Genomic DNA, 114276 nt, shown 5'->3' with positions numbered 1-114276 from the left:
CGCGAACAGTCCCTGAGCTTTCTCGAATTCAACTATATGATCCTCCAGGCCTATGATTTTCTGGAACTGTCGCGGAAGGCGGCCTGCCGCCTGCAGATGGGCGGTTCCGACCAGTGGGGCAATATCGTGAATGGCGTGGAGCTTGCGCGCCGGGTCGATGGCACCCAGGTCTTCGGGCTGACCACTCCCCTGCTCACGAATGCCGACGGCACCAAGATGGGCAAGACCGTGGGCGGCGCGGTGTGGCTCAACTCCGACCAGCTCAGCCATTTCGATTATTGGCAGTTCTGGCGCAACACGGATGACCGTGACGTCGGCTCGCGCCTGCGCCTGTTCACCGACCTGCCGCTCGACGAGATCGCCCGGCTCGAGGCGCTGGAAGGAAGCGAGATCAACGCGGCCAAGATCGTTCTCGCCAACGAGGCGACCAGGCTTTGCCGGGGCGAGGAAGCGGCGCGAAATTGCGAAGCCACGGCGGCGGAAACCTTTTCGGGCGGAATCGGCGCGGATTTGCCGAAGCTGGACATTCCGGCGGAAGGCATCGGGTTGGCGGCCGCCTGCACTGCCATCGGCTTCACGCAATCGAATGGCGAGGCCAAGCGCAAGATCGCGGAAGGGGCGGTGCGCCTGGACGATGCGGCGATCAAGGACCCCGCATATCTTGTCCGCCTGGAATCCGGCCAGACCGCGCGCCTGAGCCTGGGCAAGAAGAAACACGCCATCCTGCGCCTTGCCTGATTTTTGCCGCTTGCCGGCAAAATCTTGCAGGCTTTACGGTTTGTCAGCCATTTGATGGGATAAGCGGTTTTCCAATTAACTATCGGGAGGCTGAACATCATGGCTGGTGGAGCACAATTGTCTGTGACGGACCTGCGTCGCGCGGCCCGGCATCCCGTGGATTATCCGGTCATCGGAGAGCATCGCGAGCGGGGCGATATGGGGTTGCATATCGTGAATGTCTCCGCTCACGGCTTCATGATCAACAGCTCCCCGGATTTGCAGCGTGGCGACCGGGTGACCATCCGCTTGCCGGCAATCGGCCGGATCGAAGCCCATGTTATCTGGACGATGGACGAACGGGCCGGCTTCCAGTTCGAGCGGATCATCCGCTTCGAGGATTTCGTGAAGATGATCGATCAGATGCAGCCCAATCCCAAGCTGCGCCGCCGCCGCTGAAATAGCGCATCGAACGCAGCCATAGATCAATCGCTCTCTTGGCAAGAGCCTTTCATCCTGCCATGCGCAATATGTGCTAGAGCCAAATTCGCCGCTCCAGATCCGCGATTATCGCTTCTTCTGGCTTGCCCGTTTCCTTTCAGTCTTCGCCACCCTCTCGATGGTGGTGCTGATCGGCTATCAGACATACGACATAGCCCGCTCGGACTATGGCATGGACAAGCCGGAGGCCGCGTTCCAGCTCGGCTTGCTTGGCCTGGTACAGTTCATTCCGCTGTTCCTGCTCACTCCAGTGGCCGGTTTGGCCGCGGATCGTTTCGACCGGCGGAAAGTGGCCGCGCTGGCCAATCTGGTCGATAGCGGGCTTGGCGCCATCCTCGCCCTGCTGACGTGGTATGATGCGCTCAATCTGCCGATCCTGTTCAGCCTGGCCGCGACTCACGGCGCGGCGCGGATTTTCACGAACCCGGCGATGAGCGCGATCGCGCCCAATATCGTGCCGCCGCGCCTGTTGCCGCAGGCGATCGCCTTGAGTTCCATCGCCTGGCAAAGCGCCAGCGTGGCCGGTCCCGCTATCGGCGGGCTGCTTTTCGCGCTTTCTCCGTCGGTTCCCTATTTCCTTTCGGCGGTGCTGATGATTGCCGCCGCAATCCTCATCATAGCGGTGCGGCCATTGCCGCCTGCCACGTCCGACAGCAAGGAACCGCCCCTTCGCCTGATCGCGGAAGGCCTTCAGTTCACATGGAAGGAGCGCTTCCTGCTCGGCTGCATCACGCTGGACCTGTTCGCCGTGCTGCTTGGCGGAGCGACGGCGATGCTGCCGGTTTTCGCCCGCGACATCCTTGCGGTGGGTTCGGAAGGGCTTGGCTTCATGCGCGGCGCGCCCGCCGTGGGCGCGGCCCTCGTCGCGTTGTGGCTTTCGTTCAAGCCGATAGAGAACAATGTCGGAGTGAAGATGCTCTGGGCTGTGGTCCTGTTCGGCGCGGCGACCATAGGCTTCGGCCTGTCTCGCAATCTGGCGCTGTCGCTGGGTCTGCTCGCCGTGCTTGGAGCCGCCGACATGGTCTCCGTGTTCATTCGCAACTCGCTCATCCAGCTCAACACGCCCGACGCGATGAGGGGGCGGGTCTCGTCGATTTCCGGCCTTGCGATCTCGGCATCGAACGAACTGGGCGAAATGCGATCAGGAATGGCCGCGGCGCTGATGGGCGCCACGGGAGCGGTTGTGTTTGGCGGTGCTGGTGCGATAGTCATCACTGCAATCTGGGCATGGATCTTTCCCGAGTTGCGCCATGCCAAGACCTTTTCCGCGCAATATCGCAGTGACGAGAGAGGAAATTCGCCATGAAAGCCGACAACGTTCTCGCGACAATCGGAAACACGCCTCATATCCGCCTTGCCCGGCTCTTTCCGGATCATGAGGTCTGGGTGAAATCGGAGCGCGCCAATCCCGGCGGTTCGATCAAGGACCGGATCGCGCTGGCCATGGTCGAGGCCGCCGAGGCCGACGGCAGCCTCAAGCCGGGTGGCACGATCATCGAGCCTACGTCGGGCAATACGGGCATCGGCCTGGCGATGGTTGCGGCCGTGAAGGGCTACAAGCTCGTCCTGGTCATGCCGGAATCGATGTCGCTGGAACGGCGGCGCCTGATGCTGGCCTATGGCGCGAGTTTCGATCTCACTCCCCGGGAAAAGGGCATGAAGGGCGCGCTGGAACGGGCGCAACAGCTTGTGGACGAAACGCCCGGTGCGTGGATGCCGCAGCAGTTCGAGAACCCCGCCAACGTGGCGGTGCATGCGAACACGACCGCGCAGGAGATATTGCGCGATTTTGCCGATTCCCCGGTGGATGTGCTGATTTCCGGCGTAGGGACCGGCGGGCATCTGACCGGATGCGCCGAAGTATTGAAGAAGGCCTGGCCCGAACTGAAAGCCTTTGCGGTCGAGCCGGTTCTTTCGCCGGTGATTTCGGGCGGGCAGCCCGGCCCTCACCCGATTCAGGGAATCGGCGCCGGATTCATTCCGGGGAACCTGCACACGCAAGCAATAGATGGGGCGATCCAGGTCGGCGCGGATGAGGCCAAGACCATGGCCCGCCGCGCCGCTCTGGAGGAAGGGCTGCTGGTGGGCATCAGCTCAGGCGCGACCCTTGCCGCGATCGCCCAGAAATTGCCCGAACTGGACAAGGGCGCCTGCGTGCTCGGCTTCAACTACGATACGGGAGAGCGCTATCTCTCGGTGCCGGATTTCCTGCCCGAATGATCGAGTTGAAACCCCATCCCTATGGCGATGGGGAAACGCCGCTCTCCGGTTGGCTGGCCATGCCGGAGGCAAGCCCACGCGCTTCGGTTCTGGTATTCCCGACCATTGCCAATCTGACGCCGCGAGTGGCGGAAAAGGCGGCGCTGCTGGCCCGGATGGGATATATCGCCTTCGTCGCCGATTATTACGGGGATGCGGTGAGCGGCGGCGATGTGCAGGGTTTGGCCGCTTCGCTGCGGAAGGATAGCGCTGTCTATCGCCGGCGGCTCGGCGCGGCGCTGGATGCATTGGCAGCTTTGCCCCAATCCCGCCAGCTTCCCCGTGCCGCGATCGGCTTCTGCATGGGCGGGCAGGCCGCGCTCGAAATGGCGCGTGCGGGCCATGATCTCGCCGCCGTGGTGAGCTTTCACGGATTGCTCGAAACCTCGGCCCCCGCCCGGCCCGGCGACCGGATCATTCCGAGGATTCTGGTCTGCCATGGGGACAAGGACCCCCTGGTTCCGCGCTCCCATGTCCGGGCGTTCATGCAGGAAATGGACGACGCCGACGCCCGCTGGCATCTGCATGTCTATAGCACGGCGCTGCATGGCTTCACCGATCCAGCCAATGACGGCCGCCCGCTCGATGCCGTGGCCTATGACGCAAGTGCGGACCGGCAGAGCTGGGCCGCGATGACCAGCCTGTTCGACGAGATATTTAATTAGAACGCGTTTCACGTATTTGCATTCCGCAAAGTTTTCATCCAGAATGAATACAAAGAAGAACATATTTTCTGGAGAGAGCGCATGTCCGCAGCCGCCACGGCTGACAGCGTAAAGACGCATCGCCGCATCTGCCCTTTTTGCGAGCAGAATTGCGCCACCATAGTTACGGTCGATCATTCCAGCCGCCAGGTGCTTGAAGTTCGAGGCGACAAGGACGATCCGCTGAGCAAGGGCTATATCTGCCCCAAGGCCTATGCCGTGAAGGATCTTCATCATGATCCTGATGTGCTCACCGGCCCGGTCATCAAGCGCAACGGAAAGTTCGAGCCGGCAAGCTGGGACGAAGCGCTGGATTTCGCGGCCGCGCGTATCCAGGCTATTCAAGACGAATATGGGCGCAATGCGCTGAGCTTCTTCTTCGGGACTACGATTGCCCATGTTCCGGGGCTGGCGCTTTATACCGGCCCCTTGCTCAATGTCCTTCAGACCCAGCAGATCTACTCGACTTCCAGCATCGACTGCCATCCGCATTTCCTGGCGGCGGCGAGCATGTTCGGCGGGCTGGCCTCGCTTCCGGTGCCGGACATCGACCGCAGCGATTATCTCGTGCTGATCGGCGCCAATCCGCTGCAATCCAACGGCAGCTTCATGACCGCGCCCAATGTGCCGGGGCGGTTGCGGGCCATCCGCGCGCGCGGAGGCAAGGTTGTCGTGATCGACCCGCGCCGCACGGAAACGGCCAGGGCTTCAGACTGGCATCTTTCCATCGAGCCTGGCGGAGATGCCGCGCTTTTGTTCGCGGTGGCCCGGACCTTGTTCGAGGAAGACTTGGTGGACCTCGGGCACCTGGAAGGGCGTATCCGGAATCTGGGCGAACTGCGGCGTCTTGCCCAGCCCTTCGCTCCGGAAAGGGTAGGTCCGGCGATCGGCATAGATGCGGAGGATATTCGCACGCTCGCCCGGGAACTGGCCTCGGCCGAGCGTGCCTGCATTTACGGGCGCATCGGCTCCTGCATGCAGCAATTCGGTTCGGTGACGAACTGGCTTATCACCGCCGTCAACGCGATGACTGGCAATCTGGACCGGGAAGGCGGGGCCATGTTCCCCGGCGGCGTATTCCAGCCTGTCATCATGTCCGACACTTACCGCGACGGGCAAATTCCCTACGATCGCTATCGTTCCCGGGTAAGCGGCTTTCCCGAACTCGCCGGCCAGTTTCCGTCGGCGTTGATGATCGAGGAAATGACGGTTCCGGGCGAAGGCCAGATCAAGGCGCTGGTGACGATGGGCGCAAACCCCGCCCTGTCGAGCGCCAATGGCGGCGGTCGCCTGACCGAAGCGCTGGAAGATCTCGAATTCATGATGGCATTCGACATCTATATCAACGAGACGACCCGCCACGCGGATGTGATCCTGCCTTCGCCGCCGCACCTGTCCCATTCGGATTTCATGATCTTCTTCACCTTCCTGACGGTGAGGGACTACATCAAATATGCCCCGGCCATCTTCGAGAAGCAGCCCGAGCAACGGCATGACAGCGAGATCTTCTGCGGGCTGATCGCCCGCCTCACCGGCATGACTGTGCAGGAAGCCGACGATTCCGCATTCCGGATGCTGTTCGATCAGCTTCGCGACCAGGGGAACGAAGTCTTGGAGGGCATGACCTTCGAACAGGTCATCCAGCATGTCGGCACGGAGCCGGGCGAGGAGCGTATGTTCGACATGCTGCTGCGTTCAGGCCCTTATGGAGATCATTTCGGCGAACGCCCGGACGGGCTGACGCTCCAGAAACTCAAGGCGCATGGAGAGGGCATCGATTTCGGGCCGATGAAGCCGCGTATCAAGAAAGTGCTTCATTTCCCCGACAAGCGTGTCGATCTCGCTCCTTCGGCGATAATCGGGGATGTTCCGCGCGTGGCCGAGTGGGTGGACGGCGAGCGGGCGAAGGGCCTTCATCTGGTCGGACGTCGCCAGATCCGGACCTGCAATACCTGGATGCACAACTTCCCGTCCCTCGCGAAGGGACCGGAGCTTTGCGTTCTGCTCATTCACCCGGAAGATGCCAAGGAACGAAGCATTACGGATGGCGATCGGGTGACCGTGCGGTCGCGCACCGGGGAAGTGAACGTTCCTGTCAAGCTATCGGACGAGATGCGGCGCGGCGTGGTCAGCCTTCCGCATGGCTGGGGACATGCGGATGACGAGGTTCCGGGAATGCCGCAGGCCAAGGCGCGACCGGGGGTGAATTACAACCACCTTGCCGATGAAACCCTGCTCGATCTGCCTTCCGGCATCATCAACCTGAATCATATCCCGGTGGAGGTCGTCGCCGACCCGGTGCCGTAAGTCTGCACGACGGTCAGTGTTTCGGCTGCGCCATGCGGTCCACGACGGCAATGCCGAGGGCGGACAGGATGAAGACGCTGTGGATGATCGTCTGCCACATCACCCCTTCCCCCGTCACATTGGCGGTCGGCGAGCCGATCCTGCTCGCCTCGATGAAAGTGCGGAGCAGGTGGATCGAGGATATTCCGATGATGGCCATGGCCAGCTTGACCTTGAGGACCCCGGCATTGACATGGCTGAGCCATTCGGGCTGATCCGGATGACCCTGCAGCCCGAGCCGGGAAACGAAGGTTTCATATCCGCCGACGATCACCATCACGAGCAGGTTGGAAATCATCACCACGTCGATCAGGCCCAGCACCACCAGCATGATTTGCTGCTCGCCGAAGTTGTGGGCGTGCGTCACCAAGTGAACCAGTTCCTTGATGAACAGGAAGACGTAGACGCACTGGGCCACGATCAGGCCGAGATAGAGCGGGAGCTGCAGCCAGCGTGAGCTGAAGATCAGAAGGGGAAGCGGGCGAAGCGGGGAGTGTGATTCTTGGTCCATGGCGGCGATTTATACGCATGGCCGGATATCCGCCAGTCCTGACCCTAGCGATGGACGAAGGCCTCGGGCGGCAGTTCCATCATGCTGGCGGAACCCGTTTCGATCCGGCGCCGCAATGCCCCGCAATCAGGGGTGAAGCGCTCCGCGAAATAGCGGGCCGTGGTCAGCTTGGCCTGATAGAATCCGGCATCGTCGGTGCCTGCGGCAAGATTGCGCGCGGCAATCTTGGCCATGCGCAGCCACATCAGCCCCAGCGCCACGATCCCCGCGATATGCATGTAATGATGGGCGCCGGCGCCCAGATTGTTCGGATTGGTCATGGCGTTCTGCATGAACCACATGGTGGCGGCCTTCAGTTCGCCATTGGCCTTGCCGAGCCGGGCTGCAATGTCCGCACAGGCGGCGTCCTGTTCCGCAGGGGCGCATTCCTCGTCCACCATCCGGAAGAAGGCCTGGATCGCCCGCCCTCCGTTCAATGCGAGCTTGCGGCCGCAAAGGTCCATCGCCTGCACGCCATTCGCGCCTTCATAGATCATGGCGATCCGCGCATCCCGCACGAACTGTTCCATGCCCCATTCGCGGATATAGCCATGACCGCCGAAGATCTGCTGCATGTTGGTGGCGACTTCATAGCCCTTGTCGGTGCCGTAGCCCTTGATTACCGGAGTGAGCAGGCCGACCAGTTCATCCGCCTGCTGGCGCTCCTGTTCGCTGGAGGCCTTGTGGGAAAGGTCGACCTGCAAGGCGCCCCAAAGGACGAGCGCCCGCATTCCCTCGGTAAATGCCTTGGCATCCATCAGCATCCGCCGCACATCCGGGTGAACGATGATCGGGTCGGCGGGCTGATCCGGCTCGGCAGGCCCGGTAAGCGCGCGTCCCTGGCGCCGTTCCAGGGCATAGGCGGCTGCATTCTGATAGGCCGCATCCGCTTGCCCCAGCCCCTGTATGCCGACCCCGAGCCGGGCAGCGTTCATCATGATGAACATCGCGGCGAGGCCCTTGTTCTCCTCGCCGACCAGCCAGCCCGTGGCTCCGTCGTAATTCATCGCGCAGGTGGCATTGCCGTGAATGCCCATCTTTTCCTCGATCGAGCCGCAGGAGACGGCATTGCGCTCGCCCAGCGAGCCATCCGCGTTCACCAGCACCTTCGGAACGAGAAACAGGGAAATCCCCTTCGAGCCTTCCGGCGCGTCCGGCGTTCTCGCCAGAACCAGATGGATGATGTTCCCGGTCAGATCGTGCTCGCCGGCGGAAATGAAGATCTTGGAGCCGGTGATCGCATAGGACTCATCGCCCCGCGGTTCCGCCTTGGTGCGGATAAGGCCGAGATCGGTGCCGCATTGAGGCTCGGTCAGGTTCATCGTGCCCAGCCATTCGCCCGCGATCATCCTGGGCAGGTAGGTCTGCTTCTGGCTTTCGCTTCCCTTCGCCATGATGGCCGCCACGGCCCCGGTGGCCAGGCCGGGATACATCGCAAAGGCTTGATTGGCCCCATTCATGAACTCTTCGACCGCGAAATTGAGGACATGCGGCAGGCCTTGCCCGCCGAATGCCGGGTCTTGCGCCAGAGTAGCCCAGCCCGCCTCGCGAAGCTGGGCATAAGCCTCGCGAAAGCCTGTGGGCGTGGTCACGCTGCCGTCGGAATGGCGTGTGCAGCCTTGCGCATCGCCGATCTGGTTGAGCGGCGCCAGCACCTCTGTGCAGAATTTTCCAGCTTCCTCCAGCAGCGTGGAGATGAGATCGTCTGCTGCACCTTCAAACCCCGGAAGGGCGGAGTATTGCTGCAGCCCGATCAGTTCGTTGATGACGAAAACGGTATCGCGCACGGGCGCATTGTATTCGGCCATGGGTGGGTCTCCTCCCCCTCGATCATCAATCAAAGGCTGCGCAAATATTCGAAGATCATATCGTTATTCAGCCGCCCGATTCCAATCCTGTCTTACGGGATATTCAGCCGCCGCCCGTTACCAGCGTATCGCCCTTGAGGCGGCGATAGAAGCAGGTCGCTGCCCCGGTATGACAGGCAGGCCCGGCCGGGATCGCCTTAATGACCAAGGCGTCCTGATCGCAATCCACGAGAATCTCCTGCACCCGCAGGACATGGCCGGATGTCTCCCCCTTCATCCAGAGGCGCCCCCGGGAGCGGGAATGAAAATGCGCCAGACCCGTTTCCCGCGTTTTCTCCAATGCCTCGGCATCCATGAAGGCGACCATCAGCACTTCGCCCGAACCGGCATGCGTCACGACAACGGTGAGCAGCCCGTTCTGATCGAATCTGGGCAGGAATTGCGTGCCGCGTTCGCGAGCGGCGGTAACTTTGTCGTCGGTAGAAATGGCGCCTGTCCTCCGGGAGTATATGAGCTTGGGCTGCAATGCGGTTGTTGCACGATAACCACATCTCCCCGCCAAAATCCATCGAAGGGATGAATGACGCTTCCGTGAACCAGGCTTTAATGGGAAAAGCCAAGTGCTCAACAAGGGCATTCCGCCAATCCGGCGGCGCTTCGATGAACAGCGCCAAGGGGCAGGGGTTTTCGGCAGCAGCCCGATCAAGGGCGCGCCGATGAAATATGAGGGACAAGGCACCGCCGGCACAGGGGCCGGCCTAGCCTTGAAGAATTCGTCACGCTGGCGCCCGGATCTCTGGTCCGGGCGCCTTGCATTTATGCAGGATCGATATCCAGCGACGGATTCAAGGCATCATCGAGAACCCGGGCGAAACATGCGACAACGACCTTGCTCGCTCCCGCGTTCTTGAGCGCGGAGACGCAGGCATTGCTGGTCGCGCCGCTGGTGAGAACGTCATCCACCAGGATGATTTGCCGGTCGCGGATTCGATCGGCCTTCCCCGGCCGGATGCGGATCGCGCCCGAAAGCGCGCGCGCTCTTGCCTTTTTTCCGAGGCCGCGCAGCGGCGCCGTGTATTTCCTGCGCACCAGCGCATCGATTTCGAGCGGTTCGCCCCGTATCCTCGCGATCTCCCTGGCAAGCAGGGCGGATTGATTGAACCCCCTGCTCCACAGCCTGCGCGGATGCAGCGGCACGGGAACGATCACCCATTCGCCCTCCGCATCGGAAAGCCGGGCGGCCATCATTCGCCCCAATGCCCTGGCAAGGCCGATCCGGCGGCCGTGCTTGAAGGTGAGCACGAGACGCCGGGACGCATCGTTGTAAAGCGTCGCCGCCGCTATGCCGTCATGCCTCGGCCGGGCGGCAAGGCAGGGCACGCAGAGGGAGCCGGGCTGTGCCACACCGTCGCGGAACGGGCGCTTGCAGGCCGTGCAGGCAGGCTCGCCCGGAATGTCCAGCTTCAGCCAGCAAGGGCCGCAAACGCCGGTCTGATCCGCCATCCCTTCGCCGCAAAGCGGGCAGCGCGGCGGATAGATCAGATCGATGATGGGCGTCAGAGCCGCGCCGATGGTTCCGAGCATATATCCCCAATCTAACCAGCCCACGCCTGCCCGGGCAATGCTTGCGCTTGGCCCCACGGCACGGCAGGGAGCCACCATGTCCGCACCCGCTCCACCCATCATATTCTCCCGCAAGCGCAGCGATACCGCGCGGCGCAGGGCGCTTGCCCTCCACAGGCAATCGGCCTCGGCGCGCTATATCATCGACGACATGGTCGAGGATGTGCTGAATCGCCTCGATTTCATCCGTTTCGAACCGAAATCTGCGCTGATCGTCGGGGACTGGACGGGAAGCCTGGCGGAAGCCTTGCAGACACTCGGCTGCGCCGTGACCCAGGCTGATCCCGCCGGGCTGAAGCAGGCGATTCCGCTGGATCAGGAGCGGCCCTATCCATTCGGCCCGTTCGATTTCATCGCCAGCCTGGGGACGCTTGACACGGTCAACGACCTGCCCGGCGCCTTGATCCATATCCGTAACGCACTGACTCCCAGCGGAATGGCCATCGCCAGCTTCGTCGCATCGGGCAGCCTCCCCAGGCTCAGAACCGCCATGCTCGTTGCGGATGGAGATCGCCCCGCGCCGCGGCTTCACCCGATGGTCGATGTCCGGGCGGGCGGGCAGTTGCTCCAACGGGCGGGCTTCGCGAAGCAGGTGGCCGACGGGCGTGGTCTGGACGTCCGCTTCGGCTCCCTTGCCTCCCTGATTGCCGACCTGCGGGCGCAAGCGCTGGGCAATGTCCTGGCCGATCCGGCCCCGCCGCTGACCCGCGACATGCTGGCCCGCGCCGAACAGGCGTTTCTCGAAGCGGCCGACCCCGACGGGCGAGTGACGGAACGCTTCGAGATCCTGACCTTGAGCGGTTGGCGCGCCTAGGTCCTGCCCCTAGCCCTGCTTTGCCCGCAAGGCCGCCTGCGCCGCCGCCAGTCTGGCAATCGGCACGCGATAGGGCGACGCGCTGACATAATCGAGCTGCTGTTCCTCGCAGAAGGCGATGCTGGCCGGATCGCCGCCATGCTCGCCGCAGATGCCCAGCTTCAACGCGGGCCGGGTGGCGCGCCCGCGCTCCGCGCCCAGCGCGACAAGCTGCCCGACGCCCTCTATGTCCAGGCTTACGAACGGATCGCGCGGGAAAATCCCTTTTTCCACATACTGAACCAGGAACCGGCCCGCATCGTCCCGGCTGACGCCCAGCGTGGTCTGCGTCAGATCGTTGGTGCCGAAGGAGAAGAACGCCGCTTCTTGCGCGATCTCACCTGCCATGAGGGCGGCGCGGGGAAGCTCTATCATCGTCCCCACCAGATATTCGAGCGTGCGGCCTTTCTCCCGGAAAATCTCCCCGGCAACCCGGTCCACCAATTGCTTGAGGATCGCCAGCTCGCGCTGGGTGGCGACCAGCGGGATCATCACCTCGGGAATCGGCGAATTGCCGGATGCAGCGGCCACGTCGCAGGCAGCTTCGAAGATCGCGCGGACCTGCATCTCGTAGATTTCGGGATAGGTGATGCCGAGGCGGCAGCCGCGATGGCCCAGCATGGGGTTGAACTCGTGCAGCTCCCCGGCGCGGCGCTTGAGGTGATCCACGCCCAGGCCGGTCACATCGGCCAGCTCCTCGAACTCGGCATCGCCATGCGGCAGGAATTCATGGAGCGGCGGGTCGAGCAAGCGGATCGTCACCGGCAGCCCGGTCATGACTTCGAAGATTGCATGAAAATCCGCGCGCTGTTCCGGCAGCAGCTTGGCCAGGGCGGCGCGCCGGCCCTGCTCGTCCTCCGCGAGGATCATCTGGCGAACGGAAGTGATCCGGCTTTCGTCGAAGAACATATGCTCGGTGCGGCATAGCCCGATGCCTTCCGCGCCGAATTGCCGTGCCTTGCGGCAATCCTCGGGCGTTTCCGCATTGGTCCGGACCTTCATCCTGCGGTAGCGGTCGGCCCATTCCATCAAATGGGCGAAATCGCCGGCCAGTTCCGGCTCCACCACCGGCACCTCGCCGGCCATCACCTCGCCCTTGGAACCGTCCAGGGTGATGAGATCGCCTTCCTTCAGCTGGCGCTGCCCCACTTGCAATGTGCGGGTCTTGAGGTCGATCGAGACTTGCGAAGCGCCGGAAACGCAGGGGCGGCCCATGCCGCGCGCCACCACGGCCGCATGGCTGGTCATGCCGCCGCGCGCGGTGAGAACGCCCTTGGCGGCGTGCATCCCGTGAATATCCTCCGGGCTGGTCTCGACCCGCACCAGAATGACGTTCTCGCCCCGCGCCGCGCGCTGTTCGGCAATATCCGCCTCCAGCACGATCGCGCCCGAGGCCGCGCCGGGAGAAGCGGGCAAACCCTTGGTCAGCACATCGCGCGGAGCATCCGGATCGAGCGCGGGATGGAGCAGCTGGTCGAGAGCCATCGGATCGACGCGAAGGATGGCCGTTTCCTCGTCGATCAACCCTTCGGCGACCATGTCCACGGCCATCTTGAGCGCGGCCTTGGCCGTCCGCTTGCCGCTGCGGGTCTGCAGCATCCACAGCTTGCCGCGTTCAACCGTGAATTCGATGTCCTGCATGTCGCGGTAATGCCGCTCCAGCAGCTCGAACACCTCGGCCAGCTCGGCATAGGCTTCCGGCATGGCCTCTTCCATGCTCGGCTGCTTGGCCCCGGCAGCTTCCTTCGCCGCCCTAGTGAGATATTGCGGAGTGCGAATCCCGGCAACGACGTCCTCGCCCTGCGCATTGACCAGCCATTCGCCGAAATAGGCCTTGTCGCCATTGGCCGGGTCGCGGGTGAAGGCGACGCCGGTGGCGCTGGTGTCGCCCATGTTGCCGAACACCATGGCCTGCACATTGACCGCCGTGCCCCAGTCGCCCGGAATGTCGTTCAAGCGGCGATAGACCTTGGCCCGGTCGGAATCCCAGCTGTCGAACACCGCGCCGATGGCCCCCCACAGCTGCTCATGCACGTCCTGCGGGAAAGGCTTGCCCAGTTCCTGCTGGGCAATCGACTTGTATTCGGCGACCAGCGCCTTCCAATGTTCCGCGCCCATTTCGACATCGGCGTGAAAGCCGTTGTCTTCCTTGGCGATTTCCAGCGCTTCCTCGAACAACCCGTGATCGAGGCCCAGCACCACGTCCGAATACATCTGGATGAAGCGGCGGTAGGAATCCCAGGCAAAGCGTTCATCGCCGGAGACGGCTGCCAGGCCCTGCACCGTCTCGTCGTTCAGGCCGAGATTGAGCACGGTGTCCATCATGCCCGGCATGGAAACCCGCGCGCCGGAGCGGACCGAAACCAGCAGCGGATCGGCTGGATTGCCGAAACGCTTGCCGACCACGCCTTCGATATGGGCCAGCGCGGCGGCGACGGTGGAGCGCAGCCCATCGTCAAAGCCGCCATCGGCGAGATAGCTGGTGCAAACCTCTGTGGTGATGGTGAAGCCGGGCGGCACGGGCAGGCCGATGGAAGCCATTTCGGCCAGATTGGCCCCCTTGCCGCCGACCACGGTCTTGTCGCGGGCACGGGAATCCTGCTGGGATGCTCCGCCGCCGAACGTATAGACCGTATTGCTCATCTCTCAGTCCTTCTAGTTGACGCAAAAGGCGGCAAAAGTGAACCTGTGCCAACCCTGCGTGCATGACGCAACCGTTTGAATATATGTGCTTATTGGTCCGTCAGGTGGTGTGGAATCCTGTGACCTTCTAACCTTCGATCCTAGAGAAGTCAGCAACATTGTGCACTGCAGCACGGAAACGATCAAGCAGCGCGAGGCGGGCTTCACGTTTTGCCGGATCGGGATCATTGACCGTGACCTCATCGAAGAAAGCGTCGATCGGCGCGCGCAGGGAAGCCAGCGCGGCCATGGCCCCGGCGAAATCTTCCGCTGCGATAGCGGCGCTTGCCGTAGGCTCGGCCGACTCAAGCGCGTCGATCAGCGATTTTTCCGCGGCTTCGGGCGTGTAGGACAGCGTTTTCTTCGCTGCGAGCCGCGCCGCGACGACTTCTTTCATGTCCGGGTCGTCCACCAGCGCCAACGGGTCTTCCTCGCCGGTATGCGGCTCGAGCACGCCCTTGCCCTCCCAGCCTTCCTTCTTGAGGATATTGGCGGCGCGCTTGTAGCCCGCCAGCAGGTTCTTGCCGTCTTCCGTGCCGACGAAAGCCTGGAGCGCATGGACCCGCGTCAGCAGGCGGACCAGATCGTCCTCCCCGCCCCCATCCTTGTTCTTGGCAGCGAACACCGCGTCGATCAGGTCGTGGCGGACGCCGGCTTCCTTCTGCTGCACCTTGAGCCGGTCGGCGAAGAAGTCCGCAAGCTCATCCGCTCGGGCTGAGCCTGTCGAAGCCCCGGTTTCCGTAGCTTTGAGCTGCCCTTCGGCAAGCTCGGGGCGAACGGCGGAAAGGTTCAGACGCAGGCCATTTTCGGTAATCAATCGGATGATGCCCAATGCCGCGCGACGCAAGGCAAAGGGATCTTTCGATCCGGTCGGCTTTTCATCGATGGAAAAGAAGCTGCGCAGCGTATCCAGCTTGTCGGCGAGGCTAACCGCCACCGTCACCGGCGCGGCGGGCACTTCATCCCCCTGCCCGACCGGCTTGTAGTGATCGCGGATCGCATCGGCCACCGCATCGGGCAAGCCCTCGGCGCGGGCGTAATAGCCGCCCATCAGCCCCTGCAGCTCCGGAAACTCGCCTACCATCTCGGTGACGAGATCGGCCTTGCACAATTCGGCCGCTTGCCGCGCCAAGGCGGGTTCGCAGCCCGGCACGATACCTTCGATAGCCAGCCACTCGGCCAGCTTCGCCACGCGCTCCACCTTGTCGGCCACGGTGCCGAGCTTTTCGTGGAAAGTGATCCGTTCCAGCTTCTTCGCCTGCTCGGGCAGCGGGGTCTTGCGGTCCTGCTCCCAGAAGAAGCGCGCGTCTGATAGCCGAGCGGCCAGCACCTTGCGATTGCCCGCGACAATCGCCGCGCCACCATCCGCCGCCACGATATTGGCGGTGCAGATGAAGGCATCCGCGAGCTTCCCGCCACTATCACGGCAGATGAAATATTTCTGGTTGGTTCGCGCAGTTAGCTGGATGACTTCAGGCGGAACCTCAAGAAATTCGGGATCAAAGCGGCCCAGCAGCGGCACTGGCCATTCGGTCAGCCCGGCGTTTTCCACCACCAGCCCTTCATCCTCGACCAGTTGCAGCCCGGCAGCCCGTGCGGCCTCCGCCGCGCCGGAGCGGATCAGCCCTTCCCGCTCCTCATGATCGACGATCACATGGCAGGCGCGCAGCTTCTCCCGGTAGTCGTCCGCCCCGCCAACGGTGATTTCACCCGGATGATGGAAGCGATGGCCCAGCGTGACGTAGCCGGAAGCGACTCCGCCCGCTTCGCATTCGACCAGCTCTTCCCCGAAGATCGCGACGATGCCGGACAGCGGGCGAACCCAGCGCAGGCTTTCCGTGCTGATCGAGGCCGCGCCCCAGCGCATCGACTTGGGCCAGGGGAAGGCGCGGACGATGGCCGGAATGGCTTCGGCCAGCAGATCCTTCACCGCGCGGCCCGGCTTTTCGACGATCGCGTAATAAACGCCGTCGCGTTCCTCGAGCTGGTCCTGGGTCAGCCCGGTCTTGCGCAGGAAACCTTCCAGCGCCTGCGGCGGGGCGGAGCTGCGCGGCCCCTTCGTCTCCTCCCGCACCGCTTGCGTTTGCTGCGGCAGGCCGCGCGCGATCAGCGCAAGGCGGCGCGGGGTGGACCACACGGTGATTTCGCCGGGCGAGACGCCGGCGGCGGTCAATTGCTCGCGGAACAGCCGCTCCAGATCGGCGCGCGCGCCGGCCTGCATCCGGGCGGGGATTTCCTCGCTGCGCAGTTCAAGGAGAAAATCAGTCATGATTTTCTCCGCAGTCCCAGCGCAGGCTGGGACCTTGTGCCTCACAGCATGAGATTCCCGCCTTCGCGGGAATGACGAGAGTTGGTTGATTCATACCGTCCACCCCGGGAATTTTTCGGCCCACTGGGCTTCGTTCTTCGCGATCCACGCCTGGCACGATCCCTTGGCGAGATCGCGCACGCGGCCGATGTAGCTCGCCCGTTCCTGCACGCTGATGACGCCGCGCGCCTGCAGCAGGTTGAACAGATGGCTGGCCTCGATCGCCTGGTCGTAGGCGGCCAGCGGGATGCCCGCATCGATGCAGCGGTTGCATTCCGCCTCGGCGTGCTGGAAGCCCTTGAACAGCTGGTCGGTGTCGGCGATCTCGAAATTATATTTGGAATGTTCCCGCTCGTTCTCCAGGAACACGTCGCCATAGGTTACGCCATGGTTGTTGAAGGCAAGGTCGTAGACCCGGTCCTTGCCCTGGATATACATGGCGAGCCGTTCCAGCCCGTAGGTCAGTTCGCCCGCCACCGGCTTGCAGTCGAACCCGCCGACCTGCTGGAAGTAAGTGAACTGGGTCACTTCCATCCCGTCGCACCAGACTTCCCAACCAAGGCCCCAGGCGCCCAGCGTGGGCGATTCCCAGTCATCCTCGACGAAGCGGATGTCATGCGCCAGCGGATCGACTCCGATGGCGGCCAGGCTTTCCAGATAGAGTTCCTGCAGGTTGGGCGGGTTGGGCTTCAGGATCACCTGATACTGGTAATAATGCTGCAGCCGGTTGGGATTTTCGCCGTAGCGGCCGTCGGTCGGGCGGCGCGAGGGCTGGACATAGGCCGCATTCCACGGCTCCGGCCCCAGCGCGCGCAGCGTGGTCGCTGGATGGAAGGTGCCTGCGCCCATCCGCATGTCGTAGGGTTGCAGGATCAGGCAGCCCTTCCCGCTCCAGTAATTATGGAGCGCGAGGATCATGTCCTGGAAGCTTTGCGTAGAGCCCTGGTTCATGGCCGGGGCCATGGCCAAATCCCGCAATCGGGTCAATGCCGCACTGCACCGCCATGCGCATCGGCGGCTATTCCCTTCCCGCCCCGCAGCCCCCATAGATGCCTCGATTCATCCTCACGCAAGCATTACCCGGCAAGAAGGGCGCGCATGAACTGGCTGAAAAAGATATTCCGCCGCGTGGCAGCCGTCGGCGCGGCGGTGAGCCTCGGCAGCGCGATGCCGGGCCTCGCCACTCCCGAAGCGCTCGCCCCCGCCGCGTCGGAAGAACGGGCAGGCCCCGCCCTGTGGAAAGTCGCGGACGACGACACCACGATCTACATCTTCGGCACGGTCCATGCGCTTCCCGAAAAGCTGGAATGGATGGACGAAACGATCGCCGACGCGCTCGGCAGCTCCGACGAGCTGGTGACGGAGATCGACCTTGCGGATACCGCCGATGCCGGGGCGGCGATCGCCAGCCTCGCCATGCTGCCGGAAGGGCGGAATTTGCGCGACATGCTCGGTCCCGAGGATCGCAAGGCCTATGAGGCGGCGTTGGCGCAGCTCGGCATACCGCTTTCCTCGTTCGACCGCTTCGAGCCGTGGTTCGCTTCGCTGACGCTGTCCACTCTGCCGCTGATCCAGCAGGGCTATTCGCCGGAATCGGGGGTCGAGAACACGCTTGCGGGCAAGTTCGCGCAAGGACGCCAGCGTGCCGCGCTGGAAACCATGCAATATCAATTGGGCCTGTTCGACAGCCTGCCGATGGAAACCCAGTTCTCCTACCTGCGGCAGGTCGTTGAGGGCGTGCCGGAAATGAAGGACAAGCTGGACGAGATGATCGCGCGCTGGCTGGAAGGGGATGCCGACGCGCTGGCGAATCTGATAAACGAGGAAGAGGTCGATCCCGTTCTGATGGACAGGCTGCTGACGCAGCGCAACCTGAACTGGGCGGAGTGGATCGGCCAGCGGCTCGAAAAGCCCGGCACCGTATTCATGGCGGTGGGCGCGGGGCACCTGGCGGGCGATGAAAGCGTGCAATCCGTGCTCGCCCGGCGCGGCATCACCGTAACCCGGGTCCAATGATCCGCCGCCTGGCGATTGCTTTCGCCGCTCTGTTCTGCCTCGCGCTCGCCGCCTGCGGACAGGGCGATCCTGCCGATCTCCCGCCCGCCAACCCGGCGCTGTGGGAAGTGCGCGGGGCCAATGGCGAAACCGGCTGGCTGTTCGGCACTGTCCACCGATTGCCGGAACAGCGCGAATGGCGCACACAGCGCCTGCGCCAGCTTGTTTCGCAGGCCGATCTGCTGGTGCTCGAGACGAGGGACGTGGGCGATCAGGCAAGGTTGCGCGCGGTGTTCGAGCGGCTTGCGAAAACCCCCGGCCAACTCCCTCTCGCCCGGCGCATCGCACCGGAAAAGCGAGGGGCGCTCGAAACCCTGATGAAGAAAGCCGGCTTTTCGGACAGCGATTTCGCGGACATCGAGACCTGGGCGGCTGCCCTGACGCTGGCTCAGGCTGTCCGCGAACAGGGGGCCGGCGAAGGCGTGGATGCGGGCCTGATCGCGCTGCGCAAGTCCATCCCGGCCGTAGAGCTGGAAGGCACCGCCGCGCAGCTTGGAATATTCGATGGCCTGCCGGAACAGGACCAGCGCGATCTTTTAGCGGCGGTGGTCGAGGAAGCGGGCGAGGCTTCCGCCAGATCCCGCGAACTGGCGGATTTCTGGGCCAAAGGAGACATGGAATCGATTGCCGGGGAAACCCGACGCGGAATGCTGGCCGACCCGGAACTGCGCGAAGCCTTGCTGCTCGGCCGCAATCGTGCATGGGCGGACAAGGTGGAGGCCCTGCTCCGCTCCGGCAGGCGCCCCTTCGTCGCGGCAGGTGCTGCCCATATGGCGGGCGAGGAAGGCCTGCCCGCGCTGCTCGCCGCGCGGGGCTGGCAGGTAAGCCGCATCCAATAGCGAGCTTTCCCGCGCGATTCGCTTGCATTGCAAGGCGGTTCTGTATAGGGGCGCGCCTTCCGTCATGGTCATCCCTGGAGGCGTGGCGGAAAGACCATCAAGCAATTCGAAAGGTATAGGACCATGAGCGACGCTCTCACCCTGCTGGCCGAAGCGCGCGAACGGGCTGGCAAGGGAGCCTCCCGTGTATTGCGCCGCGAAGGCCGTGTTCCCGCCGTCATCTATGGCGGCAAGGAAGAACCGCAGGCAATCCATGTGGAAGAAAGGGAGCTGGTGCGCCAGCTCAACACCGGACACTTCTCGAACTCGATCGTGATGATCGAACTCGGCGGAAAGATTGTCCGCACCCTGCCCAAGGATGTTGCCTTCCACCCGGTCAACGATCGCCCGCTCCATGTCGATTTCCTGCGCCTGGCCAAGGACGCCAAGGTCGAGGTGCAGGTTCCCGTCGTGTTCACGAACGAAGAAGCCTCGCCCGGCCTGAAGCGCGGCGGCGTGCTCAACATCGTTCGCCACGAGCTGGATCTGATCTGCGATGCCGACAGAATCCCGGCGGAAATCGAAATCGACGTCACCGGCAAGGAAGTCGGCGATTCGATCCATATCAGCCATGTTGCCCTGCCGGCCGGCGCGGAAAGCACGATTACCGATCGCGATTTCACCATCGCAACGATCGTCGCTCCGTCCGCGCTCAAGCGTGCCGACGCCGAAGCCGGCGCTGAAGGCGAAGAAGCGGAAGGCGGTTCGGAAGGCTGACCTTCCGGCCCTTTTCGGGATACAAGGCGCCGGCCCGCTTGCATCGCGTGGCCGGCGCTTTTGCTTTTGCGTCAGCCGTGGGAGGGATTAGGGCAAGGCCATGCAACTTTGGGTAGGACTTGGTAATCCCGGGCCGCAATATGCGATGAACCGCCACAATGTCGGTTTCATGGCGCTAGACGTGATTGCGGATATTCATGATTTCGGCCCCGTGCAGAAGAAATTCGCCGGTTGGGTGCAGGACGGCCGGATCGGCGGGCAGCGTGTTATATTGCTCAAGCCCGCGACATTCATGAACGAGAGCGGCCGCTCCGTTGCGGAAGCCATGCGCTTCTACAAGCTGGAGATGGATGCGCTGACCGTCTTTCATGACGAGCTGGATCTCGCTCCGTTCAAGGTGAAGGTGAAGATCGGCGGCGGTACCGCGGGCCACAATGGCCTGCGTTCCATCGACAAGCATCTGGGGCCGGATTTTCGCAGGGTGCGGATCGGCATCGGTCATCCCGGCCACAAGGATCGGGTTTCCCCCTATGTGCTCGGCAACTATGCCAAGGCCGAACTCGACGATCTGGCCGACATGCTGGTCGCCATCGGCTCGGAGGCCGCCTGGCTGGCTCAGGGCGACGATGCCCGCTTCATGAGCGATGTCGCCCTACGCCTGCAGGACTGACGCGGAAACCCCGAGGCTTTCCTGAACGAGGCTCCCTGAAGGCGCGCCATGCCCAACGTGGCCGAGCGCCATTGCGCCGCCATCGCACCCGTTTTCTGTCGGTTCTCTTTACAAATTCGCTCCCCGTGGAAATTCGTTAACCATCGAATCCAAGGGAAACAGCACATTGGCATGGTGCTTGCGTTAAATGGCGTAAACTATCCAGCAACAGAGGAATTACGCCCATGCTTCGCAAAGCTTTCATCGCAACCGCGGTTCTGACCAGCCTCACGATTGCCGCTCCGGCATCTGCCGGCGGATGGGGCGGCAGCACTTCCGGCGGCTGGTGCGGCAAGAAGTGCGGCGGTTCCTCCACGACCAGCTCGGGCGGCTCCACCACTTCGGGCGGTTCGACCACTTCGGGCGGCACGCAGGTGCCTGAGCCCGGAATGCTCGGCATTGCCGGCGCGGGCCTGATCGGCCTTGGCCTGATGCGCCGCCGCCGCGCCAGCAAGGACTGAACTCTCCGCACGGCAGCCGGCACCGTCCGGCTGAATCCGTGAGAGGCGCCCTTCCCGGTCGGGAGGGGCGCTTTCTCATGCGCGCGCAATCCGGCCACCCCATTGCGGTTTGCGTGTTCAGGCCTTAAGGCCCGCGGCCTGTCATTCATGCGGAGTTTTCGATGGGTTTCCGTTGCGGGATCGTGGGCCTGCCCAATGTGGGCAAATCGACGTTGTTCAATGCTCTCACGGAGACGCAGGCGGCGCAGGCCGCGAATTATCCCTTCTGCACGATCGAGCCGAATGTAGGGCAGGTCGCCGTGCCGGACCCGCGCCTGGAAAAGCTGGCAAGCATTGCCGGTTCGGGCAAGATCATCCCCACCCAGCTCGCCTTCGTCGACATTGCCGGGCTGGTCAAAGGCGCCTCCAAGGGCGAAGGGCTGGGCAACCAGTTCCTCGGCAATATCCGGGAAGTGGATGCCATCGTCCACGTCCTGCGCTGTTTCGAGGATGACGACATCCAGCATGTCGCCAACAAGGTCGATCCCATCGCGGATGCCGAAGTGGTCGAGACGGAGCTGATGCTGGCCGACCTCGAAAGCCTTGAGAAGCGCGTTCCGGCGGCGGCGAAGCGCGCGACCGGGGGCGACAAGGAAGCCAGGCTCGCGGCCAGCGTGCTGGGCCAGGCGCTGGACCTGCTCCGCGAAGGCAAGCCCGCCCGCCTGACAGAGCCGAAGGACGACGAGGAAGCGCGCATCTTCGCGCAGGCCCAATTGCTCACCGCGAAGCCGGTCCTCTATGTCTGCAACGTGGCCGAGGAAGATGCCGCCACCGGCAATGAACTCTCGGCCAAGGTGTTCGAGAAGGCCAGCGCGGAAGGGGCGCAGGCGGTGGTCGTGTCCGCCGCGATCGAGGCCGAGCTGGTCGGGATGGACCCGGAAGAGCGCGCCGAATACCTCAACGAGCTGGGCCTGGCGGAAACCGGCCTCGCCCGCGTGATCCGCGCCGGTTACGAGCTGCTTGGATTGCAGACCTTTTTCACCATCGGCCCCAAGGAAGCCCGCGCCTGGACATTCCATACCGGCGCCAAGGCTCCGCAGGCCGCCGGGGAGATCCATACCGATTTCGAAAAGGGCTTCATCCGCGCCGAAACCATCGCCTATGACGATTATGTAACTCTTGGCGGAGAAGCTGCCGCTCGCGAGGCGGGCAAGCTGCGCCAGGAAGGCAAGGAATACCAAGTGCAGGACGGCGATGTCCTGCATTTCAAATTCAACGTCTGATCGAGGGCTTCGGCGGATGCGCTATTTCGAGGACATGGTGGTCGGGGAGATCAGGCGCTTCGGCAATTATCACGTCACGCGCGAGGAAGTCCTCGATTTCGCCTCGCGCTACGATCCCCAGCCCTTCCACCTTTCGGATGAAGCCGCGGCCAGGACCCATTTCGGCAAGCTCGCGGCAAGCGGGTGGCATACCTGCGCCATGACGATGTCGATGATGGTCGGCGATTTCGAGGATGACCAGCAGGCCGGGCTGGGTTCGCCGGGGGTCGATGAACTGCGCTTCCTCAAGCCGGTATTCCCGGGAGATACGCTGCGCTGCGAATCCGAGCTGCTGAACAAGCAGCTCAGCCGCTCGCGCCCGAACCGGGGAAGCCTGTGGACCCAGATCAGGACCTTCAACCAGAATGACGAGATGGTGCTGCGCTTCATCGGAATCTCGATGATCCAGGCGCGGGGCGAATAGGCGAGGCTTATTCGAACGCCTCGATGATCGGGCAAGGCCCTGCCCCGCCCCTGGAACATTCCCGCGCCAGCCTGTCGAGAGATTGCCGCGCCTGCTGAAGCTCCGCGATCTGCCTGTCGAGCGAGGCGATGCGCTGCCGCGCCAGTTCCCGGGCGCGTTCCCGCTCGCTGGTGGCATCGAGTTCCAGCAGTTCGGAAATTTCCCTGAGCGCGAAACCGGCCTTCTGGGCCGATCTGATGAAGCGCAGCCGCCTGATGTCGTCCTGCCCATAGTGCCGGGTGCCGGGCGAGCGCCCTTGCCGGGAAGGATGCGGATCGAACAGCAGTCCCTTTCGTTGGTAGAACCGGATCGTTTCCACGCCCACGCCGGCGGTGCGGGCCAGTTCGGAAATTGTCACCGCCACAGCTTGACTCCGTACTATGGTACGGAAGCTATCTAGCCGGTCATTATGGATAACCAAGCACGAAAACCCACGGCCGAACTTTATCGCATGGCGATGGACAAGCATGTCTGCCCCTACGGCCTGAAATCCAGATATCTGCTCCAACGGCAGGGCTATCGCGTCGAAGACCATCATCTGACCACGCGGGAACAGACCGACGCCTTCAAGCAGGAGTACGGCGTCGCCACCACGCCGCAGACCTTTATCGATGGCAAGCGGATTGGCGGATACGACGCGCTGAGGGAATATTTCGGCGGCAAGGCGAAAGATCTGGACGCCACCAGCTATAAGCCTGTCATTGCGGTATTCGCCATGGCCGCGGGTCTGGCGCTGGCAATAAGCTGGTTCGCTTTCGCCAATCCCTTCACGATACGCGCGGCGGAATGGTTCCTCGCCTTCTCCATGGCGATGCTGGCCATGCTCAAGCTGCAGGACGTCGAGCAGTTCTCGACCATGTTCCTGGGCTACGATCTGCTGGCCCGGAGGTGGGTGCCCTATGCCAGCATCTATCCCTTCGCGGAGGGGCTGGCGGGCATCCTGATGGCAGGCCATGTCGCGACCTGGCTATCCGCGCCGATTTCCCTGTTTATCGGCACGGTGGGCGCGGTCAGCGTATTCTATGCGGTATATATCCAGAAGCGGGAGCTGAAATGCGCCTGCGTGGGGGGATCGGCCAAGGTTCCGCTCGGTTTCGTCTCCCTGACCGAGAACCTGGCCATGATCGGCATGGGCCTGTGGATGGGTGGAAACTACCTGTCTCAGCTGCCGCACTGAAAAGTGCCGAAGGATTCGTAGATCGACCGATCATAGGGGTCCAGCAAGGTCATCCTTCCGGACCATTGGGTCGCTTCGGAGCCCAGTGGCTTGCCGTCGCTGTCGTCCTTGGCGAATTTCAGGACATATTTCTTGCCGTCATATTTCGCCCAGGTGCCGAATGGCATCTGGTCGCCGCCCTTGTCGGCGGCCAATCGCTCCATCTTCGCATTCAGCTTGACGAAGGCCGCGCCGGGCAGGCCCACCGCAACCGGATTGCGCTGCCCGGTGGGGATGAAGTTGCAACTGACGCCCATCAGATCGCGATCCTCGAAGTCCGGGTCGGTGATCTCTTCAGGCGTCACCGGCTCGCGCGGCGGGTCGATCTTCTGCGCCGCCTCGACCATCGCGATGTCGCGCAAATCCTGCGCTTCCTTTTCCTGGGCATTGGGGCGTTCGCCGCCGCATGCCCCGGTCAAAAGCAGGAGAGAAAGAGCCACTCGCTTCATCAGTGCCGCCCAAACAGCTTTTCCACGTCCGCCATCGACAGCTTGATCCAGGTCGGGCGGCCATGGTTGCACTGCCCCGAACGCGGGGTTCGCTCCATCTCCCGCAGCAGTGCGTTCATCTCCACAACGGACAGCACCCTGCCCGCACGCACGGAACCGTGACAAGCCATCGTCGCAAGCACATGCTCGATCTTCTCGCCCAGCAAGAGCGGTGCGCCATTCTGTGCCAGATCGTCGGCAATATCCCGCAGCAGCGCCTGCGGATCGGCCGTTTTCAGGACGGAAGGCATGGCCCGGACCAGCATGGCGTCGGGGCCGAACCGCTCTATCATCAGGCCCAGCCCGGCAAAGCTCGCCGCGTTTTCCTCTAGCCGGTCGCACGATGGCTCATCCAGCTCGACCACTTCCGGGGAAAGCAGGGCCTGGCTGGCGGCGAGGGTTTCGCCGGTTCCGGCCGCGCGCAGGCGTTCCAGCACCAGGCGTTCATGGGCGGCGTGCTGGTCGACGATCACGAGGCCGTCGGATGCTTCGGCCACGATATAGGTCTGGGCGACCTGCCCGCGCGCGATGCCGAGCGGAAACTCCGCCTCCGGTGAAGCCGGTTCCTCCGCCACTTCCGCCCGCCCCTGCGGATCGGCCATGACCGCCTGCTCGTAGCCTTTCCAGGCCCTTCCCGCTTCGCTCACCCGATTGGCCGGTGGCGACCAGTCCCGCCCGGAAAAGAGCGAGGCCAGCGCCGGAGCGGGCTTCTCGGCAAGGGATTGTGGCTCGACCTGCCAGCGGCTCATCGCATCCGCGGCGGGCGCCTGCGTGCTGCGCCGGTCCCCGGTAGACAGGGCGTGGCGCAGGCCCGAGACGATGAAGCCGCGAACCGCCACGGCATCGCGGAAGCGAACCTCGGTCTTGGCCGGATGGACATTGATGTCGACGTCTTCCGCCGGAAGATCGAGAAACAGGGCGAGCACGGCATGGCGATCCCGCGCCAGCATGTCGGCATAGGCCCCGCGCACCGCCCCCGCGAGCAGGCGGTCCTTCACCGGCCGGCCATTGACGAAGAGATACTGATGATCGGCGACACCGCGATTGTAGGTCGGCAGGCCCGCGATCCCGCGCAATTGCATCGCTTCGCGTTCCAGCGAAATCGAAACGCCGTTGTCGGCGAGTTCGCGCGCGACGATCTGCGCGACGCGGGACTCCAGCCGGTCTTCGCCCTGGAGCCGGAATATCTGGCGTCCGTCATGTTCGAGGCTGAACCCGATATCGGGCCGCGCCATGGCAAGCCTGCGCATAATGTCCAGGCATGCCGCATATTCCGCGCGGGGCGAGCGCAGAAACTTGCGCCGGGCTGGGATGTTCGCGAACAGGCGTTCCACCCGCACCCTAGTGCCCGGCGGCAGCGCGGCTGGTCCCTCTTCCGTCAGGCTGCCATGGTCGACGACACGTTTCCAGCCTTGCTCCGCGCCGCGAACCCGGCTTTCGAGGCTGAGCCTTGCAACGCTGGCGATGGAGGGAAGCGCCTCGCCGCGAAAGCCCAGCGTGGCGACGCGTTCGATGGCACCTTCCTGCCCGACCAGGCTTTCGGGCAGCTTCGAGGTGGCGTGACGTTCCAGCGCGAGGGCCATTTCCTGCGGGTCCATGCCGCAGCCGTCATCCGTCACTTCGATCCGCCCCAGGCCGCCCTCGGCCAGCGACACCGCTATGCGAGTCGCATCGGCGTCGATTGCGTTCTCGACGATTTCCTTGAGCGCCGAGGCAGGCCGCTCGACCACTTCGCCCGCCGCGATTCGGTTTATGAGGTGTTCGGGCAGGCGCCGGATCGTAGGCATGGCCGGATCGTAACGGCGAAAGACGGACAATTCGAGATGAGTAGTGCAAAAGCTGTGGTTTACTGGCACAATTTTTTGGCCTTTACGCGAGCCTTGGGTTAAGGAGCCGCCCTTGTCCTCTCCCCATTTCCGCGCCGTGCCCTGCGGCGGCGGTCATCACACGGAATGCTAGATGAGTTGGTTCCTGTCCAATTTCTTCAAGTTCGGGTCGCAGAATATGGCGATCGACCTGGGCACCGCAAATACGCTGGTCTATGTTCAGGATCGCGGCATTGTGCTGAACGAACCTTCGGTCGTCGCGATCGAGACTATCAACGGCATCAAGAAGGTGAAGGCCGTTGGCGACGATGCCAAGATGATGATGGGCAAGACTCCGGACAGCATCGAAGCCATTCGCCCGCTGCGCGACGGGGTGATCGCCGACATCGAAATCGCGGAAGAGATGATAAAGCACTTCATCCGCAAGGTGCATGGCAAGCGCAGCCTGTTCCGCTATCCGGAAATCGTGATCTGCGTGCCCTCCGGCTCCACTTCGGTGGAGCGCCGCGCGATCCGCGACGCCGCTTCCAACGCCGGCGCCAGCCAGGTGTTTCTCATTCTTGAGCCGATGGCCGCTGCGATCGGCGCCGACATGCCGGTGACGGAGCCGGTAGGCTCCATGGTGGTCGATATCGGCGGCGGCACGACCGAAGTCGCCGTGCTTTCGCTGCGCGGCCTCGCCTATACCACGAGCGTGCGCACCGGCGGGGACAAGATGGACGAAGCCATCGTCAGCTATGTGCGCCGGCACCATAATCTGCTGATCGGGGATTCCACGGCGGAACGGATCAAGAAGGATTACGGCACCGCGATCCGGCCCGCCGACGACATCGGCGAACTGATCACCATCAAGGGGCGCGACCTTGTCAATGGCGTGCCCAAGGAAATCACGATCAACCAGGCCCATGTGGCGGAAGCCTTGTCCGAGCCGATCGGCGCCATCGTCGAAGGCGTTCGCATCGCCCTCGAAAACACTGCGCCGGAACTGGCCGCCGACATCGTCGACCAGGGTATCGTGCTGACCGGCGGCGGCGCCCTGATCCAGGGGCTGGACGAGCATCTGCGCGAGGAAACCGGCCTGCCGGTGAGCGTGGCGGAAGATCCGCTTTCCTGCGTTGCGCTGGGCACTGGCCGGGCGATGGAAGATCCGATTTTCCGCGGCGTGTTGATGACCGCCTGAACGGCAACTTCCGGCGCGATGGCCGCGCCGGCCAGGAAGGGAGCAGGCGCGGATGGCGCCGCCGGCAAACCGACGCCCTGGCTTTTCGCGCAGGGCGCAATACAGCCTCTTTACCGGCTATGTGGTGGCCGCGCTTGGCGCTGTGCTCGGCGCGGGCTTGCTCATCCTTTCGCTCATCAAGCCCGATGCATTTGCGGGGTTGCGGGGCGCGGCAAGCGATGTGGCCGCGCCGGTGGGCGAAACCGGCGCCGTGGGCCGCACCGAAAGCCAGGGGATATTCGAATATCTGGCCGGTTATATCCGCGCTGGCAGCAAGAATGCGCAGTTGCGCGAAGAGATGGAACTCGCGCGCATCCGCCTGGCGGAAGCCCAGGCGATAGAGCAGGAAAACAAGCGGCTGAAGGCCTTGCTTGCGCTTGATGATGGCGGAACCCCGCCGGTGGCCCGGGCAAGGCTGATAGGTTCGACATCGTCCAGCACTCGCCGCATAGCCTATATCTCCGTCGGCGCGAACGACGGGATCAGGGTCGGCATGCCGGTCCGCTCGCCGCGTGGCCTGATCGGCCGGGTGCTCGAAACGGGTGCCGAAAGCGCCCGGGTGCTGCTCCTTACGGATGGCGAAAGCATTGTGCCAGTGCGCCGCGCGAAGGACAATGTCGTCGCCTTTGCCGAGGGGCGCTCGGACGGGACACTGAGGCTGCGCCTGGTCAATCTCGGAATAAATCCGCTCCAGCGTGGCGACGTGTTCGTCACCTCCGGCGCGGGCGGCCTGTTCCAGCCCGGCGTGGCGGTTGCGGTTGTCAGCGAAATTACCAAGGACGGCGCCATCGGCCGCCTGTTGAGCGATCCGGCCGCTACCGATTTCGTGGTGGTCGACCCGATCTGGCAGCCTGAGGCTGTCGCCGTTGCCAACGCGCCGCCCAAAGACCCGGCCCCATGATCGACGAATATAATCCTCGCGCGCGCCGCGATCCTTTCGGTTCCAAGATCAATCGGGACCACTCGCCGGTCATCGCCAGCTCGCTGCCATGGGTCACTATCATGCTCGGCTCCTTGTGCCCGATGCTGCCGATAATCCCGCCCGCGCCGCTGTTCCCCCCTGCCGGGTTCATGATGCTGCTGGGCTGGCGCCTGGTTCGCCCGGGCCTGCTGCCGCCCTGGGCCGGGTGCCTGCTGGGCGCCTTCGACGATCTGTTCAGCGGCCAGCCGTTCGGTTGCGCGATCCTGCTGTGGTCGCTTTCGCTGCTGGCTATCGAAGCGCTTGAAACACGCTTTCCGTGGCGCGGATTCATGCAGGACTGGCTGGTCGCCGCCCTGCTGATCGCAGCCTATCTGGTATCCGGCGCTATTCTGGCGGGCAACGGGAGCGCGGCGGAGCGCATCGTCGCCCTGCCGCCGCAACTCTTGCTGTCCGTGCTGCTTTTCCCCATCTTCGGGCGCATGGTATCCACCCTCGATCGCTTCCGCTTGAGACGTTTCAGGACAGTGCGCTGATGCGTGGCGGGTTCAAGCCGCAAATGACTGAAACCATGCTCCGGCACAGCTTCGACCGGCGCGCGGTGGTGATCGGTGCGATACAGGGCGGCGTAGGCGTGCTTTTGGCCGCGCGGATGACGTATCTCGCCGTGGCCGAGAACGAGAAATACAAGATGGAGGCGGAGAGCAACCGGGTGAACCTCACCCTGATTCCGCCGCGCCGGGGCTGGATACTCGATCGCAACGGCGCTCCTCTTGCATCCAACCGCGCGGATTTCCGCGTGGACGTCATCCCAGACCGGATGGTCGACCCGGAAAGAACGATCGACGAGCTGGGCAAGCTGCTCAACCTCACCCCGATCCAGATTCAGGATCTGAAGGACAAGATCGAGGATGCGCGCGGCTTTCAGCCCGTGGAAGTGGCGACAAGGCTGGATTGGGACAAGTTCGCCGCCATCAGCGTCCGCCTGCCCGACCTGCATGGCGTGGTGCCCCAGCGCGGCTATTCGCGCTATTATCCCACCGGCCCCGCGGTGGGCCATCTGATCGGATATGTCGGAACGGCTTCGGCCGAGGAATATGAGAAGGATCGCAATCCGCTGCTGATCACTCCCGGATACAAGATCGGCAAGGACGGTGTGGAAAAGCAGTTCGAGCAGCGGTTGCGCGGCGTTCCCGGGGCGCGGCGGGTGGAAGTCACGGCCTCCGGCCGTATCGTCAGAGACCTTGAGACGCGCGAGGATGTTCAGGGCAAGGCGGTAAAGCTCACTATCGACGGTCCCTTGCAGGATTACGCCGCGCGCAGGCTCGGCCTGGAATCAGGCTCGGTCGTGGTGATGGACTGCAAGACTGGCGACCTTCTCTGCATGGCATCCATGCCCAGCTTCGACCCGAACAGCTTTTCCGACGGCATTGGCCGCATCGAATGGAAGATGCTGTCGGATGACGATCATGTTCCGCTGCGCAACAAGGTTCTCAAGGGCCTCTATCCGCCCGGCTCGACCGTGAAGCCGATGGTGGCCATGTCATTCCTCGAAGCCGGGCTCGACCCTGAGGAAACCGCATTCTGCGGTGGCGGCTTGCGCGTCGGCAATCGCGTGTTCCATTGCTGGAACCGTCGCGGACATGGCCAGGTCAACATGTCCAAGGCTATCTATCAGAGCTGCGACGTCTATTTCTATCACTTCGCGCAGCGCCTTGGCATGGATGTCATCGCGCCGATGGCGAAGCGGTTGGGCATGGGGCAGGAATTTCCGCTGCCGGTGTTGAGCCAGTTTTACGGCACGGTCCCCGATCCGGCCTGGAAGCTGAAGAAATATGGCCGCGAATGGCAGACCTTCGATACGGTCAACGCGACGATCGGCCAGGGATATATGTTGTCCAATCCGCTCCAGCTTGCCGTGATGGCGGCCAGGTTGGCGACCGGCAACAAGCTTATGCCACGGCTGTCGTTCGATCCCGCCCCGCCCCGGATCGAATCGATGAATTTCCATGGCGATCATACGCTGATCATTCGTCAGGCGATGAGCGATGTGGTGAACGGGCCGGGAACGGCAAGGCGGGCGAAGCCCCCGTTGGACGATGTGCTGATGGCCGGGAAGACCGGAACCGCGCAGGTCGTTTCCCTGAGCGTCGCCAGCGGCAAGAGCGGGCCGTGGAAGTATCGCGATCACGGGCTTTTCATTTTCTTCGCGCCCTTCGACAATCCGCGATACGCCGGGGCGGTCGTGATCGAGCATGGCGGCGGCTCGGGCGCGGCCTATCCGATCGCGAGGGATGTCGTGACTTTCTTGTTCGATCCGGTGAAAGGCATGGAAGCGCTTTCCGCTCTGGAAAAAGGATGGGGCGGCACGCCGACGGAACGGATCGCCAAGAAATACGCGGTCTATGCCTCGACATATGGCGCCACCGTGCCGAAACCTCCCGCCGAAGCCGCGCCAATAGATGAAAGCACGCGATCGCAATCGGTCGATCGTCCGGTGCCCATAGTCACTGAAGCGGCGACTCCCGCGCCGGAACCGGTCGCTGCGCCATTATCTCCGGCGGGCGCGGCTCCAGCCGATTCCATTCCTTCGAGCGGCCCTGGTGCGCAGCCGCCGCAGGGGGGAACGGGTCAATGACTCCATCCTTCGTTCCTCCGGCCCTCACCCATATTCCGTGGCGGGTCATCGTTCCGATAACGCTGCTCGTCCTGTTCGGCTCTTCCGTGCTTTACTCCGCGGCGAGCGGGAACTTCCAGCCCTTCGCCAGCTCGCATCTGATCCGCTTCGCTATTTTCCTCGCGATGGCCCTGGTCATGTCGAGATTTCCCCAGGATCTCGTCAAGTGGTCCGCTTTCCCGGTATACGCCGGAGTGCTCGTGCTCCTGATGCTGGTGGAAGCCCTGGGCGCGATAGGGGGCGGCAGCCAGCGCTGGCTGGATCTCGGGTTTATCGTTCTGCAACCGTCGGAACTGATGAAGCCCGCAATCGTCCTTGTGCTTGCGCGCTTTTACGGCAGCTTGCCCGCGGGGCTTGTTTCGAGCTGGAGAGGGCTGCTGCCAGCCTGCCTGCTTATAGCGATTCCCGCCGGGCTGGTGCTAATCCAGCCCGATCTGGGGACGGGCCTCGCAATCAGTTTCGGCGGTCTGGTCATCATGTTCCTGGCGGGCCTGCCATTGCGCTGGTTCCTGCTCGGGGGGGGCGCGGCCACAGTGATTGCCCCGATCGCTTATTTCTTCGTCCTGCATGATTACCAGCGGCGGCGGGTTACGACCTTCCTCGATCCGGAAAGCGATCCGCTGGGCGCCGGCTATCACATCACCCAATCCAAGATCGCGATTGGCTCGGGGGGCTGGTTCGGCAAGGGTTTCGGCCACGGCTCACAGAGTCATCTGAACTATCTGCCGGAGCCGCATACAGACTTCGTGTTCGCCACGATGGCTGAGGAATGGGGCTTGCTCGGCGGCTTCTTCGTTCTCATCGTATTCGGCATCGTGCTGAGTTGGGGGATGCAGGTCGCGCTTCGATCGCGCGATCGTTTCGCGCGGTTGCTGGCCGCCGGGATGACGGCCACGATCTTCTTTTACGTGGCCATCAACCTGATGATGGTGATGGGCCTCGCCCCGGTCGTCGGCATTCCGTTGCCCTTCATGAGCCACGGTGGGTCCTCCATGATGACCAACATGATCTGCGTCGGCACATTGATGATGATCGATCGATGGAACCGGAAAGCGCCCAGCACCCTGAATTGATCGAAAAATTGCCCAACACCCCCTTCCCTCACGCGCCGCAATCGCTATAGGGAGCGCTCCCGACGATTCGGGATCGCGGCAAGCCGCAGTGTGGACGCATAGCTCAGTTGGTAGAGCAGCTGACTCTTAATCAGCGGGTCCTAGGTTCGAGCCCTAGTGCGTCCACCATTTTTCAATGACTTAGCCAAGCGACCGCATCGCTTCCATGCAGCGGCGATCAGGCGCGCAGCAGATGCAAGATGAGCGGCGTCGCAATGCTCAGCAGAGATGCCACTGTCAGCGCAACGATCAGCATCGGCCTTAGCCGCAGATACGCCGGCAAAGCGACTGACAGCCCCAGGATCAGTGCCGCCAGGCCCCAGAAGATCGTAATGAGCGGAGCGCCATTGCCCAATATCAGCCTTGCCAGGAAGGTCGCCGCCAGCACCAGCGGAATACCCCAGACGACCCCGTGCCAGGCATTGCGGAGGCGGAAATTGTCCAGCCCGCGCCGCTGCCGTTTGCCGAGCCAGATCGAGGTTCCTGTCGCGACGACGGTTGTGAGCGCCAGCCCGAGCAGGAAATATGCGATCTTCACCGGAAGCCCTGCATAATTTCCGAAATGGAGCTTGTAGACCGACGCGGCAAATTGCTGGCCAGTTTCGCCATCGGACAGGCCAGCCTTGCCCTGGAACCGGCCTGCGGCATCAAAAAAGTAACTCTCGCCGAAAATCAGGCGGCGCGGATGGTGAGCGATGACCTGAACATGCTGACCTGCGGTCAAGGGGTCGTGAATGATGACGTAATAAGGCTCCACGCCCGGAAAATCGCTGACCATATGGCGCAGCGCCGCGGCAGTATCGGGGATGCCGGCCGGCGTGGAATCCGGCTCCGCCTCCGCGCCGAAGATCGGCGCATAGGCTGCCTCGATATCCCCATTGTAGAAAGCCGTGGCAAGCCCGAAGCCAGCTATATTCGCCAGCCCGATCATCGCTCCGGTAAGCGCGATGGCAAGCGCGAACGGCAAGGTCCACACTCCCAGCCGGTTATGCCAATCGGCAAGCCCCGCCCCGCCTATGCCGCGGGCTCTCAACCGGAACGCATCCCGAAAGATCCGCGGGTGCGCGATCACGCCGGAGATGGAAAGCGCGACGATCATCACGCCAAGGATGCCGACGAGAGTCATCCCGACGATGGCGGGCAGGTTCAGCTCGTAATGGAGACTCAGCAGGAATTCCGACCAGCTGTTTTCCTCCGGGCCTGCGATAGCCCCGTTCCGGTCGATATGGAAAGCCTGGCTGTCAGTGGTAACGGTGAGGCGAGGCAGCGCCTTCACCGGCAAATGCACGAACAGGTGGGTTGTTCGCGGCTTGCCTTTCTCGGCATCGAGCACGTTTGTGGCGGCTTTCTGAACTACATCCGGGGCCACCGCCGCCATTTCCGGAGCGGATGGCTGTTCGACCCGCTGCCATTCTTCATAGAATACAATCAATGTGCCGGTCAGGCAGACCAGATAGAGGAATGCGCCTGCGAGCAGGCCGATCGCCGCATGGGCCGAAAGCGCCTTGCGCACGGTGGGCTTTCCGATGGCGAGGTTCATGCCACGCTTCCCAGCCAGAGGATGCCCGCGCCAATCGTTGCAGGAACGATCAGCAATATCGCCTGAAACCGCCTGCGAGATGTCATCAGCAATGCAAATGCCAATATCGCCCAGCACACAGGGAGCAGGAAGATGGCCAGCACATTTGCATTGGCTTCGTGCCAGCCCGACCAGCCTGCCACTGCCCTTCCCGCAAGCGCGATCAGCAGGGCTGCGGCCATGGCCAGCGGAACGGCAAGGAGAAAGGTGAATATACGGCGGCCGATGAACAGGGACCCGGCGCCATCCGGCAATATATTGGCCCGCCTTTCAGAAGGCCTGTCCTTGCCGGGTTTCGATGTGACGATTGCCGGCGCAAGCATGGCGAAGGCGGCGCCCATTGCCGAAAGGCTGACAATCGAAAGACCCCAAGCGCCGTTTGCCCAAGCCCCCAGGACAAGACCGGCCGCCACCAAGGCCCAGGCTGCGAACAGCAATGGCGCGGAACGCAGCGGACGCCCCCAGGCAACCCGGAGCAGCGTGACTCCCGCCACGGCTGCCAGCGAGCCAGACAAGACAATGGCGGAGAAAACATTCATCGGAAGCGATAGGTCATGACGCCAAAGACATTGCGATTCTCTCGCATTATCACCGATAGCTCTGTGATCATCCTGGCTTGCCCTGTCAATGGAGTGATGATCGGCCTGGGTGTTTCCGTATCTGCTGGGTTGAAAGCGGATCGACCGGCATTCGCCGAGCCGGATAAAATTCGGTTCGGTGACTAGGAATCATCGCCCAGTCGGCTAAAGCTTGGGTCGTTCATCCGGCCGGATGCCGGACGGAAATTGGGAGACAGGTGTTTATGGGAAGGTTAGCAGGCAAGGTCGCAGTTGTTACCGGCGGCGTCAGCGGCATAGGCCTCGGTACGGTGGAACTCTTCGTCGAAGAAGGCGCCAAAGTGGCCGTCGGCGATATTCAGGACGATCTGGGCAAGGCGCTTGAGGCGCGCTTCCCCGACAAGGTCGTTTATGTCCATACCGACGTGACGGACGATTCCGCGATCGAGCGTCTGGTGCAGACCGCGGTTGACCGTTTCGGTAAGCTGGACATCATATTCAACAATGCGGGCGCCCCCGGCAATCGCGACTCCCTGGTGGATATTGATCTCGGCGGGATGAACGATACTTCGGCTCTCCTCGTCAATTCCGTGGTTTCGGGCCACAAGCACGCCGCACGGCAATTCATCAAGCAGGGCACGGGCGGCACCATTATCTCCACCGCCAGCACGGCCGCGATCCAGGGGGGCTGGTCCTCCGCCGCCTATACCATCACCAAGCATGCCGTTCTCGGCGTGGTGCGCCAGGCCGTCATCGAACTGGGCGCGCATGGCATCCGTTCCAACGCCATTTGCCCGGGCATCACGATGACGCCGATCATGGCTCGCGCGTTTGGCGTGTCGGAAGATCAGGCCACCGAGTTCGAGTCCTTCCTCGACAAGCGCCTCGGCACGTTGATCCCGTCCGGCCGCGTGGCCTATCCGAAGGATATCGCCGAAGCGGTGCTGTTCCTGGCCAGCGATGCCTCGGCCTATGTCAATGGCGTGGTGCTGCCGGTCGACGGCGGCTGCAGCGCGGTGATGATGGCGCCGTTTGCGGAACGCATGATCCAGGCAGGCACGGATTTCAACGAACTCAAGAACGGCGGGAAATAACCACCGCTATCCCGCGGATCGGGGGGCGCCACGCCGAAACCCGGCATTCATGGCGCCCGCCTTCCGCGGCAACCAGGAGAACAAGGCAAGATGCCTGAAGTTACGAAGCAGTTTACCGACTTTCCGGTCGAGAACGCATATCGCCACAAGCTGGCGCCGAACGGCAGGGAATCCCTGGCGCATATCTTCCTGATGCCGGAACAGCAGATGGCCGGATTTATCTATCCCAGCATGCTGGGCACTGGCGAAGCGCGGGCCATGGCTTGCTTCTTCGGGCCAAATTTTCCCGAACAGGTGGTCGAAGCGCATGACGGCACGATCAGCGAGGACATGAACTTCGACAACTGGCGGCTTGGCCCGCTGCACATGGAAGTGGCCGAACCCTTCAAGAAGGTGAATCTCGACTGGAACGGCGAACGCATCAAGGTGAAGGCCAGCTTCGAGGGCACGCACCCGCCTTATCCCTTCAGCACCCACCCCAAGGGCAACCCGCCTTATTTCGGCGACAACCGCACCGAGCAGCATGGGCGGGTCGTGGCCGATATCGAGATCGACGGCCAGAAATATCCCCACACGGGCTTTCTGGTGCGCGACCACAGCTGGGGTCCGCGCATCTGGGGGATCAATCAGCACTACAAATGGATTCACGCCACCACCGGCGATTCTTCCATGCATTTTTTCGAGATGCAGGCCTTCGGCAAGACCGAGCTGCGCGGTTTCCTCTTCAAGGACGGCGCGATGCGCCACATCGCCGATGTCGATTACGATTTCACCTTCGGTGATGACATGCTGCAGAAGACCTTCCAGGTGACGGTCACCGACACCGAAGGGCGCAAGTCATTCATCGATTACAAGATGTTCGGCATCCTGCAGTCGTCGCACGATCCGAAGACCATCATCAACACCGGCTGCGCGACGCTGGAATTCGACGGAGTGGCCGGGGTCGGCGTGTGCGAATTCAACTGGAACAAGAACTACTTCGATTTTGTGAAGGACTACGTCACCCAATATGGCTGAGTGGCGGCTCCCGGCGATGCGGTGACGCGTGGTCGGCAAGCTAGATGCAAAGGAAAGGGGCGGCACATGCGACCGCCCCTTTTCGGTTTCATCCGGGATCGGGTCCCCAGGATCAGACCTATGGTCAGGCGGGCGCGTAACCCAGCACCGCCTTCGCTTCCATGAATTCATGGAAGGCATGTTCACCCCACTCGCGCCCGTTGCCGGATTGCTTGTAGCCGCCGAACGGAGCCGCGAGATCGAGCGGCGCATAGTTCAGCGCGACCTGCCCGGCCCGTATCCTCGAAGCCACATCACGAGCGTGGCCGATGTCCCCTGACTGGACATATCCGGCGAGGCCATAGGGCGTGTCATTGGCGATCTCGATCGCCTGATCTTCATTGTCGTATCCGATGATGACGAGCACCGGCCCGAAGATCTCCTCGCGGGCGATCGTCATCTGATTGTTCACGCCGCCGAACACCGTGGGCCGGACATAATAGCCCTGATTCAGGCCTTCCGGCTTTCCGGGGCCGCCCGCGACCAGATCGGCCCCTTCCTCTATGCCCTTCTCGATTAGGGACTGGATGCGGTTCCACTGCACATCGGACACGACCGGGCCAAGATTGACCTCCTCGGTCGGCGCGCCGACTTTCTGCTGAGCGATGGTCCGCTTTGCGATCTCGCTCGCTTCCTGCATTCGCGCGGCCGGGACCAGCATGCGCGAGGGTGCATTGCAGCTCTGGCCGCTGTTCACCATCATTGCTGCCACGCCCTGATGGACGGCGGATTCGAAATCGGCGTCATCCAGGATGATATTGGCCGACTTGCCGCCCAGCTCCTGATGGACCCGCTTGACCGTGCTCGCCGCATTGCGCGCCACTTCCACGCCACCACGGGTCGATCCCGTGAAGGAAACCATGTCCACCCCGGGATGGGCGGAAATGGCGGCCCCCACGGTAGGACCATCGCCCTGCACCATGTTGAACACGCCGGCCGGAACGCCAGCGGCATCCATCACCTCCGCGAAGATCTGGCCGCTGAAAGGCGCCACTTCCGAAGGCTTGAGGATCATCGTGCATCCTACCGCGAGGGCAGGCGCGACCTTGCAGGCGATCTGATTGAGCGGCCAGTTCCATGGGGTAATCATCCCGACCACCCCGATCGGTTCCTTCGTAATCAGCGTGCTGCCGTGATCGACGTCGTAACTGAAATCGGGCAGCAATTTGCGCGCCGTTTCGAAATGCATCAGCGCGAACGGGACATGCGCGCCGCTGGCCAGCAGCGATGGCGCGCCCATCTCCTCCCGCACGGCATCGGCTAGATCCTTCTCCCGCGCCTTGTAAGCCGCGATGATCGCGTCGAGCAGATCGAGCCGTTCAGCCTTCGAGCTTCGGCCGAAGGATGAAAAGGCCCGCTGCGCCGCCGCGACCGCGCGATCGACATCCGCCGCGCTGCCCAGGCTGATCCTCCCTACCGGCTGCTCGGTGGACGGGTCGATGACATCCAGCGTCTTCGGCTGCGCGGGCGAGACCCATGCGCCATCGATATAGAAATCGAGATAATCTCTCATGCCTCTCGCTCCTGTGCTTTATCACTTCGATCTTTGATAAGTTCTGCAAACTGGCCGAACGTCTGCTGCAAGATCCGGTCGCCCGTAGGCAAGACCTTGCGCATGGTGGCCATCCCGTGAATGAGGCCTTCCGCTTCGAGGAAATGCACTTCACTACCCGTCTGGGCAATTCTGCCCACCAGCAGCCGTCCTTCATCGCGCAGCGGATCAAGCCCGGCGGCGAGTATCATGGTGGGCGGGAATCTGCCCGCCAACTCGCCCCGCAGAGGCGATACGCGCAGATCCGCGCGGGCCTCTACCGATGGAAGATATTCGTCAATGAAGCGATCCATCAAAGGCTTGTCGAGAAGATAGCCTTCGCCGAAATCCCTGTAGGATGCGGTATCGGTCCCGGCACAGTCCCCCACCGGGTAGATCAGCAATTGGGCGAGCACCCCCTCGCCGTAATGGCTCGAAACGGCAAAGGCGAGATTGGCGCCCGCACTGTCGCCGGCCACAGCCACCCCCGTTACTGGCGCGCCAAGCTCGGCAGGGCTGGAAAGCACATGCCCGACCGCCGCGATGCAATCCTCATGCGCGGCGGGGAATCTGGCTTCCGGTGCGAGCCGGTAATCGACCGCCACCACTCGCAGTCCGGTCTGCCCGGCAATCTGGGTGCAGAGCGAATGATGGCTCTCCAGATCGCCAATCACCCAGCCCCCGCCATGCATATACACGATGACGGGCGCCGCTTTCGGCTCGCCGGGATGATAGACCCGCATGGGAATGCTCGCGCCTGTAAAGTCGGCCGTGGTTATTCCGGGCACGGGCGGCAGGTCGAACAGATCGCCCAATTGCCCGTAGACGCTCCGCATTTCGGGTGCCGTCATTTCCGAGAGCGCCGGCCCTTCCTGCGCGGCCAACGCTTCCAGGATCGCCGCCGTTTCCGGCAGGACTACAGCCTTGCTCATTTGCCGCTTCCCTTTTCCGATTGCTTCAATGCAGCGGCGCGGTCCGAGATATAGGCGCGGATGCCTTCGGCATCGGCGGCGGTCATATATTTCGCAAAGCCGATCATGCCGCTATCCTTGAGGGCGCCGTCAATCACGATCTGCTTCCACATCTGCGCATCGCCGAGCGCGCCGGATCGGCGCAGATCAGGGGCGACACCGCTCGAAACGCTGCCGGGGCCGTGGCACATCCAGCAATCGGTGGCGAACTGTTCCTTGCCCCGCGCAATCTGCTGCGGCGTGAACTTGTCGGTTGCAGGATTGGGTGGGCCGAAAGCCAGCTTCGCAAGCTCCGGGATCGCGGCTTTGCCGCCGACCTTGAAAACATAGAGGCGGCCATTCTGCTGCGGGGAAGGATTGTCGTTGAAGGCGCTGGTCAGGGCATAAGCCCCGCCATAACCTGCCGCGACCGCGACATATTGCACACCATCGACCGCAAAGCTGGTCGGCGCGGCCATGATGGGCATGCCCAGCTTGGCCGTCCACAGGACCTTGCCGTTATCGGCCGCGAATGCGCGGAAATTGCCCTTCGTGTCACCCTGGAACACGAGATTTCCGGCTGTGGAGAGAACCCCGCCGTTCCATGGCTCGTCATAGTCGAAGGTCCATGCCGCCTTCTGCCCGATCGGGTCCCATGCGATCAGGCGGCCTCTCAGCATCTTGCGGATGGCCTGGAACTGATTGGCATCGTCCGGGGCGGCCGCTCCGATGGTGCCGATGCCGGTGTTCCAGCGGCCGGGGCGATATTTATATTGCTCCGGATTGTCATAGCCGAACACCGCGTCCTGCCCCGGAATATAGGCCAGCCCGGTTCTCGGGCTGAAAGCCATCGGCTGCCAGTTATGCCCGCCCAACGCGCCCGGTATGGCCACGAAAGAGCCTTGATCGTAGCGCGCTTCGGGGTTTTCGATTGGGCGGCCCGTATTCAGATCATAGCCGCTGGCCCAGTTCACCTCGACATAATTCTTTGCGGAGAGCAGCTTGCCGTTGTTCCTGTCGATGACGAAGAAGAAACCGTTCTTGGGCGCCTGCATCAGCACCTTGCGCGGCTTTCCTTCGATGTCGAGCGTGGCGAGAATGATGCTCTGGGTATTGGTGTAGTCCCAGCTTTCCCCGGGCGAGGCCTGATAATGCCAGCGATATTTGCCGGTATCCGGATCAAGCGCCACGATGGAGGACAGGAACAGATTGTCGCCCTTGCCCTGGCTGCGGATCTTGTGATTCCATGGGCTGCCGTTTCCGACGCCGATGTAAAGCTGATCGAGTTCGGGATCGTAGACGATCGAATCCCAGACCGTGCCGCCCCCACCCGCTTCCCAGAACTTGCCGAACCATGTCGAGGAAGCCTTGCTCGCCAGCACGTTGTCGGACGCGGCATTGTCCCGCCCGTCCGCCGGATTGCCGGGCACGGTGTAGAAGCGCCAGGCCTGCTTGCCGGTTTCCGCATCGTAAGCGCTGACATAGCCGCGAACGCCCAGTTCCGCTCCGCCATTGCCGATAACCACCTTGCCCTTCACGATACGCGGCGCGCCCGTGATGGTGTAAGGCTTGGATTGATCGACCGTAACCACTGTCCAGACCGGCTTTCCGGTCTTGATGTCGAGCGCGATCAGCCGTCCGTCGAAAGTGCCGAAATAGAGCTTGCCGTCATAGATCGCCGCGCCCCGATTGCCGACATCGCAGCATCCCTTGGCTCCCGCCTCGCCCGGAACTTCGGGATCGTAGCTCCAGATCAGCTTCCCGGTCGTTGCATCCAGCGCAAACACCTTGGACCAGGCGGTGGTGGCATAGATCACGCCATCATATGCGAGGGGAGTCGTCTCCTGCGCCCGGTTGGTGTCGAACTCGTAAGACCAGGCGAGGCCCAGCTGGCCGACATTGGCATCGGAGATTTGCGTCAGCCCGCTGAACCGCTGCTCATCGAAAGTGCCGCCATAAGTGACCCAGTCGTTAGGATTTTCGGCTGCCGCGAGCAGTCGCTCCCAATTGGGCGAGCCTGAGGCCGTGGTCGTGCGATCAGCCGAGCCGCAGCCAGCGAGCGCCAGACTGGCAATCAACGAGAACAGCCATTTCGGCCTGACGATTGTTGTCACTATCCCCTCCAGTGTCCCATTCCGAGTAGACGGACACTAAGCAAATGCCATGTTCGCTGTCGCCAACTTCTTGACGCAAATTGCCAGCTTGCTTGACGCACATTGCCTGTCTGCCTAGCGTTCGAAAAAACGAAAGGTAGAGAGGATGAGGTCAGATACGCTGCTGGCGGCGCTGCCCGATCTGAGTGCCCGGATAATGCGCGATGAACTGGTCCATCAGTTCCGCATCGGTTGGGATTCCTTCTGCAATTATCACCGGCTGAAGCCCCTCTCTTTCGAAAGCGGCACATGCGACTTGCTGGCCGAGGAAGAACTTCAGCTGCAGCGGGCCTTCGCGGATGTTACAGGGCAAAGCGCCGATCAATGGCTGCGGATGGGGCTGCGCTATCGTTCCATGAAATATGGAACTTTCGGCTTGGCGATGATGACGGCGCGAACGTTGGGCGAAGGCCTGAACGTGGCCTGCCGGTATCAGGAGCTTACCTATTCTCTTATCAGCTATCGCCTGGAGAGAGGCCCCAACAATGCTTGCGCGCTGATCGGCGAAGATAACGGCGTGCCGCTGCAACTGCGCCATTTCTCGCAATATCGGGATCTCGGCGCGATACGGACCCTGATCGCGGACCTGACGGGCGGCCAGCTTCCGCTGGAAGAAGTCTGCGTCGCGGCCCCGCCGCCTCCCGGATGGGAAATCGACAGCCGCCTGTTTCCCTGCCGTGTCCAATTCGATGCCGAACAGACTCAGTGGCGCTTCAAGCCCGGCACGGCGAATGCCTCGCTGCCGCTGGCCGATATGGAGCTGATGCTGCTTTACAGCTCGAAATGCGAAGGCCTGCTCAAGGCTGCGCGATCCAATGCCCGGATATCCCAGCGCCTGACGGCCATGCTGGGCATTGCGTTCGACAGATTTCCCTCGGCCAGCGAGGCGGCGGAAAGGCTGGCCCTCTCGGAGCGGACGCTGCATCGGCGCCTTGCCGAGGAAGGAACCAAGTTCTCGACCCTGATCGACGAAGCCCGCTATCAGCGCGCCTGCGAATTGCTCGCCGACAAGGCGATGTCCGTTGAAGCCATCGCTGCGGCGGTGGGCTTCGCCGAACCTTCGAGCTTTTCCAGGGCTTTCAAGCGCTGGTCGGGCATGGGTTCGCTCGAATTTCGCAGAACCCTGATCAATTCGGGCAAGGCGAATTAGGCCAGCCCGGCCCGCCCGGTTCAGCGATACACGAATTCCGGCCCGTCCAGATCGACAGCGGGAATATCTTCGCTTTCCTTCCAGTAGTTCTGGGTATGCCGCCACTCCGGACGCTCGCCGAGCCGCTTGGGCAGCTTGTCCACATCGCGCATGAGATAGCCGGGATTGAAGTTTTCCGACTCTATCCAGGGCAGGAGCGGGTCGTTCTCTCCACCGGAGGGGGCAACCACCTTCACCTGGCTCGCACCCTTGCTGTCCATGTGCTCGAGCAGGCGGCAGACGAAATCGCCCATCAGGTCCACCCGCAGCGTCCATGCCGCGCGGAAATAGCCGAAGACCCAGAGCAGGTTCGGCACTCCGGTGAACATCATCCCGCGATAGGTGGCCGTCTCGGACCAATCGATCTCTTTCCCGTCCACCTTGAACGGGATGTTGCCCATCACTGACAGCCGGAATCCGGTCGCCGCGACCACGATATCCGCCTTCAATTCCTTGCCGGATTTCAAACGGATGCCATCCGGCACGAAGCGATCGATCTCATCCGTCACCGCCGAGACCTTGCCCTCGCCGATCGCGCGGAACATGTCGCCATCGGGCACGAAGGCGAGGCGTTGCTGCCATACGCGGTAGCGAGGAGTGAAATCCGGGTCGAACTTGAAGTCGTCGCCCGCATATTGCCTTATCAAGGTCTTCAGTTCCTCGAAGACCACTTCCGGCTCTTCCTGGGAGCGGCGGTCGAGAGTCTTCAGGTCGTGAAGATACTGCAACCGCACCACTCTGTGGATTGTCGGCTCGTCCACCCCGATCAGGCGCAGTTGGTCGGCAAGATCGCTGCGGTTGGGATAGCAGAAGAAATAGGTGGGGGAGCGCTGCAGCATGGTCACATGCCCGGCCTTCCCCGCCATCGCCGGAATGACTGTCGCGGCGGTGGCGCCCGACCCGATCACCACCACCTGTTTGCCTGCATAATCCAGGTTTTCATCCCACTTTTGGGCGTGGACCAGGGTTCCCCTGAAATCGTCCAACCCCTGCCAATCGGGCAGAAACGGGTTGTCGTGATCGTAATAGCCCTGGCACATCCAGAGGAAATTGCAGCGATAGGTTTTGCCTGGCCGCCCGTCTTGACCGCCGACCTCGACAGTCCATTTGCGGTCCTCGCTAGACCAAGAGCATCCCGTTATCTTCGAGCCATAGCGGATGAAGCGATCCAGGCCGTTCTCGTCGATGACTTCGCCGAGATACTTGCAAATTTCCGCCTTCGTCGCGATCGGCGGACCGACCCAGGGCTTGAAGCGATAACCGAAGGTGTAAAGATCCGAGTCGGAGCGCGTGCCCGGATATTTATGGGTCCGCCAGGTTCCGCCAAACCCCTCCTGCGCCTCCAGCACCACGAAGCGTTTGTCCGGGCACTGGGTAAGCAGGTGATAGGCGCTGCCTATACCGGAAATCCCCGCTCCAACGATAAGAACATCGAATTCCTCGGCTTGCGTACCGGTATCGGAACGTTCTTGCACTGCGATGCTTGCCATGAATCCTCTACCCCATTCAGTTCAGCCAGTGGTGCGCCTGACGCATCACTTTCATCGCAAACTGCCTGAGGGCCGGGTGATATGCCACGTCCCGATTTGCCAAGATTTTGCCAGATATCGCCAACCCTGGTCCGGGCCAGCCAGCTCCGCGCGAAAACGAGCCGGGGATATGCCGGCGCAGGATTTCGCTATTCGCTTTCGCCCGAAGCTGATGTAAAATGCATGCGAAGTGCGGGAGGGGTCATCCGAGGAGGACACTCCAATGATCGAGTCCGATTTTCGTTCGATTCATGCAAATTACGGTGTTCGACAACGCCCGAATCTGGATCCTTTGCTAAGGCGCATGATCTACGGCCCGATCAGGCCGATGGAGAAGCCAAGCCTGCTTTCGAAAATCTTTCATTGGCGTTGACGAGTATCGAGGAAGAATATCGGGAATGCCTGGCGCCGGATGGAACGACCGGCTTGAGCCGGCCTGTTTTCAGGGCCCGTTTTCAGGCGAGGTCCGGCGCTTGGGAAATGTCGATGTAACGCCGGTCGAAATAGGTAAGCGGCTTGGCATTGTCCCGATGCCGGGCCCCGATCACTTCGCCCACGAAGATCGTGTGAGAGCCGAAGCGGTGCCGGTCGGCGGTGCGGCAGACCAGGCTGGACTGGGCATCCACGAGCACTGGAACGCCCATTTCCTCTTCCCAATCCCCTATTGAAAAACGCTCTTCACCCTTCTTCATGGCGCAGGCATCCGCCACATTGCGGTGGGAATGACCCAGCACATTCACACAGAAATGTTCGGCTTTCATAAGCGGAGCATGAATGGAGGTTTCCTGATTTACGCAAATCAGGAGAGAGGGCGGATCGAAGCTGACCGAACTGAATGCTGTCGCCACAATGACCGAGCGGACGCCCTCATATTTCGTCGAGATTGCGAAAACAGGGGCCGCGATATGACGCATCGTGTCCCGAAATGCCTCAAAAACATCATCTTCGAGCATGCTATCTCCTGAACTGGACGTTCCGCCGGAATGAGGCCATACCGCCCTCATTGCAAGTCCATCCCTGCATTCAAACGCCGATATTGGCAAGTTGCACTCACATTAAAATGTGGTATCCGCACATTCATGAACACACCAACCATCGAGCGAATCAAGCAGATCGTCAGCGAAGGCGAAATGTCGCGCTATGCGCTGGCGCGCGCCGCCGGACTTCACGCGAATACCCTGCGGGATTGCACCGAAGCGAACTGGAACCCCACTTCGGAAACACTCACCAAGCTTGAACGCTTCCTCTCATCCAACAATGAAACGCCAGTGATCGTGCCGATCGAGGAAATCATCGAGGAAGCGCGCAATGGCAGGATGTATATCCTGGTGGATGACGAGGATCGCGAGAATGAAGGGGATCTGATCATCCCCGCGCAAATGGCGACGCCTGCCGCGATCAATTTCATGGCCACTCATGGCCGGGGTCTGATCTGCCTGGCCATGGCCCACCAGCGCGTGTCCGAACTGGGCCTCGAATTGATGAGCCGCAACAATCGCACGCGGCACGCCACCGCCTTCACCACTTCCATCGAAGCCCGCGAAGGCGTCACCACCGGAATAAGCGCGGCAGACCGGGCGCGCACGATCTCGGTGGCAATCGACGGATCGAAAGGCCCGGAGGACATCGTCACGCCGGGGCATGTCTTTCCGCTGGTGGCCCGCGAAGGCGGAGTCCTCGTCCGTGCCGGCCATACCGAGGCATCGGTCGACATATCCCGCCTTGCCGGCCTGAATCCGTCGGGCGTGATCTGCGAGATCATGAATGACGATGGATCGATGGCGCGGATGGAGGATCTGGTCCGCTTTGCCCGCCTCCATGATCTGAAGATCGGCACCATCCGCGACCTTATCGCCTATCGCATGGCGCACGACCATCTGGTCCAGAAGACCGCGGAAACCCGTTTTTCGAGCCGCTGGGGCGGCGATTGGACCGCCTACAGCTATTTCAACAAGGCGACCCAGGAAGAAACGATGACCCTGGTCAAAGGGCACATCGATCCGAGCAAGCCGACGCTTGTGAGGATGCATGCGCTCTCGCTGTTTCCCGATGTGTTCGCGGATGAGACGCCTCGTTCCGGGCTGCTTGCCAATGCGATGAGGATGATCTCGGAAGAAGGTTCCGGCGTCGTGGTTCTCCTCAACCGCCCCGGCCGCAACTTCGCCAGCACGGCGATTCGTTCCCGCAACGAGCATGGTCCTTCACCGGACCCCGCGCCGGGTGAAATGCAACGCGACTATGGCGTGGGGGCGCAAATTCTCACCGAACTCGGCGTGCGGGACATGATCCTGCTCACCAACACCAGCCATTCCCTGGTCGGTCTGGGTGGCTATGGGCTTGCGATTGTGGGCCAGAAGTCGATCGACCTGCCGGAAGGGGCTGAATGACATGGCGAGTTTCCTGATTGTTGAAGCGCGTTTCTACGATCATCTCAACGATCTGTTGGTCGCCGGCGCCCGCGCGGCCTTGGAAGGAGCGGGTCACGAGGTTTCCGTCCTGACCGTGCCGGGAGCGCTTGAAATACCGGGCACTATCGCACTGGCTGCGGAATTGGGCGATTATGACGGCTTCGTCGCGATCGGTGTCGTCATCAGGGGCGAAACCTATCATTTCGAGATCGTGGCCGGTGAAAGCGCGCGGGGCATCATGGCTCTCACCATGGATGGAATCCCTATCGGCAACGGCATCCTTACCGTGGAGAACGAGGCGCAGGCCCTCGTGCGCGCGGACCCTGCGCAAAAGGACAAGGGCGGTGAAGCGGCGAAGGCCGCCATTGTCCTTCTCGATTTGCAGGAACGCTTCTCCCGCTAAACGGGAACTGCCCGCTGTGGCCGGCATTTTCCTGTCATGAACGGGCCGATGGAGTGGTTTGGCGCGATTGGCGCCATCGTGGCTGCGGGCCTGATAGCTTCCGATCTTGGGCGGCGGATCACTGGTTGGGCTTTCGTGCTGTTTGTATTCGTAGCCCTGGCGTGGATCGCGGCCGGGCTCCTCAGCGGCAACACGCCTATCGTGATCCAGAATATCGCCATGCTTTTCGTCAATGGCTGGGGCGTGTGGCAATATCTGCTCAATCCCCGAAAAAAGCGAGAGATCGAGCGGATGGAAGCGCTGGCCGAAAAGGCCCATGAGGAAACCGCGCCTCGTGCCGTCGCCAAGTGACGGAACCGGAAAACAGGGTGCGCAGCCCTGAGAAAACCGTGAGGAACAGGCAGGATCAGAGCCCCGGCCGGAAAACTTCCGGGGCTCCCTTGCGCTCCTGCCTTAGCGGGCCAGGCGCCCGAAAGCGCTTTCGCCGGCGTAGCGCGCGGCCTGGCCAAGCTCTTCCTCGATCCGGATGAGCTGGTTGTATTTTGCCAACCGGTCGGAACGGGCAAGGCTGCCGGTCTTGATCTGGCCGCAATTGGTGGCGACCGCGAGGTCGGCAATCGTGGAATCCTCGGTTTCGCCGGAACGATGGCTCATCACCGCGGTGTAGCCATTGCGCTGGGCGATGCTGACGGCTTCCAGCGTTTCGGTGAGCGACCCGATCTGGTTGACCTTGACCAGCAGGGAATTGGCCAGCCCCTGCCCGATGCCCATTTCCAGGCGCTTCGGATTGGTGACGAAGAGATCGTCGCCGACCAGTTGCACCTTGTCCCCGACCTTGTCGGTAAGCGCCTTCCAGCCTTCGAAATCATCCTCGCTCATGCCGTCCTCGATCGAGCGGATCGGATAGGCGGCGCAGAGATCGGCAAGATAATCGGCCATTTCCTCGCCGGAGAGGGACAGGCCCTCGCCCGCAATATCGTAACGGCCGTCAGCGAAAAATTCCGTCGAGGCGCAATCCAGCGCCAGCGCGATTTCCGTGCCCGGCTTGAAGCCCACCCGCTCGATCGATTCCATGATGAAATCGAGCGCGGCGCGAGTGCTGGCAAGGTTGGGCGCGAAGCCGCCTTCATCGCCAACCGCGGTGGAAAGGCCTTTTTCGCCAAGCCCTTTCTTCAGGGTATGGAATATCTCGGCGCCCCAGCGCACGCCTTCGGCGAGGCTTTCCGCGCCGACCGGCATGATCATGAACTCCTGGAAGTCGATCGGATTGTCGGCGTGCTCTCCGCCATTGATGATGTTCATCATCGGCACCGGCAGCAGATGCGCGGAGACGCCGCCGATGTAGGAATAGAGCGGCAGGCCCCGTGCATTGGCGGCAGCCTTGGCCACGGCCAGACTGGTGCCGAGGATCGCGTTGGCGCCAAGCCGGCCCTTGTTTTCCGTCCCATCCAGTTCCAGCATGGCGAAATCGACATCGCGCTGGTCTTCCGCATCGACGCCGAGCAGCCGGTCCGAAATCTCGCCATTGACCGCATCGACAGCCTTGCGGACGCCCTTGCCCATGTATCGGCTCGTGTCCCCATCGCGCAGTTCGACCGCCTCGTGAGCGCCGGTGGAAGCGCCGGACGGCACCGCCGCGCGGCCAAAGCTGCCGTCTTCCAGCAGAACGTCGACCTCCACGGTCGGGTTGCCACGGCTATCCAGCACTTCTCGTCCGTGAATGTCGATAATGGCGGTCATCTGAGAAACTCCATGCTGTGGGATCGGTCGCGGTGGGGATATCGCGCGCCTCCTAACTTTCGGAACCGTAGCAGGCAAGCTGCGTTGCGATTTTACGGTAGTTCACCTATCGTAAGGGATGCGGATCGGCACACGTCATCATCGATCGACACAAGGAAACCAACATGCCTGAGACCACTGCCAGCAAAGCCCCGAAGCGCAAGCCCGCCAGCAAGGCAACCGCAGCGTCGTCCAGCAACGCGGACGAGGCGAAGACCAAATTCGCCAAGGCGATCGAGGAAGCCAAGGCTGGCGCTCAGGCGCTGGGCAAGGAAGCTCACGATCGGGCGGACAGCTATCGCGAACAGTTTCGCGGGAAGGCCGAGGATTGGCAATCCCAGGCCAAGCAATACGGCGACCAGGCCAAGGTGAAGGCTACGGAGCTTGCGGTGGAAGGCAAGGCCAAGACCACCGAAGCGATCTCCAGCCTGAGCAAGCTCGTTTCGGAAAATGCATCCACGATCGATGAGAGGTTCGGCGTAAAATACGGCGATTACGCGCGGAAGGCCGCTTCCTCGATGCAATCCGCAGCGGACAAGCTGGATGCCAAGGATATCGACCAGTTGGGCGAGGACGCTCGCGAATTCGTCCGCAAGAGCCCGGGCCTTGCCATCGGTATGGCGGCGGTGGCCGGCTTCGTGGTCGCTCGCCTGTTCCGCGGCTCGAAGGATTGAGCATCCCGCAAACGGAAACTTCAGAAACCATGCTGGAAGACGAAGGGGGCGCCGAACGCGTTGCCGCACCGGAGGGCAGCGAGGATGACGGGCGCTCCCTGTTCGCCGACATCGAAACATTGATCGATGATGGCCGAACCTTCGTGGAAGCGGAGATTGCCTTCCAGAAAACCCGTATGGCCTATACGGGACAGAAAGGGCGCAACGCCGCGATATTCGGAGTATACGCCGCGATATTTGCCGTTTTTGCGCTATTCGGACTCATCGTCGGGCTCATAATCGCATTATCGCCCCTGTTGACCGCTTGGGGCGCGACAGCGGTGATAGTGGGTATATTGCTGGCGGCGGCTCTCATCTGCGCGATGATCGCCCTGCGCAATGTCCAGAAGATTCGCGCCGCATTTCGGAAGGACCAGGAATAGTGGGCAAGCTTGACTGGCAACTGGACGAGGATCGGGCCTTGCGGGATGCCGCCAGCGTGGTGCTCAAGGAAGACCTGGCCTTGCTTCGCGACAAGCTGTCCCCCAACGAATTGGCCAACCGGCTCGGTCACAGGGCTGAGGAAAGCGGCGGTGAAGTGGTCGAGAAGGCCTCTCGCTTCATTCATGAGAACAAAGGTGGCGTTCTAGCCGGGGTGGCTGCCGCAGGCGGCCTGGCCGCTCTTTTTCTGTTTCCCAATCCTGTCCGTTCGGCGATTGCGCGCCGAATGCCGATAAGGGGGAAATCTCAGGAACCGGAACGCTCGCAATCACGTTTCCCGGAGGAAGCGACCGATATCGAGCGAGAAGGCAAATCATGAATTACGACTCAGGCAGGCAAGCGATTTGGCGGAAGATCGAAGCAGCCCAGGCGCGCAACACCAGGCGCCTTGCCGAACAGGCGGCAAGCGCCCGCGATAATGTCATCCGGATCGCAAAAGAGCATCCCCTTCGCGTTATTGGCGGCGCGGTCGCCGTAGGCGTGCTGGCCGCGGTGCTGCTGCCAAAGAGAAATCGCCGCAAGCTCGGGCGCAAGACGTCCGCCCTTGTCACCATGGCCACGAAGTTCGGCCTCGATTACGCGCTCAGCACCCAAAAGGCCGCCAGGAAGGCTGGGCGGGCGAGCCAGAAGAGGATTTCCGATCTCGGCGAAACTCTCATGGACAGTACCGAATCTTTTCGCCAAGAAGTTGATCGGATAGCTTCGGAAGCGAGTGGCACTGCACGCGGGATCGGCGGAAATCTGGCCAGGCAGGGCACACGAGTGGCGGAGAAAATGAAGGCGCGCATATGGCGATAACAATCGCGCAAAACGAAGCGGCTATCCTGGGGAGGTTCGAGTCAATCTAACCGGGGACCTTATTATCGATGCAACTTCTCCACCTCGTGATGGGCGGCCGGGTGAAAGATCCCCGCGGCCTCGAATTTGCCGATCTCAACGATATCGATCTCGTCGGCGTCTTTCCCAGCTATGCGCAAGCCGAGGACGCATGGCGCGCCCATGCGCAGCGCACCGTGGACGACGCGGAAATGAAATATGTGATCGTGCATCTGCACAAGCTGCTTGAGCCCGACCTGCCCGAAATGGATTGAGGCCGGGCCGTCGCGCCAGCAGAGATCAGATGAATTCGATCTTTTCGACCAGATAGAAACGATCGCCCGAGGGAACCGTGACTTCGATCTCGTCCCCCACCTTGCGGCCGATCAGGGCCTTGCCGAGAGGCGAATTATACGAAATCCGCCCCACCTTGGCATCGGCCTCGGTCTGTCCGACAATCTGATACCGGATCGGCTTTTCATCGTCGTCCAGCAAGGTCACGGTGGCGCCGAACACGATCCTGTCGCCCGAAAGCGTGCTGGGATCGATGATCTGCGCCCGGCTCACGCGATCTTCGAGATCGGCGATCTGCGCCTCGACCTGACCCTGCCGCTCCTTCGCGGCGTGATATTCGGCGTTTTCCGAAAGATCGCCATGGGCGCGCGCTTCCTCGATCGCGTCGACGATCTTCGGCCGTTCCTCACGCAGGGCCTTGAGGTCGGCGGTCAGCCGCTCATACCCTTCAGCCAGCATCGGCACCTTTTCCATAGAAGCTATCCCATTCCTTTTTCAGACTGCCCGGCGAAACCTAGCCCCCCGCCCTTTCATGCTCATGGCAAGGAAATGGCGATGGAACGGTCTCGATGTCGGGAAGACGCTCGTATTCAGCTGTAATAATCCTGAAGGGACCGCACTTCAAGGTCGCTGACCTTAACCGACGCCAAGGCGTTGGCTACAGCGACCGAAGCGGCCGCCGTTGTGAAGTATGGCACCTTCCCTTCCAGCGCCGAAGCGCGGATCGATTGTGAATCCTTGAGGCTTTGCCACCCTTCGGTGGTGTTGAAGATAATGGATACCTCACCGTCGATGATCTTGTCGACGATATGCGGCCGCCCTTCCGCAACCTTGTTGATCCGCTCGACCGGAAGCCCGGCCTCTGCAAGGTAACGCTGGGTCCCCCCGGTGGCGATAACCTGGAAACCGCTTGCAAGCATCTGCTTCACCGCAGCCAGAATCTGGGCCTTGTCGCCATCCTTGACCGAGACGAAGAGAATGCCGCCATCGGGCAGGTTCATGCCCGACCCCAGCTGCGCCTTGAAGAAGGCTGTCGGAAAATCGCGGTCGATGCCCATGACCTCGCCGGTCGACTTCATCTCGGGCGACAGGACCGGGTCCGTACCGGGGAAGCGGCTGAACGGGAAAACTGCTTCCTTGACAGCCATATAGCCGATTTCGCGCCGGATCGGCGGAAGGTTGGCCAGCTTCTCTCCCGCCATCACCCGCGCGGCTATCTTGGCAACAGGATCGCCGATCGCCTTGGCGACGAAAGGCACGGTCCGGCTTGCGCGGGGATTGACTTCGATCAGATAGACCTGGTCTTGGGGCTTCTCGTCCTTGTCCCCGCTGGCCTTCACGGCGAACTGCGCGTTCATCAGCCCTCGCACCCCCAGCGCAAGCGCAAGCGCTTCGGCCTGCCGCTCCATCTCGGCGATGATGTCCCCGCCGAGGCTGTAAGGGGGCAAGGTGCAGGCGCTATCGCCGGAATGGACGCCGGCTTCCTCGATATGCTGCATCACCCCCGCGACCACCACTTGCTCGCCATCGCATAATGCGTCCACGTCGCATTCGATCGCATCGCGCAGATATTGGTCGATCAGCACGGGGCTGTCGCCGGAAACCTGCACGGCGGTCGCAATGTAATCGTCGAGCTGGGCCACGCTATCCACGATTTCCATGGCCCTGCCGCCCAGCACGTAGCTCGGGCGAATCAGCACGGGAAAGCCGATGCGATTGGCGACCGCGACCGCTTCATCCCGGCTGCGCGCGATGCCATTGGCCGGCTGCTTGAGCTTCAGCTTTTCGACCAGCGCCGCGAAGCGCTCCCTGTCCTCGGCAAGGTCGATGGCATCGGGCGACGTGCCGAGGATCGGAATGCCTGCATCCTCAAGCGGCTGAGCGAGCTTGAGCGGGGTCTGGCCGCCGAACTGCACGATCACTCCCACCAGTTCGCCCTTCTCCTGCTCGACCCGCAGGATTTCCAGCACGTCCTCCGCTGTCAGCGGCTCGAAATAGAGCCGGTCCGACGTGTCGTAATCGGTGGACACCGTTTCCGGGTTGCAATTTATCATGATGGTTTCGAACCCGGCATCCTCGAGCGCGAAACAGGCATGGCAGCAGCAATAATCGAACTCGATGCCCTGCCCGATCCGGTTGGGGCCGCCACCCAGGATCACGATCTTGCGCCGGTCCGAAGGCCAGGCTTCGTCCTCGGGCTCGCCAAAGCTCGGGGCTTCATAGGTGGAATACATGTAGGGCGTGACCGCCTCGAACTCCGCCGCGCAGCTGTCGATCCGCTTGAACACCGGAAATACGCCCAGCTTGTGGCGCAGCTGGCGCACTTCCTCTTCGCTGGTCGCGCCGGCCATCGCCTTCAACGCATCATGCAGCAGGCCGGACCGCCTTGCCTGAGTTTCGGCCATGCCGCCGGCCACGCCGATGGCGCGCACCGCCAAGGTGGCGAGCCGCTTGTCGGAAAAACCCATGGCCTTGAGGCGACGCAGCCCGGCGGCATCGGTGGGCAATCCATCGGCGATGATCCTCGCCTCTTCCGCCACGATTTCCTCGATATGGCGAAGGAACCATGGGTCGTAATGCGTAAGCGCGTTCACTTCCTCCACGCTCATTCCCTCGCGGAAGGCCTGCGCGATCTGGAGGATGCGGTTCGGCGTCCGGCGGGAAAGCGCCTCGGTCAGCGCGTCGCGATCCGCGCCTTCCAGCGCGACCACGCGGTTGAAGCCATCCAGCCCCGTTTCCAGGCCGCGCAACGCCTTCTGCACGCTTTCCTTGAAGCTCCGGCCGATCGCCATCACTTCGCCGACCGACTTCATCGCGGTGGAAAGCTCTTCCTTCGCGCCCTTGAATTTCTCGAAGGTGAAGCGCGGGATCTTGGTGACGACATAGTCGATCGTCGGCTCGAAGCTGGCGGGCGTCGCCCCGGTGATCTCGTTGGTGATCTCGTCCAGCGTGTAGCCCACGGCCAGCTTCGCGGCGACCCGGGCAATCGGAAAGCCGGTCGCCTTCGATGCCAGCGCCGAGGAGCGCGAAACGCGCGGGTTCATCTCGATCACGATCAGGCGGCCATCCTTGGGATTGACGGCAAACTGCACGTTGGAGCCGCCGGTTTCCACGCCGATCTCGCGCAGCACCGCGATGCTCGCGCTGCGCATGATCTGATATTCCTTGTCGGTCAGCGTCAATGCCGGCGCGACCGTGATGGAATTGCCGGTGTGGACGCCCATCGGGTCCACATTCTCGATCGAGCAGATGATGATGGCGTTGTCGTTCCTGTCGCGGACGACCTCCATCTCATATTCCTTCCAACCGAGGAGGCTTTCCTCGATCAGCACCTCGGTAGTGGGGGAGGCATCCAGCCCTTCGCGCACGATCTGCTCGAACTCGGCCTTGTTGTAGGCGATGCCGCCGCCGGTTCCCCCCAGCGTGAAGCTCGGGCGAATGATAGCGGGCAGGCCGGTGGTTTCCAGCACCGCCAGCGCTTCGTCCACACTATGAGCCACACCGCTGCGCGCGCTTTCCAGGCCGATCTTGTCCATCGCCTCACGAAAGCGCTGGCGGTCCTCGGCCTTATCGATGGCGTCAGCATCGGCGCCGATCATCTTGACGCCGAACTTCTCCAGCGTGCCGTCATTGAACAGCGCCAGCGCACAGTTCAGCGCGGTCTGCCCACCCATGGTGGGAAGCAGCGCATCGGGCCGCTCCTTCTCAATGATCCGGGCCACGATCTCCGGCGTGATCGGCTCGACATAGGTGGCATCGGCCATGTCCGGGTCGGTCATGATCGTGGCGGGGTTGGAATTGACGAGGACCACGCGATAGCCCTCTTCCTTCAGCGCCTTGATCGCCTGGGTGCCGGAATAGTCGAACTCGCACGCCTGGCCGATGATGATCGGGCCTGCGCCGATGACGAGGATCGAGGAGATGTCTGTGCGTTTGGGCATTAGCCGAGAGATCCAATGAATTTCTGGAACAGGTAGAAGCTGTCCTGCGGACCGGGCGACGCCTCCGGGTGGTATTGCACCCCGAAGGCCTTCTTGCCCTTGATCGCGATTCCGCAGTTCGATCCGTCGAACAGGGAGATATGCGTTTCCTCGACCCCCTCGGGCAGCGAGGCATTGTCCACCGCGAAGCCGTGGTTCATGCTGGTGATCTCCACCACCCCGTCTTCCAGTCGCTTCACCGGATGGTTCGCGCCACGATGGCCCTGATGCATCTTGGCGGTCTTCGCCCCTGCCGCCAGGGCCAGCATCTGATGGCCGAGGCAAATGCCGAACAGCGGCACATCACGCTCCAGCAAGCCTTCGATCACCGGCACGGCATATTCCCCGGTCGCCGCCGGATCGCCCGGCCCATTGGAGAGAAAGACGCCGTCCGGCTTCATTTCGAGAATGGCGGCGAGCGGCGTCTGGGCCGGAACCACCGTCACACTTGCGCCAGCCTTCACCAGATTGCGGAAGATATTGTCCTTCGCCCCGAAATCCATCGCCACGACATGCGGGCGGGGAGCGCGCGGGGAGCGCGCGTAGCCCTTGCCCAGAGTCCACACGCCGCCTTCCCAGCCTTCCTGCTTTTCGCGGCTGACCATGCGGGCAAGGTCCATCCCTTCCAGCCCCGGCCAGTCCCGCGCGCGCTGCAGCAGAGTGGGAATATCGAACCGGCCTTCGGGATCATGCGCGATCACCGCATTCGGCGCGCCGTTCAGGCGGATGCGGCGGGTGAGCGCGCGCGTATCCACCCCGGCCAGGCCGATCTTGCCGAGCGACTTCATCCAGTCGATGAACTCGCCCTCAGCCCGGAAATTGGAGGCAAGGGTAATATCCTCGCGCACCACGCAGCCGACCGCGCCATCCACCCTCGATTCGATATCTTCCTCGTTGATCCCGACATTGCCGATATGCGGGAACGTGAAGGTGACGATCTGCGCCGCGTAGGACGGATCGGTCAGCACTTCCTGATAACCCGTCATCGAGGTGTTGAAGCACACTTCGCCCACGGCATTGCCCGTCGCCCCGAATCCCTTGCCCCAGATTACGGTTCCGTCCGCCAACACCAATACGCCGGTTGCGCCATCGGGTTGGGGCGCGTGCGAAAATGCGGCGTCGGCCATGGGGCTGCTCCGTCGGAATAAGTGTTTCGGCGATGTGCGCTAAGGCCCAGCGGCTAGACGCGGCGCGCGCTCGGGTCAAGCTATCGAAATACAAATATATCGGCTAAGCTCTTCGCCCCGTCCCGAAATCCCTATAAATCCTTGAGAGGAAATCTCTTTCCATGCTCCGCGATTCGATAACGCAAGCGCAAAAAGATGCCATGAAGGCGCGAGAGAAGGGGCGGCTTGCCGCGATCCGGCTGATCCTGGCCAAGATCAAGGACAAGGATATAGAATTGCGCACCGCCCAGCCCGCAGGCGATGACGATGCGATCATCATCGATGTGCTGCAGAAAATGGCCAAGCAGCGCCGCGAATCCATCACCCTTTACGAACAGGGCGGCAGGCAGGAACTGGCCGACCAGGAAAAGAGCGAACTGGCCGTCATCGAGGAATTCCTGCCCGCGCAGATGAGCGAAGAGGAAGCCAGCGCGGCGATCGCCTCGATCAAGGCGGAGCTTGGCGCGGACAGCATCAAGGACATGGGCAAGGTCATGGCGGAACTGAAATCCCGCCACGGCACCCAGCTCGACATGAGCAAGGCCAGCGCGCTGGTGAAAGCCAGCTTCGGCTGATCCTGCCCGGCGATGGCGCTTTCCCCGCAATGGCTGGACGAATTGCGGGCCAGGGTCACGCTGTCCGCCATTATCGGCCGCACGACCAAGATCCACAAGGTCGGGCGCGAATGGAAGGCCTGCTGCCCGTTCCACAATGAAAAGACCCCGAGCTTCACGATCAATGACGAGAAGGGGTTCTATCACTGCTTCGGTTGCGGCGCGCATGGCGACGTGATCCGCTGGATGACCGATCAGCGCGGCCTTTCCTTCATGGATGCGGTCAAGGAACTGGCCGCGCAGGCGGGCATGGAAGTCCCCGCTCCCGATCCTCACGCGGCCCGGCAGGCCGAGCAGCGCGCCACCTTGGTCGACGTCATGACCGCCGCGCAGGACTGGTTCCGGGCGCAGTTGACCGGCCCGGATGGCGAAGCTGCCCGTCGCTATCTCGGGTCCCGCGGCTTCAAACCGGCCACGATCGAAGCGTTCGGGTTCGGCTATGCCGCTGAAAGCAGGAACGCGCTGCGCCATGCGCTCGCCCGGTTCGACGAGGATCTGCTGATCGAAGCGGGCCTGCGCATCGCGGTGGAGGAACGCGATCCCTATGATCGCTTTCGCGGCCGCCTCATGCTGCCGATCCAGGATGCACGCGGGAGAGTGATCGCCTTTGGCGGGCGCATTCTCGAAAGCTCTAAAACCGATGCCCCCAAATATCTGAATTCGCCCGATACTCCGCTATTCGACAAGGGGCGGACCCTTTACAATCTGCATCGCGCGGCCCCCGCTTCGCGGCAGACCGAGCGGATCGTCGTGGTCGAGGGCTACATGGATGTGATCGCTCTGGCCGACGCGGGCATCGCCGAAGCCGTGGCGCCGATGGGCACCGCGCTTACCGAACGGCAGATCGAGCTGCTCTGGAGGATCGGCAATGCACCGATCCTTTGCTTCGACGGCGATGCGGCCGGGCAGCGGGCGGCCATGCGGGCGATAGCGCGCGCCCTGCCCCTGCTCCGTCCGGGCCACACCCTGCGAATCGTGAGGCTGCCCTCCGGCCTCGATCCCGACGATCTGATCCGGCGCGATGGCCGCGCGGCTCTGGAGGAGTTGCTTGCGGGGCCAAGCTCCATGCTCGACACGTTGTGGCAGCATGAACGCGATGCGCTGCCGCTTGCCACGCCGGAAGACAAGGCCGGGCTGAAGCAGCGCCTGCTCGAACACGTCGAGATGATCGCCCATCCGGACATCAGGGCATTATACCGGCGGGATCTGATGGACCGCTTCTCGGCCTTCGCCTTCCCGGCCCGGCCACCCCGCTTCTCCCCGCGCCGGGACGGCGACAAACGCCCAGCGCTCGACACCTCGCCCGAAGCCATGGCCCGCCTGCGCCGGATCAATACCGGAGCGTCCAGGGACAAGCTGGCCGGGGCGGTTCTGGCCGGGCTGGCCCGCCATCCGGATCAGATCGACCGCCATGCCGAGGCGCTTTCCGCGCTGGCGGTATCGGACCCCTCGCTCGAAGAGGCAGTGGATCTGTTGATTGAAGCGGCCGATATCCTTGAACATGGCGGCGCTGCTTCCATATTAGGCAAGCTGGCTAATGGCGTGGAACCGAAAGGCATGCGTTTTTCGTTCCTTGCCGATGATTTCCCGACCAAACTTGCGAGAGAGGATCTCGCTGAGGCGGTCGGGCTGCTCATCGAAAGGCCGGCGCTTGAGCGAGCGCTTGCAGCGGCTACCGACAGCTTCGCAAGCGATCCCGAAGGAGCCTATGCGGAGCAGCAACGTTTGCTCAAACGAAAGCTGGCATTCGAGGAGCGACTCAGGCAAATGGCATCGAAACGCGCCGCGCTGCCGGCGCATGGAGTGGCTGCGCCGAATAACGATGCGGCGCAGGATCGACAGAAACTGGATTGAAGCGAGACGAGATGGCGTCCGAAGCGAAAACAGACAATAACGATGCTCCGCTGATCGACCTCAACGAAGCGTCGATCAAGAAGCTGATCGCCCGGGCGAAGCGCCGGGGCTACGTCACCTATGACGAGCTGAACGAGGCGCTACCGCAGGACGAGCTTTCTTCCGAGCAGATCGAGGATGTGATGTCCGCGATTTCGGAGATGGGCGTGAATATCGTCGAAAGCGACGAAGACGCGGAAAACCAGGAAGACGATGGCCCGGTCGACGAGATCGACAACGCCGACGATGGCCCGAAGCCGCTTGGCGACGCTCCGAAGAAGAAGGAAACGATCGAGCGCACGGACGATCCGGTGCGCATGTATCTGCGCGAGATGGGCGCGGTCGAACTGCTCAGCCGCGAAGGCGAGATCGCCATCGCCAAGCGCATCGAGGCAGGTCGCGACACGATGATCATGGGCTTGTGCGAAAGCCCGATCACCTTCCACGCCATCATTCAATGGTCGGAAGCGCTCAACAAGGAAGAGATGCAGCTGCGCGAGATACTGGATCTCGACGCGATGCTTTCAAAGGAACCGGCGCCTGAAAACCTCGAGGACGAGGATGGCGACGACGATGGCGAAATCAGCGAGAAGACCGCTGGCCCTTCCTACAAGGAAGAGGAAGACATCGAGGAAGAGGAAGAGGTCGGCGAGGAGGACGAGGATGGCGAGCGCCCATCCCGCCGCCGCGAGGAAGAGGACGAGGATGACAACACCCTCAGCCTTGCCCAGATGGAAGCGGCGCTCAAGCCCGAAGCGCTGGAACGGTTCGCCCGCATCACCACCCTTTTCCGGAAGTTCGAGAAGATCCAGGCGGAACGGCTGGACGCGCTCGGCATGGGCGGCGAGTTCCCCGACGCCAAGGAAAAGAAGTATCAGAGTCTGCGCGAAGAACTGACCGCGGAAGTCGAAAGCGTTCAGTTCCACGCCACCAAGATCGAATTCCTGGTGGACAATCTCTATGCCTTCAACCGGCGCCTGACGGCGCTCGGCGGGCAGATGCTGCGCCTTGCGGAGCGTCACAAGGTTCCGCGCAAGGATTTCCTCGACAGCTATATCGGCCGCGAGCTGGACGATGGCTGGCTGGCCGCAATGGCCAAGAAGGACAAGAAGTGGGCCGCCTTTGCCGAGAACGAAGGGGAGGCGGTGGAGCGGATTCGCGCCGAGATCGCGGATATCGCGGCCGCCACCGGCATGTCGCTCAACGAATTCCGCCGCATCGTGAACATGGTGCAGAAGGGCGAGCGCGAGGCAAGGATCGCCAAGAAGGAGATGGTGGAAGCCAACCTCCGGCTCGTGATCTCGATCGCCAAGAAATACACCAACCGCGGCCTGCAGTTCCTCGACCTGATTCAGGAAGGCAATATCGGCCTGATGAAGGCGGTCGACAAGTTCGAGTATCGCCGGGGCTACAAGTTCAGCACCTACGCCACCTGGTGGATCAGGCAGGCGATCACCCGCTCGATCGCCGATCAGGCGCGCACGATCCGCATCCCGGTCCACATGATCGAAACGATCAACAAGCTGGTGCGCACGTCGCGCCAGTTCCTGCACGAGCAGGGCCGCGAGCCGACGCCCGAGGAAATGGCCGAGCGGCTTTCCATGCCGCTCGAAAAGGTCCGCAAGGTGATGAAGATCGCCAAGGAGCCGATCTCCCTCGAAACGCCGATCGGCGACGAGGAGGATTCGCATCTGGGCGATTTCATCGAGGACAAGAACGCGATCATCCCGGTGGACGCCGCGATCCAGGCCAATCTCAAGGAAACCGTCACGCGCGTGCTGGCCAGCCTGACCCCGCGCGAGGAACGCGTGCTGCGCATGCGCTTCGGCATCGGCATGAATACCGATCACACGCTGGAGGAAGTGGGCCAGCAATTCTCGGTGACGCGCGAACGTATCCGCCAGATCGAGGCCAAGGCGCTGAGGAAGCTCAAGCATCCGAGCCGCAGCCGGAAAATGCGCAGCTTTCTCGATCAGTAATCGCCGCTTGGCAATCGCTGGAAAAGCCATCATTGGCGGGTGGCCTCTTGCGGCCTACCGGCCTATGGGGGCCTAGCACGATTCACCCGCAACAGATTGTCAGCACGCCATGCGCATCGCCATCGCTTCCGATCACGCCGCCATCGCCCTCAAGGCGGAGCTGGCAGAATGGCTGCGCAGCCAGGGCCACGATGTGAACGACCTTGGGCCGGCAACCGAAGATCGCGTGGATTATCCCGATTTCGGCTACAAGCTGGCCGATGCCGTCGCCTCGGGAGCGGTGGAGCGGGGAATTGCGCTGTGCGGCTCCGGCATCGGCATCTCGATTGCCGTCAATCGCCACCCCGCGCTGCGCTGCGCGCTGGTGTCGGAACCCTTGTCCGCCGCGCTTGCGCGCGAGCACAACAACGCCAACGCGATTGCGCTGGGCGCGCGGCTGACAGGCGCGGATATGGCCAAGGCTTGCGTCGAGGCATTCCTGAATACGGAATTCGGCGGCGGCCGGCATGAAGGCCGGGTCGCGAAACTTTCTTCCCCATCCCTCACTTCGGATAAAGGCCAAGCCCGATGAGCACAGCAACCATTGCCCAGCCCGATACCATGAGCCGCTTCTGGGGCGATACGCTGGCCCAGGCCGACCCGGAAGTGGCGGAAGCGGTCCGCAATGAGCTCAATCGGCAGCGCAACAAGATCGAGTTGATCGCCTCGGAGAACATCGCGAGCCGAGCGGTGCTGGAGGCGACCGGATCGGTCTTCACCAACAAATATGCCGAAGGCTATCCCGGCAAACGCTATTATGGCGGTTGCGACTACGCCGACGTGGTCGAAACCCTCGCCATCGAACGCGCGAAGAAGCTGTTCGGCTGCCAGTTCGCCAATGTGCAGCCCAATTCCGGCAGCCAGATGAACCAGGCCGTGTTCCTGGCGCTGCTGCAGCCGGGCGACACATTCATGGGGCTGGACCTGAATTCGGGCGGCCATCTTACTCATGGCTCCCCCGTCAACATGTCCGGCAAATGGTTCAATCCGGTCGCATATGGCGTGCGCCCGGACGATCACCTGATCGACATGGACGAAGTCGCCCGCATCGCGCGCGAGAACAAGCCGAAGCTCATCATCGCCGGCGGCACAGCCTATTCGCGCATCTGGGATTTTCCGCGCTTCCGCGAGATCGCGGACGAAGTGGGTGCCTATCTGCTGGTCGACATGTCGCATTTTTCCGGGCTGGTCGCGGGCGGCGCGCACCCCTCTCCCTTCCCCCATGCGCATGTAGTGACCAGCACCACGCACAAGAGCCTGCGCGGACCGCGTTCGGGTATCATCCTCACCAATGAGGAGGATCTGGCGAAGAAGTTCAACTCGGCGGTCTTCCCGGGCCTGCAGGGCGGACCGCTGGTGCATGTGATCGCCGCCAAGGCAGTCGCCTTCGGCGAAGCGCTGCGCCCCGAGTTCAAGACCTATGCGACCCGCGTCGTGGAGAACGCACGCGCGCTCGCCGCAAGCCTGCAGGACGCGGGGCTGGCGATCGTGTCCGGCGGCACCGACAATCACCTCATGCTGGTGGACCTCACCGCAAAGGACGTCACCGGCAAGGCCGCCGAAAAGGGCCTCGACCGGGCATGGCTGACTTGCAACAAGAACGGCATTCCGTTTGATACCCGTTCGCCCTTCGTGACCTCGGGCGTCCGCCTTGGCACCCCGGCCGGCACGACGCGCGGCTTCGGCCCCGAGGAATTCCGCACGGTGGGCAAGCTGATCGCCGAAGTGGTGGACGGCCTTTCCCGCAATGGGGAAGAAGGCGATGCCCAGGTCGAGCAGAAGGTGCGCTCGCGGGTCGAGGAACTCTGCTCGGCCTTCCCCGTCTATCCCGGCATGTGATCGGCACGAGCGGAGCCTGAACCATGCGCTGTCCGTTCTGTGCCCATGATGACAGCCAGGTGAAGGATTCGCGTCCGACCGAGGACAACACGGCGATCCGCCGCCGCCGCCAATGCGAAAGCTGCGGTGCGCGTTTCACCACTTTCGAGCGGGTCCAGCTGCGGGATATCGTCGTCCTCAAGAGCGGCGATCGGCGGGAAGCCTTCGATCGCGGCAAGATCGAGCAGTCGGTCGCTCTGGCGAGCCGCAAGCGAGGCATCGCGCAGGAACGCCTGGATCAGCTCGTTTCGGGGATACAGCGCCAGATCGAAACCCTGGGCGAAAGCGAGATTCCCTCGTCCCAGATCGGCGAAATGGTGATGGACGGACTGCGGCAGCTGGACAGCGTCGCCTATATCCGCTTCGCCTCGGTCTATCGCGATTTCAGCGAGGCTAGGGATTTCGAGGAATTCGCCAGCTCGGTGCGCGATGTCGGCCAGTCCTGACATCACGCCCATCATCGTCCTGGTCCGCCCCCAGCTAGGTGAAAATATCGGCAAGGCGGCGCGGGCCATGCTCAATTTCGGACTCACCGAAATGCGCCTCGTCACCCCCCGGGATGGCTGGCCCAATCCCTCCGCGGGCCCAGCTGCTTCCGGCGCGGATATTGTACTGGAGCGCGCGAAGGTCTTTGAAACCGTGGGGGAAGCAATCGCCGATTGCGAGCATGTCTATGCCACCACGGTTCGCAAGCGTGGCGTGACCAAGCCGGTTCTGACACCAGAGCAGGCGGCTCGGGACATCACCGCTCTGACCGGGCGTCATGCGATCCTGTTCGGGCCGGAGCGATCCGGGCTGGAAACGGACGATGTCGCGATTGCGCGCGCGATCATCACCGTGCCGATCAACCCTGAGTTTGGCTCGCTCAATCTCGCCCAGGCGGTGATCCTGTGCGCCTATGAGTGGTCGAAGCATCGTGCCCTGGCGCAACCCACCACGGAGGACCAGCTTCCCCCTGCCCCGCAGGCCGAACTGGACGGGCTGATCGATCATTTCACCCGGCTGCTGGAACCCAGGGGCTATTTCCGGCCGGAATCCCGCGCGGCCGCCACCGCTCGCACCTTGCGCAACATGCTGACCAAGCCGGGCTGGAACGCCCTGGAAGTGCGCACCATGCGCGGCGTGCTCAGCGCACTGGAGAAAGGGCCGCGCTGAAAGGCGCTCCAAGGCTTGACTTTCCGGGCTTCGGCGGCAATAGGCGCGCCTTCGCAATTGGCCCCGCACCCCGGTGAAGCGGCGGCCGCATTCCGCAAAACAGGTGGAATGGTGCGGTTCCGGGCATGGATGGGCGGCGATGGTCGTGGCCCGGCAAATTGAAGGATAGAGGCGCATGTCGAAGCGCAAGGCATCGAAGTATAAAATTGACCGCCGGATGGGCGAAAACATCTGGGGTCGTCCGAAAAGCTCCGTAAACCGCCGCTCCTATGGTCCCGGCCAGCATGGCCAGCGCCGCAAGGGCAAGCTGTCGGACTATGGCATCCAGCTGCGCGCCAAGCAGAAGCTCAAGGGCTACTATGGCGACGTCACCGAAAAGCAGTTCAAGCGCACCTATCAGGAAGCGTCCCGGATGAAGGGCGATACCGGCCAGAACCTGATCGGCCTGCTCGAGCAGCGCCTGGACATGGTGGTCTATCGCGCCAAGTTCGCGCCGACGATCTTCGCCGCGCGCCAGATCGTTTCGCATGGTCACATTCGCGTCAACGGCGTGAAGTGCAATATCGCAAGCCGCCGCATCGTGCCGGGCGATATTGTGAGCCTTGGCAACAAGGCCAAGGAAATGGCGCTTATCGCTGAAGCGCAGAGCCTGCCGGAGCGCGACATTCCCGATTATGTCGCTGCCGATGGCAACGACAAGGCCACCTTCGTCCGCGTCCCCACGCTGGATGAAGTGCCCTACCCGGTGACGATGGAACCGAACCTGGTGGTCGAGTTCTACTCGCGCTGATCGACCCGGCTTCGCTGGAACAAGGAAGGGCGGCCAATGGGCCGCCCTTTCCGTTTATGGAGAGGCGCGGATAGCCAGGCCCGCGCCGCAACCATCTCTTCAATCCCGCTCAGGCGCTCAGGCCGCGACCGATTTCCTGATCCCCATGGAGCGGACGGCCTGGACGATATCGTCCTGGGACGGGATCACCGCCACTTCCAGCTCGTCATTGTAAGGCATCGGCACGTCGCGGGACGCGATCCGGACCACCGGCGCATCGAGCCAGTCGAACGCCTTTTCCATCACGATGGCCGACACTTCCGCGCCAAAGCCGCCCGACAGAACAGCCTCATGGGCGATCACCAGGCGATTGGTCTTGCGCACCGACGCAAGGATGGTTTCCTCGTCCAGCGGTTTGATCGTGCGAGGGTCGATCACTTCCGCGCTGATGCCCTCGCGTTCCAGCACCTTGGCGGCGGACAGCGCGCGCTGGACCATGACCTGGGTGGCGACGATGGTGACATCGGTGCCTTCCCGCTTGATGTCCGCCTTGCCGATCGGAATCACGTAAGGTTCCTCCGGCACCGGCGCGGTCTGGCCGAGATACAGGATCTTGTGCTCCAGGAACACGACCGGATTGTCCTCGCGGATGGCGGCGGCCAGCAGGCCCTTGGCGTCGTAGGGCGTGGACGGCGCGACCACGATCAGGCCCGGGATATGGGCGAACCAGGCCTCCAGGCTCTGGCTGTGCTGCGCCGCCATGCGAATGCCGCCCCCTTGCGGGCCGCGCACCACCACCGGCACCTTGCCCGTGCCTCCGTTCATGAAGCGGAACTTGGCGGCCTGGTTGACCAGCATGTCCATCATCAGCGTCACGAAATCGAAGATCTGCACTTCCACCACCGGGCGCAGTCCGGCGATGGCGGCACCCACACCAGCGCCGCAGAAGGTGGATTCCGAAATCGGCGTGTCGCGCACGCGATCCGGTCCGAACTTGTCGGCCAGCCCGGCCGTCACCTGAAACACGCCGCCTATCTTCGCGATGTCCTCGCCCATCACCAGAACCGCGGGGTCCCGCTCCATCTCCTGCTCCAGCGCCTCGTTCAGCGCCTGGGCATAGGTCAGTTCGCGCGTGCCCGGCGCGGGCGGTTCATCCGCTTCGGCGCGCGGGGCATAGACCGCATTGTCGAGGATCGAGAGATCGGGCGTCGGGCTTTCCTTGCCGAAGGCGACCGCATCTTCGATCTCCTTGTCGATGGCCTTGCGGATGCGGGTGATCTGCGCCTTCGCAATTCCCGCTTCCAGCATCCTTTCTTCCATCCGCAGCAAGGGGCATCGGGCCTGCCAGGTTTTCTTGTCATCCTCGCTGCGCGGATCGACCAGATTGGTGCGCATGCTGTGCCCGCCCCAGCGCCAGGTCTTCGCCTCGATCAGGGTCGGACCGCCGCCCTCGCGGGCACGCTCGACCGCTTCACCGATGACATTGAACACCTCGACGGCGTCGTTGCCGTCGATCGTCAGCCCCGGCACACCATAGGCCGATGCTCTCGACGAGATCTCGGTGACCGAAGTCGTGCCGGTGATCGGCGTGGAGAGCGCATATTGGTTGTTCTCGCATACGAACACCATGGGCAGCTTCCAGACCGAAGCGAGGTTCAGCGCCTCATGGAAGACGCCCTGGTTGGACGCGCCATCGCCGAAGAACGCCACCGACACCTGCTTGTCGCCGCGCAGCTTGGCGGCAAGCGCCGCGCCGGCGCCCAGCGGCATGGTCGCGCCGACGATGCCGTTCGCGCCGAGGATGTTGAGATCGAGATCGGCAATATGCATCGACCCGCCCAGCCCGCCGCAGGAGCCGGTCGCGCGGCCCATCAGTTCGGCCATCATCCTGGAGACATCGGCCCCTTTGGCGATGCAGTGGCCATGGCCGCGATGGTAGCTGCCGATGTAATCGGCCTTGGTCAGATTGGCGCAGGTTCCGGCGGCAATCGCTTCCTGGCCCGCATAGCTGTGCGCCGGCCCCTTGATGATGCCCGCGTTGAACAGTTCGGTTGCCATTTCCTCGAAACGACGAATCCGGCACATGACCGTGAAAAGTTCGCGCATCCGCTCAGGCGACACGGCCTGGTTGGTCTTGCCGGTCTGGTTGGTTCGCTTGCTGGCGCGAGCCCGGGTTGCCATTCGCAATCTCCCAAATAGAATCCCAAAACCCGGTTCATTGCCGAGATTTTGTCGAGTTTATTGGTAGGACGATGGCTGCCGCAGTCAATGGCGGAAAACAGCCCCGGAGCGTTTCAGCCGCCGAAATAATCCCGCCGGAAATCAGACGCGAAGGCGGAGAGCCGCCCTTCCCCGATCGCCGCGCGCATGGCCTGCATCAATTGCTGGTAGAAGAACAGATTGTGCTCGGTCATCAGCATCGCCCCCAGTATCTCTCCCGCCTTTATCAGATGGTGAAGATAGGCGCGGCTGAACTGGGTGCAGGCCGCACAGCCGCAACGTTCATCGAGCGGCGCTGTATCCTCCGCGAAGCGCGCGTTGCGCAGATTGAGCGGGCCGTGCCAGGTAAAGGCCTGGCCGTTCCGTCCGGAACGGGTCGGCAGCACGCAATCGAACATGTCCACGCCGCGTTCCACCGCGCCGACCAGATCGTCAGGCTTGCCCACCCCCATCAGGTAGCGCGGGCGGTCCTCGGGCAATTGCGCCGGGGCGAAATCCAGCGTGGCGAACATCGCTTCCTGGCCTTCGCCGACGGCAAGCCCCCCGATCGCATAGCCATCGAAGCCGATCCCGATCAGCGCCTCGGCGCTCTGGCGGCGCAATTCCTCGTCCAGCGCGCCTTGCTGAATGCCGAAAAGGGCCGCGCGCCCGGCATGGTCTTCCGCACTGTCGAAGCCGTCCCGGCTGCGCCTGGCCCATCGCATCGACATTTCCATGGAGCGGGCGATCACCTCGCGCGGCTCGTCGGCACGCGGGCACTCGTCGAACGCCATCACGATGTCCGAGCCGAGCAGGCGCTGGATTTCCATCGAGCGTTCCGGTGTCAGCATATGCCGCGAACCGTCGAGATGGCTGCGGAAGCTGACCCCTTCCTCGGTGATCTTCCTGAGATCGGCGAGGCTCATCACCTGATAGCCGCCGCTGTCGGTCAGGATCGGGCGCGGCCAGTTCATGAATTTGTGCAGCCCACCGAGCCTTGCCACCCGCTCCGCGCCGGGGCGCAGCATCAGATGATAGGTATTGCCCAGGATGATATCGGCGCCCGTGGCGCGCACATCGTCCGGCTTCATCGCCTTCACGGTGGCGGCCGTGCCCACCGGCATGAACGCCGGAGTGCGGATTTCCCCACGTTGCATGGAGATGCGGCCAAGCCGGGCCTTGCCATCGGTGGCTTCCACGGTGAAGGAAAATCGGGTCATTTCGGGAAGCGGCGCATAATGCGACTTGTGGCAACTGGCAAATGGACGATGCGCCGATGGAACTGGAACCGTGGATATACGCCGCCCTGGTGGCAACCGGGATACTCACCGGCTTCATCGATGCGATCGCGGGCGGCGGCGGGCTGATCATGATGCCTGCCCTGCTTTCGGCCGGGCTGCCCCCGCATCTCGCGCTCGGCACCAACAAGCTGCAGTCGACGATGGGCGTGGCGATGGCCACCTGGACCTATCACGGCAAGGGATTGCTCGACATCCGCGCGAACTGGCCGCTGGTCCTGTGTGTGCTGGTCGCCTCGGCCGCCGGGTCGCTGGCGGTGCAGGCGCTCGACCCGGACGTCCTGCAACTCGTGGTGCCGGTGCTGCTGATGCTCTGCGCGGCCTATGTCCTGCTGTCTCCGCGAATGGACGATCATGACCGGCATCACCGGCTCTCCCGCCACGCCTATGCGCCGGTGACCGGGTCGATCGGCTTCTATGACGGCTTTTTCGGACCCGGCACTGGCAGCTTCTTCACCACTTCACTGGTGGCCCTGAGGGGCATGGGCCTGACCAGGGCGACCGCCCTGGCGAAGCTGTTCAACTTCACCAGCAATTTCGGCGCGCTGCTGATGTTCATCCTGGGCGGCAAGGTGATCTGGATGCTGGGCATCGCCATCGGGTTGGGCTGCATGGCCGGAAGCTGGCTCGGCTCGCACAGCGCGATACGTTACGGCGCGCGGCTTATCCGCCCGCTGCTGGTGGTCATTTCGCTGGGACTGACCGCACGCCTGCTGTGGGGTTATTTCTCGGGCTAGGCCAGAAACCTGCAAGGTCGGGAATATCCCATCGGCCAAAGATGGCGCAATTGGCAAGATTGGATGGAAAGCGGCCGTCGCCTCGCACTCCCCCTGTCGACTCCAAAACGGAGATTGTCTGAGTCGACATAAGTTGATCGCTTTGTTGTGATTTCCCCGGGTTGGGGGGACACGCATGGAAGTTTCTGTTGAGAGCCGATTTAGGCTGAAGCGCTTCGAAATCTTCCTTTCGGTGATGGATTTGAAAATCAAACCAGCGGGGTCGGTGCATATTGCCGACCTGGGCGGGACGCTTTCCTATTGGAAAGCGCTTGAGTCCCTTCTCCCGGCCTCGATTGCGAATGTCACGATCATAAATCTGGACCGTCAGGATATGGAGGCGGGGCGCTTTCAGGTTCGGTATGGCGACGCCACCGATCTGAGAGAATATCCTGATCGCAGCTTCGATATTGTTCATTCCAACAGCGTTATCGAGCATGTTGGACAGTGGCGGGAAATGGAGAGGATGGCTGGCGAGATACATCGCCTTGCCCCACGGCATTTCATTCAAACGCCGAACTTCTGGTTCCCTTTTGAGCCTCACTATCGGAGGCCGCTCTATCAGTTCTTACCAGCGCAATGGCGGGCGAGCAGTCTGGTTAAAAGGAAGCGAGGGTTCATGGGGCCTGCAAACGCATATGCCGATGCCCGATCCATGGTGGATACGATAAATCTTCTCAGCTTCCGTGACATGGCCGCCTTGTTTCCAGCTTCCACAATTCACCGGGAGAAGCTGGCTGGTTTTACGAAATCACTCATAGCCATAGCCTAGCGAGCGGATCACCGGCAGGCCCAGAAATCACCCTAATGGCGCAGGCGCCATCCGGTCCTGAAGATCACTGTTATGATCGTCACGCACACTGCCAGAAAGGCCAGGGTCAGGCCCAGCGAAAGCCGAATGTCCACATCGGATTGGCCATAGAAGGTCCAGCGCAGGCCATTCACGAGATAGACTATGGGATTGGCGAAGGCCATGCTGCGCCATGGCTCGGGCAGCATTCCAATGGAATAGAACGTGCCGCCGAGGAAGGTCAGCGGAGTCAGCACCAGCATCGGGATCGCCTGGAGCCGCTCGAACCCATCGGCCCAAACCCCTAGTATGAAACCGAACAGGCTGAAGGCGGCCGCGACGAGGATGACGAACGCCGCGGCCAGCAAGGGGTGGACGATGGTGTAATCGACGAACAGCTTGGCCGTGACCAGGATGATGGCTGAAATAATCAGCGATTTGGTCGCCGCCGCGCCGACGAAGCCCAGCAGGGTTTCGGCGACTCCCACCGGTGCGGAAAGCAGTTCGTAGATCGAGCCGGTGAAGCGCGGCATATATATCCCGAAGCTCGCATTGGCGGTGGTTTCGCTCAGCAGCGTCAGCAGCAGCAGCCCGGGCACGATGAATGCGCCATAGGACACTCCCCCGACTTCATCGATCCGCCCGCCGATCGCGGCGCCGAAGACGATGAAATAGAGCGAGGTGGTCAGCACCGGGGCCAGGATGGTCTGGAAGAAGGTGCGCCAGGCGCGGGACAGCTCGTATTTGTAGATCGCCCATGCGCCGCGCCAGTTGAAGTAGATTCCGCTCACGCCCGCTTCTCCACCAGATCCACGAAGATGTCCTCCAGGCTTGATTCGTGAATATCCAGCGCGGTGAAGCCGATCCCTTGTTTCACGAGCGCCTGCACCAGCGCGGCCACCTCGCTGTCCGCGCCGTCCCCCGCGCCGCGATAGGACAGCACTCGCCCGCTGTCGTCCAGGCTGACGGGGAAAGGGGACAGGGAATCGGGGATGGCGGGCAGCGGTTCCGCCAGCGTCAGCACCGCTTCGACCCGGCCCAGGCGCGCCATCAGGGCGTGCTTTTCCTCGACGAGCAGTATCCTGCCCCCGTCGATCACCCCGACCCGGTCCGCCATTTCCTCCGCTTCCTCGATGTAATGGGTGGTCAGGATGATGGTCACGCCCTGGTCGCGGAGCCGGCCGATCAGCCGCCACATGTCCCGCCGCAATTCCACATCGACGCCAGCGGTCGGCTCATCGAGGAACAGCAGTTCCGGTTCGTGCGCCAGCGCCTTGGCGATCAGCACCCGGCGCTTCATGCCGCCGGACAGGTTGCGGATCTCGGTCTTGCGCTTGTCCCACAGCGACAGCGCCCGCAGGATTTCCTCGGTGCGGGCGGAACTGGGCGCAAGCCCGAACAGCTCGCGGGAGTGCCGCACGACTCTTTCCACATTCTCGAAGATGTCGAAGCCGAGTTCCTGCGGCACCAGTCCGATCCGCGCACGGGCGCGGCGCCAATCCCTCGCCAGATCCATGCCGAACGCATGAATGGTGCCCGAACTGGGCCGCACCATGCCGCAGACCGCGCCGATCAGCGTCGTCTTGCCAGCGCCGTTCGGGCCGAGCAGGGCGAAGATTTCCCCCTGCCGGATGGTCAGGTCCACATTGTCGAGCGCGGTCAGCCCACCGGGATAAGTCTTGGTGAGGCCTCGCAATTCCAGAATCGGTTCCACGAAGCGCAATCTGGCGTGTGCCGCCCGCTTTGCAAGGGGCGTTCGCCCTGCCCGCGCGGTTGCCTGATGCGCGTGGCGGCAATGCGACAGCTTGCCGCGCCCGGCTCGTCAGGGGATCAGCAGGCTGGCGTCGCCATAGCTGTAGAAGCGGTAATGCTCGCGGATCGCATGGGCGTAGATCGCCTGCATCCTCTCGCGCCCCATCAAGGCGCTGACGAGCATGAACAGGGTCGAACGCGGCAGGTGGAAATTGGTCATCAATCCGTCGACAGCGCGAAAGCGATAGCCCGGCGTGATGAAGATCGCGGTATCGCCCGCGAAGGGGCGGATCAGCCCGCTCTCGTCCGCCGCGCTTTCCAGCAGGCGCAGCGATGTGGTGCCCACGGCGATCAACCGGCCGCCGCCGGACCGCGCGCGGTTCAGCCGATCCGCCGTGGCGGCGTCGATCCTTCCCCATTCGGCATGCATGCGGTGATCTTCGGTATCGTCCGCCTTGACCGGCAGGAAAGTACCCGCGCCGACATGCAGAGTCAGCGTTTCGCGCTTCACTCCCGCCTCGTCGAGCGCGGCCAGCAGCCCGGGCGTGAAATGCAGCGCGGCGGTCGGCGCCGCGACCGCGCCGTCCTCGCGCGCGAAGATGGTCTGGTAATCCTCCCGGTCCTGCTCATCCGTGGCGCGCTTGCCAGCGATATAAGGCGGCAGCGGCATTCGCCCCGCCCGCTCCAGCAGCACTTCGACCGACTCGTCCCCGGCGAAGGCCAGGGTCCAGCTGCCATCGTCGTGGCGGTTCTCCGCGATAGCCTCGACCCCGGCCGGGAAGCGGATCGCATCGCCTTCGCGCAGGCGCCTGGCATTGCGGATGAAGGCCTGCCAGCGCCTCAGGTCGATCCGCTTGTGCAGTGTCGCCCCGATCCGGGCATCGCCGCGCATTCCCTCGAGCTGGGCGGGAATGACGCGGGTGTCGTTGAACACCAGCACATCGCCGGCGCGCAGCCAGTTCGGCAGATCGCTGACGACGGCATCCGTCAGCCCGCTTTCGCCCTGCGCCACCAGCATCCGCGCGCTGTCGCGCGGGCGCGCCGGGCGCAGCGCTATCCGCTCAGGCGGCAGGTCGAAGTCGAACAGGTCAACACGCATGGCGCGGCCCTTAGGCGGTGCCGCGCCCGATTGCCAAGGCTTACTGAGACGGGGAGTTGCTCAGCATTTCGGGAGTGATCGGCTCCGCAGCCGGGGGCACGAAGGTGGGGCGCGGCTTGTTGTCGGCCGCAATGGATGCCTGCAGGATGCGGGTGGGGTTGGCCGGCGGCTCGCCCCGGGCGATGGCGTCCACCGCATCCATATTGTCGATCACGCGCCCGAAGTTGGTATATTTCCGATCCAGCGCGAAACGCGGGTAAAACACAATGAAGAACTGGCTGTTCGCGCTGTTTTCCGCCTGCGCGCGCGCCATGGATACGGTCCCGCGAACATGCGGCAGGTCGTTGAATTCCGCGGCCAGATCGGGAAGCTGCGAGCCGCCCGTGCCCGTGCCGGTGGGGTCGCCGGTCTGCGCCATGAAACCCTCGATGACGCGGTGGAAGATGACGCCGTCGTAGAAACCTTGACGGGTCAGCGTCTTGATCCGTTCGATATGGTTGGGCGCCCAATCCGCCATCAGCCTGATCGCTACCCGCTGGCCGGTGGAAAGATCGAGCAGCAGGATGTTTTCCGGATCATGGGAAAGATCGTAGTCCACCTGAGCATAAACCCTGGGAGCCGCAGCGGCCTGCTCATCGCGAGCCTGGGCAAGGCCCGGCATGAAACCGATAAGAAGGGCAAGCGCCAGGCGGATCAGGCTTTTATACATTGGCGTCTCGATTGCTCTGCTTGGAGGATGGCGACGGGCCTTACCGGCTGCCGACTGTCGGTTCAATGAACGATGCATGTTTGTGCCCGGCGGGTGTCAATAATCGCCAAGCCGGCCAAGTTTCCGCACTCTGGCAATCACTTCGTCGCGCACCGGCGCGCTGACGAACGGGGATATGTCGCCCCCGAACAGCGCGATCTCCTTGACCAGCTTGGAGGCGATGGGCTGCAGGCTGACGTCCGCCATCAGGAAAACCGTCTCGATCCCGGCATTCAGCTGCTGGTTCATCCCGGCCATCTGATACTCATATTCGAAATCCGCCACGGCGCGCAGGCCCCGGACGATTACGGTCGCCCCCTGCCTTTCCGCGAATTTCATGAGCAAGGCGTTGAACCCCGTCACGGTTACGTTGGCAAGGCGGAGCGATGCGATCTCCCGCTCCACCATTGCGATGCGCTCTTCCGGCGAGAACATGGGATTTTTCGAAGGATTGGTGGTTACGCCGATAATCAGCCGGTCGACCAGCTTGGCCCCTCGGCGGATGATGTCGGAATGCCCCCGCGTAATCGGATCGAACGTTCCTGGGTAGACCCCTACCCGCTCGCCCTGCCCTATGCCCCCCATCAGTGATCCCTTTCCAAAATAAACCTGGCAACGCTGCGCAGCAGATCGGCCTCGGCCCCATGTTGCGAAAGATGGCCGATCGCCTGCTCCACCAGGATGCGCGCCTGATCCCGGGCGCGCTCCGCCCCAAGCAGCGTAAGAAACGTCTGCTTGCCCGCTGTATCATCCTTGCGAAGCGCCTTCCCGGCCTTGCTCTCGTCGCCTTCATGGTCGAGCAGATCGTCCGCGATCTGAAAGGCCAGCCCGACATCTCGGGCATAGCCGCGCAGATGGGTTCTCCCTTCCGGTGAAACATGGCCCAGGATGGCCCCCATTTCCACCGCAGCGCTGAGCAATGCGCCGGTCTTGAGCTGCTGAAGGCGGGTGATCGTGGCAAGATCGAATGCGGCGGTCTGGGCGGCTATGTCCATGATCTGCCCCCCGGCCATGCCATTGAAACCGCTGGCCGAAGCCAGCGTGCCGACAAGCTCCGCCCGAAGGAAAGGATCGCCGCTGGTCCGGGGGTCGGCCAGTATCTCGAATGCGAGGGCATGCAGCGCGTCACCCGCCAGCACGGCTGTGGCTTCATCGAAGGCGCGATGCACGGTCGGCTTGCCATGGCGGAATTCGTCGTCGTCCATGCAGGGAAGATCGTCATGGATCAGCGAATAGGCATGGATCGCCTCGATCGCACAGGCGGCGCGCAACGCGACCTCCCGATCCACCCCATACATCTGCGCCGTGGCCGTGAGCAGCAAGGGCCGCACCCGCTTGCCGCCGCCGATAGTGGCATGGCGCATGGCTTCTACTAGGCGCACGCGGAAATCCGATGGAATGGGGAGCAAGGCGTCGAACAGGCTATCGACTTCCCGCTGTATCCGAATCAGTTCGTGCTTCAGCAAGCTGTCGACCGCAGCCATGATCGCGTTCAATCGGCTGTGCCGAACGGCTCTGTGCCGACGGGCCTGCCGCCGCCCCCGGACACGATCTTCTCGATTCGCGCCTGGGCCGCATCGAGCCTGGCCTGGCAATGCTGGCGCAGCAGTTCGCCGCGTTCATACAGCTCTATCGAATCATCGAGCGGAACTTCCCCGCTCTCCAGCTTGCGCACGACTTCCTCGAGAGCGCGGAGCGCATCCTCGAAGCTCATGGCAGCGATGTCCCGGGCCTGTTCATCCATCCGCGCGAGCATTGACGGGCCAAAGCGCTCCGGTCAAGCATCGCAGGGCTAGCGGGATCGCGCAGGCGCGGCTAAGGCGCGCGACATGAGCCAGATCACTCCCGAAATCGTCGAGTCCCACGGCCTTTCTCCCGAGGAATACGAGCGTGTCCTGAACGCGCTGGGACGCGAGCCGAACCTTGTCGAACTGGGCATCTTCTCGGTCATGTGGTCGGAGCATTGCTCCTACAAATCGAGCCGCCTTCATCTCAAGAAGCTGCCGACACAGGCCCCCTGGGTGATCTGCGGGCCGGGCGAGAACGCCGGCGTGATCGATATCGGCGACGGGCAGGCCGCCATCTTCAAGATGGAGAGCCATAATCACCCCAGCTATATCGAGCCTTACCAGGGCGCGGCGACCGGCGTGGGCGGTATCCTGCGCGACGTTTTCACCATGGGCGCGCGCCCCGTCGCCAATATGAACGCACTGCGCTTCGGCCGGCCGGATCATCCGAAGATGAGGCATCTCGTGCAGGGGGTGGTGGCCGGAATCGGCGGCTATGGCAATTGCGTGGGCGTGCCCACGGTCGGGGGGGAAACCAACTTCCACAAGGCCTATGACGGCAACATCCTGGTCAATGCGATGACCGTGGGTGTCGCCGATACCGACAGGATCTTTTATTCGGCGGCTACCGGGATCGGAAATCCCATCGTCTATGTCGGCTCCAAGACGGGGCGGGACGGGATTCATGGCGCGACCATGGCCAGCGCCGATTTCGACGAGAATTCCGACGAGAAGCGGCCCACCGTCCAGGTCGGCGATCCGTTCACCGAAAAGCTGCTGATCGAAGCCTGCCTCGAACTGATGGCGACGGATGCGATCGTCGCGATCCAGGACATGGGCGCCGCCGGCCTCACCTCATCCTCGGTCGAAATGGCGAGCAAGGGCGGCGCGGGCATTCGGCTCGACATGAACAAGGTGCCATGCCGCGAAGAAGGGATGACGCCTTACGAAATGATGCTGAGCGAGAGCCAGGAGCGAATGCTCATGGTCCTCAAGCCCGGCAAGGAAGCGATGGCCGAGGCGATTTTCCGGAAGTGGGAACTGGATTTCGCCGTGATCGGCGAAGTGACCGAAGCTGGCCCGGATGGGGGCCACATGGTGCTGGAATTCGATGGCGAGGTGGTCTGCGATATTCCGCTCGGCCCGCTGGCCGACGACGCTCCGGAATATGACCGGCCCTATGTGAGCCGCGAGGAATACAAGGCCTGGGCAAAGGTAAAGCCGCTGGGAGATATCCCGGAAAGCACCGATATCGCCGCGGACCTGCTCAAGCTGATGGGCAGCCCCGACCTTGCGAGCCGCCGCTGGATCTGGGAGCAGTACGACAGCCAGGTCGGCGCCGACACGCTCCAGCTTTCCGGCGGCGACGCGGCGGTGGTGCGCGTGCATGAGACGAAGAAGGCGCTGGCGATCAGCACGGATTGCACCCCGCGCTATTGCTATGCCGACCCCTACGAGGGCGGCAAGCAAGCGGTGGCGGAGAGCTACCGCAACTTGTCGGCGGTCGGCGCCAGGCCCCTTGCGATCACCAACTGCCTCAATTTCGCCAATCCGCAGCGGCCGGAGATCATGGCGCAGATCGTCGGCTGTCTGGCAGGGATGGGCGACGCCTGCAGGGCGCTGGATTATCCGATCGTGAGCGGCAACGTCAGCCTCTACAACGAGAGCAAGGCCACGGGCGGCGGCTCCGCCATCCTGCCCACGCCGGCCATCGGCGGGGTCGGCCTGCTCGACGATTACGAAAAGATGGCAACCATCGCCTTCAAGAGCGAAGGCGAGGCGATCTTCGTGATCGGCAAGAACGCCAATGGTTCTTTGGGGGGCCATCTCGGCCAATCGCTATGGCTGCGCGAGCTTCATGGCCGCGAGGACGGCTCGCCGCCGCCGGTCGATCTGGCTGCCGAGCGCGCCCATGCCGAGTTGGTCCGCAAGCTGATCGCCGAGGGCAAGGTCAGCGCGGTGCATGACGTTTCCGACGGCGGCCTGCTCGTCGCGCTGGCTGAAATGGCGATGGCGAGCGGCATCGGCTGTGAACTGGAGCAGATCGGCGATCATTTCACCGCCTTTGGCGAGGATCAGGCGCGCTATGTCGTGACCAGCGCCGTTGCCGACACCATCCAGGCCGCCGGTATTCCCATGACGCGCATCGGCACGACCGACGGTTCGTCGGTCAAGGGGCCGGGATTCAACGTCGCAGTCGACCAGTTGCGCGAGACGAACGAAGCCTTCTTCCGGAACTGGATGGCGGTCTGACCCTTTCGGCTCGTCTGCCAGTGCCGGAGAAAGGTTGAGGGGCCGAGCACGGGCGGGGGGTACACAGGTTCGGCCCCTCCAGTTTTAGCCTCAGAAACGGTAAGGCAACCTGATGCTTACCGCCATATCCGGGCTATCATCGGTCAGTCCGATCCCCACATTGGTGATCAATGACAGCCGATTACTCAGGGAGAATGTCGCGCCGAGATTGACCAGCCCCACATTGGCCTGGCTTCCGACAATCCTCTGCATGTCCTGCCCTTCCCGACCGACCTTGGTGCGCTGGACCAGGCGCTGGGTATAGGACATGCTGATGCTCGAACGGTCGTTCAGGGCATAGGCCATGCCCGCCCCGATCTGGATCGCATTGCCCACCGACACGCGGCCCGGCTGCTCGCCCGGAGCCTCGTCGATGTCGCCAAAGTTGCGCTTGAAGTTGTGAAAATAGGTGACGCTGCCGAAGACCACCATCGGATCGAGCGTCTTCAGCGCCGACACGCCGATCGAGGCGCCCCAGACGCCGCTGCCTGTCGAAAGCCGCTCCGGCACCGTGAGATTGCCTTCGCTGCCGGCGACTTCGATCAGTTCCACACCGTATGGATGCTTTCCGGTGGGGGCCTTGACGCGGGTGTTGATGACAATGTCGGGGCGCCCGTTTGTTTCCCGGAACAAGCGATAGCTGGCCCCGATGTTGAGATCGCCGATGCCGTGATCCTTCACTCTCCTTTCGATCAGCCCGCTCGCGTCGGCGCCGGCCCCGCCCGACTGGAAGTTGGAAGTCCGATAGAGATAGGAGAGGTTGGCATCCAGGAAGAGCCGGTTGCTCAGCCCCATTCGCAGCACGGGATCGAAAGAGAAAATATCCGCCGTGACCTGATCGATGCTGATCCTGCCGAGGAAGATGGAATCCAGCGCCAGAAAGCCGGTGAGATTGAGACGGGCATTGTCGAAATGGGTATAGCTCGCTCCAAGCTCGATGCCGATGCGATCGCCAAAACGGCCCTGCCGCTGCTGGGTGAGTTCCGTCACGGCTTCCGTCGGCGCGGGCGCCTTGCGCTCCTCCTCCGCGCTATCGGAGGAAATGCCCTGGCCCCTGCCCGTCTCCGGCACATCCTCCCTCTGGAAGAAGGCCAGAGACGGCTCATCGGCCCAGGCACGCGCGGTCGGATAGGCATACTTGCCCCTCAGTTCGGCGGCGTCGAGATCGCTGATACGGGATCGTTCAAGCCGCTCGAGCCGGGCCTCCAGCTCGTTTACCCGCTGCACTGCCGCCGCTTCGCGTTGCTGCAGGTCTTCCACCTGCCGCTGCAAGGCTCCGATGTCGTCAGGCACGGCTTGCGCCCATGCCGGCTGGCTGATGAAGAGCATCAGCGACGCTCCTATCGAAGCCAGATGCTTCCGGTTGCTCAAGCTCATGATATTCTCCCCCTTCTTGGCTTCACGGATTGAGTAGCGTCCACAATGTGGCTGGGTCCGGCACGCCGGTGGCCGGCAATTTCTGCTGTTCCTGGAAGCGCTTGAATGCATCGCGCAGGGCCGGAGAATAGGCTCCGTCCTCGGGGCCGTTGTAGAGCCCGCGCACTCTCAGGAATGCCTGGGAACGCTTGAGGATGGCTTCGTAGACGAAAGCCTTGTTCTTGCCGTCTCCCACTTCGAGGAGCCGGGAAAACTGGGCGATACGAATGGGACGGAAGCTGATGGTCAGCTTCTGCAGCGCCCCGATCAGGGTTTCCCTGGGGTATTCCGTGCAGTGCTTTTCGAGGATCAGCCCGAATGCGGCTTCATTATGCCAGGGCGACAGGTCGAATGTGTTCGGCTCATAGCGGTTCGCCGCGGTCTGATAGCCTTGCACGAAGCCGATCAGCTGCCTGTATTCCGCCGAAGCCTGATCCTTGCGGGCGTTGAGGAATGTCTGGCAGCTTGCCCTGCCCCCGCCCTCGACCGCGAACTGCTTGTTCGCGTCTTCGGCATGGGCCGGAGCCGCCGACGCCAGGCCCGCAAGGGCCATCGCCCTGGCCATCCTTCCAAACTGCATGTTCCCCCCTTTTCAGGCTAGAAGCCGAATCCTTTCATGCTCAGCCGAGCCCCCTCCGTTCGTATGCGGTCGAAGCTCTGGAGCGGGTCGATGCCGAGCACGATCGACGCGCTGTTCAGCACGTCATTGCCATTGCTCTGGATCGTGATCTGCTGGATGAACTGGCTGAAATTCCCGCCAAGGCTCTGAAAGCTGCTGTCCAGGCCGTTGCCGCTGGTCAGCGCCAGGCCGATCTCGTTGTTGGCGAGCCGGAATTGCACGCCGTCGCCATCCTCGAACCGTATCGCGGTCGAACCGGAGATCGGTTGCAGTCCGGCGGTCGGCAATTGCGGCACCGCACTGCGGGGCACCACCGCGATATGCATGGTGTTGCGGGTGCTGTTGTCCGCCCCGGCGACGACATTGACCTGCCCCGCCCCGGTCAGCGTATCGAGCGCGCCGATGGCCACCATCTGGCCCGGATCGGGCGTGACCGCGACATAACCGGCCGGAATGCCAGGCACATCCATGTCGGGATCGCCATTTTCCCTGACCCATCCCACCATCAGCCGGGGAACGCTGCCGGCACCCGACATTCCGGGCAGGAAATCTATGTTGAAGGCCAGATTGGCAATGGTGGTGACGCCGGCTTCGTCCTGCCAGCTCGTCACCAGGGAAATGCCGAAATAGCTTACCGCGTCGGGGCTGACGAACTTGCCGCGCATCTCTCCCAACTCGTCGTCGGCAAGAGGCGCGCCCAGCGCCGCGAGAATATCCGGTTGAGCCGCGCCCGGCTTCCGGGCATCGGCGGGAGCGACGGCATCCGGCGATGCAGCCAGCGCAGGCGTGGCGAAGCCGAGCGCAATCGCTTCGAGGCTTACCAGAACGACTGTCCGAATGCTGGCCATGGCCATTGTCCTGCTCCTAAAAACTGAACTGATATTTCGGCCCGAAGCCGAATTCGGCCGTTTCCGCGCCGGGAATCACCGCGTGCTGCTTCAGCAGGCGGCTCGCGGAAAGCGGCTCGGGCGGGTCGATCAGCGCATTGGCCGGATCGTAGCCGTCGCCGGTGATGACGAAGGCGACCTGGTTCCATGCGACCTCGAAGGCGCGCCGTTCCATGATCCGGTTGCCCAGCGCCGGATCGCCGATCGCGACATGATCCGGGAATGTCTTCCGGATCACCACGAAATGCTTGTAGCCCTTGATGTTTATCAGGGCGATCACCGGCAGGTTGAGTTGCCGGAGCATATCGTAATCGAGCCGGTAACCCTCGCCCGACATGCCGACCAGCTGCACATAGGTCTTCATGTCCAGCAGGGAGAAGCCCTTCTCCCGCACGAGGTCCGGGTCCGCGACCTTGAGCATGTTCACCAGAACCTGATGCTCGGTGGTGCCGTGGCCGAAGGCCTCGTTGAAGATGGTCGCAAGCACCGCGGCGCCGCAGCTGAAATCGCTCCTCTGGCGGACGATGCCCGCGAATTTGAGATCCTTCCAGCTCTGGACGGGCCGGGTAACGACAGGTGCGCCCATTCCGACCTGACCCAGCCAGATCGGCACGTCAGTCGGCGGAGCGCTGACGCATCCTGCGAGCTGCGTCCCAGCCATCAAGGCAATCGCGGCCCAGAGTCTCCCAGAAGATCCGCGTCGGGTATGATTCAGCCTTGGGCGCACCTGCGTTCGCTCCCGTGAGAGGAATTGAATGGAATGCGGATGAGAAGGGGAGGAACCGAAGCTCCTCTCCTTCCTATGCGCGAGGCTTAGCTTGGATCGGTGCCGCCCCCGCCACCGCCGCCATTGCCGCCCCCGTCGGTGCTGCCGACCGAGGATGCCGCCATGGTGAGCGAGTTCAGCTGCTGGTTGCCGACACCGGCTGCCATGTTCAGGCCGATATTGCCGGAAGCATTGGCAATGGTAGCCGCCCCAACCAGATTGATGCTGTCCTGCTGTTCGACACCGTTGAACAGGGCAAGCTGGATCAGTCCGGCATTGGCTTCCGCCAGCGCCGCATCCGTCGCCACCGCCAGGGTCATCAGGTTGGCCTGCTGGTTGAGGCTGCCCGCCGCAACGTTGACGCCGATATTGCCGTCACCGCTGATCGCGCCGCCCTGGACAGTGTTACGGTCGCGGAAGTTGTTTCCACCACCGCCAATCTCCTGCTCATCTTCATTGAGAATCTCGCCGGGAGTGGCAAACTGCCCCACACCTGCAAGTGCCTGGAGCGAGGTAGTGGAAGCTTCCGCCCAGCCACCGGCCGCTTCTGCATTGTTGACTTCCGAAGATGCAAGCACCGCGGAGTTCAACTGCATGTTGAGATAGCCCGCTGCCAGGTTGACCCCGATATTGCCGGAGCCGCTGATATCGAAGGTGGCAACGTTGTTGATGATCGGCGCAAAGAAACCTGCGCGAATCTGCGGCTGCACGACGCCATCCGTCAGTTCGTCATTCGGATCCTGACCGGCTTCACTGACGCCCTGTCCGAACACTTCATCGACCCAGCCATTTTCGGCATTGAGTTCGTTCTCTTCGCGATAGGTCACCGCATTGATGCCGGAAAGCTGCTTGACGTCATTGACGGCCACGGCCGAGCTGTCGACATTGATCGCTCCCGCGAGGGTAACGGTGCCTTCCAGCGCTACTTCCTTGGTGTAGGAAACATCGGTTTCGACCTTGGTGTCGATCTTGTTTTCATAATCGATTTCAATGTCGAGAGGATCTCCGCCCCGGCGATCGGCCAGCGCGGGAGATGACACTACAAGCGCGGAAACCGCGGCTGCAGCGAGTAACATGCCTTTCATTTCATTTCTCCTTGGTAGCGGTTACGGTGTGCCCCCGGCCAAGACATTCAGCACGAAGGTGTTGGCGGAGGAGTTCCTCTCGCCACCGATCAGGTTGACCTGGACTAGGCCGCTACTGTCCCGGAACGCGTCCTTGCCGACGGCAATTGCATCGTTCCGGTCCCCAGTGCCCCCAGTAGACCCGCTCGGTTCGGTAGAGGCGCGGGACTGCTCGAGCAGTTCATCCGAAATCGCCCCAATTCTGCCAATTGATAAGACGGCGACATTCGCCAGCTGGTTCTGAGTTCCAGCGGCGGCATTGATGCCGACAAGGCCGCTGGACTCCGCGAAAGCATTTCCTTCCAGCACGATCCGCGTGGAACGGTCGCTGCTGCCCGATCCCGCCATTCTCTGGTGGACCCGCTCCAATCCGGAGGAAATATCGCCCAGCGTGGCCACTGCCGCGTTGACCTGCTGGTTGCTGTTGCCCGCCGCCGCATTCACCGCAATCCGTCCGTTCGCGCCTGCGTTGCCGTCGCCCGGTATCACGATCTCATCCTGAACCTGGGCGATCGCGACAGCGGGAGCGATCAGCGCCAGCCCGGCGAGAAGGCATGACGCCGCGCGGTTCACTTGTCGCCTCCCAGGACATCGCGCATGACGCCCAGCGCCGAAGGCAATGCTCCCATATTGTCGCGAATGACTCCCCCGGCGCCGCCTGCCTGTTCCTGCGCGATGGACCGGGAGTCCATCCCATGCTGGCTGGCCATGACATCGAGGCCTTGCGTGGTGGCCTGGGAGAATTGCTGATACATCGGCGTGGTGCGCGCCAGCACCGCCGATTGCTCTGAATCGGTCAGGGGCGTCAGGCCCAGATCGACCGCGGAAACCACTTCATCCCGGCCGCCCATCACGACATAATTGGGGGGCGCGGGCGGCGCGGGCAGTTCCGCGGCGCGGGTCGGCACTTGCCGCAATGTGATGAAGCTGCCCGAGGGTAGATTGTCGCCCGGCTGGGATGCCGTTGCGCCTGCCGGAACCAGCGCAGTAATCAGCAATGTAATGACAATGCCGACCACAGAATTGGTATATTGACGAGATTGCTTGTTCATCGCCATCCCCAACCCAATATCCATACGCACAAGTCGTCTGGTTCACTGAAGCGGATATGCTCCAATGTTCGCGCAATTAGAGAGTATGAGGAAGAATCCTCACCCAAGATTTATTTAGTTAATGAGATGTTAAGGCGATTCGTTTTCTATTTCATCGCCATAAAAACCTAATCATCGAAGTATATATTATCTATATTAGGTAATTTCATCTAAGGTATGATGATTAGATGGCATCCACTAGTCAATTTTGATTAGTCGGTATGCGCATGGCCGCAGAAACGGCGCAGGCAATGCCGACCGCCGCTTCGCGTTTGCCATTTGCGACAGGAACCGAAGGAAAGTCCGGCAAGTCCGGCGATTTCCCGCCGACTGCCGATGAAGCGCTGGCCGCTCCATACAGGGAGAAGCGGCTGTCTTCGCGGTCCGCCTAGAGCTGGTAGGCGCTTACGCGATGCCAGAATTGCTCGCGGGAATTTATATGCATCTTGTCGTAGCACCGGCGGAGATGCGCCCTCACCGTGTGGATCGAAATGTCCAGCTTGTCGGCCACATCGTGCGCGGAAAGACCATTATACAAGGCATCGGCGACCTCCGCCTCGCTGCGGGTAAGCCCGAAGGCCTCGCGGAGATCGACAAGTTTCGCATGATGATCCGGCGCGGCTTGCTGCAGGGTGACGAACACCTGCCGGTCTTCCGACGCGGTCGCCCGGAATATCCAGTGCCCGCCCGTTCGCAGGCAGGGATGCAGCAAGGTTTCCACACCCTGCGCGTTCACCATGAGCAGCTTGTCGAAGCTGGCGCGATAGCGGCTGTCGACCGGGACGACGAAGCCATGCTCCAGGCGCAGGCAATCCCGGTCATCGATAATCCGCCGGGCAAGACCGCTGCACGCGATCAACCGGCCGTCTCTCTGGAGAATCAGGCGCCCCTTGCCATCGAGCCTGGACCAGCAATCCAGCGCGCGCTCAAATCCCTGTTCGGGATGCTCGCTGAAATCGAACAGCAATTCCTGTCCGCTATCCATATCCGAGGAATGCCTCAGCCAAGCATGTTCCTCGAACTCGCTTCCTCTCAGTGCCCCTGCCATTATGGTTACCCCAAAACACGCCTGACCGGTTTCTTGCCCGGCCCCGATGTCAGTTTGGCGACCCATTTTATTTTTTCGTTCTTGGGAGAATTGAGACAATTCTCCGATCATCCACTATATCATACGAATTAACCTTGCAATCCAAAAGGAATTTTTCAGGATTGCCGGACTGTATCTTATCGGGTCACCCAATCCGCCGAAGGTATACCCAGAAGTTGAAGGATTGATGTCAGGTCGCCGCGATCGATCCACCCGTCGGATGCCGCCCGTGCCTTGGGTTTCGCGCGAAAGGCCATGCCGAAAGTGGCTGCCTCGAGCATGGGAATGTCATTGGCTCCGTCGCCCGCAGCCAGGCTGACCGCCCAGGCGCCGAGCGATTCCATTTCTTCCAGAAGAACCGCCTTCTTCACCCCGCTATCGGTGATCGAGCCGACCAGGCCGCCGGTAAGAACCCCTTGATCTACTTCGAGTCGATTCGCGACAACCCGTTCAAAGCCGAGTTGCCCGGCAACCGGATCGGCGAATTGGTGAAACCCGCCGGTGACCAGAATGGTGCGGCACCCCTTCTCCTTCAATGTCGCCACGAGAGTGCCAGCGCCGGGCATCGCGGCGATGCGGGTTTCGAGACATTCGGCGATCGCGCTTTCCGGAAGGTCCCGCAGCAGGCTGACGCGTTCGCGCAGCGCGCTTTCGAAGTCGAGTTCGCCCTGCATCGCCCGTTCCGTGATTGCCGCGATCTGCGGCTTGATGCCGGCGAAATCGGCAAGTTCGTCGATGCATTCCGCGGAGATGATGGTCGAATCCATATCCGAAACGAACACATGCGGAATGGTGATGTCCCGTTCGGCGACCAGCAGATCGCTGGGGGTGAAATGCTTGTCGAGCAGCATGCGCAGCAGCGCCGGATCGCCTTCCGGCAGTTCCAGCTCGAGGACATTTCCGCAGAAGTCGAGCATTTCGGCCATGGCGAGACGCAAGCCGTGCCGCGCCAGATCTTCTTTCGCGACTTCAAGTTTTTCGGAAAGGTCCTGCGAGTTTGCTATCAGCCGGGCGATGAGCAAGCGAAATTCTCCTGACATGGGCGGCGCAGCGCCACCGCTGGCGCTCATTGCAGGGCCGACCGCAAGCGGCAAGACCGATCTGGCGATCCGGCTCGCCCTGGCCCTGCAGGATACCGGCAAGACGGCGGCGATCATCAATGCCGACAGCGCCCAGGTCTATCGCGATCTGCGCATCCTGAGCGCCCGCCCATCGCCCGAAGAAATGCAGGGCGTGGACCATCGGCTGTTCGGGGCCTGGGATGGCGCGGCCGCCTGCTCCGCCGCGGATTGGGCGCAGGCGGCGCGGCGCGAGATCGCGCAACTTCATGCGACAGGCGGGGTTCCGATACTGGCAGGGGGAACCGGGCTTTACCTTCGCACCCTGCTCGAGGGCATCGCGCCCGTGCCGGAGATCGATCCGGCTATAAGGTATGAGGTGCGCGTCCTTCCCACCCCGGATGCCTATGCGGCATTGGGGCTTGAAGACCCCGGTCGCGCGGCGCTGCTCGACCCAGGCGACAGTGCCCGGATCGCAAGGGCGCTTGAAGTGGTCCGCTCCACCGGCAAGCCGCTTGCCCACTGGCAGGAACGCAAGGAAGGCGGGATAGCGAGGGCCGTGGCGCTCCATCCGCTCCTGCTCCTGCCGCCCCGGGACTGGCTGTATGAGCGCTGCGACCGGCGTTTCGAGGCAATGCTGGATGGCGGGGCGGCGGAGGAAGTGCGGCAACTGCTCGACCGCAGGCTGGACCCGGACCTGCCGGTGATGCGGGCGATCGGAGTGCGCGAGATTACCGGATGGATTCGCGGGGAATGGAGCCGGGAAGAGGCGCTTGCCCAAGGAGCGCAGGCGACACGAAATTACGCGAAGCGGCAATATACGTGGTTTCGTGGGCAATCTCCTGTCGAATGGAAAAGGATTGAGACACCTAATTTCTCCGACATTTCCTATTTTGAAATATTATTCCAATCCTGATGATTGACATATCATTTCCTTTCTTATACCCGCGCATCGTTCTGTCAGTACAAGAAGACCCGGTGCAGCCCCCATGCGCCGGGTCGCTTTTTGTTCCTGACCAAAGCTGTGAATGAGGAATTATCGTGACTGAAGAGCGTAGCGGCGCGGCCATTCTCGTCGAATGCCTGGTGCGGCAGGGGGTCGAATACGTGTTCGGCTATCCCGGCGGGGCAGTCCTGCCGATCTATGACGAATTGTTCAGCGACCCACGGATCCGGCATATCCTGGTACGCCATGAAGCTGGCGCGGCCCATGCGGCGGAAGGCTATGCCCGCTCCACCGGCAAGCCGGGTGTGGTGCTGGTCACCTCCGGCCCTGGCGCGACCAACGCCGTCACCGGCATCGCCGACGCCTTCATGGATTCCATTCCGATGATCGTCATCACCGGGCAGGTCGCCACCAACCTGATCGGTTCCGACGCCTTCCAGGAAGCGGACACCATCGGCATCACCCGCCACTGCACCAAGCACAACTATCTGGTGAAGGACCCTTCGGAGCTGGCGGCGACGATCGACGAGGCTTTCGAGATCGCGACCACCGGCCGCCCCGGCCCGGTTCTGATCGACCTGCCCAAGAACGTCCAGGTCGCGACCGCCAGCCTGACCGACCAGGCGCCGCAGCGCCCGGCGCGGTATCGCCCGCGCCTCGAAGGATCGCAGGACGAGATCGCCCGCGCCATCGAAATGATCGCGGCGGCGAAGGAGCCGGTGCTTTATACCGGCGGCGGCATCATCAATTCGGGGCCGCGCGCCACGGAGCTTCTGCGCAAGTTCCAGGCGCTGACCGGCATTCCGCTGACCTCGACGCTGATGGGCCTTGGCGCGTTCCCATCCGATCATTCCGACTGGCTCGGGATGCTCGGCATGCACGGCACTTATGAGTCCAACATGGCGATGAACCGGGCCGACCTGATCCTGTGCGTCGGCGCCCGCTTCGACGACCGGGTTACCGGCAGGCTCGATGCCTTCGCTCCTAATTCCAAGAAAATTCATATCGATATAGACCGTTCTTCCATCAACAAGACGGTTCCGGTCGATCTGCCGATCATCGGCGACTGCGCCCAGGTCCTGGAGCAGCTGATCGCGGCATGGGGCGACCGCCCTACCCCCGACCTGACGGAGTGGAAGGCCCGGATCGACGGCTGGCGCGCGCGCGACAGCCTGGCCTATCCGAAAAACACGCCGGACCTGATGCCGCAACTGGCGGTGGAACGGCTTTTCGCCCTCACGCGCGACAAGGACCCAATCATCACCACCGAAGTCGGCCAGCATCAGATGTGGGCCGCGCAGTATTTCGGGTTCTTCGGCCCGAACAAATGGCTGACGTCGGGCGGCCTCGGCACCATGGGCTATGGCCTGCCCGCCGCCATCGGCGCGCAGCTGGGCAATCCGGACACGCTGGTGATCGACATTGCCGGCGAAGCCTCGATCCAGATGAACATTCAGGAAATGGGCACCGCCAGCCAGTATCGCCTGCCGGTCAAGGTGTTCATCCTCAACAACGAATATATGGGGATGGTCCGCCAATGGCAGGAGCTGACCTATGAAAGCCGCTATTCGAATTCCTATTCGGACAGCCTGCCCGATTTCGTGGCCCTTGCCGAAGCCTATGGCTGGAAAGGCATCCGCATCCACAACGAGGCCGAGCTGGACGCGGGCATCAAGGCGATGATGGAGCACGATGGCCCGGTCATGGTCGATTGCCTGATCTCCAAGGAGGCCAATTGCTTCCCGATGATCCCGTCGGGGGCGGCGCATACCGACATGATCCTTTACGGAGACGAAGTGGCCGGAACTATGGAAGATGAAGCGAAGGCTCTGGTCTAATGAAAATCAGCACACTCGAATCCGAACGCCATGTCCTGACCATCACGGTCGATAACGAGGCGGGCATCCTCGCGCGCATTGCCGGGATGTTCACGGCGCGCGGCTATAATATCGACAGCCTGACCGTGGCTGACATCAGCGAGAACCACTCGGTCAGCCGCATCACCATCGTCACCCAGGGGCCGCCCGCGGTGATCGACCAGATCCATGCCCAGCTAGAACGGCTCGTGCCGGTCCACAAGGTAACCGACCTGACCGAGATAGGCCCGCATGTCGAACGCGAGCTTGCGCTGGTAAAGGTTGCAGGCACCGGGGAGAAGCGCGTAGAGGCGCTGCGCGTGGCGGATGTGTTCCGGGCCAAGGTAGTGGATACCACCACTTCCAGCTTCGTTTTCGAGCTGACTGGCGCCCCGGACAAGATCGACAGCTTCGTCGCGATCATGCGCGAACTCGGTCTTGTCGAAGTGGGGCGGACCGGGATTGTCGGAATGATGCGCGGGGCCGAAGGGGCATAGCCGCCAACGGGACCGATCTCTTCGCCGCTGCGAGCCGCAGGGGCGATTCCACCGATCGCCATGGAGCGAACTTGATTTTGCCCCTGTCATGCAGGGGAGACGAAAAGGGCAGAAAATGAAAGTTTATTACGACGCCGATTGCGACCTCAATCTGATCACGGACAAGAAGATCGCCGTGCTCGGCTATGGCAGCCAGGGCCACGCACATGCGCAGAACCTGCGCGATTCCGGGGTGAAGGAAGTCGCCATCGCGCTCCGCCCCAATTCCGCCAGCGCCAAGAAGGCGGAAGCCGCCGGCTTCAAGGTCCTGTCCAATGCCGAAGCGGCGAAGTGGGCCGATATTCTCATGATCCTTGCCCCGGATGAAAACCAGGCCGGTATCTGGGACGCCGATCTCAAGGACAACATGAAGCCGGGCGCGGCGCTCGCCTTCGCTCACGGCCTCAACATCCATTTCGGCCTGATCGAGCCGCGCACCGACATCGACGTAATCATGATCGCGCCCAAGGGCCCGGGCCACACCGTGCGCAATGAATATGTCACCGGCGGCGGCGTGCCCTGCCTGGTCGCCATCGCGCAGGACACCACCGGCAATGCGCACGACATCGCGCTGGCTTATGCCTCGGGCGTCGGCGGCGGCCGTTCGGGCATCATCGAAACCAACTTCAAGGAAGAATGCGAAACCGACCTGTTCGGCGAGCAGGCCGTTCTGTGCGGCGGCATTTCCCACCTGATCATGGCTGGCTTCGAAACCCTGGTGGAAGCCGGCTACGCGCCGGAAATGGCCTATTTCGAATGTCTCCACGAAACCAAGCTGATCGTCGACCTGATGTATGAAGGCGGCATCGCCAATATGCGCTATTCGATCTCGAACACCGCGGAATACGGCGATTATCACACCGGCCCGCGCGTGATTACCGACGAAACCAAGGCGGAAATGAAGCGCGTCCTCAAGGACATCCAGGAAGGCAAGTTCGTCCAGCGCTTCATCACCGACATCAAGGCCGGCTATCCGGAAATGAAGGCCAAGCGGAAGCTGCAGGGTGCGCATCCGATCGAGGAAACCGGCGCCAAGCTGCGCGCGATGATGCCCTGGATCGGCGCGAACAAGCTGGTCGACAAGTCCAGGAACTGATCCGGCGGGGCGCTCATCGCGCCACGCTCTGAAACGATTTTCCGCGCCCGCGCGTTGCCCTCCAAATTACCGGCGGGGTCGACGCGCGGGCGTTTCTGTTTCTCGGCGAACGATGTTACAGTCCTGTCATGCGGTTGCATTACGGCCGCTTGCGCGCCATCTCATCCATCTTCCTTTCAATTTGGGCCTTCCCATCGCAAATTTCGGAGCCAGATCATGAGACTGATTGCATTTGCCGCCGTTGCCCCCGTCCTTGTGCTTGCCGCGACCCCGCTTCTTGCCGATCACCATCAGCAGCCCGCATTGCCGGGCGTGGAGGATGTCAGCCGGGTCACAGCCGGTTCCTATGCCGCCGATCCCGCGCATACCCTGGTGGGCTGGCGCGTCGACCATCTGGGCTTCAATGACTATTTCGGCATCTTCGGCAATGTCAGCGGCACGCTGGAGCTGGACCCGGCCAATCTCTCGGCCGCCAGGCTTTCGGTCACGATCCCGATTGCCGAAGTCACCACGGCCAGCGCTGGCCTGACCGAGCATCTTTTCCGGCCGGGCAAGGATGGCGCCAAGCCCGATTTCTTCGGCCCCGCCCCTGCCGCGGCAACTTTCGTTTCCACCTCGGTCAAGCCCGGCGAGGATGGCAAGGAAGCCCTCATCACCGGCGATCTGACGATCAACGGCATCACCAAGCCCGTCACCATCGAGGCGGAATTCACCGGCGCCGGAGCCAACCCGATGAGCAAGGCCGAAACCGTGGGCTTTGAAGGCGAGGCGAAGATCAAGCGTTCCGATTTCGGCATCAGCGGCTTCGTCCCGCTGGTATCGGATGAAGTGGAACTGGACATCACCGCCGCGTTTGAGAAGAAATAACCCGGCATCTCTCAACGCCCGGCTTGCGCGCCAGCACTTTCCTACAGCGCTGGAAAAAGGCTAAAGCCGGGCGATGAACCTGCCTGTTTCAGCCGTTTTCCCGCCTTCTTTCGCCCCGTCCCGGGGGAACGGTTTTTTCACCCTTGAACAGTGTCAACTGTGTCAACCCCCTCTCCGTAATGCTTCGGACTGGACTTTGGCGCGCATATACTCCATATGCGCGCCAGCCATGACGGAAACACATCCTATCCAGGCCCTTGGCCCGCTGCTGCGACTTACACGCCCCCGGGCGTGAACCTTGTGCTGCCCGCGGGCGGCGCACGCCGTCCGGGGGAACCGATCAGCCCTCCACACCACGCAGCAAGAGATTGTTTCCAGATGTCGATGCTTTCCGATCCATCGGTCAAATACCGGCCGTTTCCGCAAATCGCCCTGCCTGACCGGCAGTGGCCGAACCATGTCATCACCGCACCGCCGCGCTGGCTCTCGACCGATTTACGCGATGGCAACCAGTCCATCATCGACCCAATGGATGCCGCGAAGAAGAACCGCTTCTTCGACCTGCTGGTCGATGTCGGTCTGAAGGAAATCGAGATCGGCTTTCCGGCCGCCGGAGCGACCGAATTCGATTTCATCCAGGGCCTCGTCCGTTCGGGGCGGATTCCCGACGATGTCCTGGTTCAGGTCCTCACCCAGTCGCGCGAGGACCTGATCCGCACCAGTTTCGACAGCCTGGAGGGCGCGCGCGCCGCGATCATCCACCTGTATAATGCGGTTTCACCCGCCTGGCGCCAGATCGTCTTCCAGATGAGCCTGGAAGAGGTGAAGGAAATCGCGATCAAGGGTGCAAAAGTCCTGCGCGACGAAGCCGCAGCCCGCCCCGGCACGGACTGGCACTTCCAATACAGCCCGGAAACCTTCTCCACCGCGGAGATCGATTTCAGCCTGGAAGTCTGCGAAGCGGTGATGGATATTCTGCAGCCCACGCCCGATCATCCGCTGATCCTTAATCTGCCGGCGACGGTCGAGGCGGCGACGCCGAACATCTATGCCGACCAGATCGAATATTTCTGCCGCAACATTCCACGGCGGGACAGCGTGGTCATCAGCCTGCACACCCATAACGACCGGGGCACCGGGGTGGCGGCGGCCGAACTGGGCATGATGGCCGGGGCCGATCGCGTCGAGGGCTGCCTGTTCGGCAATGGCGAGCGCACGGGTAATTGCTGCCTGGTGACAGTAGCTCTCAACATGTATACGCAAGGCGTTGATCCCAGACTGGATTTCTCGAATATCGACAAGGTCATCGAGACGGTCGAATATTGCAACCAGATCCCGGTGCATCAACGCCATCCCTATGGCGGCGAACTGGTCTTCACCGCCTTTTCGGGCAGCCACCAGGACGCGATCAAGAAGGGCTTCGCCGCGCACGAAGTCCAGAACGACGAGCTGTGGCGAGTGCCCTACCTGCCGATCGATCCGGCCGATCTGGGGCGCACTTACGAAGCGGTCATCCGGGTCAATTCGCAGAGCGGAAAGGGCGGTTTCGCCTGGGTTCTGGAGCAGGACAAGGGCCTCAAGCTGCCCAAGCGGATGCAGGCGCATTTCTCCCGCCATGTGCAGGATCTGGCCGACCAGTTGGGCCGCGAGCTGAATGCGGAGGACATCTGGGAAGTCTTTCGCAAGACCTACCATATGCAAACCGCCAACCGGCGGTTCCAGCTCGTCGATTATGACGAGACGCGCGCCAGCGACGGCACCCGCGTGTTCAGCGGGACCATCCGTGTCGATGGCGAAGCGCAATCGGTAAGCGGGCGCGGCAATGGATTGATTTCATCCGTCCTCGCCACTCTGAAAGACACCTTCGGGCTGGAAATGGAAGTGCTGGATTACGGCGAACATGCGCTCAGCAAGGGGACTGACGCACGCGCGGCGGCGTATGTGGAATGTGCGCGCCCTGATGGCACGATCGTATGGGGCGTGGGCATAGATCCGGACGTGGCCACGGCAAGCGTCAGGGCGATACTGAGCGCCGCCAACTCGGCATCGGTAGATTGAAGCGCTGGTAGATCGAGAAGAGCGAGGGGTGAGCGGGTTTTGCGCAATTCGGGCGCAAGATCCGCCCCTCTCCACTGCTGAAACCCCAAGTTCAGCTTGCGCTCCAGACCCGGACAAGGCGGCCGTTTTCGGAAGGCTCTATTCTGAGCAGCCGCCCCTCCGGCCCGGCGATATCCACGGTCCGATCAAGGGAGCCATTCGTGACGAGATGATCGATCAGCCGGACTGCAATCCTGGTCGCCGCTGCCGGATCGCCCATAAGCTCCGGCTCGATCCGCAGTTCCTGCCCGGTGAAGAATCCTACCCCTTCGGTTTGCATCGCGCCATCCGCCACTTCCCCCAGGCTGACCAGACCCCTTGCGGGAAACACGCCGCCTTCCAGCCAGTTCGCGACGATCGCGGAGAAATAAGCCGGGGCGATGCGGCTTCTTGCCGGATGCCAGACCACCGCAGCCAGATCCGGCAGGCTGCACAGCGCCGCCGCAAGCCCAGCCATCGCGCGGACGATGGGGACAAGACGCTCTCCTCCCCGCAAATGCGGGCCAGGCAGGATGCGGACCGCTTCATGGCCTGCAATGTCGAACCCGGGCGGAAGCTCGAAGTCGTATGGGCAGGAAGGCAAGGGCGCGCCTTCTCCCGGGGCCAGGCCGATCACATCGAACGTCAAGCCCCATATCAGCGCCTCGACCGAAACCGGGCTGCCGCTCTCGCTCAAATAGGAAGAAGTAATGGCACCAGCACAATCGCCGACACCCAGATGCTGGCTTATGGAGAAACCGCCGCTTGCCTGGGCGCAAGCATCCAACTGGCAGGGATCAGGGCGCAATCCCGGCGGGAAGGCCAGGGAAACGCCATACTCACCTTTGTAATCGTTCATGTTTTGCCATCGCCCTGTTGAACAGGTCCGGTTTGTGAAGCCAAAGAATGGGCAGGTCGAGTCCTCCGACGGGGGATGATCCCGTTACGGATGCATCTGTCAGAATATGCCCAAAGCCAATCCTTCCGAGAGAGCGGCGCCAAGCTCCGCGCAACTGCGCAATTGGGCTTCGGAGAGGGTCTTCGGGGCGAGTATCTCTTCCGGTGTCTGCGCCTGAAGATTGACGATCAGGGGATCGGCCACACGTTTCAATCTCCACCCCGTCACGATCCGGTCGATTTGCGCGGTGGCGCCCGCGCCGTCCGATCCCGCCGCAATCGCCGTGGCGTAAGCGCGCCCCTCTATCCGGCCGAGAACCGGATAGTAACAGCGATCGAACATCTCCTTCATCGCCCCGCTCATGCTCGCAAGGTTTTCCGGGCAGACGAACAGATAGCCCTTCGCCGCCAGAAAATCGCCCGGCCGCACCTGCTCCGCGCCAATCAGATATGCTCGCGAACCTGCCCCAGCAGCCGCAGCTTGCGCCATGGCCTGCGCGGCCCCGGTCCGGCTATGCCAGATGATCGCCAGCAAGAATCAGCAGCCGGACGAACCCATCACTCCGCCGAGCAGACCCCCAAAGCCGCCCTTCGGCTTGCACTTCTGCTGGGGCGCGGATTGCCCTTCGGAGGAGGAGTTACCCATCCCGCCCATCGACATTCCCTGCGCCTCCATCCAGCTAGTCATGGAACGATGCCGGATGCGCGCCGTCCATTCCAGATTCCAGGGCGTGGATGCGGATGTCGGACGCGGCGGATAGGCGAAATTCTCTTCCGGGCCGAACGCGGTCAGCGTGCCGAAGCGGAAATCCGGCGCATCCCGTTTCACTTCCGCCGGGATCAGGCAGCTCGTGGTGGAAGGCGCCATCACCGTCTTGTCGCGGACCAGGCCGGCGACTTGGGATGGCGAAAGCCAATCGGCCAGACCGCCGCCGAATTGACGGGTGGAGCTGCTCGACCACATCACCATATCGGTCATCTCGCCATTGGCACCCTGGCGGCCGCCGAACAGGAAAGCGAGATAGCCGGTCGCATCGGGAATCCCCGTCCAGCTCAGCACTGTGGCGCCGCCTGCCTGCGTTCTTGTCGACGAATTGAGCGCGGCCATGAAATCCTTGGTGAGAGTGAAGGAAATCTCCGGCGAATAATTCCCGGCAATCCTGTGCGCACCGATCAGGGAGCTATCGGGCTTGGCGTATTTCCCATCTTCCGCGGGCCAGCGCCCGAACGTCCGGCTGTTGTTGATGGTCGGCCCGAGATCGCGCGCGATCGCCGATGTCCACAGCCCCGGCGGCACCTGCCCTGCAGCAAGCTTGGAAAGATCGATCACCACCGGCTGCCCTTTCGGGGCGGTGGCACCACATCCCCAATAGACCAGAATGCGCCCCTTCGGCTTTTGCGGGAGTTCGTCGGTCGCTTCCCGTTCCTCGCGAGGCGTGACCAGCGCCACCGATTTCCCGAGCTTGGCGACCGGAGGCATGAAGTGATCCGCCTTTGGCGCTCCCTTCGCCGGAGCGCTCGACGAGCCGAGTCTCAGCAACAGCTCATGCTGGGCGTTGTTCGATCGCCCCCCGCCGAACATCATGCCCATCATGGAGCCGGCGCCCATGCTGCCCATGCCGGAAATCGTGCCCGCACGCATATCATACCGCGCGATCGGGCCGCTGGACGGCTTTTGTTGAGCATATACCGACACGGCAGCGCCAGCCACCGCACACACAGCCGAAAGAAGCAACGCCTTGCGAGCAACACCCATCCACCCAACTCCCTGACAAAGTATGATCGCTTCATAATCGATTCGCAGCCATCGCGCCTGCAAATTCGTATGGGGAAACTGACCGATCAATCTTTGCGCATTCCTATGCGTAGTCTAGTTGAGAGGAATGGTTTCTCGCGTGGCAATGACTGCATTGGGAGTGGACTGCTCGCTCGGCGGGCGGGCATGGCGCTGGCGCGGCGGCAACATGGACATGGCGGCAGGCGCCGCCGGTCTGCAGGATGACATCATTTCCCAGCTTCTGCTGGCAAGAGGCGTAGCTCGCGAGGATATTGCCCGCCACAGCAATCCGACCTTGCGGGAATTCCTGCCGGACCCATCCGCCTTCAGAGACATGGATGTCGCGGCGGAACGGCTTGCCCAGGCAATCCTTACCAGCGAGAAGATCACGATCTACGGAGATTATGACGTGGATGGCGCAACCAGCAGCGCCTTGCTGGTGAGGCTTGTGAAAGCCCTGGGGCACAGCGCGGATTTCTACATTCCCGATCGCTTGCTGGAAGGATATGGCCCCAGCGCGGAAGCGCTCGTCCGGCTTGCCGCCAATGGCAGCAGCCTGATCGTCACGGTCGATTGCGGAGCGATGGCGCATGATGCCCTCGCCCAAGCACACGCAGCCGGAGTGGACGTGATCGTGGTGGATCACCACAAATGTTCGGCGCAGCTTCCGGTCGCCACCGCTCTCGTCAATCCCAACCGGCTCGACGAGAGCGATCTGGCCGCCGCGCATGGGCATCTGGCAGCGGTCGGGGTCGCCTTTCTGCTTGCCATCGCTACGTTGCGCACCTTGCGCCATCGCGGCTTCTTTGAAACCAGGGCCGAGCCGGACCTGTTCGCTCTGCTCGATCTCGTCGCACTTGGAACGGTGGCGGATGTCGCCGCGCTCCATGGCCTGAATCGCGCGATGGTAGCGCAAGGCCTGAAAGTGATGGCCCGGCGGGAAAACACCGGCATGGCGGCGCTGATAGATGCAAGCCGCCTCAACCGCGCGCCTACGTGCAGCGATCTGGGGTTTGCCCTTGGGCCGAGAATCAACGCAGGCGGCCGTGTCGGCGAATCGACCCTCGGTGTCCGCCTTCTCACCACCGAAGATCCGGAAGAAGCACGGGCTATCGCAACACAGCTTTCAGCCCTGAACGAGGAGCGGCGAGCGATCGAGGCTGCTGTGCAGGAAGCCGCCGAGGCCCAGCTGGATGCGCAGCATAACCGGGCCGTGATCGTTGCAGCCGGTTACGATTGGCATCCCGGCGTGATCGGGATAGTTGCCGGCCGCCTGAAGGAGAAGACGGGCAAGCCGGCATTGGTGATCGCGCTGGGCGCCGATGGAAACGGTCTGGGCAAGGGATCGGGCCGGTCGATCACGGGCGTGGACCTTGGGGCAGCGATCATCGGTGCGCGTGAGCAAGGCCTGCTGGTGGCTGGCGGCGGACACGCGATGGCTGCGGGCCTGACGATCGAATCGGACAAGCTTTCACATCTGGCCGATTGGCTAGATGACCGGCTCGGCTCCGCCGTTGCAAGCGCCACGGCAAATCAGGAAATGCTCGTCGATATCGGTCTGGCGCCTGGGGGGCTGACGCCAGAGCTGGTGGAGACGCTGGAACGTGCCGGTCCTTTTGGCGTGGGCTGGCCCGGACCGAGGGTCGCGGTCGGTCCCATCCGCGTGCTGAAGGCCGATATTGTGGGGAAGGATCATGTGCGCGTGATCGCCAGGGGCAATGATGGCGCCTCTTTCAAGGCCGTTGCGTTTCGCGCAGCGGAAAGTGAATTGGGCCAGACACTGCTGCATGGCTCCCGCAACCGCGCGCTCTGGCTGGTCGGGCGTGCGAAAATCGACGATTGGGCCAGCAAGCGCCAGGCGGAATTGCATATTGAGGATGCCGCCTGGGCGGACAATGCGACAAGGGCTTGACCCTGCCAATCGCTCCCCCTAAGTGCGCGGCCACGCCACCGACGTGGCCCCTTCGTCTAGCGGTCAGGACGCGGCCCTTTCACGGCTGAAACACGGGTTCGATTCCCGTAGGGGTCACCACGGTGCGCAGACAGCAAGTTCTGTCGCACCGGCACAAGGCCCCTTCGTCTAGCGGTCAGGACGCGGCCCTCTCACGGCTGAAACACGGGTTCGATTCCCGTAGGGGTCACCATTCAGACCGATCCCCTGTGTTCCCGGTAAAGACCGCGCAGTTCCGCAAGGTCATGTCACAAGCTGTCACAATGGGCTGGTTCTTCCAGAGCCTTGCCGTTAAGGGCGCTCGCGATGAATCAGCGCCGTCCCCTGCCTTGGCCCGGCATCCTGCTGGCCCTTGCCAGTGGCGGCTTCATGCTTGCTGCAGGCAGCGATCCGTTCCTTGTTCTGGCGGTGGTCGTCCTCTGGATCGCCACCCTCTGGATCACCCAGCCACCGCCGCAGGCGCAAAGTTCGGAACGGCTCGGCGTCAAAATCAGCCGGGACAATATGCGCGACCTGATCGAGCATTCCGGCCTTCCCCTGCTGTTGCTTGACCGCAACCGCATCCTGATCGCCAATTCCGCCGCCAGAGAAGCCCTCGGCCCGCATGTGGTGGGGCAGGACGCGCGGGTGGCCTTGCGCCATCCGGCCGCGGTGGAACTGCTCGACCGGCAGGGAGGCGGAAGCGCGACCATAGCCGGTCTCACAGGGCCGAGGAGCATCTGGCAAATCAGCCGATATCCGGTTGATGAGCGATATTGGATGGTGGAGCTCGTCAACCGGACCGCTGAAGCGGACATCAGCCGCGCGCATACCGATTTCGTCGCCAACGCGAGCCATGAACTGCGAACCCCGCTGGCTTCCATCATCGGTTACATGGAAACCTTGGCGGATTCGCAACAGCAAGTCGATGGAAAGACCAAGTCCCGCTTCTACGAGATCGTCCTGAACGAAGCCCGGAGGCTGGAAAGCCTGGTCGACGATCTGATGTCCCTCTCCCGCGTCGAAGCGGAAAAACACGATCAGCCGAACGAGCGGCTGGAGCTTAATGGAACTTCCGCCCAGGCCGCGCGGGATGCCGGCAGGCCGGAAGACAAGCCTCGAATCGAAGTCATCAAGTCCGATACGCCGCTTTATATTCGCGGCGATCGGCAACAAATCGAACAGCTTGTGCGCAATCTCGTGGACAATGCGCTCAAATACGGAGCGGCGGGCGAAAAAGTCACTGTCACCCTGGACAAGGACGAGAATGGCTTTGCCCGGCTCGCGGTGAAGGATCGCGGGGAAGGTATCTCGCCGGAACATATTCCCCATTTGACGAGGCGCTTTTATCGCACCGATCCCGGCCGCAGCCGCGCCGCGGGCGGAACCGGCCTGGGCCTGGCAATCGTCAAGCACATTGTGGAGCGCCACCGGGGACGCCTGGACATCTCGAGCAAGCAGGGACAAGGGACGACTGTAACCGTCCGTTTCCCGACGATTGTGGAAGACACCGGGCACTTGTCATGACGACGTCACAAAAACTACACACCGCGCGGCTGTGAGCCGCCGTGTGACGGTTCCGACTAGGGAGCTCCTCATCATGAAGAAGTCGGTTGTAATGGCATTGCCCGTTATCGCAGCCAGCGCTCTGCTTGCCTCCTGCGGCAGCAACGCCGGTAGCGCGACACGCGATTCGATCCGCGCAGTCGGATCATCGACCGTATACCCCTTTGCCAAGGCGGTTGCAGAATCTCTTGCCAGATCGAATCCCGACATCAAGTCCCCGATCATTGAATCGACCGGCACGGGCGGTGGGATGAAGCTTTTCTGCGCCGGCGTCGGCGCGCAACATCCCGATGTCGCGAATGCATCGCGCCGGATAAAGAAATCCGAATTCGAAGAGTGCCAGGCCAATGGCGTCAAGGAAATCGTGGAAATACAGGTTGGCCTCGACGGTATCGCCTTTGCCGATGCCAAGCGCGGCCAGAACCTCAAGCTGACTCCAGCCATCATATACAAGGCTCTGGCGGCCAAGCCGTTCGGCAAGGACCAGACCGCGAAGACCTGGAAGGACGTTGATCCCTCCCTGCCGGCCGACCCCATACTGGTGTATGGCCCGCCTTCGACTTCCGGCACCCGCGATGCACTCAAGGAGCTGATTCTCGAAGTCGGCTGCAAAACCGACCCCGCCATGGAAGAGCTGAAGAAGAATGATGAGGACGAGTTCAAGAAGGTCTGCACCGAGGTGCGCAATGACGGCGGCTATGTCGATGCGGGCGAAAACGACAATCTGATCGTTCAGAAGATCGAAGCCAACCCCAAGGCAATTGGCGTTTTCGGCTTCAGCTACCTTGAAGAAAATGCCGACAAGCTCAACGGCCTGGCCATGAACGGTGTCGAGCCGACTTATGAGACGATATCCAGTTTTTCCTATCCAGGCGCCCGCCCGCTTTATATCTATGTGAAGAAGGCGCATCTCGACGCAATTCCGGGCCTCAAGCAATATGTCACGGAATGGACAAAAAGCTGGGGCAAAGGCGGAATGCTGGCGCAAGTCGGCATGGTCGTGTCACCGGATGACGTGCTGGCCAAGAACCTGGATAATGCCACCAAATTCACGCCGATGACTGGCGACGACCTGAAGTAAGGATTGCCGAAGAACCATGTCGCCAGCTATTCTGCTTCTCCTCGCCTTTGGGCTGGGGCTTGTTGCGTGGCTGGCGGCACGCGGCCGGGCATGGAGCTTTCGCCGCCAGGCGGACGGCGGGCGGATTGCCGCCCTGCCCAGCTATCATGGGTGGTATGTCGCACTCTGGACGGTGATTCCCACTCTGATCTTCATCGTCTTGTGGAGCATGGTGGCTCCGCAGATCGCAACCAATTCGGTGCTGGCCGATCCTGCGGCGGCCAATCTTCCCGAGTTCGGCTTCGAGCGCCAGAACGTATTGAATGAGGCTGCGGCCGTGGCGAGCGGCGCTGCCCGGGGTGTATTCAACCCCGCGGCGGAAGCGCTGGTCGAACCATATCGCATTGCCTTCTTCCGTATACGCCTGATGGGCATTGCCATCACGCTGATTATCGCCTTTGCCGGCGGCGCCTGGGCGTTTCTGCGCCTGAAACCGGATTTCAGGGCGCGGACACAGGTTGAGCGCACCGTGATGGCGTTTCTCCTGCTTGCCTCGCTGGTCGCAATTCTCACCACGCTCGGAATCATCGTTTCGCTCGTTTTCGAGACGATACGTTTCTTCGGCATGGTCTCGCCCTCGGATTTCCTGTTCGGCACGCATTGGGGGCCGGACCCGATGAGCAACCCCGCCAATCCGGACCCCGACCGTTACGGCGCCATTCCGCTTTTCTGGGGCACGATCTACATAGGCGCCATAATCGCCATGCTGGTGGCCGTGCCGCTTGGCTTGATGAGCGCGATATATCTCACCCAATATGCCGCCCCCAGCTGGCGCAAGTGGCTCAAACCGGCTCTGGAAGTTCTCGCGGGCGTTCCCACGGTGGTCTATGGCTATTTCGCCGCCTTGACTGTCGCGCCGGCGATCCGCGACGCCGCCCTCGCCGTCGGCATTTCCAACGCATCCAGCGAAAGCGCGCTCGCCGCCGGCCTCGTCATGGGCGTGATGATCATTCCCTTCGTGTCGTCGATGGCGGACGATTCGATCGCCGCCGTCCCCCAGGCCATGCGCGATGGCAGCCTGGCAATGGGCGCGACCCGATCCGAAACCATCCGCCGGGTTCTCATTCCCGCCGCTCTCCCCGGCATCGTCGCCGGAGTGATGCTGGCCATCAGCCGCGCTATCGGCGAAACGATGATCGTGGTGATGGCGGCGGGCGCGGCGGCGAATCTCACAGCCAATCCGCTGGAAGCCATGACGACGGTCACGTTCCAGATCGTGGCGATGCTGACCGGCGAAGGCAGCTTCGATCATCCCGCCACTCTCAGCGCGTTCGCGCTCGGGATGGTTCTTTTCCTCGTCACGCTCGGGCTTAATTTCATTGCCTTGCGCGTCGTCAAACGGTTCCGCGAAGCATATGAGTGAGCAAATTCGCCCGACCCGCACGGCCGCTTTCGAGGGCCGGCTCAAGAAGCGCTATGCCGCCGAGAAGCGCTTCAAGATACTTGGCCTGCTTGCGGTTCTATTCTCCGTGGCCGTTCTCGCCCTGCTTATCTTCAACATGACGATGAATGGCGTGGGCGGGTTCCAGCGCGTGGAAATGAAGGTTCCGGTCGATTTCCGCGAGGCGGGAATGACCGTCGACCCTCGCGCGCTCGAACAGCCTGATCCGCAAGGGGTGCTCGAAAGATCAGGCCTGCCGATGGTAATCCAGACCGCGGCCGAAAAGGCACTCGGGGCGGATGGAGCGGCCCAACTTGGCCAGAATGCGTGGCGCGACGCGGCAAGAGAGATCATCGCAAAGCCTTCGCTCCTCGCAGGCACAACAACCTTCTGGCTGCCTGCAAGAGAAGACATGGCGACCGCATTGCGCGGAGATGGCAAGGCCGACCTGCAGCCCCTCGCGGCAAAACTCAGCAAGGCAGGCGTATTGGAACGGCGGTTCGACTGGGGTTTCCTGAACCGCGCCGATGCCACCGATCCGCAAATGGTCGGCATCTGGGGCGCGCTCAAAGGCTCGATACTCACGATGCTCGTAACCCTCGTCCTGGCCTTCCCCATCGGCGTGCTCGCGGCACTTTATCTTGAGGAATATGCGCCGAAGAACCGCTGGACCGACATAATCGAAGTATCGATCAACAATCTCGCCGCGGTTCCGTCGATCATTTTCGGATTGCTCGGCCTGGCCGTATTCCTGTCGATCTTCCCGAATTTCCGGTCCGCCCCCCTGATCGGCGGTATGACCCTGGCGCTGATGACGATGCCGGTTATCGTGATCTCCGGACGCAATGCGATCAAGGCCGTACCCCCTTCCATTCGCGACGGAGCGCTGGCCATCGGCGCATCGCCCGTGCAGGTGGTGTTCCACCATGTCCTGCCGCTCGCATTGCCGGGCATCCTCACCGGAACGATCATCGGAATGGCGCGCGCGCTGGGTGAGACCGCTCCGCTGCTGATGATCGGAATGCGGGCCTTCGTCGCCACGCCGCCCGACAGTTTCACTTCCCCCGCAACAGTGCTTCCCGTGCAGATCTTTCTGTGGTCCGACGAGATCGACCGCGGATTTGTCGAACGCACCTCGGCTGCAATCATCGTGCTGCTGCTGTTCCTTCTGGTTATGAACGGGCTCGCGATATACCTGCGCAATCGCTTCGAGAGAAAATGGTGACAGACGAACTTCCCCAGATCGACGAGAGCAACGGCGCCAAGATGAGCGCCCGCAATGTCTCCATCTTCTACGGCGCCAAGAAAGCCATAGACGACGTATCGATCGATATTCCCGTGAGTTACGTCACGGCCTTCATCGGCCCGTCCGGCTGCGGGAAATCCACGTTCCTGCGCAGCCTGAACCGGATGAACGACACCATCCCGGGCGCACGGGTGGAAGGAGAGATCTCGCTGGACGGTGAGGATATCTACCATTCCGGCATGGACGTGGTGCAATTGCGCGCGAGAGTGGGCATGGTGTTCCAGAAGCCCAACCCGTTTCCAAAGAGCATCTACGAGAACATTGCCTATGGCCCCCGCATTCACGGACTGGCTGAAAGCCGCGCGGATCTGGACTCGATCGTCGAGCGCAGCCTGCGTCGGGCCGGCCTGTGGGAAGAGGTGAAGGATCGCCTCACCGATAGCGGCACGGCGCTTTCGGGCGGCCAGCAGCAGCGCCTTTGCATTGCGCGGGCCATCGCTGTCGATCCCGAAGTGATCCTGATGGACGAGCCATGCTCCGCGCTTGACCCCATTGCCACCGCCAAGATCGAGGAACTGATCGACGAGCTGCGCGGGCGCTACGCCATCGTGATCGTAACCCACTCCATGCAGCAGGCCGCACGAGTATCGCAGCGCACCGCATTTTTCCATCTCGGCACGATGGTGGAATATGGACAAACAAGCGACATCTTCACAAATCCGCGCGAGGAGCGCACGAAGGATTACATCACAGGGCGGTATGGCTGATGGCGGAACATACAGTTAAGGCGTTCGACGAGGACATCACCCGTCTGCGCGGCCTGATCGCCGAAATGGGCGGCCTGGCCGAACTCTCGATACAGGAAGCGCTCGATGCGCTGGTCAAGGGCTCCAACGATATTGCCCGGGGGGTGATCGCTCGGGACAAGAAGATCGACTTGCTGGAAACCGAGGTCGACAAGCTTTCCGTCCGCGTCATCGCCTTGCGCGCGCCGATGGCGGACGATCTGCGCGAAGTGATTGCCGCATTGAAGATCGCCGGCGTGGTGGAACGGATCGGCGATTATGCCAAGAACATTGCCAAGCGGATCGGCGACATCGAGAGCCGGAAGCAGTTCGAGCCTCTCACCCTTCTCCCGGCGATGGGAGAACTGGCCGTGGAGATGGTTCACGATGTCCTGACCGCCTATGGGGCGCGGGACCCAGTGCTGGCGCTTGAGGTAATCAAGCAGGACGAGAAGGTCGATGCTTTCTACAACAGCATCTTCCGCAATCTGGTTTCATACATGGTGGAAAACCCGGCGACGATCAGCAGCGCGGCGCAATTGCTGTTTGTCGCCCGCAGCATCGAACGGATCGGCGACCATGCCACGAATGTGGCCGAAATGGTCTATTACGCCGCAACCGGCAATTATCCGCCGGAATCGGAGGATGATGGTCGATCCAACGACCCGATTGTGTCATAACTTTGTAACAATTTTGCGGAATGGGGACGGATAAGTCAGGAATTTGCCTTGCCGCTACCCAAACTTCTCCTTGTCGAAGACGACCCCGCCCTGGCCGAACTGCTCGAGTTCCGCTTCAAGGGCGAAGGCTATCAGGTGCAAGTCACCGACGACGGTGACGAAGCCCTCATCCTTGCCGTGGAAGATCTGCCCGATCTCATCATCCTGGACTGGATGATCGAGGGCACCAGCGGGATCGAGGTATGCCGCCGCCTGCGCCGCAACAAGGAAACCGCCAATGTGCCGATCATCATGCTTACCGCGCGCGGCGCGGAGGATGATCGAATCCGCGGGCTAGATACCGGCGCCGACGATTATGTGACCAAGCCGTTCAGCCCTCGCGAATTGCTGGCGCGGGTGTCCGCAGTGTTGCGGCGCGTGAGGCCGGCGCTTGCCGGGGAAAGCCTGGTGGTGGGCGACCTGAACCTCGATCCCACCGCGCATCGGGTCGAACGGCGCGGCCGCAAGCTCGCGCTGGGCCCGACCGAATATCGCTTGCTGAAATTCTTCATGGAACATCCCGGGCGGGTGTTCTCCCGCAACCAGCTGCTCGATGCGGTGTGGGGGACAGGCAGCGAGATCGAGGAACGCACTGTCGACGTCCATATCAGACGCTTGCGCAAGGGAATTGAAATGGAGGGAGCGCCGGACCCGATCCGGACCGTGCGTTCCGCCGGCTATTCGCTGGAGCCTGTTTGAGCCCGCGCGGCCTGCCGCAAGGAAATCCCCGCCACGCGGCATGATCTGATGCCGGTTTCACTTTTCATGCAATGCTGGAAAAGCGGTTCGCACTTCCCTGTGCGATGATCTAAGCGGGCGTATGATCAAGCAAAAACCGGAACTTCGCGCCTATGCCATGCTGGGGCTGGTCATGCTGTTCTGGGCGGGCAATTCCATTGTCGGCCGGGCCGTGCGCGGCGACATTCCGCCCTTTACCCTGGCCTTGGTCCGATGGGTCGGCGCCTTGCTCATTCTGGCCCCGGTGGCTTTGCGCCATGTAATCGCCGAGTGGGACGCCATTCGCAGGAAATGGCCGGTCATATTGCTGTTAGGGCTTGTAGGTGTGGCGGGTTTCAACGCCTTCCTTTATTCCGGTCTTCACTACACCACGGCCAGCAACGCTCTCCTGATCCAGGCATTGATCCCGGCTCTGGTGCTGCTGATCGGGGCAATGCTGTTTCACGATCGCTCGCCATGGAAACAGGTCGCAGGGGTAGCGCTATCGACCTTGGGCGTCGTGATCATCGTTTTTCGCGGCGATCCCATGGCGATCCTGCGGTTGCACTTCGGCTTTGGCGATAGCCTGATCCTCGGCGGTTGCCTGGCCTGGGCGGTCTATACGGTCTGTCTGCGCCTGGCGCCCCAGGTTCACCCGCTTTCCTTTCTCTTCACCACCTTTGCGATCGGTGCGATTGCAATGGCTCCGCTGGCAGCGAGTGAAGCGCAGAGAATTGCGCGAATTCCCTGGAAGCCCGAGATTTTCGCCGCCTTTGCCTATGTCGCGATCTTCCCTTCGGTCATCGCCTATTTCCTCTACAATGCAACGGTAGCGAATATCGGCTCCGGAGCTGCTGGGCAGACTATCAGCCTGATGCCGCTATTCGGGGCGCTGCTGGCGGCTGCCTTGTTGAACGAGAAGCTCCAGGCTTATCACGGCGCCGGCATGGCGCTGATCCTGACCGGCGTGCTCCTGTCCGCCCTCGCCAATGCAAAGCGTGCCGGCAATTGACTAGGCGCCGCTGGCCGCCTCCCATCCAACCCGAGGGCGGATCGGTCGATCAGATTTCTCTCGTGCAGCACTTCCATGGGCTCTTCCGGGAAGGAACAAAGGCCTGCCGCTTCCGTTGGTTGGCCAGATAGCAAAACAGCGAGAGGCCACCATGAAACAGGAAAGCGGAAATTCCGACAGGCTGAAAACCAAATTCTGGCTGGAATTGACGGATTCGCCCCTTTTATTCCTTCAACTCGATGGCAACCCCGAAAGCGCCGTGCCCATGCGGGCGCATCTGGACAAGGATGCCGACAGTGCGGTCTGGTTCTATGTGGCGAGCGACAGCCATCTGGCGCGGACCGGCCCGGCCACGGCAATGTTTGCAAGCCAGGATCACGATATATTCGCGCGGTTCCATGGCATATTGGCCCGGGAAACCAGTCCGGAACGCCGCAAGAAACACTGGGGCAACCATGTGGAGGCATGGTTCCCGAAAGGGCTGAATTCCAATGCCGTCACCATGCTGCGCATGGATCTCGGTTCAGCCGAAATCTGGGATCACAATCTTGGAATCCTCACCGCCGCCCGAATGGCTTTGGGAATGGATGTGAGAGACAAGGCGAAGCATACGGAAACCGCGCTCTGACACTACCAGCATCTGACCTTGCAAGGCTGCGACTTCTCCAGGAAGGCGGCCTTGCAAGGAAGATCATTCCCCGCTTGCAGCCCCCATCCTAATCCAGTTGAGTGCCGCCCGGCATAGGTGGAACGGGTTGGGGAGGCGTTTCCGGATCATCCTCGTGCACTTCCACGAGGCCCCGGCCGACATGGCTCTTGCGGTAGCCATAGAGAAAATAGACCAGCAGGCCGAGCGCGCCCCAAATCGGCAGGACCAGCTTGGCGTCATAGGGCAAATTCCAGTACAGCAGCACACAGCCCGCGGTGGCGATCGGCCCTACAATCCATATCAGGGGTGTGCGAAACGGCCGCACCCGATGCGGATCGCGCAGCCTGAGCATCATAACCGCCATCGCTACCATGAAGAAGGCGAACAGGGTGCCGGAATTGGAAATATCCGCCAACTGGCCCACCGGAAGAAGCGCGGCGGCAATCGCCACGGCAATGCCTGTGATAAGAGTGACCACATGCGGCGTCTTCCACTTTGTATGAACGGTGGCCAGCTTTTCCGGAAGCAGCCCATCCCGCGCCATCACGAAGAAGATGCGGGTCTGCCCATACATCATCATCAGGATCACGGAAGGCAGCGCAAGATTGGCGGCCAGGCCGATCAAGTCGCCTGCCCAGGTATAGTTGATGGCGCGCAATACATGCGCCAACGCTTCCCTTGAGCAGACCAGCGGTTCCTTGCCCTGCGCCGCAAGCGCCGCGCATTGCTGGTTGAATTCCGCCGAGCCGGGCGCGATCCCCAGCGCTGTGGGCTGTGAACCGATCGCACCGATCGCGCCTGCCGCGACCAGCAGATAGAACACCGTGCATATGCCCAGGCTGCCGATCAGGCCGATGGGCACGTTCCGCTGCGGATTCTTCGTTTCCTCGGCCGCGGTGGAAACCGCATCGAAGCCCACATATGCGAAGAAGATCGAGGCGGCCGCGCCAACCACGCCCATTCCGGTGGTTCCCGCCGGACCGAACCAGCCGTTAGGCGTAAAAGGAGCGAAATGCTCACGCTCCAGAATCGGGAGGGTAAGCGCTATGAACATCGTCAGCGCCGTGACCTTGATGGCCACCAGCACTGCATTGAAAACCGCGCTTTCCCTGGTTCCGATCATCAGCAGCCAGGTTACGCTCAGGGCCACCACAATGGCCGGCACATTGATTACCCCGGTGGAAAAATCGGCATGCGGCAGCCAGCCGTTCATCGACCAGGTCGGCCCCGCCGCCAATGCCGTGGGCAATTCAAATCCCGTCCAACTCTTGACCAGCCCCATGAAATAGCCGGACCAGCCGACGGAAACCGCCGAAGCGGCCACGGCATATTCAAGGATCAAAGCCCAACCAACCGTCCAGGCAATCAATTCCCCCATCACCGCATAGCTGTAGGTATAGGCAGAGCCGGACACCGGGACCATGGAGGCAAGCTCTGAATAGCAAAGGGCGGCTACAGCGCATACGAAGCCCGCGATAACGAAGCTCCACACCATGCCCGGGCCGGCCTTCTGGGCCGCAGCCGCGGTCAGGACGAATATCCCGGTCCCGATAACAGCGCCGACCCCCAGCAAGGTCAGCTGCACCGGACCCAAGGAGCGGTGGAGGGATTTCTTTTCCGCAGTTGCCATAATGGCATCAAGCGATTTGACGCGACCGAGCATATGCCCCCCCGAAACCCTGAACGCATGGATAAGCGCAAGAAGCTACCGGACTCAGCATCTTTGACAAGCGAGGACCGATGGCATTTCCCCAGCTTACGCATATCGTGGCGCGACGGCTTTCCCCACCGCCGAACTGGCGCTAGAACGCAGCCATGTCCACGACCTTCCAGCTCGACACCTCGACCAGCCGCGCCAACCCCACACCGGCGCCGATGAAGCGGCTCACTGTTCCGGCCATCCGCCAGCGCAAGAAGGATGGCGTTACGGCCGAGCCGGTGGTGATGCTGACCGCCTATACCGCGCGGCAAGCGCAATTGCTCGACGCGCATTGCGATCTTCTGCTGGTGGGGGATTCGCTCGGCCAGGTGATCTACGGCCTGCCATCCACCATTCCGGTCACGCTCGAGATGATGGCCAATCATGCCGCCGCCGTGGTGCGGGGCAGCTATCATACCGTGGTCGCTGTCGACATGCCGTTCGGAAGCTATGAAAAATCCCCCGAGCAGGCGTTCGAGAATGCGTCCTACCTGCTCAAGCAAAGCGGGGCTGCGGCCGTAAAGCTCGAAGGCGGCGCGGCGATGGCGGAAACCGTGGCCTTTCTTAATGCGCGCGGCATCCCGGTGATGGGCCATGTCGGCCTGACCCCGCAGGCGGTCAATATCCTCGGAGGCTATATGGCGCGGGGTCGCAGCGATGCCGAAGCACAGAAGATCGTCAGCGATGCGGTGGCCCTGGACGAGGCCGGCGCCTTCGCGATCGTGGTGGAAGGGGTGGTGGAACCCATCGCCATCGAAATCACGAAGGCAGTTTCCTGCCTGACCATCGGTATCGGCGGATCGGCCCAATGCGACGGACAGGTCCTCGTGACCGAAGACATGCTCGGCATGTTCGAGCGGGTCCCGCGTTTCGTGAAGCGATATGAAAACATTGCGGAGACGATAGAGCGCGCGGTCGTTCGTTATGCCCAGGAAGTGAAAGACCGCACATTTCCCGCCCCCGAGCAGACATATCAACCCAAGGGCTGACCGAGGCTGCCGGAAAAGCCGCCTCAGCAGATAGATCCCAGCCGGAAGTGCTTGCGCGGATCGACAACTCCTCCTAGCCCGAGCCGCATTTTTTCGAAGGGAAACCGGAATTGCTTCGCTTTTATCGCGGCTCAATCATCTTCACCCTCACCTGCTTTGCGCTCGCCGCATGGTATGGATGGGCACAAAGCGGCAATCTCACCGCTACCGCGCAGCTTTTGTGGATCGTCGCCGTGCTGTCGGTGCTCGAGGTTTCCCTCAGCTTCGACAATGCGGTGGTCAATGCGACCGTGCTCGAAGAGATGGACGAGATCTGGCAGAAGCGCTTCCTTACCTGGGGCATGGCGATTGCCGTGTTCGGCATGCGCGTGCTGTTTCCCCTCGCCATCGTCGCGATTGCAGCGGGACTGGGGCCGATCGACACTATCCGGCTCTCACTCAACCAGCCCGCGGAGTATGAACGGATCGTTTCGTCCGCTCATGTCGGCATTGCCGGTTTCGGCGGCGCCTTCCTTGCCATGGTGGGATTGAAGTTCTTCTTCGACGCGGACAAGGAGATTCACTGGATTGCAGCGATCGAGAGACGGCTTGCCAGCATATCCGCCGTTCCCGCGGCGGAAATCGGACTGTTGCTGCTGACCCTGTGGGGCATTTCATCGATGCTGCCGAGCGATGAAGCGCATACTTTCCTCGTCGCGGGCATGTTGGGAATTGTCACTTTCATCACGGTCGAGGCCATTGGAACGATCCTCGAGCTGCGCGAGGCAGCCGCCAAGGCGCAAGGCGCGGTCGTGCGTTCGGGCCTCGGCGGATTTCTTTATCTGCAGGTTCTGGACAGCAGCTTCTCCTTTGACGGCGTGATTGGGGCCTTCGCCCTGTCGAACAATATGATCGTGATAGCCCTGGGCTTGTCGATCGGCGCAATGTTCGTCCGGTCGATGACCATCATGCTGGTCCAGAAAGGCACGCTCTCGGAATATCGCTATCTGGAGCATGGCGCATTCTGGGCCATCCTGGTCCTGGCCGCGATCATGCTGCTTTCGGCCCGATTCCATATTCCCGAGACTATCACCGGCCTGATCGGGGCAACGCTCATCGGAATATCGCTGTGGTGGTCGGTGCGGCACAATCGCAAAGCGCCGGCAATCTCCTAATTGGCCCAATCGGCGCGAAGGCGATTGGCGAGCGGCGCCGAAATCACCAATTGCGCCAGGTGATAGATAAGCGCCGGTAACAGCACGAGCCCCGCAATGTGATGGGGAAACATGATGGTTGCCAGCGGCGCCCCCATGGCAATGCTCTTCTGCGCCCCCGCATATAGAAACGCGATGCGGTCCGGACGATCCAGCCCGATCGATCCGCCAAGAAACCACGCGCCGTAGAAGGCGAAGATCAGCATGACACCCGTTGCAGCGATCAGGATACCCCATTCGCCGAGACCGATCCGGGTCCATATCCCCTCATCGACAGCACCGGAAAAGGCGACATAGACGGCGATTGCAATCGACATGCGATCCATCCATGTCACCAGCGACCGATGATCGACGACCCAGCCTCGCAGCCAGCCTTGCGCGAACTGCCCAATAGCGAATGGCAGCAGCAACATCACCACCACGTTCACCAGGCCGTTCACGCCCATGCCGTTCTGCGCCCCGCCTGCAATCGCGGAAAACAGCGGCGCGGTGATGAAGACCCCCATCACATTCAACAGTGCCGCCGCGATCACCGAATTCGCGACATTGCCGCCAGCAAGGGAGCTGTAGGCGGTGGCGGACTGAACCGTCGAAGGAAGAGCGCCCAGATACAGGAAGCCGATAGCCACCATCGGCGGGAGAAATGGGCTTGTGGCCTTCACCATGCCCCAGCCAATCAGCGTCATGGCCAGGAATACAAAGCAAGCCAGAGGAAGCAGGAAACGCCAATGCCCGATGCCGCGCACCACTTCCGCGCGCGGAAGCCGCAGGCCATTGAGAAAGAACAGCACGAAAATCGCGCAATCCGAAACGCTCTGGGCATATGGACGGATATCGCCCCGGGCAGGGAGAAAGGAAGCAAGAAGCAATGCCGCGAAAATCAGCCTGACCAAGGGATCGACGCGGGACAAATTTCGAAAGATCATTTTGCGGCCACCGGCTTTCTCACTGATTCTATTGCCCCCTGCCCGGCCCTTCCTGAATTTTGGGGCCTCGTGCCCGCACTAGCCGGGTCTGTCCAGTGGATACGGTTAATCGATTCATGCCATGCCATTCATGCCGCGCATTCGGTGCGGTATGGCACAGCCTGGGGGAACTGCAGCGCCCCCCTTGCCAGTTACCGAATCCCCCGGCATAGATATTCGAAGAGAGTTGGGAGAGGAGGAAAGGGCGGCCGCCAAGGTCGCTCTTTCTTTTTGGGATGCGATCAGGGCTGCCCCAGAGCAGTGCTCCCGGTTGCGGTTGAAAGCCGCTCCGCCTTGGCCAGCATCGTGCCAGAACTGCCTTCTTCGCCTGCTGCCTTTAAAGTCAAGCCATATACTCTTGTTATATAGGCATTTCCCGGCTGCAAGCGATATGCCTTCCGTGCCTCGGCCAGGGCCGCCTTGCTATCTCCCAAACCGACATGCGCCAGAGCGGATCTGGCAAGCAGCAAAGGATCGCGGGCATTGCCGCCTTGGCGCAAGGCGAATGCGAGCACTGCCTCGGCGCGCTGCCAATCCTTCCTGTCCGCCGCGAATTGCGCGATTCGCGACGATGCCGAATCATCCATCGGGTGCTGGAGGAAATAGGCGACGATCATGGATTTCGCCGATTGGGCCTGGCCCAATGCAAGCTCGGCCTTAACCATTCTTTCCATCAATATTCCGGACATGCGAATACGCGCGACACGGCGATAATGTTCGAGAGCCGCTTGCGGATTGCCAGCCATCAACTCGACATCGCCGGAAAGAAACAGGACATCGCTCGAACCGGGAAACTTGCCCCGGACTTCCGCCACGATGGATTGCGCCTTCGCATAGTGCCCGAACGCCAGGAGTTGCCGGACCAAGGAAAGTATTCGCCTCGGCTCGCCAGGGGCGTCCCGCCAGCGGGCTTCCAGGACATCGAGGGGAGCAGAATCAGGTAAGGCGGCAACGAGGCCACCCTTCAACATGGCGGCGCGATCCAGGAAAAACGCCGCTTCGTCGCGCCGTTCAAGGGCTTCGTAGGAACGGCCCACGACTTCCAGCAGATAGGGCGATGCATCCCCCCTGCGCGCCAGCTCGGCAAACCGGCTGACAAGCTCGGCATGCCTTCCATCCAGTTGCAGCGCCCGGGCCACCAGCACCGCGACCTGCCCATTGTCGGGCTGCATCCGCCACAAGGCGTCAAGGACATCCGCCGCCGTCTGCACATTTCCCACGCGCAGTTCCAGCACGCCTGTCAGGAGCATCGCGGCCGGTGTCTTGCGATAGGCATCTCCTGTCCGCCACAGCAGCCGCCGGGCAAGATCGTCCTTACCGGCTCGGGCCGCCAGCACCGCTTGCAGATAGAATGCGCGCGGATCGCGACGATCGATTTCGATCATGCGGCGAGTGATGGCGAGCATATCGCGGGCCCGGCCCGCCTCGCCCAGCGTTGCGGCATACTCGCCAAGGATGCTCAGGTTGTCCGGCGCCTGCTTGAGCGCAGCGGCGAAGAATGGCAGGGCAGCGCGCGCGCCCTTGCTGTCGCGAATGAGCTGGCCTCGAAACTCCAGCGCGCCCGGCTCCTTGGGTTCGATCTGGAGCGCACGTTCAGCGGCATCGAGTGCGGCGAACTGATCCCCAGCCAGATAACGCAAACGGCCTATATCGACCCAGAGCACTGCATTTCGGGGGGCGGCTCGCAGCGCTTCATCGAAGGCCTTGCCAGCCGCTTCGAGATCGCCTTCCATCATCTCCAACCGGCCTAGCATCCGGTAACCGTGAGCCTGTTCCGATGAGGAGAAATCTCCCGGACGAAGCCAGCGCCCCGCTTCCAGGAAATCTTGCTGCAGCAATTCCGCTTCGCCCATCTGCGCGGCTACCTCGCGGGCGGGGGTTCCACGGTGAAGCGCATCGCGCAGCAAGGCCTCTGCCGCGATGCCGTCGCCACGGCGCAAGGCCTCGCGGGCATCCGCCAGATTACCCCGCCCTTCGCCCAGCGCTGGCCCGGCCAGCAGGATCGCCGGCAGCACCACAAGCCAGGGCCTCGATCGCTTGCGGTCAGCCTTGCAGATCATACTGCTTAAGGAGGTCGTACAGGGTGGGGCGGCTGATGCCCAGCAGCTTGGCCGTGCTTGAGATATTGCCTTCGCTGCGTGCGAGCGCATGACGGATCACTTTCCGGTCCGCCGCTTCGCGCGCACTCTTGAGATTGAGGGGTTGGGCCGCTTCGTCTTCCTCGCCTTCCAGATCGAGATCGGATGCGTGGATCATTTTGCCATCGGCCATGATTACGGCCCGCTTGACCCGGTTTTCCAGTTCGCGAACATTTCCCGGCCAGCCCCAGCCATCGATCGCGGCCAATGCATCCGCGGCGAACCCTTTCACCTGCGGGTTCATTTCCTGGGAGAAGCGCTTGAGAAATGCCTTGGCGAGCAAGGTCGCATCGCCCGGCCGTTCGGCAAGCGATGGTATCTTCACCACGATTTCCGCGAGACGATAGAAAAGATCTTCCCGGAACCGTCCATCGCCGATCATGGCTTCCAGATTCTGATGGGTGGCGCAAACGATCCGGGTGTCCACGGAAATGGATTTACGTCCGCCGATCCGTTCGATCGTCCGCTCCTGCAGGAAGCGCAGCAGCTTGACCTGAAGAGGCAGCGGAATGTCGCCCACCTCATCCAGAAACAGGGTGCCGCCATGGGCCTGCTCGATCTTGCCCTCGGTGGTTTTCACGGCGCCGGTGAACGCGCCTTTCTCATGCCCGAAAAGCTCGCTTTCCAGAAGGTTTTCCGGGATCGCTGCGCAATTGATGGCGACAAAGGCCCCGCCTTTTCGGCCGCTCGCATCGTGAAGCCCGCGAGCCAGCAATTCCTTGCCCGTGCCGCTGGCGCCGAGCAGCATCACGGAAACATTGGCATTGGCCACGCGCTCGATGGTGCGCGCGACGCGGATCATTTCCGGAGCAGCGGTAATCAGCCCGCCCAGCACGCGATTGCCGCCGTCCGCCTTTGCCGCCAGCCTGCGGTTTTCTTCCTCGATCCGATGCAGGTTGATCGCCCGCCGAACAATGAGGCCCAATTGCTCGATGTCGACCGGCTTCTGGTAGAAGTCGTATGCGCCGCT

At 62.3% G+C, this 114276-nt stretch carries 106 protein-coding genes, 3 tRNA genes and 1 pseudogene (2 of these 110 cut by a window edge); 63 read left to right on the top strand and 47 right to left on the bottom strand.

Annotated elements, in window-relative coordinates; genetic code table 11:
- The 6 genes from tyrS to U8326_RS05910 all read left to right on the top strand — a co-directional run.
- Positions 1-738: the 3' portion of a tyrosine--tRNA ligase gene (gene tyrS / locus U8326_RS05935; RefSeq protein ID WP_324742926.1), read on the top strand. 492 nt of this gene lie to the left of the window's left edge; 738 of the gene's 1230 nt are visible here — the last part of the coding sequence; its start codon lies off the left edge, out of view; the stop codon is at positions 736-738.
- 99 nt (positions 739-837) lie between these two features.
- Positions 838-1176 (top strand): PilZ domain-containing protein, encoded by a 339-nt coding sequence (locus U8326_RS05930; protein WP_324742925.1) that lies wholly within the window; start codon positions 838-840, stop codon positions 1174-1176.
- Positions 1177-1249: 73 nt separating this feature from the next.
- Positions 1250-2524: an MFS transporter gene (locus tag U8326_RS05925; RefSeq protein WP_324742924.1), complete on the top strand. Its 1275-nt coding sequence runs from the start codon at positions 1250-1252 to the stop codon at positions 2522-2524.
- Positions 2521-3438, top strand: coding sequence for a cysteine synthase A (gene cysK, locus U8326_RS05920; protein ID WP_324742923.1), 918 nt, complete (start codon positions 2521-2523; stop codon positions 3436-3438). The genes U8326_RS05925 and cysK overlap by 4 nt, the downstream gene beginning before the upstream one ends.
- Entirely contained in the window at positions 3435-4142 is a 708-nt protein-coding gene (locus U8326_RS05915; RefSeq protein WP_324742921.1) for a dienelactone hydrolase family protein, read from the top strand. Before cysK ends, U8326_RS05915 begins: the two co-directional genes overlap by 4 nt.
- An 81-nt stretch (positions 4143-4223) precedes the next feature.
- Positions 4224-6488: a molybdopterin-dependent oxidoreductase gene (locus U8326_RS05910; protein ID WP_324742920.1), complete on the top strand. Its 2265-nt coding sequence runs from the start codon at positions 4224-4226 to the stop codon at positions 6486-6488.
- 13 nt (positions 6489-6501) lie between these two features.
- Here U8326_RS05910 and U8326_RS05905 read toward each other — a convergent pair whose 3' ends face one another.
- From U8326_RS05905 to U8326_RS05890, 4 genes are all read right to left on the bottom strand, one after another.
- Positions 6502-7038 (bottom strand): TIGR00645 family protein, encoded by a 537-nt coding sequence (locus U8326_RS05905; protein WP_324742919.1) that lies wholly within the window; start codon positions 7036-7038, stop codon positions 6502-6504.
- Between the two features lie 44 nt (positions 7039-7082).
- Positions 7083-8885 (bottom strand): acyl-CoA dehydrogenase C-terminal domain-containing protein, encoded by a 1803-nt coding sequence (locus tag U8326_RS05900; protein ID WP_324742918.1) that lies wholly within the window; start codon positions 8883-8885, stop codon positions 7083-7085.
- A 103-nt stretch (positions 8886-8988) separates the two neighbouring features.
- A complete protein-coding gene (hisI, locus tag U8326_RS05895; RefSeq protein WP_324743537.1) occupies positions 8989-9372 on the bottom strand; it encodes a phosphoribosyl-AMP cyclohydrolase in 384 nt (127 codons plus the stop codon).
- A 329-nt stretch (positions 9373-9701) separates the two neighbouring features.
- Positions 9702-10469, bottom strand: a complete 768-nt coding sequence (locus U8326_RS05890; RefSeq protein WP_324742917.1) for a ComF family protein — start codon at positions 10467-10469, stop codon at positions 9702-9704.
- Positions 10470-10545: 76 nt separating this feature from the next.
- Here U8326_RS05890 and U8326_RS05885 point away from each other — a divergent pair, with 76 nt between their 5' ends.
- On the top strand, positions 10546-11322 hold the full coding sequence (locus U8326_RS05885) for a methyltransferase domain-containing protein (RefSeq protein ID WP_324742916.1): 777 nt from the start codon (positions 10546-10548) through the stop codon (positions 11320-11322).
- A 9-nt stretch (positions 11323-11331) separates the two neighbouring features.
- Here the strand turns inward: U8326_RS05885 and ppdK are convergent, their stop codons facing one another.
- From ppdK to U8326_RS05870, 3 genes are all read right to left on the bottom strand, one after another.
- The gene (gene ppdK, locus U8326_RS05880) at positions 11332-14004 is read right to left on the bottom strand and encodes a pyruvate, phosphate dikinase (RefSeq protein WP_324742915.1); all 2673 of its coding nucleotides are present in this window, start codon (positions 14002-14004) and stop codon (positions 11332-11334) included.
- A gap of 127 nt (positions 14005-14131) precedes the next feature.
- Positions 14132-16312 (bottom strand): glycine--tRNA ligase subunit beta, encoded by a 2181-nt coding sequence (glyS, locus tag U8326_RS05875; RefSeq protein WP_324742914.1) that lies wholly within the window; start codon positions 16310-16312, stop codon positions 14132-14134.
- Positions 16313-16402: 90 nt separating this feature from the next.
- Complete coding sequence (locus U8326_RS05870; RefSeq protein ID WP_324742913.1) at positions 16403-17302, bottom strand: glycine--tRNA ligase subunit alpha; 900 nt, start codon at positions 17300-17302, stop codon at positions 16403-16405.
- 147 nt (positions 17303-17449) lie between these two features.
- Between U8326_RS05870 and U8326_RS05865 the strand changes: the two genes are divergently transcribed.
- From U8326_RS05865 to U8326_RS05835, 7 genes are all read left to right on the top strand, one after another.
- Positions 17450-18367, top strand: a complete 918-nt coding sequence (locus U8326_RS05865; protein WP_324742912.1) for a TraB/GumN family protein — start codon at positions 17450-17452, stop codon at positions 18365-18367.
- Positions 18364-19245, top strand: a complete 882-nt coding sequence (locus U8326_RS05860) for a TraB/GumN family protein (RefSeq protein WP_324742911.1) — start codon at positions 18364-18366, stop codon at positions 19243-19245. Before U8326_RS05865 ends, U8326_RS05860 begins: the two co-directional genes overlap by 4 nt.
- Positions 19246-19368: 123 nt before the next feature.
- Entirely contained in the window at positions 19369-20001 is a 633-nt protein-coding gene (locus U8326_RS05855) for a 50S ribosomal protein L25/general stress protein Ctc (protein WP_324742910.1), read from the top strand.
- Positions 20002-20101: 100 nt separating this feature from the next.
- Positions 20102-20671, top strand: a complete 570-nt coding sequence (pth, locus tag U8326_RS05850; RefSeq protein ID WP_324742909.1) for an aminoacyl-tRNA hydrolase — start codon at positions 20102-20104, stop codon at positions 20669-20671.
- 224 nt (positions 20672-20895) lie between these two features.
- The gene (locus U8326_RS05845) at positions 20896-21171 is read left to right on the top strand and encodes a PEP-CTERM sorting domain-containing protein (protein ID WP_324742908.1); all 276 of its coding nucleotides are present in this window, start codon (positions 20896-20898) and stop codon (positions 21169-21171) included.
- A 161-nt stretch (positions 21172-21332) separates the two neighbouring features.
- Positions 21333-22433 carry a redox-regulated ATPase YchF gene (gene ychF / locus U8326_RS05840; protein ID WP_324742907.1) on the top strand — a complete coding sequence of 367 codons (1101 nt, stop codon included), beginning with the start codon at positions 21333-21335 and terminating at the stop codon, positions 22431-22433.
- A gap of 16 nt (positions 22434-22449) precedes the next feature.
- The gene (locus U8326_RS05835) at positions 22450-22896 is read left to right on the top strand and encodes a MaoC family dehydratase (RefSeq protein ID WP_324742906.1); all 447 of its coding nucleotides are present in this window, start codon (positions 22450-22452) and stop codon (positions 22894-22896) included.
- A 7-nt stretch (positions 22897-22903) separates the two neighbouring features.
- Here U8326_RS05835 and U8326_RS05830 read toward each other — a convergent pair whose 3' ends face one another.
- Positions 22904-23299: a MerR family transcriptional regulator gene (locus U8326_RS05830; RefSeq protein ID WP_324742905.1), complete on the bottom strand. Its 396-nt coding sequence runs from the start codon at positions 23297-23299 to the stop codon at positions 22904-22906.
- Between the two features lie 45 nt (positions 23300-23344).
- Between U8326_RS05830 and U8326_RS05825 the strand changes: the two genes are divergently transcribed.
- The gene (locus U8326_RS05825) at positions 23345-24112 is read left to right on the top strand and encodes a MauE/DoxX family redox-associated membrane protein (protein ID WP_324742904.1); all 768 of its coding nucleotides are present in this window, start codon (positions 23345-23347) and stop codon (positions 24110-24112) included.
- Here U8326_RS05825 and U8326_RS05820 read toward each other — a convergent pair.
- Both U8326_RS05820 and mutL read right to left on the bottom strand, forming a co-directional pair.
- A complete protein-coding gene (locus U8326_RS05820) occupies positions 24097-24600 on the bottom strand; it encodes a hypothetical protein (protein WP_324742903.1) in 504 nt (167 codons plus the stop codon). The genes U8326_RS05825 and U8326_RS05820 overlap by 16 nt on opposite strands.
- Entirely contained in the window at positions 24600-26426 is a 1827-nt protein-coding gene (gene mutL, locus U8326_RS05815; protein ID WP_324742901.1) for a DNA mismatch repair endonuclease MutL, read from the bottom strand. Before mutL ends, U8326_RS05820 begins: the two co-directional genes overlap by 1 nt.
- Before the next feature lie 172 nt (positions 26427-26598).
- On the opposite strand from mutL, the gene U8326_RS05810 reads away from it, so the two are divergent.
- The 6 genes from U8326_RS05810 (at position 26599) to U8326_RS05785 (ending at position 32521) form a co-directional block, all read left to right on the top strand.
- The gene (locus U8326_RS05810) at positions 26599-27645 is read left to right on the top strand and encodes a rod shape-determining protein (protein ID WP_324742900.1); all 1047 of its coding nucleotides are present in this window, start codon (positions 26599-26601) and stop codon (positions 27643-27645) included.
- Positions 27646-27697: 52 nt separating this feature from the next.
- Entirely contained in the window at positions 27698-28585 is an 888-nt protein-coding gene (gene mreC / locus U8326_RS05805) for a rod shape-determining protein MreC (RefSeq protein WP_324742899.1), read from the top strand.
- On the top strand, positions 28582-29139 hold the full coding sequence (gene mreD / locus U8326_RS05800) for a rod shape-determining protein MreD (protein ID WP_324742897.1): 558 nt from the start codon (positions 28582-28584) through the stop codon (positions 29137-29139). Before mreC ends, mreD begins: the two co-directional genes overlap by 4 nt.
- Positions 29139-31241 carry a penicillin-binding protein 2 gene (mrdA, locus tag U8326_RS05795; protein ID WP_324742896.1) on the top strand — a complete coding sequence of 701 codons (2103 nt, stop codon included), beginning with the start codon at positions 29139-29141 and terminating at the stop codon, positions 31239-31241. Before mreD ends, mrdA begins: the two co-directional genes overlap by 1 nt.
- Entirely contained in the window at positions 31238-32353 is a 1116-nt protein-coding gene (rodA, locus tag U8326_RS05790) for a rod shape-determining protein RodA (RefSeq protein WP_324742895.1), read from the top strand. Before mrdA ends, rodA begins: the two co-directional genes overlap by 4 nt.
- A 92-nt stretch (positions 32354-32445) precedes the next feature.
- A tRNA-Lys gene (locus tag U8326_RS05785) sits at positions 32446-32521 on the top strand.
- A 49-nt stretch (positions 32522-32570) separates the two neighbouring features.
- On the opposite strand, the gene U8326_RS05780 is transcribed toward U8326_RS05785, so the two are convergent.
- Both U8326_RS05780 and U8326_RS05775 read right to left on the bottom strand, forming a co-directional pair.
- Positions 32571-33932, bottom strand: coding sequence for a PepSY-associated TM helix domain-containing protein (locus U8326_RS05780; protein WP_324742893.1), 1362 nt, complete (start codon positions 33930-33932; stop codon positions 32571-32573).
- Positions 33929-34510, bottom strand: coding sequence for a hypothetical protein (locus U8326_RS05775; protein ID WP_324742892.1), 582 nt, complete (start codon positions 34508-34510; stop codon positions 33929-33931). The genes U8326_RS05780 and U8326_RS05775 overlap by 4 nt, the downstream gene beginning before the upstream one ends.
- A 263-nt stretch (positions 34511-34773) precedes the next feature.
- On the opposite strand from U8326_RS05775, the gene U8326_RS05770 reads away from it, so the two are divergent.
- A complete protein-coding gene (locus tag U8326_RS05770) occupies positions 34774-35622 on the top strand; it encodes an SDR family NAD(P)-dependent oxidoreductase (RefSeq protein WP_324742891.1) in 849 nt (282 codons plus the stop codon).
- Between the two features lie 90 nt (positions 35623-35712).
- A complete protein-coding gene (locus U8326_RS05765; RefSeq protein WP_324742890.1) occupies positions 35713-36639 on the top strand; it encodes a DUF7064 domain-containing protein in 927 nt (308 codons plus the stop codon).
- A gap of 124 nt (positions 36640-36763) precedes the next feature.
- Here the strand turns inward: U8326_RS05765 and U8326_RS05760 are convergent, their stop codons facing one another.
- The 3 genes from U8326_RS05760 to U8326_RS05750 are packed head-to-tail and all read right to left on the bottom strand — an operon-like array spanning position 36764 to position 41273.
- Entirely contained in the window at positions 36764-38191 is a 1428-nt protein-coding gene (locus tag U8326_RS05760) for an aldehyde dehydrogenase family protein (RefSeq protein WP_324742889.1), read from the bottom strand.
- Positions 38188-39141, bottom strand: coding sequence for an alpha/beta hydrolase (locus U8326_RS05755; RefSeq protein ID WP_324742888.1), 954 nt, complete (start codon positions 39139-39141; stop codon positions 38188-38190). Before U8326_RS05755 ends, U8326_RS05760 begins: the two co-directional genes overlap by 4 nt.
- Entirely contained in the window at positions 39138-41273 is a 2136-nt protein-coding gene (locus U8326_RS05750; RefSeq protein ID WP_324742887.1) for a PQQ-dependent dehydrogenase, methanol/ethanol family, read from the bottom strand. Before U8326_RS05750 ends, U8326_RS05755 begins: the two co-directional genes overlap by 4 nt.
- Positions 41274-41418: 145 nt before the next feature.
- Between U8326_RS05750 and U8326_RS05745 the strand changes: the two genes are divergently transcribed.
- Positions 41419-42462 carry an AraC family transcriptional regulator gene (locus U8326_RS05745; RefSeq protein WP_324742886.1) on the top strand — a complete coding sequence of 348 codons (1044 nt, stop codon included), beginning with the start codon at positions 41419-41421 and terminating at the stop codon, positions 42460-42462.
- Between the two features lie 20 nt (positions 42463-42482).
- Here the strand turns inward: U8326_RS05745 and U8326_RS05740 are convergent, their stop codons facing one another.
- Both U8326_RS05740 and U8326_RS05735 read right to left on the bottom strand, forming a co-directional pair.
- Positions 42483-43991: an NAD(P)/FAD-dependent oxidoreductase gene (locus U8326_RS05740; protein ID WP_324742884.1), complete on the bottom strand. Its 1509-nt coding sequence runs from the start codon at positions 43989-43991 to the stop codon at positions 42483-42485.
- Between the two features lie 494 nt (positions 43992-44485).
- The gene (locus U8326_RS05735) at positions 44486-44944 is read right to left on the bottom strand and encodes a flavin reductase family protein (RefSeq protein ID WP_324743536.1); all 459 of its coding nucleotides are present in this window, start codon (positions 44942-44944) and stop codon (positions 44486-44488) included.
- Positions 44945-45109: 165 nt separating this feature from the next.
- Here U8326_RS05735 and ribB point away from each other — a divergent pair, with 165 nt between their 5' ends.
- The 3 genes from ribB to U8326_RS05720 are packed head-to-tail and all read left to right on the top strand — an operon-like array spanning position 45110 to position 47192.
- Positions 45110-46417, top strand: a complete 1308-nt coding sequence (gene ribB, locus U8326_RS05730) for a 3,4-dihydroxy-2-butanone-4-phosphate synthase (RefSeq protein WP_324742882.1) — start codon at positions 45110-45112, stop codon at positions 46415-46417.
- Between the two features lies 1 nt (position 46418).
- Entirely contained in the window at positions 46419-46841 is a 423-nt protein-coding gene (gene ribH / locus U8326_RS05725) for a 6,7-dimethyl-8-ribityllumazine synthase (RefSeq protein WP_324742881.1), read from the top strand.
- 36 nt (positions 46842-46877) lie between these two features.
- Complete coding sequence (locus U8326_RS05720; RefSeq protein WP_324742880.1) at positions 46878-47192, top strand: hypothetical protein; 315 nt, start codon at positions 46878-46880, stop codon at positions 47190-47192.
- A 102-nt stretch (positions 47193-47294) separates the two neighbouring features.
- On the opposite strand, the gene eno is transcribed toward U8326_RS05720, so the two are convergent.
- Positions 47295-48581: a phosphopyruvate hydratase gene (gene eno, locus U8326_RS05715; protein ID WP_324742879.1), complete on the bottom strand. Its 1287-nt coding sequence runs from the start codon at positions 48579-48581 to the stop codon at positions 47295-47297.
- Positions 48582-48745: 164 nt separating this feature from the next.
- Between eno and U8326_RS05710 the strand changes: the two genes are divergently transcribed.
- The 5 genes from U8326_RS05710 (at position 48746) to U8326_RS05690 (ending at position 50865) form a co-directional block, all read left to right on the top strand.
- Positions 48746-49294: a hypothetical protein gene (locus tag U8326_RS05710; protein ID WP_324742878.1), complete on the top strand. Its 549-nt coding sequence runs from the start codon at positions 48746-48748 to the stop codon at positions 49292-49294.
- Between the two features lie 29 nt (positions 49295-49323).
- A complete protein-coding gene (locus U8326_RS05705; protein WP_324742876.1) occupies positions 49324-49716 on the top strand; it encodes a phage holin family protein in 393 nt (130 codons plus the stop codon).
- Positions 49716-50093, top strand: a complete 378-nt coding sequence (locus U8326_RS05700) for a hypothetical protein (RefSeq protein WP_324742875.1) — start codon at positions 49716-49718, stop codon at positions 50091-50093. Before U8326_RS05705 ends, U8326_RS05700 begins: the two co-directional genes overlap by 1 nt.
- Entirely contained in the window at positions 50090-50572 is a 483-nt protein-coding gene (locus U8326_RS05695; protein WP_324742874.1) for a hypothetical protein, read from the top strand. Before U8326_RS05700 ends, U8326_RS05695 begins: the two co-directional genes overlap by 4 nt.
- A gap of 68 nt (positions 50573-50640) precedes the next feature.
- The gene (locus tag U8326_RS05690; protein WP_324742872.1) at positions 50641-50865 is read left to right on the top strand and encodes a DUF4170 domain-containing protein; all 225 of its coding nucleotides are present in this window, start codon (positions 50641-50643) and stop codon (positions 50863-50865) included.
- Between the two features lie 25 nt (positions 50866-50890).
- Here the strand turns inward: U8326_RS05690 and greA are convergent, their stop codons facing one another.
- The 3 genes from greA to carA all read right to left on the bottom strand — a co-directional run bounded on the left by greA (position 50891) and on the right by carA (position 55991).
- Positions 50891-51367, bottom strand: a complete 477-nt coding sequence (gene greA / locus U8326_RS05685; RefSeq protein ID WP_324743535.1) for a transcription elongation factor GreA — start codon at positions 51365-51367, stop codon at positions 50891-50893.
- 107 nt (positions 51368-51474) lie between these two features.
- A complete protein-coding gene (gene carB / locus U8326_RS05680) occupies positions 51475-54825 on the bottom strand; it encodes a carbamoyl-phosphate synthase large subunit (RefSeq protein ID WP_324742871.1) in 3351 nt (1116 codons plus the stop codon).
- Complete coding sequence (carA, locus tag U8326_RS05675; protein WP_324742870.1) at positions 54825-55991, bottom strand: glutamine-hydrolyzing carbamoyl-phosphate synthase small subunit; 1167 nt, start codon at positions 55989-55991, stop codon at positions 54825-54827. The genes carB and carA overlap by 1 nt, the downstream gene beginning before the upstream one ends.
- A gap of 161 nt (positions 55992-56152) precedes the next feature.
- On the opposite strand from carA, the gene U8326_RS05670 reads away from it, so the two are divergent.
- The 8 genes from U8326_RS05670 to rpsD all read left to right on the top strand — a co-directional run bounded on the left by U8326_RS05670 (position 56153) and on the right by rpsD (position 64378).
- A complete protein-coding gene (locus U8326_RS05670; RefSeq protein ID WP_324742869.1) occupies positions 56153-56605 on the top strand; it encodes a GatB/YqeY domain-containing protein in 453 nt (150 codons plus the stop codon).
- Positions 56606-56617: 12 nt separating this feature from the next.
- Positions 56618-58498: a DNA primase gene (gene dnaG, locus U8326_RS05665; RefSeq protein WP_324742868.1), complete on the top strand. Its 1881-nt coding sequence runs from the start codon at positions 56618-56620 to the stop codon at positions 58496-58498.
- 11 nt (positions 58499-58509) lie between these two features.
- The gene (gene rpoD / locus U8326_RS05660) at positions 58510-60516 is read left to right on the top strand and encodes an RNA polymerase sigma factor RpoD (protein WP_324742866.1); all 2007 of its coding nucleotides are present in this window, start codon (positions 58510-58512) and stop codon (positions 60514-60516) included.
- Positions 60517-60625: 109 nt separating this feature from the next.
- Complete coding sequence (rpiB, locus tag U8326_RS05655) at positions 60626-61087, top strand: ribose 5-phosphate isomerase B (RefSeq protein ID WP_324742865.1); 462 nt, start codon at positions 60626-60628, stop codon at positions 61085-61087.
- Positions 61084-62394 (top strand): serine hydroxymethyltransferase, encoded by a 1311-nt coding sequence (glyA, locus tag U8326_RS05650; protein ID WP_324742864.1) that lies wholly within the window; start codon positions 61084-61086, stop codon positions 62392-62394. The genes rpiB and glyA overlap by 4 nt, the downstream gene beginning before the upstream one ends.
- Positions 62395-62417: 23 nt before the next feature.
- Positions 62418-62879 (top strand): transcriptional regulator NrdR, encoded by a 462-nt coding sequence (gene nrdR, locus U8326_RS05645; RefSeq protein ID WP_324742863.1) that lies wholly within the window; start codon positions 62418-62420, stop codon positions 62877-62879.
- The gene (locus U8326_RS05640; protein WP_324742862.1) at positions 62863-63588 is read left to right on the top strand and encodes an RNA methyltransferase; all 726 of its coding nucleotides are present in this window, start codon (positions 62863-62865) and stop codon (positions 63586-63588) included. The genes nrdR and U8326_RS05640 overlap by 17 nt, the downstream gene beginning before the upstream one ends.
- A gap of 175 nt (positions 63589-63763) precedes the next feature.
- Positions 63764-64378, top strand: a complete 615-nt coding sequence (gene rpsD, locus U8326_RS05635) for a 30S ribosomal protein S4 (RefSeq protein WP_324742861.1) — start codon at positions 63764-63766, stop codon at positions 64376-64378.
- Positions 64379-64495: 117 nt separating this feature from the next.
- Here the strand turns inward: rpsD and U8326_RS16415 are convergent, their stop codons facing one another.
- The 3 genes and pseudogenes from U8326_RS16415 to tgt form a co-directional block, all read right to left on the bottom strand.
- Positions 64496-65482: an alpha-ketoacid dehydrogenase subunit beta gene (locus tag U8326_RS16415; protein WP_416385528.1), complete on the bottom strand. Its 987-nt coding sequence runs from the start codon at positions 65480-65482 to the stop codon at positions 64496-64498.
- A gap of 87 nt (positions 65483-65569) precedes the next feature.
- Positions 65570-66442: pseudogene (locus tag U8326_RS16410) on the bottom strand (thiamine pyrophosphate-dependent dehydrogenase E1 component subunit alpha); the annotation flags it as partial.
- Between the two features lie 209 nt (positions 66443-66651).
- Entirely contained in the window at positions 66652-67776 is a 1125-nt protein-coding gene (gene tgt, locus U8326_RS05625) for a tRNA guanosine(34) transglycosylase Tgt (RefSeq protein WP_324742859.1), read from the bottom strand.
- 41 nt (positions 67777-67817) lie between these two features.
- On the opposite strand from tgt, the gene U8326_RS05620 reads away from it, so the two are divergent.
- Entirely contained in the window at positions 67818-68591 is a 774-nt protein-coding gene (locus U8326_RS05620) for a TSUP family transporter (RefSeq protein WP_324742858.1), read from the top strand.
- 175 nt (positions 68592-68766) lie between these two features.
- Positions 68767-69402 carry a class I SAM-dependent methyltransferase gene (locus U8326_RS05615; protein ID WP_324742857.1) on the top strand — a complete coding sequence of 212 codons (636 nt, stop codon included), beginning with the start codon at positions 68767-68769 and terminating at the stop codon, positions 69400-69402.
- A gap of 32 nt (positions 69403-69434) precedes the next feature.
- Here the strand turns inward: U8326_RS05615 and U8326_RS05610 are convergent, their stop codons facing one another.
- From U8326_RS05610 to U8326_RS05580, 7 genes are all read right to left on the bottom strand, one after another.
- On the bottom strand, positions 69435-70202 hold the full coding sequence (locus U8326_RS05610; protein ID WP_324743534.1) for an ABC transporter permease: 768 nt from the start codon (positions 70200-70202) through the stop codon (positions 69435-69437).
- Between the two features lie 5 nt (positions 70203-70207).
- A complete protein-coding gene (locus tag U8326_RS05605; protein ID WP_324742856.1) occupies positions 70208-71134 on the bottom strand; it encodes an ABC transporter ATP-binding protein in 927 nt (308 codons plus the stop codon).
- Between the two features lie 108 nt (positions 71135-71242).
- Positions 71243-72271 (bottom strand): tRNA preQ1(34) S-adenosylmethionine ribosyltransferase-isomerase QueA, encoded by a 1029-nt coding sequence (gene queA / locus U8326_RS05600; protein ID WP_324742855.1) that lies wholly within the window; start codon positions 72269-72271, stop codon positions 71243-71245.
- 40 nt (positions 72272-72311) lie between these two features.
- Positions 72312-72980 (bottom strand): peptidylprolyl isomerase, encoded by a 669-nt coding sequence (locus tag U8326_RS05595; protein ID WP_324742854.1) that lies wholly within the window; start codon positions 72978-72980, stop codon positions 72312-72314.
- A gap of 96 nt (positions 72981-73076) precedes the next feature.
- The gene (gene coaD / locus U8326_RS05590) at positions 73077-73604 is read right to left on the bottom strand and encodes a pantetheine-phosphate adenylyltransferase (protein ID WP_324742853.1); all 528 of its coding nucleotides are present in this window, start codon (positions 73602-73604) and stop codon (positions 73077-73079) included.
- The gene (locus U8326_RS05585) at positions 73604-74503 is read right to left on the bottom strand and encodes a farnesyl diphosphate synthase (protein ID WP_324742852.1); all 900 of its coding nucleotides are present in this window, start codon (positions 74501-74503) and stop codon (positions 73604-73606) included. Before U8326_RS05585 ends, coaD begins: the two co-directional genes overlap by 1 nt.
- An 8-nt stretch (positions 74504-74511) precedes the next feature.
- Positions 74512-74763 (bottom strand): exodeoxyribonuclease VII small subunit, encoded by a 252-nt coding sequence (locus U8326_RS05580; protein ID WP_324742851.1) that lies wholly within the window; start codon positions 74761-74763, stop codon positions 74512-74514.
- Between the two features lie 85 nt (positions 74764-74848).
- Between U8326_RS05580 and purL the strand changes: the two genes are divergently transcribed.
- Positions 74849-77059 (top strand): phosphoribosylformylglycinamidine synthase subunit PurL, encoded by a 2211-nt coding sequence (purL, locus tag U8326_RS05575; RefSeq protein ID WP_324742850.1) that lies wholly within the window; start codon positions 74849-74851, stop codon positions 77057-77059.
- A 90-nt stretch (positions 77060-77149) separates the two neighbouring features.
- On the opposite strand, the gene U8326_RS05570 is transcribed toward purL, so the two are convergent.
- The 9 genes from U8326_RS05570 to serB form a co-directional block, all read right to left on the bottom strand.
- Entirely contained in the window at positions 77150-78475 is a 1326-nt protein-coding gene (locus tag U8326_RS05570) for a transporter (protein ID WP_324742849.1), read from the bottom strand.
- A 22-nt stretch (positions 78476-78497) separates the two neighbouring features.
- On the bottom strand, positions 78498-79094 hold the full coding sequence (locus U8326_RS05565; protein WP_324742848.1) for a peptidoglycan-binding domain-containing protein: 597 nt from the start codon (positions 79092-79094) through the stop codon (positions 78498-78500).
- 17 nt (positions 79095-79111) lie between these two features.
- Complete coding sequence (locus U8326_RS05560; protein WP_324742847.1) at positions 79112-79981, bottom strand: hypothetical protein; 870 nt, start codon at positions 79979-79981, stop codon at positions 79112-79114.
- Between the two features lie 16 nt (positions 79982-79997).
- Complete coding sequence (locus tag U8326_RS05555; RefSeq protein ID WP_324742846.1) at positions 79998-80681, bottom strand: C39 family peptidase; 684 nt, start codon at positions 80679-80681, stop codon at positions 79998-80000.
- 152 nt (positions 80682-80833) lie between these two features.
- Positions 80834-81871 (bottom strand): hypothetical protein, encoded by a 1038-nt coding sequence (locus tag U8326_RS05550; protein WP_324742845.1) that lies wholly within the window; start codon positions 81869-81871, stop codon positions 80834-80836.
- 21 nt (positions 81872-81892) lie between these two features.
- On the bottom strand, positions 81893-82483 hold the full coding sequence (locus U8326_RS05545; RefSeq protein ID WP_324742844.1) for a hypothetical protein: 591 nt from the start codon (positions 82481-82483) through the stop codon (positions 81893-81895).
- Positions 82480-82962 carry a hypothetical protein gene (locus U8326_RS05540; protein WP_324742843.1) on the bottom strand — a complete coding sequence of 161 codons (483 nt, stop codon included), beginning with the start codon at positions 82960-82962 and terminating at the stop codon, positions 82480-82482. The genes U8326_RS05545 and U8326_RS05540 overlap by 4 nt, the downstream gene beginning before the upstream one ends.
- A gap of 427 nt (positions 82963-83389) precedes the next feature.
- Complete coding sequence (locus tag U8326_RS05535; RefSeq protein ID WP_324742842.1) at positions 83390-84049, bottom strand: helix-turn-helix transcriptional regulator; 660 nt, start codon at positions 84047-84049, stop codon at positions 83390-83392.
- Between the two features lie 176 nt (positions 84050-84225).
- The gene (gene serB, locus U8326_RS05530; protein WP_324742841.1) at positions 84226-85128 is read right to left on the bottom strand and encodes a phosphoserine phosphatase SerB; all 903 of its coding nucleotides are present in this window, start codon (positions 85126-85128) and stop codon (positions 84226-84228) included.
- On the opposite strand from serB, the gene miaA reads away from it, so the two are divergent.
- From miaA to leuA, 6 genes are all read left to right on the top strand, one after another.
- Positions 85103-86062: a tRNA (adenosine(37)-N6)-dimethylallyltransferase MiaA gene (miaA, locus tag U8326_RS05525; protein WP_324742840.1), complete on the top strand. Its 960-nt coding sequence runs from the start codon at positions 85103-85105 to the stop codon at positions 86060-86062. The genes serB and miaA overlap by 26 nt on opposite strands.
- Positions 86063-86187: 125 nt before the next feature.
- Positions 86188-87930: a biosynthetic-type acetolactate synthase large subunit gene (gene ilvB, locus U8326_RS05520; protein ID WP_324742839.1), complete on the top strand. Its 1743-nt coding sequence runs from the start codon at positions 86188-86190 to the stop codon at positions 87928-87930.
- Positions 87930-88445, top strand: coding sequence for an acetolactate synthase small subunit (gene ilvN / locus U8326_RS05515; RefSeq protein WP_324742838.1), 516 nt, complete (start codon positions 87930-87932; stop codon positions 88443-88445). Before ilvB ends, ilvN begins: the two co-directional genes overlap by 1 nt.
- Before the next feature lie 115 nt (positions 88446-88560).
- Positions 88561-89580 carry a ketol-acid reductoisomerase gene (gene ilvC, locus U8326_RS05510; RefSeq protein ID WP_324742837.1) on the top strand — a complete coding sequence of 340 codons (1020 nt, stop codon included), beginning with the start codon at positions 88561-88563 and terminating at the stop codon, positions 89578-89580.
- Between the two features lie 216 nt (positions 89581-89796).
- Complete coding sequence (locus U8326_RS05505) at positions 89797-90447, top strand: YceI family protein (RefSeq protein WP_324742836.1); 651 nt, start codon at positions 89797-89799, stop codon at positions 90445-90447.
- A gap of 378 nt (positions 90448-90825) precedes the next feature.
- A complete protein-coding gene (gene leuA, locus U8326_RS05500; RefSeq protein ID WP_324742835.1) occupies positions 90826-92505 on the top strand; it encodes a 2-isopropylmalate synthase in 1680 nt (559 codons plus the stop codon).
- A gap of 91 nt (positions 92506-92596) precedes the next feature.
- On the opposite strand, the gene U8326_RS05495 is transcribed toward leuA, so the two are convergent.
- The 3 genes from U8326_RS05495 to U8326_RS05485 all read right to left on the bottom strand — a co-directional run bounded on the left by U8326_RS05495 (position 92597) and on the right by U8326_RS05485 (position 95062).
- A complete protein-coding gene (locus U8326_RS05495) occupies positions 92597-93382 on the bottom strand; it encodes a hypothetical protein (RefSeq protein WP_324742834.1) in 786 nt (261 codons plus the stop codon).
- A 99-nt stretch (positions 93383-93481) separates the two neighbouring features.
- A complete protein-coding gene (locus tag U8326_RS05490; protein WP_324743533.1) occupies positions 93482-93910 on the bottom strand; it encodes a flavodoxin family protein in 429 nt (142 codons plus the stop codon).
- 48 nt (positions 93911-93958) lie between these two features.
- Positions 93959-95062, bottom strand: coding sequence for a hypothetical protein (locus U8326_RS05485; RefSeq protein WP_324742833.1), 1104 nt, complete (start codon positions 95060-95062; stop codon positions 93959-93961).
- A 241-nt stretch (positions 95063-95303) separates the two neighbouring features.
- Between U8326_RS05485 and recJ the strand changes: the two genes are divergently transcribed.
- The 12 genes from recJ to U8326_RS05425 all read left to right on the top strand — a co-directional run bounded on the left by recJ (position 95304) and on the right by U8326_RS05425 (position 106301).
- Positions 95304-97109, top strand: coding sequence for a single-stranded-DNA-specific exonuclease RecJ (gene recJ, locus U8326_RS05480; RefSeq protein WP_416385514.1), 1806 nt, complete (start codon positions 95304-95306; stop codon positions 97107-97109).
- 45 nt (positions 97110-97154) lie between these two features.
- Positions 97155-97229, top strand: a tRNA-Glu gene (locus U8326_RS05475).
- A 37-nt stretch (positions 97230-97266) separates the two neighbouring features.
- A tRNA-Glu gene (locus U8326_RS05470) sits at positions 97267-97341 on the top strand.
- Positions 97342-97454: 113 nt separating this feature from the next.
- Positions 97455-98654, top strand: coding sequence for an ATP-binding protein (locus U8326_RS05465; protein ID WP_324742832.1), 1200 nt, complete (start codon positions 97455-97457; stop codon positions 98652-98654).
- A 73-nt stretch (positions 98655-98727) separates the two neighbouring features.
- On the top strand, positions 98728-99774 hold the full coding sequence (locus U8326_RS05460; protein ID WP_324742831.1) for a substrate-binding domain-containing protein: 1047 nt from the start codon (positions 98728-98730) through the stop codon (positions 99772-99774).
- 16 nt (positions 99775-99790) lie between these two features.
- Positions 99791-101176: a phosphate ABC transporter permease subunit PstC gene (gene pstC, locus U8326_RS05455; RefSeq protein ID WP_324742829.1), complete on the top strand. Its 1386-nt coding sequence runs from the start codon at positions 99791-99793 to the stop codon at positions 101174-101176.
- Entirely contained in the window at positions 101169-102419 is a 1251-nt protein-coding gene (pstA, locus tag U8326_RS05450) for a phosphate ABC transporter permease PstA (RefSeq protein ID WP_324742828.1), read from the top strand. Before pstC ends, pstA begins: the two co-directional genes overlap by 8 nt.
- On the top strand, positions 102413-103207 hold the full coding sequence (pstB, locus tag U8326_RS05445) for a phosphate ABC transporter ATP-binding protein PstB (protein WP_324742827.1): 795 nt from the start codon (positions 102413-102415) through the stop codon (positions 103205-103207). Before pstA ends, pstB begins: the two co-directional genes overlap by 7 nt.
- Positions 103207-103905: a phosphate signaling complex protein PhoU gene (gene phoU, locus U8326_RS05440; RefSeq protein ID WP_324742826.1), complete on the top strand. Its 699-nt coding sequence runs from the start codon at positions 103207-103209 to the stop codon at positions 103903-103905. The genes pstB and phoU overlap by 1 nt, the downstream gene beginning before the upstream one ends.
- A 48-nt stretch (positions 103906-103953) precedes the next feature.
- Positions 103954-104643 carry a phosphate regulon transcriptional regulator PhoB gene (gene phoB, locus U8326_RS05435; RefSeq protein WP_324742824.1) on the top strand — a complete coding sequence of 230 codons (690 nt, stop codon included), beginning with the start codon at positions 103954-103956 and terminating at the stop codon, positions 104641-104643.
- A gap of 121 nt (positions 104644-104764) precedes the next feature.
- Positions 104765-105673: a DMT family transporter gene (locus U8326_RS05430; protein ID WP_324742823.1), complete on the top strand. Its 909-nt coding sequence runs from the start codon at positions 104765-104767 to the stop codon at positions 105671-105673.
- Between the two features lie 151 nt (positions 105674-105824).
- Positions 105825-106301, top strand: a complete 477-nt coding sequence (locus U8326_RS05425; RefSeq protein ID WP_324742822.1) for a pyridoxamine 5'-phosphate oxidase family protein — start codon at positions 105825-105827, stop codon at positions 106299-106301.
- Positions 106302-106389: 88 nt separating this feature from the next.
- On the opposite strand, the gene U8326_RS05420 is transcribed toward U8326_RS05425, so the two are convergent.
- Complete coding sequence (locus U8326_RS05420; RefSeq protein WP_324742821.1) at positions 106390-107985, bottom strand: amino acid permease; 1596 nt, start codon at positions 107983-107985, stop codon at positions 106390-106392.
- A gap of 152 nt (positions 107986-108137) precedes the next feature.
- Between U8326_RS05420 and panB the strand changes: the two genes are divergently transcribed.
- Positions 108138-109010 (top strand): 3-methyl-2-oxobutanoate hydroxymethyltransferase, encoded by an 873-nt coding sequence (gene panB, locus U8326_RS05415; RefSeq protein ID WP_324742820.1) that lies wholly within the window; start codon positions 108138-108140, stop codon positions 109008-109010.
- A gap of 110 nt (positions 109011-109120) precedes the next feature.
- The gene (locus U8326_RS05410) at positions 109121-110164 is read left to right on the top strand and encodes a DUF475 domain-containing protein (protein WP_324742819.1); all 1044 of its coding nucleotides are present in this window, start codon (positions 109121-109123) and stop codon (positions 110162-110164) included.
- Here the strand turns inward: U8326_RS05410 and U8326_RS05405 are convergent.
- From U8326_RS05405 to prsR, 3 genes are all read right to left on the bottom strand, one after another.
- A complete protein-coding gene (locus U8326_RS05405; protein WP_324742818.1) occupies positions 110161-111129 on the bottom strand; it encodes a bile acid:sodium symporter family protein in 969 nt (322 codons plus the stop codon). The genes U8326_RS05410 and U8326_RS05405 overlap by 4 nt on opposite strands.
- 281 nt (positions 111130-111410) lie before the next feature.
- Positions 111411-113228, bottom strand: coding sequence for a tetratricopeptide repeat protein (locus U8326_RS05400; RefSeq protein ID WP_324742817.1), 1818 nt, complete (start codon positions 113226-113228; stop codon positions 111411-111413).
- Positions 113212-114276 carry the 3' portion of a PEP-CTERM-box response regulator transcription factor gene (prsR, locus tag U8326_RS05395; RefSeq protein ID WP_416385513.1) on the bottom strand. Its footprint extends 318 nt past the window's final position, so only the last 1065 of its 1383 coding nucleotides appear in the window; its start codon lies off the right edge, out of view; the stop codon is at positions 113212-113214. Before prsR ends, U8326_RS05400 begins: the two co-directional genes overlap by 17 nt.

The organism is Tsuneonella sp. CC-YZS046 (assembly GCF_035581365.1).
Classification (GTDB): domain Bacteria; phylum Pseudomonadota; class Alphaproteobacteria; order Sphingomonadales; family Sphingomonadaceae; genus JAWKXU01.
The sequence above is the reverse complement of the archived record's forward strand: the minus strand, read 5'-3'. Positions and strand labels throughout refer to the sequence as shown.

Coding starts and splice junctions, on each gene's coding strand:
- cysK (WP_324742923.1), top strand. CDS start 2,521: ATGAAAGCCGACAACGTTCTCGCGACAATCGGAAACACGCCTCATATC.
- purL (WP_324742850.1), top strand. CDS start 74,849: ATGAGCCAGATCACTCCCGAAATCGTCGAGTCCCACGGCCTTTCTCCC.
- ilvC (WP_324742837.1), top strand. CDS start 88,561: ATGAAAGTTTATTACGACGCCGATTGCGACCTCAATCTGATCACGGAC.
- U8326_RS05495 (WP_324742834.1), bottom strand. CDS start 93,382: ATGAACGATTACAAAGGTGAGTATGGCGTTTCCCTGGCCTTCCCGCCG.
- recJ (WP_416385514.1), top strand. CDS start 95,304: ATGGTTTCTCGCGTGGCAATGACTGCATTGGGAGTGGACTGCTCGCTC.
- U8326_RS05485 (WP_324742833.1), bottom strand. CDS start 95,062: ATGCGTGCGGGCACGATTTCCGGCATGGGCAGCATGGGCGCCGGCTCC.
- U8326_RS05705 (WP_324742876.1), top strand. CDS start 49,324: ATGCTGGAAGACGAAGGGGGCGCCGAACGCGTTGCCGCACCGGAGGGC.
- U8326_RS05930 (WP_324742925.1), top strand. CDS start 838: ATGGCTGGTGGAGCACAATTGTCTGTGACGGACCTGCGTCGCGCGGCC.
- U8326_RS05465 (WP_324742832.1), top strand. CDS start 97,455: ATGAATCAGCGCCGTCCCCTGCCTTGGCCCGGCATCCTGCTGGCCCTT.
- U8326_RS05890 (WP_324742917.1), bottom strand. CDS start 10,469: ATGCTCGGAACCATCGGCGCGGCTCTGACGCCCATCATCGATCTGATC.
- U8326_RS05570 (WP_324742849.1), bottom strand. CDS start 78,475: ATGAGCTTGAGCAACCGGAAGCATCTGGCTTCGATAGGAGCGTCGCTG.
- U8326_RS05870 (WP_324742913.1), bottom strand. CDS start 17,302: ATGAACCAGGGCTCTACGCAAAGCTTCCAGGACATGATCCTCGCGCTC.
- U8326_RS05865 (WP_324742912.1), top strand. CDS start 17,450: ATGAACTGGCTGAAAAAGATATTCCGCCGCGTGGCAGCCGTCGGCGCG.
- pstB (WP_324742827.1), top strand. CDS start 102,413: ATGGTGACAGACGAACTTCCCCAGATCGACGAGAGCAACGGCGCCAAG.
- glyS (WP_324742914.1), bottom strand. CDS start 16,312: ATGACTGATTTTCTCCTTGAACTGCGCAGCGAGGAAATCCCCGCCCGG.
- rpoD (WP_324742866.1), top strand. CDS start 58,510: ATGGCGTCCGAAGCGAAAACAGACAATAACGATGCTCCGCTGATCGAC.
- miaA (WP_324742840.1), top strand. CDS start 85,103: ATGAGCAAGCGAAATTCTCCTGACATGGGCGGCGCAGCGCCACCGCTG.
- U8326_RS05760 (WP_324742889.1), bottom strand. CDS start 38,191: ATGAGAGATTATCTCGATTTCTATATCGATGGCGCATGGGTCTCGCCC.
- mutL (WP_324742901.1), bottom strand. CDS start 26,426: ATGCCTACGATCCGGCGCCTGCCCGAACACCTCATAAACCGAATCGCG.
- ribH (WP_324742881.1), top strand. CDS start 46,419: ATGGCGAGTTTCCTGATTGTTGAAGCGCGTTTCTACGATCATCTCAAC.
- rpsD (WP_324742861.1), top strand. CDS start 63,764: ATGTCGAAGCGCAAGGCATCGAAGTATAAAATTGACCGCCGGATGGGC.
- rpiB (WP_324742865.1), top strand. CDS start 60,626: ATGCGCATCGCCATCGCTTCCGATCACGCCGCCATCGCCCTCAAGGCG.
- U8326_RS05775 (WP_324742892.1), bottom strand. CDS start 34,510: ATGAATGTTTTCTCCGCCATTGTCTTGTCTGGCTCGCTGGCAGCCGTG.
- U8326_RS05905 (WP_324742919.1), bottom strand. CDS start 7,038: ATGGACCAAGAATCACACTCCCCGCTTCGCCCGCTTCCCCTTCTGATC.
- U8326_RS05460 (WP_324742831.1), top strand. CDS start 98,728: ATGAAGAAGTCGGTTGTAATGGCATTGCCCGTTATCGCAGCCAGCGCT.
- ppdK (WP_324742915.1), bottom strand. CDS start 14,004: ATGAGCAATACGGTCTATACGTTCGGCGGCGGAGCATCCCAGCAGGAT.
- pth (WP_324742909.1), top strand. CDS start 20,102: ATGCAACTTTGGGTAGGACTTGGTAATCCCGGGCCGCAATATGCGATG.
- phoU (WP_324742826.1), top strand. CDS start 103,207: ATGGCGGAACATACAGTTAAGGCGTTCGACGAGGACATCACCCGTCTG.
- U8326_RS05845 (WP_324742908.1), top strand. CDS start 20,896: ATGCTTCGCAAAGCTTTCATCGCAACCGCGGTTCTGACCAGCCTCACG.
- U8326_RS05405 (WP_324742818.1), bottom strand. CDS start 111,129: ATGATCTTTCGAAATTTGTCCCGCGTCGATCCCTTGGTCAGGCTGATT.
- nrdR (WP_324742863.1), top strand. CDS start 62,418: ATGCGCTGTCCGTTCTGTGCCCATGATGACAGCCAGGTGAAGGATTCG.
- dnaG (WP_324742868.1), top strand. CDS start 56,618: ATGGCGCTTTCCCCGCAATGGCTGGACGAATTGCGGGCCAGGGTCACG.
- U8326_RS05560 (WP_324742847.1), bottom strand. CDS start 79,981: ATGGCCAGCATTCGGACAGTCGTTCTGGTAAGCCTCGAAGCGATTGCG.
- U8326_RS05855 (WP_324742910.1), top strand. CDS start 19,369: ATGAGCGACGCTCTCACCCTGCTGGCCGAAGCGCGCGAACGGGCTGGC.
- coaD (WP_324742853.1), bottom strand. CDS start 73,604: ATGGGGGGCATAGGGCAGGGCGAGCGGGTAGGGGTCTACCCAGGAACG.
- U8326_RS05770 (WP_324742891.1), top strand. CDS start 34,774: ATGGGAAGGTTAGCAGGCAAGGTCGCAGTTGTTACCGGCGGCGTCAGC.
- tgt (WP_324742859.1), bottom strand. CDS start 67,776: ATGACCCGATTTTCCTTCACCGTGGAAGCCACCGATGGCAAGGCCCGG.
- U8326_RS05810 (WP_324742900.1), top strand. CDS start 26,599: ATGAGTTGGTTCCTGTCCAATTTCTTCAAGTTCGGGTCGCAGAATATG.
- U8326_RS05740 (WP_324742884.1), bottom strand. CDS start 43,991: ATGGCAAGCATCGCAGTGCAAGAACGTTCCGATACCGGTACGCAAGCC.
- U8326_RS05505 (WP_324742836.1), top strand. CDS start 89,797: ATGAGACTGATTGCATTTGCCGCCGTTGCCCCCGTCCTTGTGCTTGCC.
- mreD (WP_324742897.1), top strand. CDS start 28,582: ATGATCGACGAATATAATCCTCGCGCGCGCCGCGATCCTTTCGGTTCC.
- U8326_RS05430 (WP_324742823.1), top strand. CDS start 104,765: ATGATCAAGCAAAAACCGGAACTTCGCGCCTATGCCATGCTGGGGCTG.
- ychF (WP_324742907.1), top strand. CDS start 21,333: ATGGGTTTCCGTTGCGGGATCGTGGGCCTGCCCAATGTGGGCAAATCG.
- U8326_RS05620 (WP_324742858.1), top strand. CDS start 67,818: ATGGACGATGCGCCGATGGAACTGGAACCGTGGATATACGCCGCCCTG.
- U8326_RS05565 (WP_324742848.1), bottom strand. CDS start 79,094: ATGCAGTTTGGAAGGATGGCCAGGGCGATGGCCCTTGCGGGCCTGGCG.
- U8326_RS05670 (WP_324742869.1), top strand. CDS start 56,153: ATGCTCCGCGATTCGATAACGCAAGCGCAAAAAGATGCCATGAAGGCG.
- U8326_RS05550 (WP_324742845.1), bottom strand. CDS start 81,871: ATGAAAGGCATGTTACTCGCTGCAGCCGCGGTTTCCGCGCTTGTAGTG.
- eno (WP_324742879.1), bottom strand. CDS start 48,581: ATGACCGCCATTATCGACATTCACGGACGAGAAGTGCTGGATAGCCGT.
- U8326_RS05720 (WP_324742880.1), top strand. CDS start 46,878: ATGAACGGGCCGATGGAGTGGTTTGGCGCGATTGGCGCCATCGTGGCT.
- mrdA (WP_324742896.1), top strand. CDS start 29,139: ATGCGTGGCGGGTTCAAGCCGCAAATGACTGAAACCATGCTCCGGCAC.
- U8326_RS05780 (WP_324742893.1), bottom strand. CDS start 33,932: ATGAACCTCGCCATCGGAAAGCCCACCGTGCGCAAGGCGCTTTCGGCC.
- U8326_RS05580 (WP_324742851.1), bottom strand. CDS start 74,763: ATGGATGAACAGGCCCGGGACATCGCTGCCATGAGCTTCGAGGATGCG.
- U8326_RS05540 (WP_324742843.1), bottom strand. CDS start 82,962: ATGAACAAGCAATCTCGTCAATATACCAATTCTGTGGTCGGCATTGTC.
- glyA (WP_324742864.1), top strand. CDS start 61,084: ATGAGCACAGCAACCATTGCCCAGCCCGATACCATGAGCCGCTTCTGG.
- U8326_RS05825 (WP_324742904.1), top strand. CDS start 23,345: ATGGATAACCAAGCACGAAAACCCACGGCCGAACTTTATCGCATGGCG.
- U8326_RS05765 (WP_324742890.1), top strand. CDS start 35,713: ATGCCTGAAGTTACGAAGCAGTTTACCGACTTTCCGGTCGAGAACGCA.
- U8326_RS05490 (WP_324743533.1), bottom strand. CDS start 93,910: ATGGCGCAAGCTGCGGCTGCTGGGGCAGGTTCGCGAGCATATCTGATT.
- U8326_RS05400 (WP_324742817.1), bottom strand. CDS start 113,228: ATGATCTGCAAGGCTGACCGCAAGCGATCGAGGCCCTGGCTTGTGGTG.
- rodA (WP_324742895.1), top strand. CDS start 31,238: ATGACTCCATCCTTCGTTCCTCCGGCCCTCACCCATATTCCGTGGCGG.
- carA (WP_324742870.1), bottom strand. CDS start 55,991: ATGGCCGACGCCGCATTTTCGCACGCGCCCCAACCCGATGGCGCAACC.
- pstA (WP_324742828.1), top strand. CDS start 101,169: ATGAGTGAGCAAATTCGCCCGACCCGCACGGCCGCTTTCGAGGGCCGG.
- carB (WP_324742871.1), bottom strand. CDS start 54,825: ATGCCCAAACGCACAGACATCTCCTCGATCCTCGTCATCGGCGCAGGC.
- panB (WP_324742820.1), top strand. CDS start 108,138: ATGTCCACGACCTTCCAGCTCGACACCTCGACCAGCCGCGCCAACCCC.
- U8326_RS05910 (WP_324742920.1), top strand. CDS start 4,224: ATGTCCGCAGCCGCCACGGCTGACAGCGTAAAGACGCATCGCCGCATC.
- queA (WP_324742855.1), bottom strand. CDS start 72,271: ATGCGTGTTGACCTGTTCGACTTCGACCTGCCGCCTGAGCGGATAGCG.
- U8326_RS05535 (WP_324742842.1), bottom strand. CDS start 84,049: ATGGCAGGGGCACTGAGAGGAAGCGAGTTCGAGGAACATGCTTGGCTG.
- U8326_RS05585 (WP_324742852.1), bottom strand. CDS start 74,503: ATGGCTGCGGTCGACAGCTTGCTGAAGCACGAACTGATTCGGATACAG.
- U8326_RS05900 (WP_324742918.1), bottom strand. CDS start 8,885: ATGGCCGAATACAATGCGCCCGTGCGCGATACCGTTTTCGTCATCAAC.
- U8326_RS05595 (WP_324742854.1), bottom strand. CDS start 72,980: ATGTATAAAAGCCTGATCCGCCTGGCGCTTGCCCTTCTTATCGGTTTC.
- ilvN (WP_324742838.1), top strand. CDS start 87,930: ATGAAAATCAGCACACTCGAATCCGAACGCCATGTCCTGACCATCACG.
- mreC (WP_324742899.1), top strand. CDS start 27,698: ATGGCGCCGCCGGCAAACCGACGCCCTGGCTTTTCGCGCAGGGCGCAA.
- U8326_RS05860 (WP_324742911.1), top strand. CDS start 18,364: ATGATCCGCCGCCTGGCGATTGCTTTCGCCGCTCTGTTCTGCCTCGCG.
- U8326_RS05735 (WP_324743536.1), bottom strand. CDS start 44,944: ATGCGTCATATCGCGGCCCCTGTTTTCGCAATCTCGACGAAATATGAG.
- U8326_RS05835 (WP_324742906.1), top strand. CDS start 22,450: ATGCGCTATTTCGAGGACATGGTGGTCGGGGAGATCAGGCGCTTCGGC.
- U8326_RS05710 (WP_324742878.1), top strand. CDS start 48,746: ATGCCTGAGACCACTGCCAGCAAAGCCCCGAAGCGCAAGCCCGCCAGC.
- U8326_RS05745 (WP_324742886.1), top strand. CDS start 41,419: ATGAGGTCAGATACGCTGCTGGCGGCGCTGCCCGATCTGAGTGCCCGG.
- U8326_RS05885 (WP_324742916.1), top strand. CDS start 10,546: ATGTCCGCACCCGCTCCACCCATCATATTCTCCCGCAAGCGCAGCGAT.
- U8326_RS05640 (WP_324742862.1), top strand. CDS start 62,863: ATGTCGGCCAGTCCTGACATCACGCCCATCATCGTCCTGGTCCGCCCC.
- ribB (WP_324742882.1), top strand. CDS start 45,110: ATGAACACACCAACCATCGAGCGAATCAAGCAGATCGTCAGCGAAGGC.
- U8326_RS05915 (WP_324742921.1), top strand. CDS start 3,435: ATGATCGAGTTGAAACCCCATCCCTATGGCGATGGGGAAACGCCGCTC.
- U8326_RS05820 (WP_324742903.1), bottom strand. CDS start 24,600: ATGAAGCGAGTGGCTCTTTCTCTCCTGCTTTTGACCGGGGCATGCGGC.
- pstC (WP_324742829.1), top strand. CDS start 99,791: ATGTCGCCAGCTATTCTGCTTCTCCTCGCCTTTGGGCTGGGGCTTGTT.
- leuA (WP_324742835.1), top strand. CDS start 90,826: ATGTCGATGCTTTCCGATCCATCGGTCAAATACCGGCCGTTTCCGCAA.
- U8326_RS05420 (WP_324742821.1), bottom strand. CDS start 107,985: ATGCTCGGTCGCGTCAAATCGCTTGATGCCATTATGGCAACTGCGGAA.
- U8326_RS05755 (WP_324742888.1), bottom strand. CDS start 39,141: ATGAGCAAGGCTGTAGTCCTGCCGGAAACGGCGGCGATCCTGGAAGCG.
- U8326_RS05425 (WP_324742822.1), top strand. CDS start 105,825: ATGAAACAGGAAAGCGGAAATTCCGACAGGCTGAAAACCAAATTCTGG.
- serB (WP_324742841.1), bottom strand. CDS start 85,128: ATGTCAGGAGAATTTCGCTTGCTCATCGCCCGGCTGATAGCAAACTCG.
- U8326_RS05615 (WP_324742857.1), top strand. CDS start 68,767: ATGGAAGTTTCTGTTGAGAGCCGATTTAGGCTGAAGCGCTTCGAAATC.
- U8326_RS05690 (WP_324742872.1), top strand. CDS start 50,641: ATGCAACTTCTCCACCTCGTGATGGGCGGCCGGGTGAAAGATCCCCGC.
- U8326_RS05695 (WP_324742874.1), top strand. CDS start 50,090: ATGAATTACGACTCAGGCAGGCAAGCGATTTGGCGGAAGATCGAAGCA.
- U8326_RS05555 (WP_324742846.1), bottom strand. CDS start 80,681: ATGGCTGGGACGCAGCTCGCAGGATGCGTCAGCGCTCCGCCGACTGAC.